Source organism: Streptomyces sp. NPDC018263 (assembly GCF_055562575.1).
The window spans coordinates 283462-396190 of record NZ_JBVHFA010000008.1 but is presented as its reverse complement, the minus strand read 5'-3'; the positions used below and the strand labels follow the sequence as shown (position 1 = coordinate 396190).

The following is a 112729-nucleotide window of genomic DNA, read 5'->3' as shown; positions in this document are numbered from 1 at the left end:
TTCGCGGTGGCCGCGTCGAGGTCGTCACGGTCGAGGTCCTGGGCGTCGACGGCCTGGATGTACGTCTGGCTCGCCTCGTCTATGCGCCGGCCGAGCGCCTCGAAGTCGGCGACGGCACGGCGGGCGGCGGGGGAGTCGTCCACCGCGGAGATGGTCTCGATGGAGATGCGCAGGTCGCGCTGGGCGGTGTCCAGCTCGTAGAACGCGGCCGCCGCGGCGTCCTTCGCCGCCTGTGCCTCGGCCCGCTGGCTCTCGGCCCGGCCGCCGAACCAGCGCCGGGTGCCGCCGCCGGCGAACGCGGAGGCCAGGGTGAGCGCGGCGAGCACGGGGAGGCCCAGCAAGGTGAGCGCGTCGCGCACGGGGGACGGCGGGTGCGGGTGGGTCTGCGCTGCTGACGTGCCCGGTGTCGCCGTCACATCCCTCTCCCGTGCTGCGGTTGGCCCTGGGTGGTGTCATTCTCCCACCCGTTCAAGACGAACACACGGGCCGGTCAGTTCACCCTCGCCGCGACCGGTTCCGGGGTTTGCGGGGCACCGCCCGAGGCAAGGTAGGCTGTCGACTCGTCCCGGCCACGTGTCCGGGCCGCGGGTGCGTAGCTCAGGGGTAGAGCGCCTGCCTTACAAGCAGGATGTCGGCGGTTCGAAACCGTCCGCGCCCACGCAGCGGAAGGCCCCTCGCTTGATCAGCGCGGGGCCTTCCGGCAATCCGTGCCGAGGAGCCTCAGGCGCCCTCCACCACGTCCCTCGCACTTTCGAGGAGGGCTCGGCAGCTCTCGTCTCTGGACAGGTAATTCCGGTCGATCCGGAAGATGTCGTCCAGCAGCGCTTTCGCCTGGCCCGGTGGCCCGTACTCATGAAGCGTTACGGCTGCGGCCGAAACCACTCGCGCCCGCAGACAGAAATGCGGCGCTCCCTTGGGGCGGTATGTGTGCGGCCGCTTGGTCGACCTGAAGTCGAACATCTCGAGCACTTTGGTGAGAGCCTCAAGACCTGGGTCGGGCTGTCCGGAGGCGAGGGCATAGGCGGCAACAGCTTCCGCCGCTTCGCCCAGAGCCAGCAGGGAGGGTACGGGGTCGGCATCGTGCATTCCCATGATGAACGGGAGTGACTCGCTCGCCATGTCCAGCGCTTTCACCGAGATGCTGTAGCCCTGCGAGAGGTCATCGTCGGCATAGAGGACTCTTGCGATACAGGTCAATGCCCGAGCGGACTCCCGCAGAGCCGTCAGTGAGGGCCAATTGAAATTGAACGGCCAATTCTTCGGCCGGTTTTCCTTCGCCTGGTCGGCTCCTGCCAGAATGTGCGGCAGCAATAGCTGTGCTGTCCGCCGGAAGTCTTCCGGATCTTTCTGCGAAATCTCGCTGATCTCCATCCACAGCGACGACACGGCCCAGTATGTCCATTGTTGCAGTTGCCGGGTGGACAATTGGCTCCTCACGGTCTGCTGTACGAGACCGTGGACGTACAGATGTGAGTCGTCCGCCGAGATGAGGGATTGCTGAACAAGTGCCGCGATCAGGGCGTTGTACGACAGTTCACTGCGCACCTTGGTCCTGAATCGACGAGGTGCCCTTGATCCGATGTCCCGGTCTTTCGAGCGCGGATTGTCCAGCAGTCTCGGCAGTTGTCGTGGTATGGCGCTCCCGGAATACAGCGAACAGAGTCTGAGTAGATCCCGTGCACCCTTGCAGGTCCGCTCCGCGCTCTCCACCGCCAGGGAGTACGTGGCTGTCACCGACTCGTCCCGGTTGAACGCGCGCCCGGCTTCGAGCATGTCGGGCGTGCTCTTTCGGAGCATGCTCAGGTACGTCTCGGCGCCGATGCGGGTTTCCCGCATGTAGCTCGCGGCCTGATCGATCGCCAACGGCACATTGTGCAGCCGTTCGGCGATCTCTTGGAGCACCTGCGTCGAGCCCTGGCTCTGATTCCCCAGGAAGGAGACGGAGTCCAGGACGCTCCAGTCCGTCAGCTCCAGAACTTCCCCGGGTGCCCTGAGCGCGTCACGGCTCGTCGTGATGACATGCCCTCGAAAGGTGGTAGCCGGTAGAAAATCCGAAAGCCTGGACGCCTCGTTCACATCGTCAAAGACGAGAAGCCATCCGTCATTGTGTGTCAGCCAGGCGGAAACTCTGACTCGGGCATGCACGGGGTCGCTGCCGAGACCGAGGGCAACGGCCATCGCGTCGTAGTCCGCTGCCAGTACCTCGGGTCGGCCGGAACGAATCCACCACACGAACGTGTGGGACGGGTGGTTCTTCTCCACGTACGCGGAGGCGAGTTGAGTCTTGCCCACCCCGCCGGGGCCCACGATTCCCACCCGATGGGTGCGGTCGAGTTTATCCGAGAGGGACCTCATGTCCTGCTCTCGGAGATGGTACCTAGGGCTCAGCGGCGGTGTGCGCCCGCTGGGTCCGTCCATGGGCAGAGAGGTCCGGGCGCGTCCGGTCATCCTCCTCAGCAGGAATGCAATCGGGGCTCTCGACTGGCTTCGCGGTGGCTCTTCCCGGGGCGCGGTGTCGGAGCCCGGGGAGAGGGTGGGGGGAATCGACTCCGCTGACGTGAGGGGCCTGACCGGAATACGCGCCGCAGCGACCGTTTCCGCTCCGGTCACGCCGTTCGCATCCACATGGCCCAGGACCTTCGCGGTGAGAGGGGTGGCCGCCAGGTAGTCCGGCAGATTCGCGTTCGACTGCTCCACCTGAACGGCGACGATGCTGCCCTGGCACCAGGCCGCGGCACCGGACACTCCGGTCCAGTAACTCGTGTCGCGCACCGGGGGAAAGCGTTCCCGGTCCGGACGCAGGCGGACCTTCTTGTCCTTGGCGGCCGCGTACTCCGAGAGCTTTATCTCGCCGTCCACCTGTACCGGATTGCGAATGAGCCTTCCTGCCTCGCGGGTGTCGCCGGCCCTGGGCCACCCGAACATCACGAAGGACAGTCGGCGTTCGCTTGTCGAGTCGGCCGGGAGAACGGCGATGGACGCGGGTGTGAGCGCGGGGCCCTCCGCCACGGGAGCCTGGATCAGCGCCACATCGTCTTCGCGGTTGCACCACGCGACGGAGGCATCCGTCTCCCGACCGTGGATGTCACGGACGGAGAGCCGGCCCGAGTCGGGCGTCGGAGGCAATATGTGCGCGCAGGTGAGGAACAGCCCCGCACCGATCCCGCAGCCGGAGCCGTAGGACGGGGTTCCGCCCAGCTCGGCCGGGCGGAAGATGACCTCTACCGCCCGTGCCGCGTCGAAAGGCATGGCGCGCCCGTCTCAGTCCGGGATCACTGAATCGCCGGTGAGGAGGGGGGTGCCGTCGGCATTCACCGGAGTGATCGGCACCGAAAGACGATGAGTGTGCGAATCGCTACGGGATTTCTCGCCGCCCGCCTCCAACACCCAGACCTTCAGGCCCCCCTTGCGGCCGCTGACGCGCTGCACCTCCACTTCCAGTTCGAGTGTCACCTCGCCGACCTGGAAACGGATGTCCGCCCCCGCTGCTTCCTCGATGGAGGTGGTCAACTCCTGCCGCACCGCGGCAATCGTCTCGGCCAGCCCAATTCTCTCCATTGCTCCCCCATCCGAGTCGGGCCCCTGACCGCGCACTCTAGCCGCGAAACGGGGGTGCGGTTCGGTCATTGCATACCTTTCCCCACCCTCGGGTCCTGCGGGGTCCAGCCTGCGGGCCGCGAACATTTCCCCGGGCGGTCTCGGTAGCGGCGCTGTGCGGGGCCGGAGCCGTGGGGGCGTACTTCATGCGGCGACGGCCGGCGGAGTCCTGAGCCGGCAGTTCATGCCGGCTCCTCCCGTACCGGCCGCCCCCTCACCTCCAGGCTGCCCAGCAGCTCCGCCGTGGCCTGCGTGACGGCGTCCACCGCGCGGTCGAACGCCTCGCGGTTGTGGGCGGCGGGGGCGCGGAAGCCCGAGACCTTGCGTACGTACTGCAGCGCGGCGGCGCGGATGTCGTCCTCGGTGGCCTCACCGGGCAACACGGGCGGCCGCAACGTCTTGATACTCCGGCACATGTCTCAAGTCTCCTCCAGCCGGGCCGCGCATGAACGATGATCGGCGCGAGGCGGCCACCGGACGTCGGGGCCGACCGCAGGAGAGGACACGTTCATGACGAGCAAGCCCACGGTGGCGATACTGGGCCCCGGTGGCATCGGCGGACTTCTCGCCGCCCTGCTGTCCCGTGCCGGGCACCGGGTGATCTGCCTGGCGCGGGAAGGCACGGCGGAGGTGCTGCGCCGGGACGGAATCCAGGTGCGCAGCGGGCAGTTCGGGGACTTCGGCGCGGCGGTGGAGGCGGACACCGAGCTGCGCGAGCCGGTCGACGCCTGCCTGATCACCGTCAAACACACGACGCTGGACGCCGCCCTGACCCGCGTACCGCCCGCCGTGCTGGGTGACGCGCTGGTCGTACCGCTGCTGAACGGCGTCGAACACCCGGCGGAGCTGCGTACGCGGTACGCGCCCGAGCTGGTCGCCCCCGCGACGATCCGGGTCGAGTCCACCCGCGTACCGGGCGGGGACGGCGAGGGCGTGCTGATCGAACACGGCAGCCCCTTCACCGAGACCGACCTCGCGGGCGCCGCGACGGTACGACCCCGCCTCGACGCCCTGGCCTCGGCCCTCACGGCGGCCGGTGTGACGGCGCGCGTGGTGGACGACGAGACGGTGGCCCTGTGGGCCAAGATGGCGTTCCTCGCCCCGTTCGCCCTGCTCACGACGCGGTACGGGGTGCCGATCGGCGAGGTTCGTACCCGGTACCGCGCGGAGCTGGAGGCCCTGGTGGCCGAGACGGCGGAGGTCAGCCGGGCCTGCGGTGCCCCGGCGGACCCGGCCGGCTCCCTCGCCCGCTACGACCTGTTCCCGGCGGCGGCGAAGTCCTCGATGCTGCGGGACGCGGAGGCGGGCCGGGCTCTTGAACTCGACGCGATCGGCGGGGCGTTGCTGCGCGCGGCGGAGCGGTACGGGGTGGCGGTGCCGGTGACGGCGCGGTTGGTGAAGGAGCTGGGCGGCATCGCCGGCTGAGGGCCACTCGTTCGAATGAACTGCCCGGCGTAGCTCGCTACTGGAAATCGAACAGGCGTACCATTGCGGTGTGTCTGCGTCCCATGAATTCCCCAGTGACCTGCTCGCCGGGCAGGAGGAGCTGCATCAGATCAGGGCCGAGCTGTCGGCCCTGCTCAAGCGGCTGCCCTGGTCGGTCGTGCCGCTGGACGGCTTCACCGACGACACCGGCTGGCGCAAGATCGAACGCCCCGCGTCCCCGGGCTGGACCGCCGACGAACAGGCCGAGGTCGAGAAACTCCGCCGCCGCGAACACGAACTCTCCGTCTTCATCACCGGCCACCGCTACTGGACCGAGATAGCGGCCGCGGACCGAGTCCAGGCCCGCGCCCGACTGAAACACGCCCACGAGCAGGACTGACGTCAGCCGAGGTACGGCTCCGCCCGCCCCTCACGACCCCGCGGGCCGCCGTCGCATCAGGTACGCCGCCGCGGCCCCCGCGCCCGTGAGTGCCGCGATCGAGACGGCGGTGGCCAGCCATGCTGTGCCGAGCCAGCGGGTGCCGTAGTAGCCGAGGGCGGTGCTGTAGGCGGCCCAGGAGAGGCCGGCGAGGGCGGACCAGGGGACGAAGTCGCGGGGGCGGCGGTGGGCGGCGCCCGCACAGAAGGAGACGACCGAGCGGCCGGCGGGGGCGAAGCGGGCGAGGACGACCAGGGCGCCGCCGCCGCGCGACAGCGCCTCGCCGAGACGTTCCTGCGCGTCGGTCAGCCGCCGGGAACGGGCGATGGCACGGTCCAGGCGCTCACCGCCCCGCCACGCCAGCCGGTACGCGACCAGGTCGCCCAGTACGGAGGCCGTCGTCGCCAGCAGGATCAGTACCAGGATGTCCGGCACGTCATGCGGGACCTGGCCCGCCGCCGCACCCGTACCGGCCGCCGCCGCGGTGGCCGCCGCGATGACCAGCACCCCGCTCGGCAGCACCGGCAGGAAGACGTCGAGCAGGACCGAGACGGCCACCACGGCGTAGATCCATGGGCCGGCCGTCAGCGACCCCACGCTCTCCAGCACGATTACTCCCCGTCGTTCCCCCGATTACAGCCATACAGCGTACGCGTGACCGGTGACGGGAGGTTCATGGGGGGATCAAGTGATCATCACAACATGTTCACGGTGGTCGGGCAGAAACGCCCCGTACGCCGCACTTCACCCGTGCGGCGCGCCCATGGGGCGCCCGGAGTCCATGTCCCGTACCAACGTGTGGGGGGCTCACACGATCACGGAAGAGAAGGTGTGCTCCATGCTGGCAACCCTGAGCGCGATGACGGCGGCGATGCTGCTGGGCGGCGCCGCCGGTGGCTACACCGTCGACGCCGAGGGCCGGTTCGCCCCGCCCGCCGCCTTCATCCCGTCGGCGGCGGTGACGTACGACCAGTCCTATGTCCCGGCCGCCGCCTCCATCCGGGTACGCCAGCACACCGGTACGGGCGGGGCCACCACCGTCGACCTGCGCATCACCGGCGTACGCCCCCATCACTCCTTCGGGGCCTCCGTACACCAGCACCCCTGCGGCAGCCTCCCCGTGGACGCCGGCCCCCGGTACCAGGATCAGCCGGGCGCCGGCGACGACAACGAGGTCCGCCTCGACTTCATCACCGACGCCCAGGGCGCCGGCCGCGCGAGCGACCGGCACACCTGGGGACTGCGGCGCGGCGAGGCCGCCTCCGTGGTGATCCAGGACCGGCCGGGAGACGGCGCCACCCGCGTCGCCTGCTTCACGGTGCCCTTCGGCTGGGTGACGGAGTAGGCGGGGACGTCAGGCCGCCACCGGCTCCCGCGTCCGCTCCCCCTCCGGCGAGGCCGCGCGCCGCGACGCCACCACCCGGTCCAGCCCGAACGCCCCCGACCCCGTGAACACCAGCAGGAAGAAGGTCCAGCAGAACAGGACCGACAGCTCGCCGCCGTTCTGGATGGGCCAGAACGCCGCCTGCTGGTGGACGTCGAAGTAGGCGAAGGCCATGGAGCCGGAGGCTATGAGGGCGGCGGGGCGGGTGGCGAGGCCCAGGAGGACCAGGGCGCCGGCGACGAGCTGGATGACCGCCGCGTACCAGCCGGGCCACGCGCCCGCCGGGACCGTACCGCCGTGGGTGCCCGCGGCACCGCCGAGGACGCCGAAGAGCGAGGCGGCGCCGTGCACGGTGAACAGCAGGCCGATGACGATGCGGAAGAGCCCGAGCGCGTACGGCTGGGCGGCGTTGAGGCGTGCGGACATGGGGGAGGTCTCCTCTTTCGGGGCCGGATGTGGGGCGGCGGGTACCGAACGAGGGCCCAGGTTAGGTAAGCCTTACACATACTTGCAAGTTCAACATTCAGCCACGTTCGGAAAACGGCGACGGCCCGCCCCGGCCGGGAGGGCCGAAGCGAGCCGTGGAGGTGGAGGCGGGTTGCCGTCAGCAGCCCGACAGGTAGTTTGTCAGCGCGCTCTTCTCCGCCGAGTCCACCGAGAGGTTGTAGTAGTACTTCACCTGCACCCATGCCCGGACATAGGTGCACCGGTACGAGGACAGGCTCGGCATCCAGGTCGACGGGTCCTGGTCGCCCTTGGACTGGTTCACGTTGTCCGTGACCGCGAGGAGCTGCGGCCGGGTGACGTCGTTGGCGAAGCCCTGCCGCTGCGCGGTCGTCCACTTGCTCGCGCCGGAGTCCCACGCCTCGGCCAGCGGCACCAGGTGGTCTATGTCCACGTCGGAGGCGGCACCCCAGGTCGCGCCGTCGTACGGGGAGTACCAACTGCCGCTGGTCGCCACGCAGGCGGAGTCGGTCGTGACGTTCGTACCGTCCCGCTTGAGGATGTACTCGCGGGTGTTGCAGGTGCCGCTGATCGTGATCCAGGTCGGGAACAGGTCCCGGCTGTAACCGGTGCGGTTCTCGGTGGCCACGGTGAGCTGGGAGAGGTAGCTGCGGGCGGTGGCGCCGCTGACCGGGGTGGGCAGGGCGGCCGAGGCGGCCGGCGAGTTGAGCAGGGCGGCGGAGGCGAGCAGACCGGTGGCCGCGGCGACGACTCCGAGGCGTCGACGCGCGTAGAACCGGGACGAGCGGGACATGCGGAACATATGAACTCCCTTGTGGGGTAGGAGTGTTGGCGTGCGGGCAGGGGAATGCTCGCCAGGTGTCGTTGCGGTGGGGTGAGCGCCCGGTTAGAAGCTAGTGACGCGTGCATGACACGACAAGGTTCAGGACGGAACTTTCACGTCCCGTACGATGGACGGTGCAGAAGGGGAGTAGCTCTTCGCCGGACCGTCGACATACTGCTCAGCGAGCCTGAGCCGGCGCCCGGAGGCGAGTCCCGCGGGACCCGCCAGCGAGACCTTCGGCAAGCAGTGCACGCCCGTGCCGTCAGGCGCGGGTGCCCAGTGTGCTGCCGTGCCGAGGTGTCTGACGCGTGAAAAGCGCACTCTCGGCGGGGCGGCCCCGACCGATTGAGGAACCTTGATCAGCATTACCGTGACGGCGCTCGTCTTCGGCGTCATCTTCCTCGCCGAACTGCCGGACAAGACCGCGCTCGCCGGTCTCGTCCTCGGCGCCCGTTACCGCGCGTCGTACGTCTTCGCCGGTGTCGCCGCGGCCTTCCTGGTGCATGTCGTGCTCGCCGTCGCGGCGGGCTCCGTGCTGACCCTGCTGCCGCAGCAGATCGTGCACGCCCTCACCGGTGTCCTCTTCCTCGGCGGCGCGGCCGTGCTGCTGCTGAAGAAGGACGAGGGCGAGGAGGAGATCAAGAAGCCCGCCGACCAGTCCTTCTGGAGGGTCGCGGGTACGGGCTTCACGCTCATCCTGGTCGCCGAGTTCGGTGACCTCACCCAGATCATGACCGCCAACCTCGCCGCCCGCTACGACGACCCGCTCTCCGTCGGCCTCGGCGCGGTGCTCGGCCTGTGGGCGGTCGCCGGACTCGGCATCGTCGGCGGAAAGGCCCTGATGAAGCGGGTGCCGCTCCGCTTGATCACCCAGATCGCGGCTCTGCTGATGATCGGGCTGGGCGTGTGGAGCCTGTACGAGGCGATCGCGGGCTGACGCCTGGCCGGCGGGGGCGCGGGGGGTTGGTCGAGGGGGTCGGGCCGGGCCCCGGGTTCGAGCCGCGCCGCCGCCCGCCGGCTGTCCGGTGGGCCGGGATGCGGGCGACGGGGCGGACGAGCGGGTGGGGCTTCGGGTCCGGTCGGGCGCCTGCCTGGGGGCTCTGGGGTGCGGCTGAGGCGGGGCCGGGGGAGTGGGTGGGGCTTCGGGTCCCCGTCGGGCGCCTGCCTGGGGGCTCTGGGGTACGGGTGAGGCGGGGCCGGGGGAGTGGGTGGGGCTTCGGGTCCCCGTCGGGCGCCTGCCTGGGGGCTCTGGGGTACGGGTGAGGCGGGGCCGGGGGAGCGGGTGGAGCTCTCCGGGTCCGGTCGGCGCCTGCCTGGGGGTCCTGGGGTGCGGCTGAGGCGGGGCCGGGGGAGTGGGCTGGGCTCCGAGTCCGGTCGGCGCGGGCCTGGCGACTCTGGGGTGCGGGTGAGCGCGGGAGCCCGGACGAGCGGGTGGGGCTCCGGGTCCGGTCGGGGCGCCCGCTGGGGGCTCTGGGGTGCGGGTGAGCGCGGTTTCCGGGCGAGCGGGTGGGTGACCCAGGGGTGCCCGGTGGTCGCCCGGGCGCGCGTCTGCGTTCGGTTCCGCCGATCCGGCCCGGCGTCGGTCACCCCCTGCCGGCCACCTCCCGCGCCCCCGCCGGAGGCCCACGCGGGAGGCGTGGTGGCGGGATGCCGTCCGCGTTTTGTACCGTGGAGGAACAAAGTGGCTCCCGCCCGTTTCCCCTGACCGGCGGGCGGGGCCGCCTTGTCCCCGACAGGGAACCCGCCGGACGCCCTGTCCCCACAGGGCCCCCTCGACCGGGGCCCTCGCTTCTTTGGAGCTGCCGATGGCCACCGAGCCCGCCGTTCTCACCGCCCGCGCCCTCCTGCTCGACATGGACGGCACCCTCGTCAACTCCGACGCCGTGGTCGAGCGCATCTGGCGCCGCTGGGCCGCCGCCCAGGGGCTCGACGGCGACGAGGTGATGAGCGTCGTGCACGGCAGGCAGGGGCACGCCTCCATGGCGCTGCTGCTGCCGGAGCGCCCCGTCGAGGAGAACCTCGCGGACAACGCCCGCATGCTCGCCGAGGAGACCGCCGACATGGACGGCGTGATCGAGGTACCCGGCGCGACCGCCTTCCTCGCCGCCCTCACCGGCACCCCGCACGCCCTGGTCACCTCCGCAGACGTCGCCCTCTCCACCGCCCGCATGGCCGCCGCCGGCCTCCCCCTCCCGGCGGTCCGCGTCACCGCCGAGTCGGTCGGCGCCAGCAAGCCCGACCCCGAGGGCTTCCTCAAGGGCGCCGCGGAACTCGGCGTCGACCCCGCCGACTGCGTGGTCTTCGAGGACTCCGGCGCGGGCATCGCGGCGGGTCGCGCGGCGGGGATGCGCGTGGTGGGGGTGGGTCCGAGGGCCGGGCAGCACGGGCCGGACGCACTGGTCCAGGACCTCACCGAGCTGCGAGTGGAGCCGCAGGAGGACGGCACGATCCGCCTTCTCATCGGCTGACCGCCCGCGCAAGCCGGGCCGACCTCTCCCCGCCCTCGACAGGCCGACGCCCCTCCCACCGCCGAACATGGGAGCAGGCAACCGAGGGCTGGGAGGTCTTCATGGCCTTGGACACGCACGGCGCCGCCGAAGAGGTGCGGCGGGGTGAGCATGTGAGTGGGAATGTGCTCGTCTCCATCGGGGCCCTGTTGCTCGGGCTGTTGCTGGCCGCGTTGGATCAGACGATCGTGTCGACGGCGTTGCCGACGATCGTGAGCGATCTGGGCGGGCTTGAGCATCTGTCGTGGGTCGTCACGGCGTATCTGCTGGCGTCGACCGCGGCGACGCCGTTGTGGGGGAAGCTCGGGGACCAGTACGGGCGGAAGCGGCTCTTCCAGCTCGCGATCGTGATCTTTCTGATCGGGTCCGCGCTGTGCGGGATGGCGCAGAACATGCCCCAGCTCATCGGATTCCGGGCGCTCCAGGGCCTCGGCGGCGGTGGGCTGATGGTGCTGTCGATGGCGATCGTCGGCGACATCGTCCCGCCCCGTGAGCGCGGCCGGTACCAGGGGCTCTTCGGGGCCGTGTTCGGGGCGACCAGCGTGCTCGGGCCGCTGCTCGGCGGCCTGTTCACCGAGCACCTGAGCTGGCGCTGGGTGTTCTACGTCAACCTGCCCATCGGCATCGTCGCGCTCGTCGTCATCGCCACCGCCCTGCACATCCCGCGCCGCACCTCCCGGCACGCCATCGACTACCTCGGCACCTTGCTGATCGCCTCCGTCGCCACCTGTCTGGTGCTGGTCGCCTCGCTCGGCGGAACGACCTGGCCCTGGGCGTCGGGGCAGATCATCGGGCTCGCCGTGCTGGGTGTGCTGCTCGCTTTCGCGTTCGTGGCGGTGGAGCGGCGGGCCGCCGAGCCGGTGCTGCCGCTGAAGCTGTTCGGCATCCGCACCTTCACCCTCGCCGCCGTGATCAGCTTCATCGTCGGCTTCGCCATGTTCGGCGCGATGACCTACCTGCCGACCTTCCTCCAGATCGTGCACGGCATCTCGCCCACCATGTCCGGCGTCCACATGCTGCCGATGGTGGTCGGGCTGCTGCTGACCTCCACCGTCTCCGGGCAGATCGTCAGCCGCACCGGCCGCTGGAAGGTGTTCCCGGTCGCGGGCACCGCCGTCACCGCCCTCGGGCTGCTCCTGCTGCACCAGCTCGACGAGCACAGCTCCACGCTGGAGATGAGCCTGTACTTCTTCGTCTTCGGCCTGGGTCTCGGCCTCGTCCTCCAGGTGCTCATCCTCATCGTGCAGAACGCGGTGTCCTACGAGGACCTCGGCGTCGCCACCTCCGGCGCGACCTTCTTCCGCTCCATCGGCGCCTCCTTCGGCGTCGCCATCTTCGGCACCGTCTTCTCGGGCCGCCTCGGCGACAAGCTCACGGAAGCCTTCCGGGGCGTCCGGCTGCCGGCCGGTGTCTCGCCCGACGCGCTGGAGGCCGACCCGCGCGGCATCGGCGCGCTGCCGCCCCCGCTGCGGCCGGCCGCGCTGCACGCCTTCTCCTCCGCCATCACCGACGTCTTCCTCTACGCCGCCCCGGTCGCGTTCCTCGGCTTCGTGCTGGCCTGGTTCCTCAAGGAGGACCGGCTGCGCGGCTCGGTCACCGCGCCGGACGCCTCCGAGACCATCCCGCCCAACCCGGTCCACCGCTCCTCCTACGAGGAGGTGTGCCGCGCGCTGTCCACGCTCGGCACCCGCGAGGGGCGGCGGGAGATCTACGAGCAGATCACCGCCCGCGCCGGGTACGACCTGCTGCCCGCCGCGAGCTGGATGCTGCTGCGGATGCGCAAGTACGGGTGCGTGGAGCCCTACGTGCTCGCCGAGCGCGCTCCCGTGCCGCTCAGTACGGTGCTGGCCGCCGCCCGGCAGGTCGAGGAACGGCGGCTGGCCGCGCGCGACGGGCTGGAGCTGTCGCTCACCCCGGCCGGGGCCGAGGTCGCCGAGCGGCTGGCGAAGGCCCGCGAGGACTCGCTGTCCGAGCTGCTGGGGGACTGGTGGGAGCCCGGACGGCCCACGGACCTCGTGCAGTTGGTGAAGGAACTCACCGCCGAGCTGTGCGGCTCGGAGCGGGAGCGGCCGCAGGTACGGAAGCCGGGCTGAGGTCCTTGGTGAACCAGTGCTCGGCGTACGGGTCCTGGTTGTGCCGTTCCGTCTCCCGGTAGCCGAGCCGGGCGTACAGGGTGCGGGCCTCCACCAGGTCGGTGCGGGTGTCCAGGATCATCCGGCGGGCGCCGAGGGCGCGGGCGGCCTCCTCGGCGGCGCGGACCAGCGCGGTGGCGCCGCCCCGGCCACGCGTGTGCTCGTACAGGAAGACGCGGGTCAGTTCCGCGGTGTCCGGGGCGAGGAGCCGTACGCCCGCCGAGCCGGCCGGTTCACCGGCGTACCGCGCCACCAGCAACTCGCCCTTCGGCGGCGCGAGTTCGGCGCCGGTTTTGGCCGCGATCTCCCGCTCCAGCTCCGCCGGGTCGGTGCGGTGGCCCTCGTGCAGGAGGTACCAGCGGTCGCTGACCTCGGTGTAGTACGCCCGCCACAGGGCCGCGGCCACGGGTGAGTCGTACGGTTCCGGGGCGATGGTCCACGTCGTCATGCGGGCCATCCCAGCGGGACGCGCGGGGCGCGGGCAAGCGGGTTTCAGGCGCCGGTGCCTTGTCGGCGCCGCCACTCGGCCACGACCTCGTCCACGTCGTACGGCTTCCTGCCCAGCGGCGGGCCGGGCGGGGGACGGAACATCATGTCCCGGATCTTGACGTTGACCGCGGTGATGATCTCCCGGACGGCACGCTCCGAGGGCGCCGCGTACGCCGCCGCGAGGGCGTCCTCGGCCTCCTTGCGCAGGGCGAGCGCGGGGGGCAGTACGGCGAGGCCCTCGCGGGCCATCTTCCGCTTGACCCACCAGAGTTCGTCGTACGCGCTGTCCAGGCCGGCGGGCAGGGGCTCGCCGGTACCGGGCAGGCCGTCGAACTCGCCGCGGCGCTGGGCGGCGTTGATCTGGTGGTCGACCCAGGACTCGAACGGGACACCCGGTGGCTTTCGCTCGGTCATGCCCCCCATTGTGCCGGACGTGGACGAGCCGGGCGTTCTATCATGCGGCGGCGGTGCGGCGATCCGGGGTCCGCGCCAGGAGGCTTCAGGGGGAACCCGCGTGCTCGAACTCACCATGGCCGCCGTCTCCAGCGAGGAAGCGGGTGCCACGGCCGGCATGACGATGGCCGAGGCACCCAGCGAGCCGGGCGCCGTGCTCCGCGTGGGCCGGGACAGTGCGGTGTGCCGGCTGGTCACCCCGGAGGACTGGCTCTTCGTCTCCCGCGTCCACCTGGAGTTCCTCTGCGGCCCCGACGGCGGCTGGCAGCTCTCCTGGCTCCACGGCTCCCAGCCCGACCCCTCCTCCGAGGTCCGCCTCACGGTCGGCGAATACGCCCAGACCGTCTCCTACGGCGGCACGGTCCGACTCCCCCGAGGAGCCTCCGGCGAAATCATCATCCAGGACCGCACGGCCCCACGCAGCGTGAACGTGGGCTTTTACCAGGAGGCGTAGCTGCCGCCGGCTCGGCGGTGAGGGGCGCCCTTCGCTCCACGAGGTGAGGTGCCCCCATCCGGGGCGTTGCGGGGATGCCTGTGCGGAGCGGGCCCTCAGCCGGAGGTCGGCGGGTTCACGTGGGGCAGCGTTCCGTGCCGCTGTCAGCTTTGTGGGCCGGGCTGCCCGCCGGGGCGTGCGGCGGGGTGGTGGCCCCTGGGCCGGGGCCCGCCTGCTCGGACGGGTGCGCCGACCGCCGAGCCCACCAGCGCTGTCGCCCCTACGGGCCAGGCTTCGCTGGGGGCGCCGGGCGCACCGGTGCGCTGTCCGGCCATCAGCGGGGCTGCCCGCCAGGGTCGTGCCGACGGCTTTCCCGCCGTCAGGACCCCGGGGGCTGACAGCGGGCCGGCGCTGTCGGCCCTGGGGGCCAGGCCGGCCGCCGGGCGCATCGGCGCTCCGTCAGCCGACCGGTGCCCCCCGGCTCAGCGGGGCGGCCGGGCCGTTGGCTGGGTGTCTCGGGCGGTGTCGGTCCCGCGCCGAGGTCAGCCGACCATCTGGGCCGGGGCGAAGCCGTCGTGGTTCTGCGGTGCCCTCGGCTCAGCGAGGTGGGCCGCCGTGCGCTGGGTGTCTCGGGTGGTGTCGGTCTCCGCGCCGAGGTCAGCCGACCATCTGGGCCGGGGCGAAGCCGTCGTAGTCCTCCGGTTCTCTCCCCGGCTCAGCGGGGCGGCCGGGCCGTTGGCTGGGTGTCTCGGGTGGTGGCGGTCCCGCGCCGAGGTCAGTCGATCACCTGGGGCGGGGCGAAGCCGTCGTAGTTCTGCGGTGCCCTCGGCTCAGTGAGGTGGGCCGGGCCGTGCGCTGGGTGTCTCGGGTGGTGGCGGTCCCCGCGCCGAGGCCAGCCGACCATCTGGGCCGGGGGGAAGCCGTCGTGGTTCTGCGGTGCCCTCGGCTCAGCGAGGTGGGCCGCCGTGCGCAGGGTGTCTCGGGTGGTGGCGGTCCCCGCGCCGAGGTCAGTCGATCGCCTGGGGCGGGGCGAAGCCGTCGTGGTTCTGCGGTGCCCTCGGCTCAGTGAGGTGGGCCGTTGTCGCATGCGGGTTGCGGTCAGCTCACCACGCGGGCCAGGGCGAAGCCGTCGTAGCCCTTGCCGCCCACTGTCTGGAGGGCGGTGCCCGTCAGGCGGGGGTGGTCGGCGATGAGGTCGATGGCCGTGCGGGTGCCGGTGACGGCGGGGTCGGTGCTGGTGGGGTCGGCCACCTGGCCGTCACGGACGACGTTGTCGAGGATGATCAGGCTGCCGGTGCGGGTGAGGCGCAGGGCCCACTCGACGTAGTGCGGGTTGTTCGCCTTGTCGGCGTCGATGAAGACCAGGTCGAAGGGGGCCGGGTTCTCGTCGGCGAGGTTGGGGAGGGACTCCAGGGCCGGCCCCACCCGTACGTCCACCATCCGGTCCAGGCCCGCGCGAGCGATGTTGCGGACGGCCACGTCGGCGTGTTCCGGGCTGTGCTCCAGCGTGACCAGGCGGCCGTCCTCGGGCAGGCCCCGGGCCAGCCAGATGGTGCTGTACCCGCCGAGCGTGCCGATCTCCAGGACCGTACGCGCGCCCGCGATCTGCGCGAGGAGCTGGAGGAACTTGCCCTGGGTGGGGGTCACCGCGATGGACGGCAGCCCGGCCGCGTCCGAGTCGCGCAGCGCGGCCCGCAGGGCGTCGTCGTCCGGTGCGAGCCGGCTGGTGAAGTAGAGGTCGACGTCGTCCCACCGCTGCGACTCGCTCATGCGTGTGCTGCCTTTCCCGAGTGTCTGCGCAAAGCCTCTGCCAGGGTCCATGGTGCCCTCCGGACAGACGGAAATGGGCGCGGGAACCGTCCGTACGGTTCCCGCGCCCACCTCGCCCGGAGAAGGACTCCTACTGCTTGGCCTCCACCGCGGGCGGCGAACCCGGCAGCGGACGGCCCGCGGACTCGCTCATCCGCCATACCGCGAACCCACCGATGACGGCGGCGCCCATCATGTAGTACGCGGGCATCATCAGGTTCCCGGTCGCCCCGATCAGCGCGGTGACCACCAGCGGGGTGGTACCGCCGAACAGGGACACCGAGACGTTGAAGCCGATCGACAGCGAGCCGTAGCGGACCCGGGTCGGGAACAGCGCCGGGAGCGCGGCCGGCATGGCGGCCGTGAAACAGACCAGCAGCAGACCCAGCGCGCCCATGCCGAGCGCGACCGCGAGCAGGCTGCCCTGGCGGATCAGCAGCAGGGCCGGGATCGACAGGAACAGGAAGCCCGCACAGCCCGCGGCGATCACCGGACGGCGGCCGACACGGTCGGTCAGGGCGCCCGCGAAGGGCTGGACGATCATCATCAGGGCCATCACACCGAGGACGACCAGCAGACCGTACGTCTCGTCGTACTTCAGCTCACTGGTGAGGAAGCTCGGCATGTACGACAGCAGCATGTAGTCGGTGACGTTGAAGACCAGCACCAGGCCCATGCACAGCAGCAGCGACTTCCACTGGCCCGTGACCATCTCGCGCAGCGGCACCTTCGGCCGGTTGGTCTCGGCCTTCTCGACCTCGGCGGCGAACGCCGGGGTCTCCTCCAGGCGCATCCGCAGGTAGAGGCCGATGATGCCCATCGGACCGGCGATCAGGAACGGGATGCGCCAGCCCCAGGAGAGCAGGTCGTCGGAGGAGAGCAGGGCCGTCATCAGCGTGACCAGGCCCGCGCCGCCGATGTAACCGGCCAGCGTGCCGAACTCCAGCCAGCTCCCGAGGAAGCCGCGCTTCTTGTCGGGGGCGTACTCGGCGATGAAGGTCGAGGCACCGGCGTACTCACCGCCGGTGGAGAAGCCCTGCACCAGACGGGCCGCCAGCAGCAGCAGCGGCGCGCCGACGCCGATGGAGGCGTACGAGGGGATCAGGCCGATGGCGAACGTGCCCGCCGCCATCATGATCATCGTGACGGCGAGGATCTTCTGGCGGCCCACCCGGTCGCCCAGCGGGCCGAAGATCATACCGCCGAGGGGACGGACGAGGAAGGCCGCCGCAAAGGCGCCGAACGTCGAGAGGAGCTGTGCAGTCGCGTTCCCGGAAGGGAAGAAGACTTTGCCCAGCGTCACGGCGATGTAGCTGTAGACACCGAAGTCGAACCACTCCATGGCGTTGCCGAGTGCGGCCGCCTTGACGGCGCGCTTGACGAGCGCGGGGTCGGTGACCGTGGGCTCTGCCTGGGCCTTCGAGGTCCGAAGAGACTCCGGACGGGGACTGACAGCGGTGGCGGCCAAAACGGAACTCGCCTGCCTTTCGACGGGGACACGGGCAACGCCGGACGACGACGGCGGTGGCGTGCGTCAGGCAGAAAAGAGACGATAGGAGAGTTTCGGCCCCTTACGTCCCGTGCGCGGATCGTTGCTTTCTGCAAAGAAACCGCGTCTACGCTGGTACGTCTGCCCTGTTTGCCGAGCATGATCCGCACCAGAAATGTGATCCATGTCGCGCCTGGAACCGGAAACCGCACCCCCTTCGGACTATCGTCATCCGGACAAATGGGTGACGGACATCCGGTGACGCGATGGGGCGGGAGGCCACGAGGCGTGGTGGACGTGGAGCACGGCGGACGGTCGGCGGACACCCTGACGACGGCCGGAGCCGGCCCCAGAGCCCGGCTGCGCGCCGCCCGGCTCGCCCTGTGGGCGGTCGCCGCGATCCTCGCGGCCCGGCAGATGGCCCTCGTCCTCACCACCCCGAGCGGGCAGCGCCTCACCGACCTGGAGACGTGGGTCGGCCCCGAGGGCGTCCTGCACGTCAACGGCTCCCTGTACGCCTCCACCCGGTTCACCGGCACCCCCTTCGCCGGCCTGGTCCTCAAACCGCTCACCCGCGCCGCCGAACAGGCCCTCGGCTGGGGCTGGACCTTCGGCACCCTGCTCCTGGTGGTCGCCCTCGGCCTGGTGGCCGCCCGCGCGCTGCCCCGGCCCGTCGGGCGCCGTACCGCCCTGCTGGCCGCACCGGTCGCCATCAGCCTGCTCATGGTGTCGCTGCCGGTCCGCAACACGCTCTGGCTCGGCCAGACCAGCGTCATCCCGGTACTGCTCGTCCTGCTGGGCTGCTTCACCGCCCGCGGCGAACGCGCCTCAGGCGTGCTGGTCGGCCTCGCCGCCGCCCTCCAGCCGACGGTGCTGCTCTTCGCCCCGCTGCTCTGGTTCACCGGCCGCCGCCGGGCCGCGCTCGCCGCCGCCGCCACCTTCGCCGGAGGCACCCTGCTCGCCTGGGCCGCGATGCCGGGCGACTCCCTCACCTACTGGGTGCACCACATGGCGGGCGTCGGCCTCGGCGGCAGCGCCGACGCGCTCGCCAACCAGTCGCTGCACGGCGCCCTGCTCCGGTTCGGACTCAGCGGCCCGCTGGAGGTCGCGCTCTTCCTGCTGCTCGGCGCGGCCGTCACCGTCCTCGCGCTGCGCCGGGCCGTGGGCTACGCCCGTGACGGCCAGCTCCTGCTCGCCGTGGCCGTCACCGGCTGCGCGGCCGTCGCCGTCTCCCCGACGACCTGGCAGCACCAGCTCCTCTGGGTGCTGCTCGCGGTGGTCGGCCGGGTCGGGAAGCGGGCCGCCGACCGTACCGTCTGGCCGGTCGCGGTGGTCCTGGTGACCACCCTCCCGGCGACGATGATGCTGCCGAACACGCCGGTGATGTACCCGCTGCGGGACAACCTCGTCCTCCTCGCCGCCCTGGCCGCCGCCACCGCCGTCCCCTTCCTGTCCCGCACCTCCCCGTACTACGGCACCCCGCTGCCCACCTCGTACGCCCGCCAGGTCCCGGCCCGGTTCGGACGCGTACCGCTGCCGCCGGTCCTGCGGCGCTCGCTCACCCGGCCCAACCTGCTGCTGGAGCTGCTCCTCATCCGCGTCACCTACGCCGCCTACGCGCAGGTGCGGCTCGCGGCGACCGGGGGCAGCAACGAACGCGCGCGGGAGACCGCCGAGCACCACGGGCGGATGGTGTTCGACGCCGAGCGGTTCCTGCGCATCGACATCGAGCACGCCGTCAACCACGCGGTCGTCCAGGTCGGCTGGCTGCGCGGGTTCCTCGACTTCTACTACGAGTCCTTCCACTTCGTCGTCCCGCTGACCGTGCTCGCCGTCCTCTACTGGCGCCGCCCGGCCGACTATCGCTGGGCCCGCGCCTCCCTCGGCCTCGCCACCCTGCTCGCGCTGACCGGCTTCTGGCTGTTCCCGCTGGCCCCGCCGCGCCTGATGCCGGGGCTCGGCTTCGTGGACACCGTGCACGGCGCGCAGGACCTCGCCGATCCGGACTACGGCGCGATGACCGCGATCACCAACCAGTACGCGGCGATGCCCTCGCTGCACTTCGGCTGGTCGCTGTGGTGCGGGGTGGTCGTCGCGGTGCTCGCGCCGCGCTGGTGGATGAAGGCGCTCGGGCTGCTGCACCCGCTGTTCACCGTCACCGCGATCGTGGCCACCGCCAACCACTGGGTGCTGGACGCGGTAGGGGGCGCGCTGGTGGTGGGCGGCGGCTTCGCCCTCACGTACCTGCTGACCGGGTCGCGGAGGATCGCCGTCTCCGGCGAGGCCGGACGGCCGCCGGGGCCGCGCAAGCCGCAGGAGCAGTCGCAGTCGGTCACCTCCGGCTGAGGCGGTGGACGCCCCGACGCGAGACCTGGACCGCCCGGTCGCGCCGTCCCGCGTACCGGAGAGGCGCAGCGCGGCGCCCGTACTCGTGCCCGCCCTGCTCGCCACCGTCCTCGGGCTGTGGGGCCTCACCCGCCACGACAGCATGTGGCGCGACGAGTCCGTCACCCACCAGGTCGCCCACCGCCCGCTCGGTGAACTCCTCGCGCTGCTCGGCCACATCGACGCCGTGCACGGCCTCTACTACCTCCTCATGCACGGCGTCTTCGCCCTCTGGGACGGCGGCCTTGTCGCCCTGCGCCTCCCCTCGGTGCTGGCCACCGCCCTCGCCGCCGCCGGGGTCGGGGCCCTGGGCTCCCGCCTCACCGGACCCCGGACCGGCGTCCTCGCGGGCGCGCTGTTCGCCCTCTTCCCGGCGACCCAGCAGTACGCGCAGGAGGGCCGGTCGTACGCCCTCGTCACCGCCGGGGTCGTCTGGGCGACCCACCTCTTCCTGCGCGGGCTCGGCTCCACCGCGCGCGGCTGGTGGGTGGGGTACGGGGTGCTGCTGGCGGTCGTGTGCTGGGTGCACGAGTTCGCCGCGCTGGTGCTGTGCGCCCACGCGGTGACCCTGCGGCTGCTGGGGTTGCCGTGGCGCAGGTGGGGTGTGGCGGCGGCCGGGGTCCTGCTCGCGGTGGCTCCACTGGCGGTGGTCAGCGCCCGGCAGGCCGACCGGCAACTCGGCTGGCTGGGCCGCCCGAGCCTGACGATGTGGCTGGCGTTCCTCGCGGTGTCCGCGCTGGGCCTGCTGCTGAGCCGCGTCCCGCCCCTGGCCGACCGCACGGTGACCGCCCTCGCCCTGCCCCTGCTCATCGTCCCGCCCGGCCTGCTGATCACCGGCTCACTGCTCAAGCCGTGGTACGTCGACCGGTACGTCCTGTACGCCCTGGCCGGGCTGGCCCTGCTCGGCGGGGTCGCGCTGGCCCGCTCACCGGCGCACCTCGACAAGATCGCCGCCTGCCTGCTGGCGGTCGCCCTGCTCCCCGCCTCCCTGGCGGTCCGGACCCCGGAGAGCCGCAAGGACGACGTGGTGGCGGTCGCCCAGGCCGTACGGGACCTGTCCCGCCCCGGCGACGGCGTCCTCTTCCTCCCGTCCCGCCGCCGCGAGTGGCTGCTGTCGTACCCCACGCTGTACGCCCGCTTGGACGACGTGGCCCTGGCCCGGTCTCCGGCGGCTTCCCACACCCTCCAGGGCACGGAGCTGCCCCCGGCAGCGATCCGGTCCCGCCTCCTGTCCACGCCCCGCGTGATCGCCCTGACCGACCCCGAGGACCAGCCCCTCGACCCGTTCCCACAGGAGTCGGCCAAGCGCCGCACGCTGAGTGAACACTTCCAGGAGTGCGAGCGGGTGCGGGTGTGGGGCGCCCAAGTGGTGATCTACGCCCGCAAGCCGGACCCCGGCCCAGCGGGGCCGGGCGGCTGCGACGGTCCGCGTCCGGCAAGCCGGGCTCCGGTTCAGGGGTGGGTCCGGGGCGGGGGCTGCTGCGCGCCTTGCAGCAGGGGGCGCCCAGTCGGTGGGCCCCATCCGTATGCCGGGCATCGCTCACTCCCGTTCCGGTGCCAGTACCGCCAGCACCGCCGAGGCCAGCGCCGCGAGCAGCAGGGGGATGCCCAAGCCGTGGTGGAGGACCAGCCACGCGCCCAGGCAGGCGCCTCCGAACATCGACAGGACTGCGGCTGTGCGGCGGGGGGAGCGCTGGGCGGTGCCGCTGCCCAGCCGGGATTCGGCGGCGAGGCCGGTCAGGGTCATGGTGAGGACGGTGGTGGTGAGGTCGGGGACGCCCAGGGCGCGGACGGTGGCGTTGCGGAGGCCTATGGCCAGCGCGGTGAGGGCGATCAGGGCGTAGCGGGTGCCGGGGCGCTCTGGCCAGGCCAGGGCGATGGCCGCCGCCGCGCCGACCAGCAGCGCTTCCACGGCGAGGGTCGGCCGGGTCGCGCGCCGGACGCGGGAGGTGAGCCGACCGCCCGCAGCCGCGCCGACGAGGAAGCAGCCGAGCGAGGTGGCCGTGAGGGGTACGGAGAAGCCCGGCGCGCCCACGGCGGCGAAGCCGAGGACGACCACGTTGCCGGTCATGTTGGCGGTGAAGACGCGGCCGAGGCCCAGATAGCCGACCGCGTCGATCAGCCCGCTCACCACGGTCAGTACGAGCAGGACCCACGGGAGCCGCATCGTCCTCGGCATCGCGTCCTCCGGTCGGGCGGGCGGGGGCCGGACCAGTGGACCACGGGGGTGCGGACATGCGCGCGCACCCTCGCCGAGCGGTGGCGAGGGTGCGCGAAGGAAGCGAAAGGAGCGAAAGAAGAGGGGACGGCTCAGTACCAGCCGTTGGCCTGCCAGAAGTTCCACGCCTGGACGGGGCTGCCGTAGCGGGAGTTCATGTAGTCCAGGCCCCACTTGATCTGGGTGGCGGGGTTGGTCTTCCAGTCCGAGCCGGCCGAGGACATCTTGGAGGCCGGAAGGGCCTGCACCAGGCCGTACGCGCCGGAAGAGCTGTTCTTGGCGGAGACGTTCCAGCCGCTCTCGTGCTCGACGATCTTGCTGAACGCGTTGTACTGCGCGGCGTTCGGGATCATCTTGTGCGCGACGGACTGCGCCGAGGACGGCGATGGGGCGGTCGCGGCCTGGGCGGGGGCGGCGCCGAGCGCGACACCGGCGACACCGGCGGCCAGGGCGGCCACGGTGACGGCCTTCTTGGGAGAAGCGATGCGGCGGATGGCGGAGAACGACACGAAAACCTCTTACGTTCGGGGACGACGGGTCGCCGTTCGCGTTCCAGCACGCTCCGCGTGATGGCCGCATGCGTCGGCGCCGCGATCCGTGCGGACCGTGGCGCCAGGCGACGGACTCCAGAGAAGCAAGCTTCGGAAACGCCCGCAATACCCCCTTTTACTAGTTGAAGCCGGATCGCCAGGTATGCCCCCTGATGTGACCTGGCTCTCAAAGCGCAGGTCAGGGGCGCTGCAAGAAGGTGCATAAAGGACGTAAAGGTCTACGATCCGAGGTCGTAGGTGACCTCGGTCATATGGGGTGCCTCACGCGCCGGGCGCGTCGAAGGTGACCGGCGTCTCGAAGGCGGCCCGGCGAGTGGCCCGGCGCAGGGCGCGCAGCACGGCCGGGCCGAGGGTCAGGGTGAGGACGACCGTGCACACGGCCCGGCCCAGGTCCCAGCCCATGGAGGTGGCCAGGCAGTAGGCGAGGAAGCGGGCCAGGTTGGCGGGAACGGCGGCGTGCGGGTCGAAGGCGATGTTCGACGCCATGGTCCCCATGAACGGCCACCCCGCCAGGTTCATGATCGTGCCGTAGGCGAAGGCCGCGAGGAAGCCGTAACCGGCCAGCAGCGCCAGCTCGGCACGACCGCGCAGGCGAGCGGCGCCCGGCAGCAGGCCCGCGCCCATGGTGAACCAGCCCATCGCCAGCATCTGGAACGGCATCCACGGCCCCACCCCGCCGGTCAGCAGCGCGGACGCGAACATCGTCACCGAGCCGAGCACGAAGCCGAAGCCGGGGCCGAGCACCCGCCCGCTGAGCACCAGCAGGAAGAACATCGGCTCGATGCCCGCCGTCCCCGCGCCGATCGGCCGCAGCGCAGCCCCGGTGGCCGCGAGCACCCCCAGCATGGCGACGGCCTTCGGACCGAGCCCCGACTCCGAGATGGTCGCCGCCACCACCGCGACCAGCAGCACCAACAGCCCCGCGAACAGCCAGGGCGCGTCCTCGGCATGGGCGCTGACCTGCGAGTCCGGCGGCGCGAGGAACGGCCACCCGAACGCGGCCACCCCCACCGCGCCGACCAGCACCAGCGCGGCGACGGAACGGGGGCCGAGCCGGACGGCCCGGACAGCGGTACGGGTCATGCCAGCGCCTTCCGTACCTCGGACACCGTCAGCCAGGGCTGCGGGGCCAGGATCTTGGTGACCTGGGGCGCGAAGGAGGGGGAGGACACCACGATGTCGGCCGTGGTGCCGTCCGCTATCACCTCGCCGTCGGCCAGCAGCACCACCCGGTGCGCGATCTCGGCGGCCAGCTCCACGTCGTGCGTGGCCAGCACCAGGGCGTGCCCCTCGGCCGCGAGACCACGCAGTACGGCGACCAGGCGCGCCTTGGCCGCGTAGTCCAGGCCGCGCGTCGGCTCGTCCAGCAGGAGCAGCGGGGGGCGCGCCGTCAGGACGACGGCTAGCGCGAGGGCGAGCCGCTGGCCCTCGGAGAGGTCGCGGGGGTGGGTGTCGTCGGTGATGCCCGGCAGCAGCTCGGACACCAGGGCCCGGCAGGTGCCGGGGGCTGTCTCCGCGTCCTTGTCGGCGGCGACGCACTCGGCGCCCACCGTGTCGGCGTACAGCAGATCGCGCGGCTCCTGCGGCACCAGGCCGACGCGGCGGACCAGTTCGGCGGGCTTGAGCCGGTGCGGGGCGGCCCCGCCGACCTGGACGGAACCGCCGGTGGGCGCGACCAGCCCGACCAGGGAGCCGAGCAGGGTGGACTTCCCGGCGCCGTTGCGGCCCATCAGGGCGACGGTCTCGCCGGGGCCGACGGTCAGGCCGACACCCCGCAGCGCGTCGACCCGGCCCCGCCGCACGGCCAGCCCCCGGACCTCGGCGACCTGAGGTTCGGCTGGGGCGGCGCGGCGGAAACGGCGGCGGGGCGGTGGGACGGCGGCCCGGGGGAGGTCGTGGGCCTCCCTCCCGAGACCGGCCAGGCTCTCCCGCAGCGCCCCCGCCTGCCGTCGCGCGTCCCGGATGGTCAGCGGCAGCGGGCTCCAGCCGGCCAGCCGGCCCAGCTCGACCACCGGCGGGATCACCGGCGAGACGGCCATCATCTCGGCCGGCGCACCGAGCACCGGGGCCGCGCCGGGCGCGGGCAGCAGCACGACCTGGTCGGCGTACTGGACGACCCGCTCCAGCCGGTGTTCCGCCATGAGGACCGTCGTGCCCAGGTCGTGCACCAGGCGCTGGAGGACCGCGAGGACCTCCTCCGCGGCGGCCGGGTCCAGCGCCGAGGTCGGCTCGTCCAGGACCAGCACGCGGGGGTGCGGGGTGAGCACCGAGCCGATGGCGACCCGCTGGCGCTGCCCGCCGGACAGGGTGGCGAGGGGACGGTCCCGCAGACCGGCGAGGCCCAGCAGGTCGAGTGTCTCCTCCACCCGGCGCCGCATCACCTCCGGAGCCAGGCCCAACGACTCCATTCCGTAGGCGAGTTCGTCCTCCACGGTGTCCGTCACGAAGTGCGCGAGCGGGTCCTGCCCCACCGTGCCGACCACATCGGCCAGTTCGCGCGGCTTGTGGGTGCGGGTGTCCCGGCCCGCAACCGTGACCCGGCCGCGCAGGGTGCCCCCGGTGAAGTGCGGGACCAGCCCGCTGACCGCGTTCAGGATCGTCGACTTGCCCACCCCGGACGGCCCGACGAGCAGCACGAGTTCACCCTCGGGCACCTCGAAGTCCACGCCCCTCACGGTGGGTTCGGCCGCCCCGTCGTAGGTGACGGTGACGTCCTCGAAGCGGATCACGACGGCTCCTTGCGGTCCTGGGGTACGGCGAGCACGGGCAGCAGGCCCAGCAGCACGGCTGCGGCCGGCCACAGCGGCAGCGCGGGCGCGGCCAGCGGGACGACACCGGGATGCAGCGCGCCCGGATCGCGTACGGCGGCCAGCGCGAGCAGCGCGGCGACGGCCGCACCCGAACCCGCCACCAGCCACGCCCGCACCCCCCACGGCGCCGGGCGGTACCGGGTGCGCGGCGAACGCCGGCCGCCCAGGCGCAGCCCGGCGAGCGCCGCCAGCGCCCCGGCGAGCAGCACCGGCATGCCGTACACCCCGCCCTCGGCGGTGAGCAGCCCGTACGTGCCCGCGCACACCCCGAGCAGTCCGCCCAGGGTGAGCGCGGTCGTCGTACGGCGCACCGGTGCGGGCACCTCGGCGGTACGGCCGTAGCCGCGGGCGTCCATCGCGGCGGCCAGCGCGACCGAGCGCTCCAACGCGCCCTCCAGCACCGGCAGTCCGACCTGGAACAGCCCCCGCAGCCCCCGGTCCGGGCGGCCCCTGAGGCGGCGGGCGGCGCGCAGCCGCTGCACGTCGGCGATGAGATGCGGGGCGAAGGTCAGCGCGACCACCACCGCGACCCCCGCCTCGTACAGCGCGCCCGGCAGCGACTTGAGCAGCTTGGCCGGGCTCGCCAGGGCGTTCGCGGCGCCGACGCAGACCAGGAGGGCGGCCAGTTTCAGGCCGTTGTAGGCGGAGAACAGCAGCGCCTCCGCCGACACCGGCCCGCCCAGCCGGATGCCCTGCGCCCAGGCGGGCAGCGGGATCTCGGGCAGCGTGAACAGCACATGCGTCCCCGGCACCGGCGAGCCGAGTACGGCCGTGAACGCCAGCCGGATCAGCAGCACGGCGACGGCCAGCTTGGCGAACGCCGTGTAGGAGCGGGCCCACGGCGCGCTGGAGCGGTGGACGGCCACCACATAGCCCGCCACCGCCATCAGCAGGGCGAGCAGCAGCGGGTTGGTGGTGCGGGTGGCGGCCGTGCCGAGCCCCAGCGACCACAACCACCAGGCGCCGGGGTGCAGTTCGAAGCGTGCCCGCCCGCGGACGGGCACGGTGGTACGGGCGGCGCGGACGCCGGTGTCAGGCATTCCGGCGCCGCCGCGCCTGCCAGAACGCCGCCCCGCCGAGCACGGCGACGACGCCGATCCCGAGGGGGAGGCCGAGGGAGGGGCCGTCGTCCTGGGGCGCGGCCCGCTTGTCCGACGGCTTCTCGTCCGCCGCCACCTGCTCCCCGCAACCCCGTGCCGGGTACCCGGCGATGGCACACAGCAGGGCGTTGGTGTCGTAGCGCAGGGGTTTGGCCGCCTGGGCCAGGGCGTCGGCGGTGCTCGCGTCGGGGGAGACGCGGGCGCACACCGTGCGCGCGGGCGGCGGGGTCTCGCCGGAGGGGGCGTCGGCCTTGGCGCCGAAGTCCAGGACCAGCGCGACCCGCTTGGTACCCGCCTTCGCGGGCGTCTTCGCACAGATCGAGCCGAAGTCCGCCGTGCCGCGCGGCCGGTCGGCGTCCGAGGAGTCCGCGCTGACCGCGAACCGGAAGCCCCGCACCGAGCCGTCGTCGGGCCGCTCGGCGGCCGGGCCCTGGGTGGCGTACGTCCACCCGTCGCCGGAGCGGTCCCAGAAGGACCAGTACCGGTATCCGGCGGCCTGCGCCTGTGCTCCGGCGGCCAGCACGAGGAAGGACGCGACCAGCAGGGCCGCGGCACGGCGGACCGAGGTCACGGGCGGTTCTTCTTCCGGCCGCTGAACAGGAAGCCGACGCCGATGCCGGCGACCAGGCCGACGCCGATGATCCACCAGACGCTGTTGCCGGACTTCTCGCCGGCCTTCTTCTCCGCCGAGGCCGCCTGCTTCGCCGGGGCCGGGCCCAGCTTGTCCAGGCTCCGGACCAGGTCGGTGCCGCCGAAGTGGCGGGGGTCGGCGCCGATGGCGTGCGCGCTCAGGATGAGCTGGGCGTAGGCGGCCGGGCCGCTCTGCTCCGCCCACTTCGCGGCGTTCTTCTCCAGCCAGGCATACGGCTTCTTCGCCTGCTCGGTCCAGCCGTCGGCGGCCAGCGCCACCACGGTGTCGGCGGTGTTGCCGTAGTCGGGCTGGTTCTCGGCGCCGGGCATCACGGACATCAGGTGGCCGGACTTGCCGACGGCGCCGATCAGATACGCGGAGGCGTTGTCGGCCAGGCGGGCCGGGGTCGCCTTGCCGTCGGAGGCGCAGGCGGGCGCCTTGTCGCGGGCCTTGCCGGGCTCCACCACGAAGCCCTTGCCGAGCGCGCCGAGCACACCGGCGGCCGTGGCGTCCGCGTTGGCCTCCAACTCGCCCTTCTTGTCCGGCTGGAAGGCGAGCGCACCGCCGCCCTTCGCCGCGCAGGGCACGGCCAGCGAGGCCAGCGCCTCGTCCGGGGTCTTCCCCTTGCCGCGCAGCGCGGTCGGCTTCTCACCGGCGGCGGCCAGCGCGCCGACCACGACGGAGGTGGAGTTGGTGTCGCTCGGGCCGCCGGGGGAGTAGCCCCAGCCGCCGTCCTTGTTCTGCTGGTCCTTCAGCCACTTCACGGCCTTGCCGGTCACGTCGTCGTGCCCGCCGAGCGCGGCGAGCGCCTGGACGGCGGCGGCCGTGCTGTTGGTGTCGGCCTGCGCGCCCTTGCCGCCGCACGCCGTGCCGGTGTCGGCGCGGAAGGAGGCGAAGCCGCCGTCGGCGCACTGCTGGCCGGTCAGCCACGTAACCGCCTGGTCCGCGGGCTTCTCACCGGCGGTGTGCTGCGCGAGCAGGGCGAGGGACTGGCGCCAGACGCCGTCGTAGGTGGGGTCGCCCTTGCCGAACAGCCCGGCCGGGACCGTCGCCTTCGGGGACGGGGCGGCTTCGGCGGCCGTGGCGGGCGCGGCTGCGGCCAGCACGCCTATGGCGGCGAGAGCCGCGGCACTGCGGCGGACGTTCATGGTCGGCGACTGCCTCTCCTGCGAGGGGCCGACGCGCGCGGGAACCACCCCGGCGGCCCGGCCCCGTATGCCTCGACGGTGCCGTGCGGGGCACAGCGCCCCGCACGTTGGCCGGTCAACCTCCCGCTGGGGCGTTCCGGCTCACCGGGCCCAGGGGGCGCCGGATCACGGTTGCGGGTCAGCGCCGGAATCGCACCGGCTTTCCCCCGTACGGGTGTATGACGACCCGGCCACTTTACCGGGGGCCGCAAAGCCGCCGGTCGTGGCGTGAATCACCTGATCCACTGCTCACAGCGCCGCTACCTGCCGGTAGATTCAGAGCCTCTTGGATGATCAAGTCTGAAACTTGTTCCGGATTGTCGTCCCGTCGTAGTCTCGCGGGACCGTGCAGGCAGAAGGGGGCCCAGAGTGACCGCTGAGGCCAGTCAGGCGGCTCCCCCGGGCATCGCCGTCGACGGCGGGCGACCGCTCCGTATCGCGCTCCTCACCTACAAGGGCAACCCGTTCTGCGGCGGCCAGGGCGTCTACGTCCGCCACCTCTCCCGTGAACTCGCCCGCCTGGGCCACCGGGTGGAGGTCATCGGCTCCCAGCCCTATCCCGTGCTGGACGAGCACGACGAACACGGCGCCTACGCGGGCCGGTTGAGCCTCACCGAGCTGCCCAGCCTCGACCTCTACCGCCAGCCCGACCCCTTCCGCACGCCCAAGAGGGGCGAGTACCGGGACTGGGTCGACGCGCTGGAAGTGGCGACCATGTGGACCGGCGGCTTCCCCGAGCCGCTCACCTTCTCCCTGCGTGCCGGACGCCAACTGCGCGCCCGCAGGGGGGAGTTCGACGTCGTCCACGACAACCAGACGCTCGGCTACGGCCTGCTCGGTGACCTCGGCGCCCCCCTGGTCACCACCATCCACCACCCCATCACCGTCGACCGGCAGCTCGAACTCGACGCCGCCGAAGACCTCAAGCGCCGCCTCTCCGTGCGCCGTTGGTACGCCTTCACCCGCATGCAGAAGCGCGTCGCCCGCCGCCTGCCCTCCGTCCTCACCGTCTCCGGCAGCTCCCGCGCGGAGATCGTGGACCACCTCGGCGTACGGCAGGACCGGGTGCACGTCGTCCACATCGGCGCCGACACCACCCTGTTCGCGCCGAATCCGGCCGTGCCCGAGGTGCCGGGCCGGATCGTCACCACCTCCAGCGCCGACGTGCCCCTCAAGGGCCTGGTGTTCCTGGTGGAGGCCCTCGCCAAGGTGCGCGCCGAACAGCCGCACGCCCACCTCGTCGTCGTCGGCAAGCGCCCCGGGCAGGGCCCGGTCGCCCAGGCGATCGAGCGGTACGGGCTGGAGGACGCCGTCGAGTTCGTCAAGGGCATCTCCGACGCCGAGCTGGTCGACCTGATCCGCTCCGCCGAAGTCGCCTGCGTGCCCTCGCTGTACGAGGGGTTCTCGCTGCCCGCCGCCGAGGCCATGGCCACCGCCACCCCGCTGGTCGCCACCACCGGCGGCGCGATCCCCGAGGTCGCCGGCACCGACGGCGAGACCTGCCTGGCCGTACCCCCCGGTGACGCGGGCGCGCTCGCCGCCGCCCTGACCCGGCTGCTCGGCGACCGCGAGCTGCGCGCCCGGCTCGGCGCGGCCGGCCGCGAGCGGGTGCTCGCCCGCTTCACCTGGGCCCGCGCGGCCGAGGGCACGGTGGCCCGCTACCGCGAGGAGATCGACCGCGCCCGTACGGGTCCCCGCGCGGACAGACCCCTTCCCGCAGCCGTCCCCGGCCGTCCCGTCGCCGCCGCGGCGAGCGTCGCGGCACCTTCCGAAAGCTCCTCCGAAAGCAGGGCCACGTGCTGACCGTCGACTTCTCCCGGTTCCCGCTCGCCCCCGGCGACCGTGTCCTGGACCTCGGCTGCGGGGCCGGCCGGCACGCCTTCGAGTGCTACCGGCGCGGCGCCCGGGTGGTGGCCCTGGACCAGAACGCGGAGGAGATCCGCGAGGTCGCCAAGTGGTTCGCGGCGATGAAGGAGGCCGGCGAGGCCCCCGAGGGCGCCACCGCCACCGCGATGGAGGGCGACGCGCTCGCGCTGCCCTTCCCCGACGAGTCCTTCGACGTCGTCATCATCTCCGAGGTGATGGAGCACATCCCCGACGACAAGGGCGTCCTCGCCGAGATGGTCCGCGTCCTCAAGCCCGGCGGCCGGATAGCCGTCACCGTGCCCCGGTACGGTCCCGAGAAGGTCTGCTGGGCGCTCTCCGACGCCTACCACGAGGTCGAGGGCGGCCACATCCGCATCTACCGTGCCGAGGAACTCCTCGCCAAGATGCGCGGCGCCGGCCTCAAGCCGTACGGCACCCACCACGCGCACGCGCTGCACTCGCCGTACTGGTGGCTCAAGTGCGCCTTCGGCGTCGACAACGACAAGGCGCTGCCGGTGCGGGCGTACCACAAGCTGCTGGTCTGGGACATCATGAAGAAGCCGCTGGCCACGCGCATGGCCGAGCAGGCGCTCAACCCGCTGATCGGCAAGAGCTTCGTCGCCTACGCGACCAAGCCGCACCTGCCCCGCCTCGACGAGGCCGGGACGGACGCCCCGTGACCACGCCCCGGACCGACCACCTCGTACTGAACGGCGTCCTCACCGCCGAGCAGGCCGCCGACACCGTACGCGGCATCCTCGCGGTGCAGCGCGCCGACGGCGCGATCCCCTGGTTCCGCGGCCACCACCTCGACCCCTGGGACCACACCGAGGCCGCCATGGCCCTCGACGCGGCCGGGGAGCACGCGGCCGCCGAGCGTGCCTACCGCTGGCTCGCCGACCACCAGAACGAGGACGGCTCCTGGTACGCCGCCTACGCCGACGGCGCCCACGACGACATCACCGACCGCGCCCGCGAGTCCAACTTCGTCGCCTACATAGCCGTCGGCGTCTGGCACCACTACCTGTCCACCGGGGACGACACGTTCCTGGACCGGATGTGGCCCACCGTGTACGCGGCCGTCGAATGGGTGCTCCGGCTCCAGCAGCCGGGCGGGCAGATCGGCTGGCGCGTCGACGCGGACGGCCGGCCCGAGACCGACGCCCTGCTCACCGGCAGCTCGTCCGTCCATCACGCCCTGCGCTGCGCCCTCGCCATCGCCGAGCAGCGCGAAGAGCCCCAGCCGGACTGGGAGTTGGCCGCCGGCGCGCTGCGGCACGCCATCCGCAGGCACCCCGAGCGGTTCCTCGACAAGAACCAGTACTCGATGGACTGGTACTACCCGGTCCTCGGCGGCGCCGTCACCGGCGCCGAGGCCAAGGAGCGCATCGAGGCCGACTGGGACCGCTTCGTCGTGCCCGGCCTGGGCGTGCGCTGCGTCGTCCCCAACCCCTGGGTCACCGGCGGCGAGTCCTGCGAACTGGCCCTGGCCCTCTGGGCGATGGGCGAGTCCGACCGCGCGCTGGAGATCCTCCAGTCCATCCAGCACCTGCGCGACGACGAGTCCGGGCTGTACTGGACCGGCTACGTCTTCGACGACGACGCCATCTGGCCCCAGGAACTGACCAGTTGGACCGCGGGCTCCCTCCTCCTCGCAGTCGCCGCCCTCGGCGGCCACGACGCGACCGGCGCCGTCTTCGGCGCCGAGCACCTACCCCACGGCCTGGACCCCGACTGCTGCGACTAGGGGCAGGCGGGGCCGCTCAGGACCGGCGCCCGGCGTCAGCGGTGCAGGCGGCCGGCGATGGCGTGGCCGATGAAGAGGTAGACCACGGCGGCCAGTCCGTAGCCGGCGACGACCCGGGCCCACGCCTCGTCGAACGTGAACAGGTCGTGGGACCAGCCGGCCAGCCAGGAGGCCGTGTCATGGACGAACTCGACCAGGGTGTTGCCCCGGTTCGCGTCCAACAGGTACATCAAGATCCACAGACCGAGGATGAGGGCCATCACGTCCGCTACGACGGCGATGACACGGCCGGCCTGGTTGGTGCCTGAGTGGTGTCGAGACATGGTGTTCGAATTGCCGCCGGACGCCCGCTGAAACCGGCTACAGGCCCGTGATACCGGGCCCGGCGACCCGTACGGGCCTCCCGGCTGGCGGCGGCCGGGAGGCCGGGCAAGGCTTCGGAGCAGAGACACCCGCTCGGGGAATCACGTCCGGAGGACCGCGTGCCCGTTCCACTGCGCCGCACCTGGGTGGCGCTCATCCTGTGCTGCGCCCTGCTGGCCGGTACCGCCGCCTGCGGCAGTGACGACAAGACCAGCACCAAGACCCCGGCCGCGGCCTCCCCGAGCCCCAGTACCTCCGCCGAACGCCAGAAGTTCGCCAAGACCCGGTTCGTCGCCAACGCGGGCCTCGCGGCCGGGGCGACCTACCAGTGGATCGTGAAGCCCTGGCGGGCCGGCACCTTCAGGAAGGGTGCCGACGGCCGCAAGGTGGCCCTCGTCAAGGCCGGTCTCGCCGGTGCCTTCGCCTACAACCGGCTCAAGGCCGCCCAGAAGAACGCCCAGGGCGACCCCACCCTGACCAAGGCGCTCGCCCCGCTCACCGCGGGCATCGAGAACCTGAAGAACCTGCCGTCCAAACTGCGCAACGGCGATACGGACGCGATGAGTTCCTTCGAGGACACCATCAACAAGGTGAAGAGCGCGGGTGCGAGCGCCGGCGCACCGGTCAAGGACCAGGTGCCCTCCTCCTCGGACCTGTCCAAGGGCTAGCTCCAAGGGCTAGCTCCAAGGGCTGACACGGCCGCGGCCCCCCGCCCGCAAGGGGCGAGGGGCCGCATACGACGGTTGCTGAGCTCAGCCGCGCTGGATGCCCGAGGTGTCCTGGAGGACACCGCGACGGCCGTCCTGGGTCTGCGCGAGCAGCGCGGCACCGCGCTGCTCGACCGCCAGGTACCAGGTGCCGGGGGCCAGTTCGGCGACCGGGCTGGGCGAGCCGTCCTCCGCGAACAGCGGACGGGTCACCGGCACGGCGAACCAGAACGGCGAGAAGTCGGCGGCCGGCGCCTGCTGCTGCGGCGCCGGAGCACCCTGGCCGAACGCCTGGGCCTGCTGCGGCTGACCGCCGCCGAAGGACGCGGCCGGGGCGCCGGGGTAGCCGTACCCCTGGGGCGGCTGGGCGCCGTAGGGCTGCGGGGCGGCCGGCTTGGGCGCCGGGATCAGCGGAGCCTGGAGCGCCGGGACCAGCGGGGTGGCGACGGCGGCGCCCGCCAGGATCAGCGTGGCGACCAGCGCCAGGATCAGACCGGTACCCGCGCTCGGCGACTTGGAGCCGGCGGCGATGTTGTCCAGGCCGCCGACCGGGTCGATCACATTGCCCAGCGCGCTCCACGCGGCGAACACCGCGAACGCCACACCGAAGACGCCGAGTTCGAGACCGGCGACCTTGCGGGGCTGCGGCAGCGCGCGGGCGGTGACGACGAGCGCGGCGGCGATCAGACCTGCCAGGACGACGCTGAGCAGGACCGGGCCGCTCTCCCAGAGATTCGGCATGTCGACGTCGCCGGCAAGGTCGTCGTACGAAAAGTTGTCGAAGAACGACGCGATGAGCAGCAGCAGCGCCGCTCCGATCACCACGCCGTCGCCTCTGGTGAGGGATCGGATATTCACTTCATCAGGTCCTTCGTAGGTCGTCTCGTCGTCGGTAGACAGTACCGTCCGCGTGATCCGGTGTGCGGACGGTTTCGCCCGGCGGTCACGACTCGTGCAGGAAACTCACGATTCCCTCAGAGATCCCCTGCGCGGCCTTCTGCCGCCAGGGACCGCTGGTCAGCAGGGCGACATCGGACGTGTCCCGCATGTTCCCGCACTCGATGAACACCTTCGGAACCGTTGACAGATTGAGACCGCCGAGGTCCGTGCGCGTGACCATCCCGGTGCCGTCGCCCAGGTAGTTGGAGAAGGGTTCGCCGGTGGCCTCGCGGTAGCCGGCCGCGACCCGCGCGCCCAGCTTCTTGGAGGGGGCGACGATGGGCCGGGTGTCCGCGCCGCCCGCGTGCACCGCGCCCGGCAGGATGACGTGGAAGCCCCGGTTGCCCTCGGCCGAGCCGTCCGCGTGCAGTGAGATCGCCGCGTCCGCGTGGGCGGTGTTGCCGATCCGGGCCCGCTCGTCCACACACGGGCCCCACTCGCGGTCGCCGTCGTGGGTCAGCTTCACCGTGGCCCCCTGCTTCTCCAGCAGCGCCCGCAGCCGGTGGGCGAGGTCGAGCGTGAACCTGGCCTCCGGGTAACCGGCGTCGGTGGCGGTGCCGGTGGTGTCGCACTCCTTCTTGCCGTTGCCGACGTCGACCTGCTTGTTGATCTCGGCCGTGTGCCGGAAGTTGCCCGTGTTGTGGCCGGGGTCGATGACGACGACCTTCCCGGCGAGCGAGCCCGTACCGGGCGAGGGGCTGCTGGTGCCGCCCGGCGCCGCGGACGCCGACGGGCTCGCGGCGGCAGCCGGGCGGTCCGGTTCGTCGCCGAGCGCCGAGTAGGCCAGCCAGCCCAGCAGGGCGACCGGCACCAGCGCGGCGAACGTGATGGTCAGCGCGCGCCGGGAGCGCGGCTGGGGAGCTTCGTCTTCCGGGCCTTCGTACGACACGCAGCCACCCTAACGGCACCCCCCGCCCGGCCCCCGCATTGCTGACGGGGCGTCAGATGCCGTCGCCGGTGCGCTTCAGCACCCGCAGCGAGCCCGTCGCGGAGACCTCGGTGAACGCGCCCGAGGCCAGCGCCCGCAGGTACACCCGGTAGGGCGCCTGGCCGGTGAACTCGTCCTCCGGCTCCGGGAACACGTCGTGGATGACCAGCAGGCCGCCGGGCGCGAGGTGCGGGGCCCAGCCCTCGTAGTCGGCGTTCGCGTGCTCGTCGGTGTGGCCGCCGTCGACGAACACCAGCGCCACGGGGGAGTTCCACACGGCGGCGACCTGCGGGGAGCGGCCGACCAGCGCGATCACATGGTCCTCCAGGCCCGCCCGGTGCAGGGTGCGGCGGAAGGTGGGGAGCGTGTCCATCAGGCCGACCTCGGGGTCGACGGTCTCCGGGTCGTGGTAGTCCCAGCCCGGCTGCTGCTCCTCGCTGCCCCGGTGGTGGTCGACGGTGAGCGCGGTGACCCCCGCCTCGCGGGCCGCGTCCGCGAGCAGCACGGTGGAGCGCCCGCAGTAGGTGCCGACCTCCAGCAGCGGCAGCCCGAGCCGCCCGGCCTCCACCGCCGCCGCGTACAGTGCCAGGCCCTCGTCCACGGGCATGAACCCCTTCGCGGCCTCGAACGCGGCCAGGATCTCGGGCTTGGGGGCCGTCGGCATGAGGGGTCCTCTCGGTCGTACGTCTCTCTCGGCGCCTCATGCTGCCGCACCCCCCGCCGGGGAACGACGGGGGGTGCGGTGGCGGGGGGAGTTGTACGGGTTACGCCGTGACGGTCTCGCCCGGCAGCGGCAGGTCCAGCTCGACCGGACGCTCGTCCCCGGTGTGCGTCGCCGAGGAGGCCAGCGGGCCGTGCCCGGCGGCGCGGGCGGCCAGGACGTACGGGCCCTCGGACGGCACCGCGAGGGCGTAGCTGCCGTCCGGCTCGGAGAGCGTGGTGCCCGCCTGGCGGCCCCGGCGGTCGATCAGGGTGACCTTGGCGCGGGCCACCGGGGCACCGGAGGCGTCCAGCACCCGGCCCCGGAAGCCGCGCAGCACCTCCTCGGCGCGCTCCAGCACCGCGTCCTCCTCGCTGCTGGCCCGCAACTGGGTGTGCGGGGCGGCCGGACGCGGGGTGCGCGGCAGGAACACCGCGAGCGCCAGGCCCACCAGCACGGCGGCCGTGGCGATCAGGAACGACACCCGGAAGCCGTGCATCGTCGGCACCGCGACCCCGCCGCCCAGGTCGTGCGCGGTGTTGGCCAGCACCATGCCGATGACGGCGCTGGAGACCGAGGTGCCGATGGAGCGCATCAGGGTGTTGAGCCCGTTGGCGGCACCCGTCTCGGAGGCCGGGACCGCGCCCACGATCAGCGCGGGCAGCGAGGAGTACGCCAGGCCGATGCCGGCGCCGAGGACCACCGAGGTGATGATCGTCTGCCAGGCGGCGTGCATGAGGCCGAGGCCGCCCGCGTAGCCGAGGGCGATGACCAGCAGGCCGATGATCAGCGTCGTCCGGGGGCCGTAGCGGGCCGAGAGGCGGGCGTAGACCGGGGCGGTGAACATCATCGTCAGGCCCAGCGGGGCCACGCACAGACCGGCGACCACCATCGACTGGCCCAGGCCGTAGCCGGTGGCGGTGGGGAGCTGGAGCAACTGGGGGAGGACCAGCGAGACGACGTAGAAGCTGACGCCGACCATGATCGAGGCGAGGTTGGTGAGCAGCACCTCGCGGCGGGCGGTGGTGCGCAGGTCGACCAGCGGGGCCTGGACGCGCAGCTCGTACACGCCCCACAGCAGCAGTACGGCGAGCGCGGCGCCGAAGAGGCCGAGGGTGGTGCCGGAGGACCAGCCCCAGTCGCTGCCCTTGGTGACGGGCAGCAGGAGCAGCACCAGACCGGCGGAGAGGCCGGCGGCGCCCGGGTAGTCGAAGGAGCCCTTCGCGCGGGCGGGGGACTCGGGGACGACGAGCAGGGTCAGGCCGATGGCGAACACGCCCAGGCCGGCGGCGCCGTAGAACAGGGCGTGCCAGTCGGTGTGCTGGGCGACCAGGGCCGCGGCGGGCAGCGCGAGGCCGCCGCCGACGCCGATCGAGGAGCTCATCAGCGCCATCGCGGAGGCGAGCCGCTCACGCGGGAGCATGTCGCGCATCAGGCCGATGCCCAGCGGGATCGCGCCCATGGCGAAGCCCTGGAGGGTGCGGCCCACGATCATCAGGAGCAACTGGCTGGTGACCGCGCTGACCAGCGCGCCGGCCACCATCACGGACAGGCTGAGGATCAGCATCCGGCGCTTGCCGTACAGGTCGCCGAGGCGGCCCATGATCGGGGTGGCGACGGCACCGGAGAGCAGGGTGGAGGTGAGGACCCAGGTCGCGTTGCTCGGCTCGGTGCCGAGCAGTTGCGGCAGGTCCTTGATGACCGGCACGAGCAGGGTCTGCATCACCGCGACCACGATGCCCGCGAAGGCGAGCACCGGGACGACGGCCCCGCCCGCTCTCCGGGGGGCGTGGTCGGGCGTGGTGTGGGTCATGGAAATGGGTCCTCCCGCGTGAATACGTGCCGGGTGAACCTCGTATGCACAGGAAACTATTCCGTTGCTTCGGGACGCTAATGAATCCTTGACCGAGACATGGGTTTCTGACCGGGTGTCATGCTTTACAGCCAGCCCTGCTGACGGGCTTCCCGTACGGCCTCCGCCCGGTTGCGGGTGCCGGTCTTGCCGATCGCCGCGGAGAGGTAGTTGCGGACGGTGGACTCCGAGAGGTGCAGCCGGGCGGCGATGTCGGCGACCGTCGCGCCGTCCACGGAGGCGGTCAGTACGTCGCGCTCCCGGCCGGTCAGCGGGTTCGGTCCGGCGCTGAGCGCGGCCGCCGCCAGTACGGGGTCGACCACCGTCTCCCCGGCCAGCACCCTGCGTACCGCCTGGGCCAGCTCCTCCACCGGGCCGTCCTTGACCAGGAATCCGGCCGCCCCCGCCTCCATCGCCCGGCGCAGATAGCCCGGCCGCCCGAACGTGGTCAGGATCAGCACCCGGCACCCCGGCACCCGCTCCCGCAGCAGCGCGGCCGCGTCCAGCCCGCTCAGCCCCGGCAACTCGATGTCCAGCAGCGCCACATCCGGCCGGCACTCCACGGCGGCCGCCACGATCGCGTCCCCCGCCGACACCTGCGCGACCACCTCGATGTCGTCCTCCATCCCCAGCAGCAGCGCCAGCGCACCCCGCATCATCCCCTGGTCCTCGGCCAGCAGAAGCCGGATCTCCTTCACGGCGCCAGGGTAGCGGGGGCCGTCCGGCGGTCAGGGGGGTGCGGTTTACGGGGGCCGGGGTTTTGGCGGGTCGGCGGGGCCGGAAGCCTGGCCGCTTTGGCGCGCGGGTGCGTGGGTGCGCGCGGGTTCGCCGTGACGCCGTGGGGAGGCGGCGGGGGCCGGGGCTGTTTGGTCGGCTGTGGGCGTTGCGGGGGTGGCTGGAGCGGCGCTGCTTCTGGCGCGTGGGGCCGCCGGGATGCGGCGGGGAGCGGGGCTGCTTGCTCGGGGCGGGTGAGGTCTCGTTGCTTTTGGTGCGGGGTGCCGCCGGTATGTCGTGGGGAGTGGGCGGGTGCCGGGAGCCTCGCTGTCTCTGGGGGCTGGTGCGTCGGGTCGCCGTTCGGGGGGCGGGGTTGCTGTCTCGGCTTGGGGGGGGGGCTGTGGGTCCGTCAGGACTTCTGGGCCAGTGGGATCGGGTTCTCGGTTGCCGGGAGTTCTGCTGTCACTGTGAAGCCGCCCCCTGGGGCCGGGCCCGCTGTGAGGGAGCCGGAGGCTGCGGCGAGGCGTTCGGTGAGGCCCGTCAGGCCGGTGCCGGCGGTGCTCGGGGTGGGTGTGCCGGTGCCGTTGTCGGTGATGGTGAGGCGGGCGCGTTCCCCGGCGCTCTCCACGGTGATCTCGCAGCGGGTGGCGCGGCTGTGCCGGACCACGTTGGTCACCGCCTCGCGTACGACCCAGCCGAGCAGCGCCTCGGTCTGCGGGGCCAGCGGTGCCCCCGACTGCCGGACCACGGGCTCCACGCTCGCCGCCGCCAGTGCCGAGCGCGCGCGGGTCAGCTCGGTGGACAGACTGCCCTCGCGGTAGCCGGTCACCGCCTCCCGGATCTCCGTCAGCGCCTGGCGCCCCACCGACTCGATGTCCCCGATCTGCGCCAGCGCCGCGTCCAGGTCCCGCCCGGCCAGCCGCCGCGCGGCCTCCGACTTCACCACGATCACCGACAGGGTGTGTCCCAGCAGGTCGTGCAGATCGCGGGAGAAGCGCAGCCGTTCCTTCTCCACCGCCCGCCGCGCCAGCTCCTCACGCGCGGCCCGCAGTTCCCGCACCGCCTCCGACAGGCTCAGGATCGCCGCAGTGACCATGCAGGACAGGAAGGTCGCGTACCCGATGTTCGGCGCCTCCCGCCAGCCCTCGCGCAGGCCCGCGAGGACCGCGCCGTACGCCGCGAGCAGCAGGCCGGTCCGGCCGAGGTTCCGGCCGCGCAGGGTGGCGCCGGTGGCGAGGCCCAGCAGGGGGAAGAACAGCAGCCAGTTGCCGCCGTAGCCGACCGCGAGACCCGTCGTCACCAGGCCCATCGTCAGCAGCGCCAGCCGGGTGGAGAGGGACTGCCGCTTCTCGCGGTCGAAGGCGCGGAACGTGACGTACACGTAGAGGGAGTTGAAGACGAACAGGCCCAGGCCGCCGATCCACGGGTTCTCGGCCTTGCCCTGGAGCAGGTTGGAGAAGGAGCCGAGGCCCATCAGCAGCCAGGGCAGCAGAGCGAAGCCGGTCGGCGGGGGCCCCGCGTGGTGGTGCCCCGGTACGGGGTTCCCGCACCTCGTACCCGCGGGCTTCCGCGCGGCCCTGGCCCGTGCCCACCATGACATGTCCGTTTTCCCCGCGTTCTCCACCGCTGCCTCGCCCGCACGTTCGACGGGGCGACGGTACAGCGTAGGAAATGAGCGCCTCTGTCCGCGTCCAGCCGATTCGATGCCCCGCGTCTGTGTCATGCCTGCGACGGTAGGAGCGGCGCGCGGCCGCGGGCAGAGGCGTACGTACGGACTCCGGCAGTACAAATGTCACGGCCGGACATGACGAAGGGGCGGGGTGCGAGCCGTGTGGCCCGTACCCCGCCCCTCGCCGTATCGATCAGGCAGCCGACTCGGCGGTCCCGCCGCCCGGGCGGCGATGGCGCCCGCTGGGGGCGCTCCCCCCGTCCCGGTCCGCGACCGGTCCCCGGTGCTTGCCGTGCCCGTCCGCCTCGGCGGAGACGGACACCGGCTGATGGACCCCGGAATCCGCGGGCGCGGACAGCGGCTGCGTCGTGCTGGTCTCGGTCATCGGAAGCATTCACCCCGTCAACATGATCGTCTTGCAGCCGGAGGAGTCTAACCAACACCCGGGGGGCCCGGTCCAGGCGGCGGCACCGATGCCGGTTACGCCGTGACCGCCTTGGCGAGCGGGGCCTCGCGCAGGGGGACCGGACGGGGGGCCGGGGGCTCGGGTTCGGCTGCCTCCGGCGGCTCCGCGGGGGCCGGGTCCGGGGCCGGAGGCATCAGTTCCGCCACTCCGCACGGGGTCTGGGCCGTGGCGTAGGGGAGACGGAGGACGCCCTCCGGGGTCCACAGGCCCGTACCCACCAGCCAGCCTTCCGGAGCGGGGAGGTGGCGCACCCGGCGTTCGGCCGGGCGCCAGGTGCCCACCCAGATGCCGAGGGGGCCGTCGACCCTCAGGGCCACCGCGCAGTTCTCCGGCGTCAGGACCTGCCCCGGCTGGACGGCGAAGGGGGTCACCGTGCAGTCCGGCAGCCGGAGCGCGCCGGGGAAGCGGACCGGCAGGGTGCCGCCCAGCACGCCCCAGCCCAATCGTTCCTGCCCCGGCGTGGCCGCGTCCGAGGAGATCACCAGCAGCCCGCTGTCGGGGTCGGCCAGCAGCAGCCGGTCGTCGCTGTCGGGCGCGATCTCCAGCAGCGGCGAGACCTCGCCGTCCCGGGCCAGGTCCACCACGACCGTCTTGGTCCGCCCGTCCAGCTCCCGGTCGAGCGCCAGCATCCGCCCCGCCGACTCCAGCCAGACCCCGCCCGAGCACCGCCCCGGCAGCTCCGCCACCCGCTCCGGCCCGGCCGCGCCCCCCGCCACCAGCCACACCGCCGTGGACGTCTCGCACACCGCCAGCGCGTACGCCCGCTCGCCCCCCGGCGCGGGCGGCAGCAGCGTCACGTAGGTGTCGGACCCGCACTCCACCGCCCCGACCGGCAGCTCACCGGTGCCGGGCCCGGTCGGGTACAGCAGCGAGAACGCGTGCCGCCGCTCCACCAGCCGGTGGATCAGCACCCGCCCGTCGCCCATCGGATGCACCTCGGTCCCCGGCTCCTCCGGCTGCCCGCCGGGCAGCGGCACCGCGTACGGCTCCGGGCCGTCCAGCGTCCAGCGCTCCGGGAACCAGCTCTCCCCGGCCGGCGCCAGCCGGGCCGCGTACGCGCCGTCCGCCGTGATGGCGTACCGCGTCGTGGGCGCCTCGTGTTCCGCGCCGGTCGACGGGGATTCGATCGCACAGGCCGTCATGGTTCGGTCACCTCCGGCGACGAAGCTAGTTTTCGTACGCACGGCCGGGGGCCCGGGTCCGGACCACTTCACACATACGGGTGGCGCAGAAGCGATTCCTCTGAGGAAAGGGCGGGTGTGGGCGTACCGCCCCCGGGGCCGCCGTACGCGGTACGGCCCCCCTGGACGGACAGGTAGCCTTTCCTCGTGCCCCGTCTGTCTGAAGTCATCGCCGCGCTGGAGACCCTGTGGCCCACCGAGCGGGCCGAGTCCTGGGACGCGGTCGGCACGGTCACGGGCGACCCCGGCCAGGAGGTCACCCGCGTCCTGTTCGCCGTGGACCCGGTGCAGGAGGTCGCCGACGAGGCCGTACGGCTCGGCGCCGACCTGCTCGTCACCCACCACCCGCTCTATCTGCGCGGGACGACCACGGTGGCGGCCGGCACCCCCAAGGGCCGGGTCGTGCACACGCTGATCAAGAACGACGTCGCCCTGCACGTCGCGCACACCAACGCCGACAAGGCCGATCCCGGAGTCTCCGACGCCCTCGCCGGCGCGCTGGACCTGAGGGTCACCGGCCCCCTCGTACCCGACCCCGACGACCCGGCCGGACGCCGGGGCCTGGGCCGGATCTGCGAGCTGGACCACCCGCTGACCGTGCGCGAGCTGGCCGAGCGCGCCGCCGAGCGGCTGCCCGCCACCGCGCAGGGCATCCGGGTGGCCGGCGACCCCGACGCCGTCGTCCGCCGGGTCGCCGTCAGCGGCGGCTCCGGCGACAGCCTCTTCGACCGGGTCCGCGCGGCCGGTGTGGACGCCTTCCTCACCGCCGACCTGCGCCACCACCCGGCGTCGGAGTTCGCCGCGGTCACCGCGTCCGTCACCGAGCGCCCGCTCGCGCTCCTCGACGCGGCCCACTGGGCCACCGAGTGGCCCTGGTGCGAGCTGGCCGCGGCCGAACTCGACCAGATCTCCGACCGTCACGGCTGGGGCCTCCGGGTCCACGTGTCCAAGACGGTCACCGACCCCTGGACCGCCCACGCGGCGTCCCCCGTCACCTCTAGCCCCATGGGAGCCCCCAACTGAACGCCGAGCCCGCCGACCAGATCCGACTTCTCGACGTCCAGGCCCTCGACGTCCGCCTCCAGCAGCTCGCGTACCAGCGCAGCGCGCTCCCCGAGCACGCCGAGATCGAGACGCTGGGCAAGGACCTCGTCCAGCTCCGCGACCTGCTGGTGGCCGCGCAGACCGAGGAGAGCGACTGCGCCCGCGAGCAGATCAAGGCCGAGCAGGACGTGGACCAGGTGCGCCGCCGCGCCACCCGTGACCAGCAGCGCCTGGACTCCGGCGCGGTCACCTCGCCCAAGGACCTCACCGGCCTCCAGCACGAGATCGCCTCCCTCGCCAAGCGCCAGGGCGACCTGGAGGACGTCGTCCTCGAGGTCATGGAGCGCCGCGAGGCCGCCCAGGCGCGGGTCGCCGAGCTGACCGAGCGGGTCGCCTCCGTGCAGGCCAAGGCCGACGACGCCACCGCGCGCCGCGACGCCGCGTTCCGTGAGCTGGACGACGAGGCCGCCGCGGTCACCAAGGAGCGCGAGGTCGTCTCCGCCTCCGTCCCGGCCGACCTGCTCAAGCTGTACGACCGCCTGCGCGCCCAGGGCGGCGGTGTCGGCGCGGCCAAGCTGTATGCCCGCACCTGCCAGGGCTGCCGCCAGGAGCTGGCGATCACCGAGCTGAGCGAGATCCGCGCGGCCGCGCGCGACGCCGTGGTGCGCTGCGAGAACTGCCACCGCATCCTGGTGCGCACGTCGGAGTCGGGCCTGTAGTCGGGCTGTGAGCGGGCGGTAAGGAGCGCTGGGCGTGCGGGAGTTCGTCGTCGAGGCCGACGGGGGATCGCGGGGCAACCCCGGACCGGCGGGGTACGGGGCCGCCGTGAGCGACGCGGCCACGGGGGAGACCCTGGCCGAGGCCGCCGAGTTCATCGGCGTCGCCACCAACAACGTCGCCGAGTACCGGGGCCTCCTCGCCGGCCTGCGCGCCGCCCACGCCCTCGACCCCGAGGCGCGGGTCGCCGTCCGCATGGACTCCAAGCTGGTCGTCGAGCAGATGTCGGGCCGCTGGAAGATCAAGCACCCCGACATGAAGCCCCTGGCCATGGAGGCCCGCGCCGTCTTCCCGCCCGGCCGGGTCACCTACGAGTGGATACCGCGCGAGCGCAACAAGCACGCCGACCGGCTGGCCAACGAGGCGATGGACGCGGGCGCGAGGGGCGAGGCGTGGACGCCACGGGCCCCGGCGGTTCCCGAGCCCGAGGGCCCGCCCGGCGACGCGCGCGCGGGAGCGGCGGCCGTGCGGGCGGCGCTGTCCAAGGGGCAGGCCGCACCCGGCTCCGACCCGGTGGAGCCGGCCGACACCGCCCAGGCCGACACCCGCGCCGCCCGTACCGTCGCCTCCGCCACGACCTCCTCGCCCGGCTGGAGCGCGGCTCCCGACCTCGGGGCGCCCGCCACCTTCGTGCTGCTGCGGCACGGGGAGACGCCGCTCACTCCGCAGAAGCGGTTCTCCGGGAGCGGGGGGAGCGATCCCGCGCTGTCGGAGGTGGGACGGGAGCAGGCGCGGCTGGTGGCGGAGGCCCTGGCGCGGCGGGGGACCGTACAGGCGGTCGTCGCCTCGCCGCTGGCCCGTACGCGGGAGACCGCCGGGATCGTCGCCGCCCGGCTCGGGCTGGACGTGCGCGTGGACGACGGGCTGCGCGAGACGGACTTCGGCGCGTGGGAGGGGCTGACCTTCGCCGAGGCCCGCGAGCGCTACCCCGACGACCTGACCGCGTGGCTCGGTGACCCGGAGGCGCGTCCCACCGGCGGTGGCGAGAGCTTCGCGGAGACCGCCGAGCGGATCGAGGAGGCCCGCGCCCGGCTGGTCGCCGAGTACCAGGGCCGTACGGTCCTGCTGGTCACCCACGTCACGCCGATCAAGACCCTGCTGCGCCTCGCCCTGGGCGCCCCGCCCGAGTCCCTGTTCCGGATGGAGCTGTCGGCCGCCTCGCTGTCGGCGGTGGCGTACTACGCCGACGGCAACGCGAGCGTACGGCTGTTCAACGACACGTCCCACCTGCGTCCCTGAGCCCGGCCGCGCCGCGCGCCAGCTCCTCGATCCGGGCCCAGTCCCCGGCGGCCACCGCGTCCGCCGGGACCATCCAACTGCCGCCCACGCAGCCCACGTTGGGCAGCGCCAGATACTCCGGGGCGCTCGCCTCCGCGATGCCGCCCGTGGGACAGAAGCGGGCGTCGGGCAACGGCCCGGCGAGCGACCTGAGATACGCCGTACCGCCCGCCGCCTGGGCCGGGAAGAACTTCATCTCGCGCACCCCGCGCTCCAGCAGCGCCACCACCTCCGAGGTGGTCGACACCCCCGGCAGGAACGGCACCCCGGACTCCCGCATCGCGGCGAGCAGCGACTCGGTCCAGCCGGGGGAGACCAGGAACCGCGCCCCCGCCGCGACGCACTGGCTCACCTGGTCCGGCGTGATCACCGTCCCGGCGCCCACCACCGCCTCGGGCACCTCCTCGGCGATGGCCCGGATGCCGTCCAGCGCGGCCGGCGTGCGCAGCGTGACCTCGATCGCGGGCAGCCCCCCGGCGACCAGCGCCCGCGCCAGCGGCACGGCGTCGGCGGCGTCGGCGAGCACGACGACGGGGAGGACGGGCGCGAAGTCCAGTACGGAGGCGGGGGAGGGCGCGGGTGAGGTCATGGACGCCATCGTGCCCAGCGGTAGCAGCATGCGCAACGAACGTTGCACATGCTGCAACGCGGGTACGGCGGACGCTCAGTGAACCTCGTCCACCAGCACGTCCAGCGCCCACGGCTTCCCGGCCTTCTCCGGCGCCGCCGCCTCCACCTCGTACCCGAGATCCCGCAACGCGACGACCAGCTCGGCCGGGCCCTTCGGCGCGGCACCCTCGGTGAGCAGCGCGCGGACGATACGGCCCTTGGTGGCCTTGTTGAAGTGGCTGACCACCTTGCGGGTGGGCGCGTGCAGCACGCGCACGGTCGCCGTACGGCCGGCGACCTCGCCCTTGGGCTTCCATGCGGCGGCGTACGCGGCGGAGCGCAGGTCCAGTACGAGCCCGTCCCCGGCCGCCTCGGGCAGCACCTTGGCCATCGGCGCGCGCCAGTGCCCGGCCAGCGCGCCGAGGCCGGGGAGCTTGACGCCCATGGAGCAGCGGTAGGAGGGGATGCGGTCGGTGACGCCGATCGCGCCCCAGAGGCCGGAGAACACCAGCAGCGAGCGGGCCGCGCGGCGCTTGGCGGCGGGGTCGAGGGTGGCCAGGCCGAGGGCGTCGTAGAGGACACCGGTGTAGATCTCGCCCGCCGGGCGGGCGCCGGCCGTGAGCAGCCCGGCGTTCTTGGCGACCTCGCCGCGCAGTCCCTCGCTCAGCCCCAGCACCTCGCGGGCCTTCTCCTCGTCCCCGGCGCACAGCTCGACCAGCTCGGCGAGCACGGCCTGCCGGGCGGCGGCGAGACCGGGCAGGGACAGCGACCCGGGCTTCAGTGGGGCACCCCGGCCCGAGGACGCCTTTCCCTCCGACGGGGGCAGCAGGACCAGCACGGACAACTCCTTCTCTCGGCCTCCGCGCCAGCGTACGGGCCCCGGCCGCCGGTCCGTGCCGCCCGCCCGGCCCGGTACCATGGTCGGCACGGCAGACGAGCCGGGCGGACGGCCGCGTGGAGTCCCTTACGGGGCTTCCCGAGGAACGTCCGGGCTCCACAGGGCAGGGTGGTGGCTAACGGCCACCCGAGGCGACTCGCGGGACAGTGCCACAGAGAACAGACCGCCTCGCGCCTCGGCGCGGGGTAAGGGTGAAACGGTGGTGTAAGAGACCACCAGTGCCCAGGGTGACCTGGGCAGCTAGGTAAACCCCACCCGGAGCAAGGTCAAAAGGAAACACCCCGGTGTTTCTGCGCGGACGATCGAGGGCTGCCCGCCCGAGTCCGCGGGTAGACCGCACGAGGCCGGTGGCAACACCGGCCCTAGATGGATGGCCGTCACCGGGACGCCCGCGAGGGCCCCCGGAACAGAACCCGGCGTACAGCCCGACTCGTCTGTCGTATCCCCCCGGGACAGGCCCCTGAGGGCATCCGGGGGCTCTACTCCTCGAACAGCACGTCCTGCTCGGTGATCACCGTCTGCCGCAGTCGCCGGCTGCGGGCGCCGATGACCAGGGCCGTGGCCGCCGCTGTGACGCCGAGGGCTGCGGGGACCATCCAGTTCCGGTCGAAGACATGGCCGAGGAGGTGGTCGAGGGAGAGGCGGCCGGGGCCCGTCACCGCGAGGCCGGCGGCGGCCAGGCCGAGGCTGGCGGCGTACTCGTAGCCGCCCTCCTGGGCGAAGAAGCCGTTGGGGACGTGGAGGGCCGCCGCGCCCGCCATCGCGCCGGCCGCCGACGCGCCCGCCACGGGGGTCGCGAGGCCGAGGGCCAGCAGGACGCCGCCGCCCGCCTCCGCCACCCCCGCCGCCGTCGCGCTCGCCCTGCCCGGTGCGAAGCCCACGGACTCCATGAACTGGCCGGTGCCCACCAGCCCGTGGCCGCCGAACCAGCCGAACAGTTTCTGCGCGCCGTGCGCGGCCAGTACCCCGCCGGTGCTCAGCCGGAGCAGCAGCAGACCCACGTCGCGTCGGTCGTAACAGGTCATGGTGACTCCCTTCCCTTGCGTCCACCGTCGCACCGGGCACCCCTTCCGGCCTCCCGGACCGGGCGTCCGGGTGGTCCGGGCGGCGGTACGTCCGGTGGCTGGGCGCGGGGGGCGGTGTGAGCCTGACGCCATGACGATTCAGCCCGCCAAGTTGCGCGACCCGGCCGTCAGGGCCTTCGTGCACGCCGTCAACTCCCATGACCGCGAAGGCTTCATGTCCCTCCTCGCGCCCGGCGCGACCATGGCCGACGACGGCGCCGACCGCGACCTCGCCGTCTGGATCGACCAGGAGATCTTCTCCACCCACGGTCATCTGGAGGTCGACAACGAGTCCCGTGGCGGACGCGCGCTCGTCGCCCGGTACCGCAACGACACGTGGGGCGAGATGCGGACCCGGTGGACGTTCACCGTGGCCGACGACGGGCGGATCTCACGGTTCGAGACAGGTCAGGCGTAGGGCGGGTCATAGGAGAGCAAAGTCCTGGCCGGGGAACCACCTCCCCCGGTAAGGGCCCTCCGGAGCCGGTGTACGGTCCCCGGGTGCGTGAAAGTTCCCCGCTCAGCCGACGTGCCCTTCTCGGTCTCGCGGCGGCCGCCGTGCCCCTGACCGCCACCGCCCCCGCCTCCGCCGCCGGGGCGAGATCCGCGGGGGCGAGATCCGCCGGGACCGGCGTCGTCGGCGGGGAGCGGCTCGGCCTCGGCGGGGTCCAGGTGCGGGCGGCCGGGCTGCCGAAGAAGCTCACCGCGCAGGCGTGGCTCGTCGCCGACCGGGACACCGGGGAAGTGCTCGCCTCGTACAACGCGCACCGGCGGCTCGCGCCCGCGTCCACGCTGAAGATGCTGTTCGCGGACACCGTGCTGCCCAAGTTCGCCCCGGAGCAGCGGTACCGGGTCACCGAGGCCGACCTCGCCGACATACCGTCCGGCTCCAGCCTCGTCGGCGTCCAGGCCGGGACCACGTACACCGTCGAGCAGCTCTGGCAGGGCGTGTTCCTGCGCTCGGGCAACGACGCGGTGCACGTGCTGGCCCACATGAACGGCGGGGTCGCCCGTACGGTCGCCGAGATGCAGGCCAGGGCCGAGTACCTGCACGCCCTCGACACCCGTGTGGTCAGCCCGGACGGCTTCGACCACAAGGGCCAGATCTCCTCCGCGTACGACCTCACGCTGTTCGCCCGCGCCGGGCTTGACAACGCCGACTTCCGGCGGCACTGCGGCACGCGTACCGCCGACTTCCCGGCGGGCGGCAAGAAGACCTTCCAGATCCAGAACACCGACCGCCTGCTCACCGGGGCGTGGGGGCTGCGGCCGTACGCGGGGCTGCTCGGCGTCAAGAACGGCTACACCAGCCACGCGGGCAACACCTTCACCGGCGCCGCCACCCGCGGCGGCCGCACCCTGCTGGTCACCGTGATGCACCCCGCCGAGGGCAGCAACGCGGTGTACGAGCAGACCGCCGCCCTCCTCGACTGGGGCTTCGGCGCGGGCCGCGCGGCCCAGCCGGTCGGCATGCTGGCCGCTCCCGGCGGTACGAGCCGGCCGACCGTCAGTCCGCTCCCGTCGGAACACCCGGCCCACGCCTCCACCACCCCGCCCCGCCCCTCCACCCTCCGCCTGGCCGAAGGCGCGGCGGGCACGGCGGCCCTGCTGGGCGCGGGCGCCTGGGCACTCCTGCGCCGCCGCCGGTCCGGCGCGCAGGGCACCCCCGCCGAAGCGGCATCGGGCGGCCGCCGGCGGCCCCGCGCGGCGGACACCGCCACCGAGGCGGTACCCCCACAGGGCCGCCGCCGTGCCCCCTCCCCGGAACCCCCCACCGAAGCGCCCCCTCAACAGGGCGGCCGCCACCGCCGCTGACGCCTCCGGCGCGGGGCAGGGACACGCTCCCCGGCACCGCCTTAGGCGGGCCCATTCTGGCGGGTCCGGGGGCAGGCGTGAACATGGCACGCGCTCCTCGGGGCCGGTCTTCCGTCGAGCCGTCGGAGACGTTCGTACACACGTCCCCCGCACTGTGCCCGAGCTGAGACCATGGGGGGGCGTCGTCCGGGGTTGGCTGGGAGGGGTTGTATGGGTGAGCGGGATGTCGTGACGGCTCCGGTGGTGGGGGTCGCTCCAGGGGCGGCCGGAGTCGCGGAGCGGCCGCGCGGGGTGCTCGTCACCTTCATGCTCGGGGCGCTCACCGCCACCACACCGCTGGCGATGGACATGTACCTGCCGTCGCTGCCGGAGGTCACCCGGACCCTGCACGCGCCCGCCGCCACCGTGCAGCTCACCCTCACCGCCTGTCTGGCCGGGATGGCGCTCGGGCAACTGGTCGTCGGCCCGATGAGCGACCGGTGGGGTCGGCGGCGCCCGCTGCTGACCGGCCTCGCCGTGTACCTCGTCGCCACCGCCCTGTGCGCGTTCGCGCCCACCGTCGAGACCCTGGTCGCCTTCCGGCTGGCGCAGGGACTCGCGGGCGCGGCCGGGATCGTCATCGCGCGGGCCGTCGTACGCGACCTGTACGACGGCGTCGCCATGGCCCGCTTCTTCTCCACCCTGATGCTGATATCCGGGGTCGCCCCGATCGTCGCCCCGCTGATCGGCGGGCAGATCCTCAGGGTGACCGACTGGCGGGGCGTGTTCGTCGTCCTCACCGGCATCGGGGCCGTACTCACCGCGCTGGTCTGGCTGCGGCTGCCCGAGACGCTGCCGCCCGCCGAACGGCACCGGGGCGGGGTGAAGGAGTCCCTGCGCACCATGCGCGGCCTCCTCGCCGACCTCCCCTTCACCGGCTACCTCCTCACGGGCGGCTTCGCCTTCGCCGCGCTGTTCGCGTACGTCTCGGCGTCCCCGTTCGTCGTCCAGGAGGTCTACGGCGCCTCCCCGCAGACCTTCAGCCTGCTGTTCGGGCTCAACTCGGTCGGTCTGGTCGTCGCCGGGCAGATCAACGGCAAGCTGCTGGTGGGCCGGGTCCGGCTGGACCGGGTGCTGGGCTGCGGACTCGCGGTGATCGTGCTGGCCGCGACCGCGCTGCTCCTCCTCGCCACCGGGGTCTTCGGCGAGGTCGGGCTCGCGCCCGTCGCCGCCGCGCTGTTCGTGCTGATGTCGGCGATGGGCTTCACCATGCCCAACACACAGGCGCTCGCCCTGCTGCGCACCCGGCACGCCGCGGGCTCCGCCTCCGCGCTGCTCGGTACGACCTCCTTCCTGATCGGCGCGGTCGCCTCCCCCCTCGTCGGGATCGCCGGGGAGCGCACCGCCGTACCGATGGCCGTCGTCCAGTTGGCGGCCGCGCTGGTCGCGGGAGTCTGCTTCATGGGACTGTGCCGACCCTGGAAGGCGGGCGCGGGCCCAGAGGGACCGGAAGGACCAGAAGGAGGGGACCACTGAGCGCACCGAAGCTCCGCCCCGGCACCCCCGAGCGGGCCGGGCTCGACCCCGCGGAGATGGCCCGCCTCACCGACGACCTGCACGCCCTCACCGCCGGGGCGCACCCCTGGGCCGCCGGGGCCGTCGCGGTGGCCGGGCGCGGACCGGTGATCGCGGTGGCCGAGGCGTCGGGATGGGCCGTGCGGTACGCCGCGTGGGACCCCAAGTCCGCCACCGGCGTCGAACTGCCGCCCGGCCAGCGGGTGCCGGTCACCTTGGACACCCCCTTCGACCTCGCCTCGCTCACCAAGCTGTTCACGTCCGTCGCGGCGCTGCAGCAGATAGAGCGGGGCACCCTCGGGATCGACGCCCGCGTGGGCGCGTACCTGCCCGAGTTCACGGGGGCGGCCGAACACGGCGTCACCGTACGGCAGTTGCTCACCCACACCGCCGGGCTCGCGCCAGAACTCCCGCTGTACGAGTACCCCGACCTGACCGCCCGCCTGGCCCGGCTCCGCGCGGAGCCGCCGACGTCGAAGCCGGGGGAGTACCTGTACTCCGACCTCGGCATGCTGATCCTTCAGCACGTCCTGGAGCGGATCACCGGGCGGACCCTGGACGTACTGATCGCCGACGGCATCACCCGCCCGCTGGGCATGACGGCGACCTCGTACGGGCCCCGCCCCGACGCCGCCGCCACCGAGGACCAGCGGCGGCCCTGGGCCAAGGCGGACCGGGGGATGCTGCGGGGAGTCGTCCACGACGAGAACGCCTGGGCGCTCGGCGGGGTCGCGGGCCACGCGGGCCTCTTCTCCACCGGCCCCGACCTCGCCGTCTTCTGCCGCGCCCTCCTCGCGGGCGGCGCGTACGGGCCCGCCCGCATCCTCGGCCCCGACTTCGTGGAACTCCTCCTCACCCCGCCGGGCCTCGGCTTCGCCCTGGACGAACCATGGTTCATGGGCACCCTCTCGGGCCACGGAGCGGCGGGCCACACGGGGTTCACCGGCACGTCCCTGGTCCTCGACCCGTCGACGGACACCTTCCTCGTCCTCCTGGCCAACACCGTCCACCCGGTCCGCCGCCCACCCGACAGCCACCCCCGGGCGGCCCTGGCCTCCCGCCTGGCCAAGGCGGTACGGGACGCCTAAGGGGGCCCGCGTACGTCTTCCCGCACCTGAGAGAATCGACGGGTGAACGCCCCCGCCTCCGCCGCCGAAACGCTCCGCTCCACCCTTGCCGGGGTGCTGGACGGGTTGCCGCCACGGCAGGCGGCCTCCGCCGTCGAGCGGCTCATCAGCAACTACCGGGGGGACACCCCGACGAACGCGCCGATCCTGCGGGACCGGGCCGATGTGGCGGCCTACGCGGCGTACCGGATGCCGGCGACGTTCGAGGCGGTGCGGGCGGCGCTGGAGGCGTTCGCGGACGCGGTGCCCCAGTGGGTGCCGGGCAGCCATGTGGACATCGGGGGCGGCACCGGTGCCGCGACCTGGGCGGTGGCCGCCACCTGGGACGGGGAGCGGCCCGTGACCGTGCTGGACTGGGCCGAGCCCGCGCTCGCCCTCGGGCGGGAGATCGCCGGTGCGCACCCCGCGCTGCGCGGCGCCGAGTGGCGGCGGGCCCGGATCGGGGCGGCGCTGGAACTGCCGGAGACCGACCTGGTCACCGTGTCGTACGTCCTCAACGAGCTGGCGGAGTCCGACCGGACCGCCCTGGTCGACGCGGCCGCCGCTGCCGCGCGGTCCGTCGTCATCGTCGAGGCGGGCACCCCGGCGGGGTACGAGCGGATCATCGAGGCCCGCGACCGGCTGATCGCGGCCGGGTTCCGGGTCGCCGCGCCCTGCCCGCACAGCGCGGCCTGCCCGATCGTGCCGGGCACCGACTGGTGCCACTTCGCGGCGCGGGTCAGCCGTTCCTCGCTGCACCGGCAGGTCAAGGGCGGGTCGCTGGCGTACGAGGACGAGAAGTTCAGCTACGTCGCGGCGACCCGGCTGCCCGCCGACCCCGCCCCCGCCCGGATCGTGCGACGGCCGCAGATCCGCAAGGGACAGGTACTGCTCGACCTGTGCGAGGCGGACGAGCGGTTGCGCCGGACGACCGTCACCAAGCGGCACGGTGACCTGTACAAGGCCGCCCGTGACGCCGAGTGGGGCGATGCGTGGCCGCCGCCGGGGGACGACCAGGCCGTTTCTCCCGGATCACCGGGCTGACCGGGGAAGACGGCCGCGACTGCCGGCGGCCTCTGCCGGCCGGCGCCGCGAACGCGCCCGCATCCGCAGCGAGAAGGGCATCCGCTGGGGTGAGCACGTGGATCAGGATGTGCCGCACGTCAGGCAGCCGCCAGGGCGGCCAGATCTCCACGGGTCAAGCGGCAGGCTCCTGTTCAGGCGTGGCCCCGGCTGGCACGACCTCCGCCCGCGCGATGGCCGCACGGTAGTCGGCGAAGACCTCCTCGACGCTCATCCCAGCGGACGGGCACCGCAAGGGAGGGTCCGCCCGACAGGCAGCCGGCATCAGAGCCGTGGTGGCCGGTCCAGGCTGTGCGCAGCGCATCGCGTGAGTGACGCCGTAGGCGTCCTTGTGCCCCCGGGGTCCTACCGCAGACACCAGCCGCAAAGGGCTGGGAGAGCCTCTACGATCCGGTTGATCACCGAACCGGGGAGGGAACATGGCCGAGGGCCGGGAAACGGACGTGGTCGCCGAGAGACCGGTGGAGCTGGCCTACCGGCCGACCGTCGGCGAATTGGCGTCCGCGCTGCGGGCACGCGCGAGGAGCACCGGCTCGGGACGCTTTCAGCGCGGGGCGGTGGTCTGGACGGTCGCGGTCACGACCGTCGGCGCCCTGCTGTCGTCCGCTGGCTCCGGCCACCGGGACACACCGTGGCCGCTGTACGCGGGGGTGGTGGTGTTCGGCGTCTTCATGACTGCGGTGCCGTGGTTGCAGGCGCGCCGCCTGTACCGGCTCACCGAACGGCAGGGGGACATCTCCGGGACGGTCGACGACACCGGGGTCCGGCTCACCACCGCGCACAGTTCGGCCAGCCACGACTGGCACCTCTACTCAAGCTATGCCGAGACGCCGGAGCTGTTCGTGCTCCTCAGCGCCGACAAGTCCGCCGTCGGCTTCGTCGCCCTGCCCAAGCGGGCCGTGGCGGACCCGGAGGACGTGGACCGGCTCCGGGCGCTCCTCGACCGGCGGCTCGTGCGCGCGGACGACGCCGAGGCGCCCGGAAAGCCACGGAGCCGAGGCCGGGCCGTCGGCCGCGGGGCCGGCTCCGTGGGACTGTTGCTGCTGGGGCTGCTGCTGTTCTTCTTCGCCTTCGCCGCCGTCCAACAGGCCACGCACCCGGACCGCTTTCCCGGAACCCAGAACAACACCGCCCCGGTATCGGCCGTCATGCTGGGGCTGGGGGCGCTTGCGGTCGCGGGGGCTTGGTGGCTCGTACGGCGAATGACGGCCATGCGGATCGTGACCGCCGTGCTCGCCGTCCTTGTCCTGCTGGCCGGTGGCGCCGCCCTGTACCGCGTCGGGCCGATGCTCCACTGCTGGGGCTCGGAGCGGATCGCCCGCGGGCCCGAGGGCTCTTACGCCTGCTACGACTTCTGAGCGGGGCCACGGTCTCCAAGCCGGCCTGGACGCTACACCTGGGGTACGGCAACACCTGGCGAACCTTCCCGGTCAAAGCACTAGAAGAGGCCGAAGCGCATGCGTTGCGTGAGGTTGTCGAGGACGTCGCGCAGCAGCGGGCTGCGGACGGCCGGCAGCAGGGTCAGGGTGTGCCGGAAGACTTCCGGGTCGATCCGGAACAGCCCATGGGGGCGCGGCGCGGGCGGGTCGTCGCGGAGAACGCCGTCGGGCATGCTGCCCGACGCGGGGAGGCGCAGATGCGGCTCGGGAAAGGCCAGCCACATCCACACCCCGAAGGGCAGCGGCACCGGACATGCCGGTGCGGGCCGGCCGGCCGGGCTCCAGGTCTCCCCTGTCTGCGGATGGATCGGCACGAGCAGTACGTCGGCGTCCGTGTCAGGACCGGACAGGCCCGGCCCGGCCAGCACGGCGCGCCGCGCCGGCGGGCCCGCAGGCAGCAGGGCGTCGAGGGCGCGTTGGAACACTTCCGCGGTCAGGCCGGGCGGGACGGTCACCGGCCGGCCCTCGGAGGCCGCCAGCAGATGGGCGAGCGCCTGACCGGCGGCCGCCTCCCACTGCGGGCTCCATGACCACCGGTGGTCCGCCCCGACCAGCGAGCCCCATCTGGTGACCGGCTCGTACGGAGGCGTGCGCCCGCCCTCCACCAACAGGTCCGCCCAGGAGAGCGTGGTGGGGGAGGTGCCGTCGACCGGGAGGCGGCGCACGGCGTCAGGCGCGAGCCAGACGGCTTGCCAGAGTGAGCAGTCGTCGATCCTGGTCGCCACGGGCAGGCCGCATGCCTCACAGGCCATGTTGGGGCCCTCACCCCAGTCGAGGCCGCAGCAGTAGCCGCCGGCCTTCTCCGGGATGAGCACGGTGCCGAGGGCGTCTCCGGGAGCGATGACGACCGCGCCGCCGGTGCCGTCGGACGGTTCCGGGCGTTTGGAGTCCACGGCAAACGTGCCCGACTCCATGAGCACCGGGAGCTGAACCCCGTTCCCGTACTTCTGATGGGCGTGGACCGGCAGCGCGACCTGGGACAGCGGGACCGTCAGCCTGGCGCCGCACCCAGCACACACGAAAATGTACAAATATCCTCCGCCGAAGAAACGGAGAGCATCTTCGCAGCTCCGCCGCGGACCGGCCACCGTGTTTCCGAGTGACCCGGAACGCGGCCGTCGGCCGACTCTCGGGCGCACTCCCCTGGCAAAGAAAGGGAAAATCGTGCATACCCCTTCATTGTGAGGTATGTCTCGCCAGGTTCCTTCATATCCGTGCTCGGTCTCCCTGTGGCGCGGGATGATGGGACGATGAGGCATGCTGTTCGCACCACAGCGAGGCGAGGGGACAGATGAGCGCGACGTTCGGTGGCCGGTCCGGCCGGCAGGGCAGGATCTCCCAGTGGCTGCGTGGACGGCGTCCCAAGGACGAGGCCGCCGACGACGGTGGCCGTGAGTCGATGCTGCTCGCCACCGCCGGGGCCGGGCTGCCGCTGGCGCCCGCCGCGTATCCCGCGCCGGGGTACGGCTGTTCGTGCGACCGCGTCGGCTGTCCCACCCCCGCCCGGCATCCGGTGTCCTTCGCGTGGCAGACGCAGTCGACCACCGACCGCGCCCAGGTCGAGCGGTGGGCCCGTGACGAGCCCGAGGCGAACTTCATCACCGCGACCGGTATGACTCACGACGTCCTCGACGTCCCGCTGGACGCCGGGCGCGCCGCTCTGGAGCGGCTGCTCGGGGAGGGGGTGGAGGTCGGGCCGGTCGCCGAGAGCGATGACGGGCGCATGCTCTTCTTCACCCAGACGCGGGGTACTCCCGAGGACGAGGACGAGTGGTGGCCCTGTGAGCTGGACTGCCACCCCGAGACGATGGACGAACACCCCGGCCTGCGCTGGCACTGCCGGGGCTCGTACGTCCTGGTCCCCCCGGCCCGCCTCCCCGGCGCCCCGACGCGCGGCGTCCGCTGGGTCCGGGGCCCGGAGCACGCCCTCCCCGAGCCGCTGACCCTCCTGGAGTCCCTGACGGACGCCTGCGCCCGCCACGCCGGCACGGAACCCGACCATCACGCAGCCGCAGCCTGGCCCTCTCGCCACTGAACCCCGCGGCCTCCGGCCGGCAACCGCCGCTACTCGCCCTGCGCGGCAGTCAGCCCCTGTACGCGTCCCACCACGGACACCGGCCCGCCGCCCGGAGGGGCGACCGCGGTCTGGTTGGAGACGAACTCCAGGGTCAGGGATTGTTTGACCTCGCCCTTGGTGAGGGCCTGGACGTCGCGGTTGGGGACGGCGACGGATGTGCCGGCGGCGGCCGTGCGCTTCTCGTAGTGGTGGGAGGCGAAGAAGACGAGGGTGCCGCCGTCCACCGTGCGGAGGGCCAGGGGGGCGAAGTCGTCGCGGGTGAGGGGCTCGTCGATGTACTGGCGTACCAGGCCCGGCTTACGGGCCTGCTGGGCACGGACCGTCCGCCAGCCGCTCGTGCTCGGCCCGTCGGCGAACGTCCTGCCCCCGTCCCGCAGATACGCCGCGTACCGCGAACTCAGGTCGTCGGACGGGGCGGTCTCGGCCCAGCCGTCCGCGTCCACCCGGAACCTGGGCACCTGCCCGGCAGGGACCAGCGTCAGATACGCCACCTGCCACGGCTCCCCGAGCCCGTCCCGCACGAACACCAGCAACCACCGCGCGGAACCGCCCTTGTTGCCCTTGGCGTCCGCCACGAACCACCGGGGCCAGCCGGCCTTCGCGGGGATGGTGAACTTCGCTTCGGTCAGGGTCAGCGGAGTGTGCCCGGAGTTCCCGCCCGGATTGTTGGCGTGCCCCGCCTGCAGCCGGGCGGCGTCGATCGCCTTGAACGCCCCGGTGACGTACTGGGCGTCGAGGGAGGAGTCGTAGGCCCGGTCGGCCGCGTTGTACGCGTCCGTGAAGCGGGCCAGCGCGCGGGCGGCCTCCGCCCGGCTCGCCGCCGGCAGCACCTCACGCTCGCCGTGCACCACGACACACCCGCTGGTCATCAGCGCGCAGACGGCCAGCGAAGCCGCTGTGCGTACCCTCCGGTTCCGGCCGCGAGCCCCACGACCGCTGCGATCCCTGCTCATCAGGCGACGTCACCTTCCCCTTCCCGGAGGCGAACCCTACCGGGAGGGGAGGAGCGCCCGGCCCCCCGAGGGTCCGCCTACTTCGCGACGCCCGCGGCCGGCTCGCCCGTACGCGCCGGTACGCGGGAAGGCAGCAGGAACAGCGTCAGCACCGGCACCAGGTACAGCAGCCACACCGTGAGCTGGACGACCGTGGGGTCGGGCTGGAAGTTGAGGACACCCTTGAGCAGCGTCCCGTACCAACTGTCCGGCGGAATCGTGTCGCTGATGTCGAAGGCGAGGTTGGTCAGCCCCGGCACCCAGCCCGCCTCCTGGAGGTCGTGGACGCCGTACGCGAGGACGCCCGCCGCGACCACGACCAGCATCCCGCCGGTCCAGGTGAAGAACTTCGCCAGGTTGATGCGCAGCGCGCCCCGGTAGAAGAGCCAGCCCAGCAGCACCGCCGTGGCGATGCCGAGGGCGACGCCGATCAGCGGGCGCGGAGTGCCGTCGCTCGCCGCGTGCACCGACGCCCAGACGAACAGTGCGGTCTCCAGCCCCTCCCGGCCCACGGCGAGGAACGCGGTGGCGACCAGCGCGCCCGTACCCATGGCGAGGGCGGCGTCCAGCCGGCCGTGCAGCTCGGACTTCAGGTGCCGGGCGGTGCGCCGCATCCAGAACACCATCCACGTCACCAGGCCGACCGCGACGATGGACAGCGAGCCGCCCAGCGCCTCCTGCGCCTGGAACGTCAGCTCCTGCGAGCCGAATTCGAGCGCGCAGCCGAAGCCCATGGCGAGCGCGACCGCGATGGCGATGCCGGTCCAGATCGGCTTCAACGCCTCCCGGCGGCCGGTCTTGACCAGATAGGCGATGAGGATGCAGACGACGAGCGACGCCTCCAGGCCCTCGCGCAGGCCGATCAGGTAGTTGGAGAACACGGACTACGCCTCCTCGGAGAACAGCGCCCGGCCCCACCAGTCGTGGGAGTCACGGACACCGGGCGGGACCGCGAAGACCGCCGAACCCACGTGCTGGATGTACTCGTTGAGCGCGTCGTGCGCGGCGAGCCGCCGCTGGAGCGGGATGAACCCCTCGCGCACGTCGCGCTGGTAGGCCAGGAAGAACAGGCCCGCGTCCAGGCGGCCGAGCCCGTCCGTGCCGTCGGTGAAGGAGTAGCCCCGGCGCAGGATGGTGATCCCGTTGTTGGAGTCGGGGTGGGCCAGCCGCACATGGGCGTCCGGCTTCATCGCCTTCAGGAACGGCGCGTCGTGCTCCTTCGCCTTCCCGACCGGCGCCCCCTCGCCCTTGTCGCGGCCGAACACGTCCTCCTGCTCCTGGAGCGACGTCCGGTCCCAGGTCTCGATGTTCATCCGGATACGCCGGGCGACCAGGTACGAACCCCCGGTCATCCAGGCCGACTCGGCGTTCCCGTCGGAGGCGCCCACCCACACGTGCTTGTCCAGCCGGGCGGTCTCGGTGCCGGCGATGTTGCGGGTGCCGTCCTTGAAGCCCATCAGGTTGCGCGGGGTCTGGGCGTCCGGCGTGGTGGAGGAGGTCTTGCCGAACCCCAACTGGGACCAGCGCACCGCGACCTTGCCGAAGCCGACGCGGGCCAGGTTGCGGATGGCGTGCACCGCCACCTGCGGGTCGTCCGCGCACGCCTGTACACAGAGGTCGCCCCCGGTACGGGAGGCGTCCAGGTTGTCGCCGGGGAACTTCGGCAGGTCCGCGAGCGCGTCCGGGCGCCGGTCGGCCAGGCCGAACCGCTCGAAGAGGGAGGGCCCGAAGCCCAGGGTGAGGGTCAGCCGGGAGGGGCTGAGACCCAGCGCCTCACCGGTGTCGTCCGGCGGGGCCTCGGCGAGTCCGCCGTACGCGCCCTCGCCGACCGGCTTCCCGGCGGTCATCAGCCGGGCCGCCGCCGTCCAGTCCTTGAGCAACTGGACGAACTCCGCGCGGTCGTCCGTCTTCACGTCGAAGGCGGCGAAGTGCAGCCGGTCCTGCACCGGGGTGGCGATACCCGCCTGGTGGGTGCCGTGGAACTCCACCGCACCGCCCGTGGCCGCCGACGCCAGGCCCAGGCCGCCGTCGGACAGCGCCACACCGCCGCCCGCCGCGGCGGCGCCGAGCGCGAGCCCGGCACCGCCCCAGCCGATCAGCGCCCGCCGCGAGGGTCCGCCACGCTCGTTCTCGGTCATCGTCCGTGCTCCCGCGCCTACTTGACGACCGCGGCAGCGAGCTTGGAGAGCGGCTCGGCCAGGGCGTTCACCGCGTCGGACAGCTCCTTGCGCTGCTCCTTGCCGACCTTGTCGTAGGAGACGAAGTCGTAGGAGTCCTTGGCCGGGCGGTACTTGTCCAGCAGCTTGTCCAGCGCCGCGAACTGCTTGTCCAGTTCACCGGCGAGCGCCGCGTCGTTCTTGGCGGCGACCGGCTTCAGCAGCTCGTACGCCTTCTGCGCGCCCTCGACGTTGCCCTTGAAGTCGACCAGGTCGGTGTGCGAGTAACGGTCCTCCTCGCCGGTGACCTTGCCGGTGGCGACCTCGTCCAGCAGCTCCTTGGCGCCGTTGGCCATCGAGGTGGGGGTGATCTCGGCCTTGCCGACCCGGCGCTGCCAGTCCTTGAGGTCGGTGACCAGTTCGGCGGCGAGCTTCTTGTCCTCGGCGCCGATCTTCTTGTCCTGCCAGAGGGACTTCTCCAGCCGGTGCCAGCCGGTCCACTTCTGGCCGTCCTCCAGGCCGTCGGCGCGGGTGTCGACCTTGGGGTCGATGTCGCCGAAGGACTCGGCCACCGGCTCGGTGCGCTCCCACCCGAGCCGCGAGGGCGCGTACGCCTTCTTCGCGGCGTCGAGGTCACCGGCCTGGACCGCCTTGGCGAAGGTCTCGGCGAGCGGGACCGTCTCGTCGGCCTGGTCCTGGGCGTACTGGCGGTACCCGGCGACCGCGCCGTCCAGCGCGGGGTTCCGCTTCGCGGACGTGCCGGAGCCGGTCACCTCGAGCTTCTGCCGGACGCCGTGGCCCTTCATGCCGGGACGGCAGGCGATCTCGTACGAGCCCGCCTTCACCTCGGCGGTCAGCGTGTACTTGGTGCCCGGCCCGATGTTCTCCTTCTCGGAGACGATCCGGTCGTCGGGGAAGACGATCTCGACCTCGGTGGCGCGCGAGCCCTTGTTCTCGATGTTCAGGGTGACCTGGCCGGCCGGCACGGACTTGGCGGAGGTGTCGCACTTGGTGTCGGCGGCGGTGACCTGGATCGCGTCGCCGGCCTTGGCGTCGCTCTTGGCGGTGCACGCCGACAGGGCGGTCAGCGCGGCAGCCGCGGTGGCGGCGATCGCGATCGGACGGACGGCTCGCATACGGGCTCCAGGCGGTCGGGGCAGCGCGAATCCGCCCACGCGATTCGGTGAGGCTTGCCTAACTTACCCGAGCCTTAGTCGGGCGTACCACGGCCGGTGCGGGATTGCGACCGCACGAAAAGATCACAGACACGGCTTGATCTCGACAGCGCAAAGGGGGCGTCAAGGGGGCGCAAAGGGCACCCCAAGTGCCCGGCGATGCTTCAATGCACCGGTGACTGACTACGACGTACTCCGGGTCTTCTGCGGCCCCTCGGGCGGCTACGGGAACGAGCTGGGCGTCGTCCGCGAGGGCTCGCTGATGCCCGACCGGGACGACCGGCAGGCGCTCGCCGCCAAACTCGGCTTCAGCGAGACCGTGTTCGTGGACGACCCCGAGCGCGGAGTGATCGACATCTACACCCCCACTTCCCGGCTGCCTTTCGCGGGCTACCCCTGCGTCGGCGCCGCCTGGCTGCTCGACGTACCCGAACTGGTCACGCCCGCCGGGGAGGTCGGCACCCGGCTGGACGGCGAGTTCACCTGGATCGAGGCCCGCGCCGAGTGGGCCCCGCCGCGCACCCTGCGCCAGTACGCGAGCGCCGCCGAGGTCGACGCGCTGGAGGTGCCCCCGCCCGGTGAGTGGATCTACGCCTGGGCCTGGGAGGACGAGGCGGCAGGACGGGTGCGCGCCCGCGCCTTCCCCGGCCGGGGCGACAGCATCGACGAGGACGAGGCGACCGGCGCCGCCGCGCTGCTGCTCACCGACCGCCTCGGCCGGGCCCTCAACATCACCCAGGGCCGCGGCTCCCAGCTCCTCACCGCCCCCCAGCCGCACGGCTGGGTGGAGGTCGGTGGCCGGGTCGTGCTGGAGCGCTAGCTAGGGCAGCGTGAGGATGTCCGCGCCGGTGTCCGTCACCACGAGGGTGTGCTCGAACTGGGCCGTGCGTTTGCGGTCCTTGGTGACCACGGTCCAGCCGTCGTCCCACATGTCGTACTCGTGGGTGCCGAGGGTCAGCATCGGCTCGATGGTGAAGGTCATGCCGGGCTGGATGACCGTGGTGGCGTGCGGGGAGTCGTAGTGCGGCACGATCAGCCCGGAGTGGAACGACGAGTTGATGCCGTGGCCGGTGAAGTCCCGCACGACGCCGTAGCCGAAGCGCTTGGCGTAGGACTCGATGACCCGGCCGATGATGTTGATCTGCCGGCCCGGCTTGACCGCCTTGATCGCCCGGTTCAGTGCCTCGCGGGTGCGCTCGACCAGCAGCCGCGACTCCTCGTCCACCTCGCCGACGAGGTAGGTGGCGTTGTTGTCGCCGTGCACCCCGCCGATGTACGCGGTGACGTCCAGGTTGACGATGTCGCCGTCCCTGAGCACCGTCGAGTCCGGGATGCCGTGACAGATGACCTCGTTGACCGAGGTGCACAGGGACTTGGGGAAGCCCCGGTAACCCAGTGTCGACGGGTAGGCCCCGTAGTCGCACATGTAGTCGTGCGCGACCTTGTCGAGCTGGTCGGTGGTGACACCGGGGGCGATGATCTTCGCCGCCTCGGCCATCGCCCGCGCGGCGATCCGGCCGGCGGTCCGCATCGCCTCGATCGTCTCGGGCGTCTGCACCTCCGGACCGGTGTACGGTGCGGGCGCGGGCTTTCCGACGTACTCGGGGCGGCGGATGTTTCCGGGCACCGGGCGGGTGGGGGAGAGCTCCCCTGGTACGAGCAGCGACTGGCCAGACATGCCAGCGAGTCTAACCAGCGGCGCATGAGGGAACATGAGGGTGGCGAGAGGAGCCGTTGATGTCCGTGTTCAAGAAGCGCACCCAGGGCAAGCCGGGTGAGTGGTACTACTGCCTGGAGCACAAGAAGGTCGAGGAGGGCCCCGACTGTCCCGGCAAGGACCGTTTCGGTCCCTACGCCTCCCCGGACGAGGCGCGCCACGCGATGGAGACAGCCCGCGAGCGCAACGCCGACTGGGAGACCGACCCGCGCTGGCACGACACCCCGGCCGACGAGTCCGAGAAGGACTGACGCAGCACTCTCAGACGCGACATCGGGCCGCCTCCACCGCTGGTGGGGGCGGCTTCGCGTTCTTACGGACCTTTTCACCAGCTCTTTCTCACCAGGGCGCCGCAGGGGGCGCCGTCAGCGTCTCGGCCAGCCGGGACAGCCGGTCTCTCAGGCCCCGGCGCGCCCTGGGCGGCCCCGCGTTCTCCCCGGCCGCCGCGCTGACCAGGTGCTGCACGCTGTCCAGGTCCAGCTCGGCGCCCTCCGGCACCGCCAGCGTCTCGTGGGCCATCACCGCCAGCTCGCCTCCGCCCGCCCCGAGCGCCAGCACCGTCACCCCGGCCCGCCGGGCGCTGTGCACCCGCTCCAGCAGCTCGGCCGGCTCCTGAGGTGCCACCACCAGCAGGGTCTCGCCGCGCCGGGCCTCCGCGATCCGGCCGGGGCCCACCGCCAGATGCGCCGGGTCACCGGGACGGGCGTGGTGCCGGACCAGGGTGGGGGCCAGCTCGGGCGTGCCGGACCAGGCGGCCTCGTCCACCAGGTGCGCGGCCAGGTGCCAGGGCTCGTACTCCTCGGTGCCCGCCAGCAGCAGGCCGCCGCCGTGGGCCGTCACCGAGGCGCGCAGCACCCCCGCGAACCGCCGGGTGGCGCCCAACCACTCGGTCCCGGCGAGCACTTCGCGCAGCAGCGCGACCCGTACGGCGTCCATGCGGCCGCATCCTGCCGCAACCGGTCACTCCCGCACCGCAGTTCACACGCGGTTCACCCCTGCGGGTGCCCCCGGACACGGCCCACCCTCGCCGGGTACGGGCGCCGGGGCGGACGTAGAGTCGGCCCATGACCTCCAGCGACAGCGCACAGCAGAGCGGTACCGGTTCCGCGAAGGCCCCCGCGAAGGCCCCCGCCAAGGACCCCTGGGACCTGCCCGACGTCTCCGGCCTGACCGTCGGCGTGATCGGCGGCACCGGGCCGCAGGGCAAGGGGCTGGCCTACCGGCTCGCCAAGGCCGGGCAGAAGGTGATCGTCGGCTCGCGGTCCGCCGACCGCGCGCACGCGGCCGCCGAGGAGCTGGGCCACGGCGTCGAGGGCGCCGACAACGCCGAGACCGCCCGCCGCAGCGACGTCGTGATCGTCGCCGTGCCGTGGGACGGCCACGCCGACACCCTGAAGTCGCTCCGCGAGGACCTCGCGGGCAAGCTCGTCGTGGACTGCGTCAACCCGCTCGGCTTCGACAAGCAGGGCGCCTACGCGCTCACCGTCGAGGAGGGCAGCGCCGCCCAGCAGGCCGAGGCGCTGCTCCCGGACTCCCGTGTCACCGCCGCCTTCCACCACCTCTCCGCCGTCCTCCTGGAGGACCCGGAGATCGACGAGATCGACACCGATGTGATGGTCCTCGGTGACAAGCGGGCCGACACCGACATCGTGCAGGCCCTGGCCGGCCGCATCCCCGGCATGCGGGGCGTCTTCGCCGGGCGGCTGCGCAACGCCCATCAGGTGGAGGGGCTCGTCGCCAACCTGATCTCCACCAACCGCCGCTACAAGGCGCACGCCGGGCTCCGCGTCACCGACGTGTGACGCACCCGGGCAGGACGCACGGGCCCGATGGGGGACACTGGTCGGCGTAGCAGTGTCCCCCGACAGGAGCCGACCCCATGCCCCGCATCGCCCTCGTCACCCTCGCCGTCTGCGTGCTCGCCGTGGCCGCGGCCGTCGTGTCCTTCGTCCAGGGGAGCTGGCTGGGGATCATCTGGGTGCTGCTCGCGGGCCTGACGTCCAACATGACGTTCCTCGCCGTCCGGCGCGGCCGGGCCGCCAAGCCGGGCGCCGGCACCGGGTCCGTCACGGGCTGACCGAGCACCCCTGCGGGGTCTCGGTCCAGAAGCGGTACAGGTAGTAGCCGCAGTCCGAGGAGGCGCCGTCCACGCCCAGCGCGCTCAGCAGGGTGTAGATCACGTCGAAGAACACCCGGTTGACCGAGGGCACCCACAGCAGCGCGAACACGATCAGCAGACCGAACGGCGCGATCGGCTCCACCTGCCGCTTGATCCCGTTCGACAGCCAGGGCTCGATCACCCCGTAGCCGTCCAGGCCCGGCACCGGCAGGAAGTTCAGGAGCGCCGCCGTGACCTGGAGCAGCGCGAGGAACGCCAGCGCGTACCGGAAGTCGCGCGGGACGCCGTCCAGCGCGTGCAGCCAGAACGGCGCCGTGCACGCCGCCGCGAACAGCACGTTGGTCAGCGGACCGGCCGCCGAGATCAGGCTGTGCCGCCAGCGGCCCCTGATCCGGCCTCGCTCGATGAACACCGCGCCGCCCGGCAGACCGATCCCGCCCATGATCACGAACAGCACCGGCAGCACGACGCTGAGCAGGGCGTGCGTGTACTTCAGCGGGTTCAGCGTCAGATAGCCCTTGGCGCCGATCGAGATGTCCCCGCTGTGCAGGGCGGTACGGGCGTGCGCGTACTCGTGCAGGCACAGCGAGACGATCCACGCGGCCGTCACGAACAGGAACACCGCGAGCCCCGGCTGCGCCGCGAACCCCGTCCAGGTCGCCCAGCCCGTCACCGCCGCGACGGCCACGATTCCGGCGAACACGGGACTGATCCGGCGGTCGCCGGCGCGCGAGAGGGCGGTGGTCATGGGGCTCCTGCCTACGGTTGGGTGCTGGGGGTCGACCGTACCGGTGATGTGGCGGGAACGTCCCGGCCCCGCCGCCGGGTTCCGGGGCGCCCGCGGCGTCCGTGCCCGCGCCGGCTCGCGCGTCGGTTCGCGCCTCGGTTCGCGCGTCGGTTCGCGCCTCGGTGAAACCCGGAGGCGCCGGGGGTGCGTCCCCAGGGACAATGGACCCCGTGCGCTATCGGCTTCTCGGCACCACTCAGGCTCTCCGCCCGGACGGCACCACCGTCCCCGTCGGCGGGGCGCGGCTGCGTGCCCTGCTGACGGTGCTCGCGCTGCGCGCGGGGCGGACCGTACCGGCCGGGGTGCTGGTCGACGAGGTGTGGGGGGCCGACCCGCCCGCCGACGCGCCGGGCGCTCTCCAGGCGCTCGTCGGGCGGCTGCGCCGGGCCCTCGGGGCGGACGCGATCGCCTCCGTCGACGGCGGGTACCGGCTCACCGCCGCCCCGGACGACGTGGACCTCGCACGCTTCGACCGGCTCGTCGGCGACGGCCGCCGTGCCCTCGACGACGCCGACCCCGCCAAGGCCGCCGTCCTCCTCGACGACGCCCTCGCCCTGTGGCGCGGGCCCGTCCTCGCCGACCTGCCCGACCGCACCGCCGACGCCGCCCGCTGGGAGACCCGCCGGCTGGACGCGCTGTACGCCCGGCACACCGCCGCGCTCGCCCTCGGCCACGCCGAGTCCTCCCTGCCCGAGCTGGCCGCCCTGTGCGACGAACACCCCCTGGACGAGCCCCTCCAGGCCCTGCGGCTGCGCGCCCTGCGCGACACCGGCCGCACCGCGCAGGCGCTCGCCGCCTACGAGGACGTACGGCAGCTCCTGGCCGGCCGGCTGGGCTCCGACCCCGGCGCCGAGCTGCGCGCGCTGCACGCCGAGCTGCTGGCCGGCACCGGGCCCGAACCGGCACCGCCCGCCCCGGCCGAGCCCCGGCCCGCGCAGGGCAACCTGCCCGCCCGGCTGACCTCGTTCGTCGGCCGGGAGTCCGACATCGATGCCATCGGCGCCGACCTCTCCGGCTCCCGGCTGGTCACGCTGCTCGGGCCCGGCGGCGCGGGCAAGACCCGGCTCTCCATCGAGGCCGCCGAGGCGGTCCGGGACACCGCGCCCGACGGGGCCTGGCTCGCCGAACTCGCGCCCGTGGACGACCCCGACGCCGTACCGCAGGCCGTGCTCACCGCCATCGGCGCCCGCGAGACCGTGCTGCACGGCGCGGGCGTCGACAGTGTGCGCGCCGCCTCCGACCGCTGGGGCGACCCCGTCGAGCGGCTGGTGGAGCACTGCGGGCGGCGCCGGATGCTGATCATCCTGGACAACTGCGAGCACGTCGTGGACGCCGCGGCCCGGCTCACCGAGCGCCTGCTGGCCGACTGCCCGTACCTCACCGTCCTCGCCACCAGCCGCGAACCCCTCGGCGTACCGGGGGAGTTGCTCAGACCCGTCGAGCCGTTGCCCGAGCCGGTCGCGCTGCGGCTGCTCGGCCACCGCGGCGCGTCCGCCCGGCCCGGCTTCACGGTGGCCGACGACCCCGAGGCGTGCGCCGAGATCTGCCACCGCCTGGACGGCCTGCCGCTGGCCATCGAGCTGGCGGCCGCCCGGCTGCGCATGCTGACACCCCGTCAGATCGCGGACCGGCTCGACAACCGGTTCCGGCTGCTCACCTCCGGCAGCCGCACCGTCCTGCCCCGCCAGCAGACCCTGCGCGCGGTGGTCGACTGGTCCTGGGACCTGCTCGACGCCGACGAACGCGACGTCCTGGGCAAGCTGTCGGTGTTCGCGGGCGGCTGCGACCTCGCCGCCGCCGAGGCCGTCTGCGGGCCCGTCGCACTGGACGCGCTCGGCTCGCTGGTCGACAAGTCCCTGGTGGTGGCCGCCCCTTCGGCCGGTTCCGGCATGCGCTACCGGCTGCTGGAGACCGTCGCCGAGTACGCCGCCGAACGGCTGGACGAGAGCGGCGAGCGCGCCGCCGCCGAACGCGCCCACCTCACCTACTACCGCGAACTCGCCCGCACCACCGACCCGTTGCTGCGCGGCCCCCGCCAGCGCGAGGCGATCGACCGCATCCAGGTGGAGTACGAGAACCTGCGCACCGCCCTGCGGCACGCCGTCGCCCTGCGCGACGAGCAGGAGGGGCTGTGCATGGTGCTGTCCCTGCTCTGGTACTGGCAGATGCGCGACCAGCGCCTGGAGGTACGGGCCTGGTGCGAGGAGGTCATGGCGCTCGGCCCCGACCCGTTCGCGGACCCGGCCACGCCCGCCCAGCCGGTGTGGCGGCGCAGCACCGAGACCCCGCCCCCGCTCACCGGCGAGGACCTCGCCGAGGCCCGGCGGGGGCTGCACCTCGCCCATCTCGCCTGCATGGACACCGACATGGAGGCGTGGCAGAGCCCGGCGGCGCGGGACAAGCTGACCGTCGTCACCGAGGTCTACCGCCCCGGCCTGCCGCAGACCTGCCGCTCGCCCGGCATGCTCTGGTGGTTCGCGGAGATGCTCGTCAACGGCGTGGGACGGCTGCCCGCGATCACCGACGCCACCGTGGACACCTGCCGGGAGACCCCCGGCTACGAGTGGGAGCTGGCCGGCGCGCTCCAGACCCGCGCCAACCTCTTGGCCAACCGGGCTACTTGGGCGGGCGATGCCACCCGCGACGCGGACGAGGCGCTGGAGATCTACCGGCGCCTGGGCGACGACTGGGGGCTGGCCGAGGCGCTGTCCGCGCGCGGTGAGGCCCATGAGCGCAAGGGCATGTACCGCGAGGCCGCCGCCGACTACGAGGGCGCCATGGCGCACGCCGAACACCTCGGCGCCCGCGCCCAGATGGCCGTCCTGGGCGCCCGCCTCGGCAACGTGCTGATGGAGGCGGGGGACGAGGAGCGCGGCGAACGGCTGTTGCAGGAGGTCGTGCACGAACTGGACGGCCGGCACAGCGAGGCCATGCCGGTGGCCAGGCTGCACCTCGCCTCCTGGCTCCTGGTCACCGGGCGTACCGCCGAGGCGCGTGTCCAACTCACCTTGTTGCGCGAGGAGTTCGCACTCTCCCGGTTCATCGTCTTCGACACCATGATCCTGGCCCAGGAAGCCTGGCTGGACGCCGAGGAGGGGAACTTCGAGCGCGCGCTGGACGGCATCCGCCGGGCGCTGGGCCTGGCCGGCGACTCGCTGTGCGAGGTGGTCGTCCCGCAGATGCCGACCGTCTGCCTCACCGTCGCCGCGCTCGCCCTGGCCCTCGTCCCCGACGGCTCCCGCGCCCTGGACGCCGCCCGCTGCCTGGGCGCCTCGGCGGCCCTGATGCCGGAGGGACATCTGCGGCCGCAGGTGGAGCAGCGGGGGTACGACCGCGCGGAGGCCCGTATCCGTGAAGTGCTGGACGAGACGGCCTTCAGCGCCGCGTACGCCGAAGGCGGTGGCCTCTCCCTCGTGGAGGCCACCGCCCTGGTGTGAAACCGGTTCACAGGGAACCGGCGAACCGCACGTCGGTGAACGTCAGGTCTTGGTACGGAACTTGTGGATGGCGACCGGTGCCATCACCGCCGTGATCCCCACCGACCAGGCGACCGTGACCCACAGGTCGTGGGCGACCGGGCCGCCGACCATCAGACCGCGCGCCGCGTCCGCGAGCGTGGACAGCGGGTTGTAGTCGGTGAACGCCTGGAGCCAGCCGGGCATCGACTTGGTCGGCGCGAAGATGGACGAGCCGAACTGGAGCGGGAACAGCACCAGGAAGCCCATCGCCTGCACGGACTGCGCGCTCTTCATCACCACGCCCAGGGTGAGGAAGACCCACATGATCGAGGACGCGAACAGCGTGGCCAGGCCGACGGTGGCGAACAGCCCCGGCCAGCTCGTGATGTCGAAGCCGACCAGCACGGCGACGACCATCAGCACGGCCGTGGCGAACAGCATCCGGCCCAGCTCCACCGCGAGCTTGGCGAACAGCACCGAGCCCCGGCCGATCGGCAGCGAGCGGAACCGGTCCATGACCCCGCTGTTGAAGTCCTGGCTGAAGCCGGTGCCGACGCCCTGCGACATCGTCATGCTCATCATCGCCAGCATGCCGGGGATGACGTACTGCACGTACTGGTCCTGGCCGCCGCCGAGGGCCTGGCCGATGGAGCCGCCGAAGACGAACACGAACAGCAGGGTGAAGACGACGGGCATCAGCAGCGCGTCGAACATCGACTCCGGGTCCTGCTTGATCCACAGCAGGTTGCGGCGGACGAGGGCGCCGGTGTGCCGCAGGTGGCCGCGCAGGGTGATGCGGGAGTCCGCGAGCGGGACGGGCGGGACGGTCGTGGTGGCGCTCATACGGCGACCTCTTCGCGGGAATCGGCGGGCGTGGCGTCCTGCGGGGCACTGGCGCGGTGGCCGGTGAGCGAGAGGAACACCTCGTCCAGGCTGGGGAGTTCGGTGACGATGGAGGAAATGGTGATGCCGCGCGCGGTGACCGCGCCGACGACCGCGGTGAGCTGCTCGTCGCTGAGGATCGGCACCAGCAGGGTGCCGGTCTGGTGGTCCACGGTGGTGGTGGCCAGGCCGGTGATGCCCAGCTCGTCCAGCGTGGTGGCGAGCGGCTCCAACTGGAGCGGGTCGATGGGGCGTACGCGCAGGGTGCGGCCGCCGACCTTCGCCTTCAGCTCCTCGATCCGGCCGCCCGCGATGACCTTGCCCCGGTCCACCACGGTCAGCTCGGAGGCGAGCTGCTCGGCCTCCTCCATGTACTGGGTGGTGAGCAGCACGGTCACGCCCTCGCCGACCATCGCCTTCACCTCGTCCCAGACCTCGTTGCGGGTCCGGGGGTCGAGGCCGGTGGTCGGCTCGTCCAGGAACAGCACCTGCGGGCGGCCGATCATGGAGGCGGCCAGGTCCAGGCGCCGCCGCATGCCGCCGGAATAGGTGGAGGCGGGGCGCTTGGCCGCCTCGGTCAGGGAGAAGCGCTCCAGCAGCTCGTCCGCGCGGCGGCGGGCGTCCTTGCGGGACAGGTCCAGCAGCCGGCCGATCATGTACAGGTTCTCCCAGCCGGGCAGCTTCTCGTCCACCGAGGCGTACTGCCCGGTCAGCCCGATCACCCGGCGCAACTGCCGGGGCTGCCGCACCACGTCGTACCCGGCCACGACCGCCTCGCCGGCGTCCGGGGTGATCAGGGTCGACAGAATCCGCACCAGGGTGGTCTTGCCGGCGCCGTTCGGCCCCAGCACCCCCATCACGGTCCCCTCCCGGACCTCCAGGTCCACCCCGTCCAGCGCCTTGGTCTCGCCGTAGTGCTTGACCATCCCCCGCACGGACACGGCGGAACGGCCGCCGCCGGGGTTCTCATCGATTCGCGTCATGGAGAGGACTGTGCCAGGCGGCACCGACAATCCGCCGACAGACGGCCGACGGGGCCGCCGACATCCTGCCCCGCGGGGCGGGGAGGGTGTCAGGGGCCCCGTCGTGAGCCAGGATGACGGGATGGTCACGCTCACGACTCCCCGCTTGATCCTGCGTCGCTGGCGCGAGGAAGACATCGCTCCCATGGCCGCCGTGCATGCCGACCCCGTGGTCATGCGGTGGATCCGTGACGGCGGCACCCGTGACGAGGAGCAGACCCGCCGCGGGATCCGGGCCTGGGAGAGCGAGTGGGAGTCGGAGGGCTTCGGTCTGTTCGCCGTGGAGATCCGGTCCACCGGCGAGCTGGCCGGGTTCACCGGCCTTTCGGTGCCCCGCTTCCTGCCGGAGGTCCTGCCGGCGGTCGAGGTCGGCTGGCGGCTGGGACGTGCCCACTGGGGGCAGGGCCTCGCCACCGAGGCCGCTACGGCCGCAGTGCGGTTCGGGTTCGAGGAGCGAGGGCTGGAACGGCTCGTCAGCATCGCTCAAGTGGGCAACGACGCCTCTGAGCGGATCATGGCCAAACTGGGGATGCGGCCGGTCCGGGAGACCGTCCATCCCACCTGCGGTCGGCGGGTGCGGGTGTTCGAGTTGCTGTCGGACCAGTACGTCGCGACCACGCGATGACGGCCGTTCTCCGTCAGGATCACGAGATGTCGAGCGGCAGATCCCGGTGGAAGACGGCCATGGCCAGGCCGGGGCCGTTGTAGTCGTCGACGACCTTCGCAGCGAAGCCGAGGCTGCGATGGAAGGCGATCGAACCGATGTTCTCGATCGATGTGATCGCCTTCAACCGCTGTGCACCATGGCGTTCTGCCGCTTCGGCGAACGCCGTGTAGAGACGACGCCCGAGACCGGTGCCACGGACGTCGGCCCGGGTGGCGACCAGATGCACGTACCCGGTGCCGTCCGGCGTGACGAACCCGAAGACGTACCCACGGATTCCGTCCTCGGCACGGGCGACCAGGCAGGTGGAACCGAACTCCTGCACCAGCGCCAGGAGATGCAGCGACCGGAGATCGCGTTCGCCCCAGTAACGGGCGTGATCCGTCAGGACCTGGTGGAAGTCGGCCACCCCGGCTGGTGCGATGTGTATGTCCATGACAGCGATGATGGCAGGCACCTCCAGCGGTGAGGGGCCGCCAGGGGCAGGCGGAGCGCGCCCCTGCACACCGGTCCCTCCGCGGCTCGCGGCGGCGCCCTCGACCGACCTGCCGGGCGCCGGCCGCGCCCGAACACGTCACGACGCTCGGACGGGTGTGGTTCGCTGCTGGGGTGACTCAGGACCTGGAGATCGTCGCCTTCGAATCCGTCGAGGCGTTCGAGGCATGGCTCGGCGAGAACCACGCCGTCTCGCCCGGCATCTGGCTCAGGCTGCGCAAGAAGGGCGCCGGAATCGTCGCGCTGGACTACCCCCAGGCGCTCGACGCGGCCCTCTGCTACGGCTGGATCGACGGGCAGAAGGCCAAGTTGGACGACCAGTGGTGGCTCCAGCGGTTCACCCCGCGCACGCCGCGCAGCAGGTGGTCCAAGGTCAACAGGGAGAAGGTGGCCGCCCTGATCGCGCAGGGCCGGATGCGGCCGCCGGGACAGGCCGAGATCGACCGCGCCAAGGCGGACGGCCGCTGGGAGGCGGCCTACGACGGCGCGAGGACCGCGACGGTGCCGGACGACCTGGCAGCGGCCCTGACCGCCGACCCGGCCGCGGCGGAGTCCTTCGAGAACCTGGACCGCCAGAACCGCTACGCCATCCTGTACCGCGTCCAGGACGCCAAGAAGCCCGAGACCCGGGCCCGCCGGATCGAGAAGTTCGTGGCGATGCTGGCGAGGGGCGAGAAGCCGCACCCGTAGCCGAGCGCCACTGCTCGCTTGCCCGAACCATGGGGTACGTCAGACCGAGCACCTTCCCCCAGGGTGCCCACGTGATGGAGACCGTGGCGTTCGATGTCGGCGAGACGCTCGTCCGCGACGACCGGTACTGGGCGTCCTGGGCCGACTGGCTCGGCGTGCCGCGCGCTCGTCGGAGCAGTGGTCGCCCAGGGGCGGGACAACGCGGATGCCCCGCGCCTCCTCCGTCCCGGCATCGACCTGGCGGCCGAGTACGCCGCGCGCGAGGCGACCGGCCTCGGCGAGCACCTCGATGAGACGGCAGACCGCCCGCGCCGGCGAACTGCGCTCGGGCACCTCCACGCGAGTACCGTTCGGTTCGGATCGACCGGACTGGAGTAAAAGTGGACGCACTTGCCCGTGCCGGTGTAGGTGAACGGATCGCCTGTACGCAAGAGGCCCCGTTCAGCCCCTGCGGGAAGGGATGAACGGGGCCTCAGGCCGTCAGTGGGCGGAAGTCAGCGGTGTACCTGCTCCGCGGGCTCCGGTACGTGAGCGGCGACGAGCCGGCCCGTAGGCGCGGACGCCCGGCGTCGGTCCACCCCGTACGTGACGCCCGCGACCCCCAGGCCGAGGACGGCCAGTACCGCCCCCGCCAGCGCGGGCGACGTCGCGCCGAAGCCCGCCGCCAGGGCGAGGCCGCCGATCCACGCGCCGCCGGCGTTCGCCAGGTTGAAGGCGGCCTGGTTGGCGGAGGAGGCGAGGGAGGGGGCCGCGGCGGCCTTCTCCATGACCATGAGCTGGAGCGGCGAGCCGGTGACGAACGCGGCCATGCCGAGCAGGGCCACCCCCAGCGCCGCGCTCCACTCGGCCCGCATCAGCACCGGGAAGAGCGCGAGGACGACGCCGAGCGCCGCGAGCCCGCCGAACAGCGTGCCCCGCATCGCATGGTCGGCCAGGCGTCCGCCCAGCAGGTTGCCCGCGGTCGCGCCGACGCCGAACAGCGCCAGCAGCAGCGTCACGCTGGCCGGGGCGAACCCGGCGGAGTCGGTCAGCATCGGGGTGACGTAGCTGTACGCGGCGAACAGCGCGCCGAAGCCCGCGACCGTCGTACCGAGCGCCAGCCAGACCGGCAGGGACTTCAGCGCGGCCAGCTCGTGACGCAGCCCGCCCGCGGTGGCGTGGGTGTGGTCGCGCGGGATGAGCAGGGCGAGCGCGGCTATCGCGGCCAGGCCGATGGCGCTGACCCCGAGGAAGGTGGCCCGCCAGCCCATGTGCTGGCCCATGAGGGTCGCCACGGGCACACCCGCGACGTTGGCGACGGTCAGCCCCAGGAACATCAGGGAGACCGAGCGTGCCTTGCGCTCCGGCGCGACCATGCCGGTGGCGACGACGGCGCCGACGCCGAAGAAGGCGCCGTGCGGCAGGCCGCTCAGGAAGCGGGCGGCGAGCAGGGACTCGTAACCGGGGGCGAACGCGGAGAGCGCGTTGCCCGCGACGAACACGGCCATCAGGCCGATCAGCACCGTGCGGCGGGACATCCGGGCGGTGACCGCGGCCAGCAGCGGAGCGCCGATGACCACGCCCAGCGCGTACGCCGAGACCAGGTGTCCGGCGGTCGGGATGGATATGTGCAGGTCGTCCGCGACGTCGGGCAGCAGGCCCATCATCACGAACTCGGTGGTACCGATGCCGAAGGCGCCCACGGCAAGGGCGAGCAGGGCCAGGGGCATGAGGGGACCTCTCAGAGCGGAAGTGCCGTACAGGGATGGGATCGCCTATGTTCCCGTACGGAACAAAGTCTCTCAGGTCCAGTATTCCCCTGGGTTACGAGGGCATGTCGAGCTTGACACGAGCCGCCACCGGGAGATGGTCGCTGTTGGTGCGCGGCAGGGTCCAGGAACTCTCCGGCTCGACGCCCTTGACCATGATCTGGTCGATCCGCGCCATCGGGAACGCGGCCGGCCAACTGAACCCGAAGCCGCTGCCCGCCGCGCCCTGCGTGGAGCGGAGCTGGGAGGTCACGGCGTTGAGCGAGCGGTCGTTCATCGTGCCGTTCAGATCGCCGAGCAGCACGACCCGGGTGAGGGTCTCGTCCGCGATGGCCTCGCCCAGCGCGTCGGCGCTCTTGTCGCGCTGGCGGGCGGTGAACCCGGCCTCCAGCTTGACCCGTACCGACGGCAGGTGGGCGACGTACACCGCGACCAGCCCGTCCGGCGTGGAGACCGTGGCGCGCATCGCCCGCTTCCAGCCGAGCTTGATGTCGACCGGCTCGACCTGGCTCATCGGGTACTTGCTCCACAGCCCGACCGTGCCCACCACCGAGTGGTAGGGGTACGTGGCCTTGAGCGCGGCCGAGTACACCGGCACGGCGGAGGCGGGCAGCTCCTCCAGGGCGACCATGTCGGCACCGGAGGCGGAGACGTCGCGGGCCGTGGCGGCCGGGTCCGGGTTGTCGGCGTTCACGTTGTGGGTGGCCACGACCAGGTCGCCGCCGGTGCCCGACTTGTCGGAGAGCAGCAGCCCGCCGAACAGGTTCAGCCAGACGATCGCCGGGAGCAGCACCGCGATCAGCGCGGTGGCGGAGCGGCGGACGACACCGAGCACCAGCAGTACCAGGATGGCCAGCCCCAGCCAGGGCAGGAAGGTCTCGATCAGGCTGCCCAGGTTGCCGAGCCGGTTCGGGATGCGCGAGTGGACCAGCATCACCAGCGCCAGCAGCAGCGCGAACGCGGCGGTGACCAGCCCCCGGCGCCAGACGCCCCGGTCGCCGCGCCAGCCGCCGAACAGACGGTGCGCCAGGCGCCGAAGCCGGGACACTGGTCGCTCGGGCCCCGAGCCGCCGTTGTCCGTCTCCGTCATGTACGCCTGCTGCGCCATACCGTGCCTCACTGCCTGCCGTGCACTCCGTCATCCCCCCGTGTGTGTGTACGACCCTAGGGGATACCGGGCTCCGTTCCGCCGTCCCATGACGGCCGTTCGGAAGTCGAGGACGTGCGAGGCGGCGCCGGCAGTTCCGAGAAGGCCCTCCACACGGGGTTTCTGTGACGAAACCCGCACATCCGGGCTACGGCGCCGGGGGCCTGACGGGCCGTAGGCCGGCGAGCAACGTGTCGACGATCTCCTCCGCGAGCCCCTCGGGGAGGTCGGCGTCGGGGCGCAGCACGGTGCGTACGAGCATGGCGCCGACGAACATGTCGTTGGCCAGCTCCACGTCGACGTCGGTGCGCAGTTCCCCGTCGCGCTGGCCCCGGCGCAGCACGTCCAGGGCGGCGGCGCGCCGGGGCGCTATGACGCCCGCCTCGTACGCGGCCCAGATGCGGGGGCTGCACTTCGCCTGGACGTAGACGTTGTGCATGATCGCCGAGGACCGGCTGACCAGCCCCCGGCGGCGCAGGGTCTCCAGCAGGACGACGAGGTCGTCGCGCATGGAGGTGCCGGGCAGTTCCGGGTCGGGGGGCTCGGCGGCACGCATGACATCGACGAACAGTTCCTCCTTGCCGCTCCACCGGCGGTAGATCGTGGCCTTGCCGACCCCCGCCGTGCGGGCGACCCGCTCGATCGAGAGGTCGGCCAGCGGTACGCCGTCCTCCAGGAGCTTCATCACGCCCTCGATGATGGCGCGCTCCACGGCCTCGCTGCGGGGCCTGCCCCGGGCGGGGGCGGGCTGCGCGGGCCGGTCTGCGGCAAGGCTCACGTCTGTGTCGTCCTCTCGGTGTGCTGCGGAGGATTCTCCCGCAGCGGCAGCCTCCGGGTGACTCAGTCGCCGGTACCGATCAGCTCCGGCTCGCGCTCGCCGGCCTGGGCGGCCGGATTCCTGCCCGGCAGGAACACGGCCACGACGACCGCGCCGATCAGCGCCACGCCCGTACCCCACAGGGCGGTGACGTGCATGGCGTGCAGGAAGGCGTCGTAGGCGGGCGTGACCAGCGCCTGGCCGCGCGGGCCGAGCTTCTCCGCGATGCCGAGGGTGGCCTCGATGGACTCGCCCGCGGTGTCGCGCAGGCCGGGCGGGAGCGCGCCCAGCTTGCCCTCGATGCCGCCCCGGTAGGAGGTGGCGAGCACCGAGCCGAGTACGGCGATGCCGAGGGCGCCGCCGACCTGGCGGAAGGTGTTGCTGAGCGCGGAGGCGGAGCCGGCCTTCTCGCGGGGCAGGGCCTGCATGATGACGACCGAGGTCGGGGTCATGATGTGCGCCATGCCGGTGCCCATGAGGAAGAAGACGACCTCCAGCAGCCAGATGGGCGTGTCGGCCTCGAAGCCGGCGAACGCGGCCAGGGTGGCGGCGATCAGCAGCATGCCCGCCGTGGTGGTGGCCCGGTTGCCGAACCGGTCGACCAGCAGCCGGGCGCGCGGCGCGAAGATCATCTGGGCGGCGGCCAGCGGCAGCATCAGCAGGCCGGACTCCAGCGGCGAGTAGCCGCGCACGCTCTGGGTGTAGAAGACGCCGAAGAACGTGACGCCCATCAGCGCGAAGAAAACGAGCGCGATGGCGGCCATGGCGGCCGAGAAGACCTTGTCGCGGAAGTAGGTCACGTCCAGCGAGGGGTGGTCGCTGCGCTTCTCGTGGACCACGAAGCCGATCAGGACGACCACACCGGCGATGATCGTGGCCAGCACCTTGGCGTCGGTGAAGTCGGCCAGCTCGCCGCCCTTGATGATGCCGTAGACCAGCAGGACCAGGCCGAGGACGGAGAGCACCACGCCGACGGGGTCCAGGCGGCCGGGCCTGGGGTCGCGGGAGTCCGGGACGAGCCAGACCATCAGGGCGAGGGCGATCAGCACGATGGGCACGTTGATCAGGAAGACCGAGCCCCACCAGAAGTGGTCCAGCAGCGCGCCGCCGGTGATCGGGCCGATGGCGATGGCGAGGCCGACCCCGCCCGCCCAGATGCCGATGGCCTTGGGTTGCTCGGAGCGCTCGAAGACGTTCATCAGTACGGCCAGGGTGGCGGGCATGACGAACGCGGCACCGAGGGCCATCACCGCGCGGTAGGTGATCAACTGGCCCGGCGAGCCGGACTCGGCGGCGAGCGCCGAGCCGATGCCGAACACCACCAGCCCGCCCAGCAGCACCTTCTTGCGGCCGAGCCGGTCACCGATGAGCCCGGCGGTGAAGAGCAGGCCCGCGAAGACGAGGGTGTACGAGTTGATCGCCCACTCGATCTCGCTCTGCGTGGCGCCCAGACCGGTGGGCGCCGGGGTGGCGATGGTCTTGATGGCGACGTTCAGGATCGAGTTGTCGAGCACCACGATGAGCAGGCTCAGCATCAGCACGCCGAGGATCGCCCAGCGGCGCCGGTGCACGGCTTCCGGTATCCGGGGGGCAGGGGAGGTTGTCATGTGCCCGATCGTATTCTCATTTCAATACGGCACCGTCTCGTATCTGAATTCCTTTGCCGAGGTATTGCGCGGCGGGGCACCCGGTGTGGGGGTCCCCTGGCCACGTCCGGCACGAAGTGCCACCATGGAGACGATCCGGGGACGCCGAAAGGGCGCCTCGAGATGAACTGAAGGAGCCGTTGCCATGACGCAGCTCTCGGCTGCCCAGACGAAGCCCTCCGACGGCAGGACGCTGTACGGAGGAAAGGGCACCCGCCGCATCACGGTCCGCGACATCGCCCTCGCCAAGGAGCGGGGCGAGAAGTGGCCCATGCTCACCGCCTACGACTCGATGACCGCCTCCGTCTTCGACGAGTCCGGCATCCCGGTCCTCCTCGTGGGCGACTCGGCGGGCAACTGCCACCTCGGCTACGAGACGACCGTGCCGGTCACGCTCGACGAGATGGCCATGCTCTCCGCCGCCGTCGTACGGGGCACCAGCCGTGCCCTGATCGTCGGCGACCTCCCCTTCGGCTCCTACCAGGAGGGCCCGGTGCAGGCGCTGCGCTCGGCGACCCGGCTGGTCAAGGAGGCCGGGGTGGGCGCGGTCAAGCTGGAGGGCGGCGAGCGGTCGCACGAACAGATCCGGCTGCTGGTCGAGTCCGGCATCCCGGTGATGGCCCACATCGGCCTCACCCCGCAGTCCGTCAACGCCATGGGCTACCGGGTCCAGGGGCGCGGCGAGGAGGCGGCCCAGCAGCTCCTCCGCGACGCGAAGGCGGTGCAGGACGCGGGCGCGTTCGCCGTCGTACTGGAGCTGGTCCCGGCGGAACTCGCCGCCGAGGTCACCCGCGTCCTCCACATCCCGACGGTCGGCATCGGCGCGGGCCCGGACACCGACGCCCAGGTCCTCGTCTGGACCGACATGCTCGGCCTGACCTCGGGCCGCGTCCCGAAGTTCGTCAAGAAGTACGCGGCGCTCCGCGAGGTCATGGGCGACGCGGCCAAGTCCTTCGCGGAGGACGTCGTCGGCGGAACGTTCCCCCTCGACGAACACTCCGTCCACTAGCCACTGCCGCACCACCACGAGCAGCCCGCCGATCTTCCCCCTGTCGGCGGGCTGCTCGCCTTTCGCGTCCGAAGGTCCGGGCCCAGCCGGAGAGGCCATGGCCCAGCACCTCGGGCGCCCTCGCGCGGGCGCCGAACTCCCGGAACGGGTCCGCAAGGAGCTGTCTCCGACCCGCCGCGGCCGGCCGGCCGGACGTCGGCCGTCCGGCCGTCGTGTGGTGGGACACAGGCCCACGAGCGGTCTGTGAGCCCGTAGGACCAGACCGGCCTTGCCCGTCCCGCTTCCCGCCCGACAACTGCCGGTCCAGGCGGTCTCAGCGGGCCCGCAGTACGTCCGCCCGGCGCCCCACGGTCGCGGACAGCGTCGACGCCAGCAGGAACGCCACCGCGGCGATCACCGCGGACGCGTGCAGCCCGCCGATCATGCCCCCCGTCGAGCCGAGGAGCGTGCCGAAGAGGGCGACACCGAGGGCGCAGCCCACCTGGCGGGAGACGTTGAAGACTGCCGACGCCACGCCGGCCTTGTCCACGGGGCTCGCCTCCATGATCGCGACGGTGGCGGCGACGACGGTGACGGGCGTGGCCAGGCCGGTGGCCATGAGCGCGAAGAGCAGTACGGGGTAAGGCGTGTCGGGGCCGGCCGCCAGCCAGCCCAGGAAACCGGCGCTCCCGAGCAGCAGCGCGCCGGCCATGGGCAGGTAGGGGCCGCTGCGGGCGGTCAGCCGGCTCGACAGCGGCGCGGCCAGGAAGCCCATGCAGACCGACGGCAGCAGGGCGAGTCCCGTTGCCAGCGGGCTGAGGTGACGTTCCTGCTGGAAGTACAGCGTGGCGACGAAGAGCAGCCCGTAGTAGCCGAAGCTGAGCAGCAGGCCGATGATGTTCGTCGCGGTGAGCCGGATCTCACGGAAGAGCGACAGCGGCAGCAGCGGGCGTACGCCCTCCGGTCGCAGGGCGGCGCCCTTCTCCAGGCGCAGTTCGAGGGCGACGAAGCCGGCCAGGGCCACCAAACCTCCCGCGAACAGCGTCAGCACCTCCGGCGACGACCACCCCGCGCTGCCCGCCTCGTTGAGGCCGCCGGCCACCCCGAGCAGCCCGACCACGCCGAGCAGCAGCCCGGCCGGGTCCATCCGGCCGGGCTTGGCCCGAGGGGCGGGAGCCGGTACATGACGCAGGGTCAGCAGCACCGCCACCCCGGCCACGGGCAGGTTGACCCAGAACACCGAACGCCAGTCGAAGCCCGAGACCAGCAGACCACCGACCGCGGGTCCGCCGCCGAAGGCGACCGCCGAGACGAGCCCCCAGTAGCCGACCGCCCGGGCACGCTGGGCCCTGTCCGGATAGGCGGCCTGCAGCAGGGCGAACGAGGCGGGAACCAGGAGCGCGGCTCCGGCACCCTGAGCCAGCCGGGCCGCGATGAGCACCTGCGCCGAGGGCGCCACCCCGCAGCCGACCGAGGCGGCCGCGAAGACTCCCAGGCCCGCGAGGAAGAGTGTGCGGTGTCCGAAGCGGTCACCGAGTCCGCCGCCGAGCAGCAGCAGCCCGGCGAAGAACGCGCTGTAGCCGTCGACGATCCACTGCATGTCCGACGGACCGGCGTGCAGCGAGTCCTGGATGGAGGGCACGGCCACGTTCACGACCGTGACGTCGAGCATCACCAGGAAGTAACCGAGGCTCAGTGCGATGAGCGGCGGCAACGAGAGACGCGGCGGGGCGGCGGCCGCCGGCGCGGGCGAGACGGAGGGATCGGTGAAGGTCATGCGAACGAGTCTCGGGCCGCAAAACTTCGTCACCCGTCGAAGTGTCCTCCAACTAGGCTCGCCGTATGGCCAGGACGACGACCGGTCGTGACCGGGACCGAGTGCACCACCAGCCCGACATCGCACGGGCCGCCACGCTGATCGCCGACCCGTCCCGCGCCCGGATGCTGAAGGCGCTCAGCGACGGCCGCGCACTGCCCGCCGGCTTGCTCGCCGCCGAGGCGGGCGTGAGCGCCGCGACGGCAAGTGCCCATCTGGGCAAGCTCGTCGAGGCGCGCATGGTCAGCGTGGAGAGCGCGGGCCGGTGCCGCTACTACCGTCTGGCCGACCCCGAGATCAGCCTCGCCCTGGAGGCGCTGGCCGTCATCGCGCCGCCCCTCCCGCTCACCTCACTGCGGGAGAGCAGCACCGCCGGAGCCCTGCGCCGTTCCCGCACGTGCTACGACCATCTCGCCGGCCGGCTGGGCGTGGCCCTGCTGGAGTCCCTGCTCGAGGGAGGTCTGCTCGCCGGGCACGACGGCACCCACCGCCCCGACAAGGCGGTGCGCGACGGCGCGAGCGGCTACGGACGCGATGTCGACTACCGGCTCACCGGGACCGGCCGGCGGGCGCTGGCCCGGTTCGGCGTCGACCTGACCCGGCTGCCGCCGCGCCGCCCCCTGATCCGCTACTGCGTGGACTGGAGCGAGCAGCGCCACCACCTCGCCGGGGCGGTGGGCGCGGCGCTGACCGCCCGGCTGTTCGAACTGCGCTGGCTGCGCCACGGCTCCAGCCCCCGGGTCGTCCATCTGACCGAGGCCGGCGCCGACGGCCTGGCCGGCACCTTCGGGCTGCGGCCGGTGGACTGACCGCCCGCTGTGCTCGCACGGAGGGCCGGCTTCCCCTCTCAGAGCACGACGCGGTAATGCGTGGTCAGACGCCGGTCGTCGTCCAGGACGTGGAAGGCGATGCCGGGCGGCTGGTCCCGGTCCGCGAGGTCGTCGCCCTCCCAGGGCATCCTCAGGGTCCAGGTGACCGCGGGGCCGACGATCAGCGGACGGCCCGCGAACGTCGAGGCGGCTGCCGTGTGGGCGTGCCCGGTCAGGACGGCGACGACCTGGGGGTGCGCCTCCAGCAGGCCGGCCAGGTGTCCGGGCTGTTCCAGCCTGATGGAGTCGAGCAGCGGGTGGTGGAGTGCGGCCGGCGGGTGATGGAAGGCGACCAGCGCGGGGGTGTCCCGTGGCAGGCCGGCGAGAGTGGTGTCCAGCCAGCCCAGCGTCGCCACGTCGAGGCGTCCCTCGTCACGACCCGGAATGCTGGAGTCGCACATCAGCACGGCGGTCCCGGCGATGTGGTGCAGCCGGTTGACGGGGGCGTGTCCGGGCGCCTCGCCGAGCAGAGCCTTGCGGTAGGCCGAGCGCACGTCATGGTTTCCGGGAAGGGTGAGCACCGGGAAGGGGGCCGCCAGAATCCGGGCCGCCTCCTCGTACTCGGCCTCCTCGCCGTGATCGGCGATGTCCCCGGTGACCAGGACCGCGTCGACCGGCTGGGGCAGGGTCCGCAGGTGGTCCATGACGCGTTCGGCGCGCCGGGTGGCCCTCTCACTGCCGTCCAGGTGCAGATCACTGATCTGGGCGAGTAGCACCGTCATCTTCGTCCTCTCGTCGTGTGGGTGGCCGGGCGCGTCAAGGAGCGTGCGGCCGGCCGGTGTCCGCCTTCGACAAATGCGGAGCGGGGGCCTTATCGGATCTCCCCGTCGACGACGGGGAGGCGGACCGCCACCCGGGGCAGGAAGAAGCCCACCAGGGGCCCCATGCACAGGGCGACGAGCGCAGTCCCGGCCCCGAGGGTTCCGCCCATGAGCCAGCCGGCCCCGGCGACGGCGATGTCGATGCCGGTGCGTACCACGGCGATGGGCAGGCGGGTGAGTCGGACGAGTCCGGTCATGATTCCGTCGCGGGGGCCGGAGCCGAACTGCGCACCGAGGTAGAGCGCATCGAAGAAGGCCAGAGCGACGAGGCCGAGCACGAGGTACGCGATCTCGGTGAGTGCCCCCTGCGGGCGCGGGAGGACGGCCGCGGTGGCGTCCGCGGCGAAGCCGACGACGGCGACGTTGAGAACGGTGCCGAGGCCGGGCAGTTCTCGCAGCGGAATCCATGCCAGAAGTACCGACAGGGAGATGAGGTTCGTCGCCCAGCCGAACGAGACACCGAGAGTCGTGGCGGTGCCCTCGGTGAGCACGTTCCAGCTCGCTGCACCCAGCCCGGAGCGGACGAGCGTCATCACGGCGGCCCCGTATCCCACCAGGCCGACCAGAAGCTGGAGTACGCGACGTGTCGTGCGGCCCGCTCTGAATTGAGCGACCGCGTTCAACCGGGTCAGCACAGGCGGGTCATGATGCGCCTGGACAGGGACGTGTGCGGGGGAAGCAGGAGGTGCCATGCGGCAAGCCTGCGAGCGCCTGGACCTCGAATCCATAGCCAGATTGCCTATGCTGGCGGGGTGAAAGTAAGTGCGCACGCGGTGGCACGCATGCTCGGGACATGGCAAGAGGGGCCTGGGCCGGCGCATCAACGCCTCTCCGACCGGCTGCGGCTCCTCGTCCTGGACGGACGTCTCCCTCTCGGGTCGGTCCTGCCGGGCGAGCGTGACCTGGCCACCACGCTCTCCACCAGCAGAACCACTGTCAGCGCCGCCTACCGCACTCTGGTCGATCAGAGATACGTCGCCACACGGGCACGAGCCAGGGCGACGGTGCGGCTGCCCGATGACCGCTCTCCCGAGCGCGGCGGCACCGCGGGCTCGGCGGCCATCGACTTGTCCTTCGCCGCTCCGCCCGCGCCCGTCGAGATCCTCCACACCGCGTTCGCGACCGCGCTCGAACGATTGCCACGGCACTTCGAGCGGCACGGCTACGACCGGTACGGCATCGCGGAGCTGCGTGAAGCGGTGGCCGGCTGGTATCAGCGGCGCTCCCTGCCCACGGCCCCCGATCACATCCTGATCACCAATGGCGCGCAGCACGCGCTCGCCCTTCTCGCGCGTACCCTGCTGTCCCCGCGCGACAGGGTTCTGATCGACCATCCGACCTATCCGCATGCGATCAGCACGTTCACCGAGGCTCGTGCCCGGCTCCTGGCGGTCGCGGTGTCGCCTTCGGGCTGGGACACGGCACAGCTCCAGGAAGCGGCCCGCAGCGCGCATCTGGCCTATCTGATACCGGACTTCCACAATCCGACAGGGCTGTGCATGCCCACGAGCGTCCGCGCCGGGCTCAGGCTCGCCTGTCCCACGGTCATCGACGAGACCATGACCGACCTGGCCCTGGAGGGAGCGAGCCCGGAACCCTTCGCGCTGCACATGCCGACCGCGATCAGCATCGGCTCCGTCTCCAAGAGCATCTGGGGCGGCCTGCGCATCGGCTGGATCCGGGCGGCCCCGTCTCTCCTCGAACGCGTCCAGCAGACCCGGCGGGCAACGGACCTCGGCACCCCTGTCGTCGAACAGCTCGCCACGGCTGTCCTCCTGAACGAGCACCAGACCCGGCGCCCAGGCACACTCCGACAACTGCGTTCGCAACGCGACGCGCTGTGCGAAGCACTCACCGAGAACCTGCCAGAGGTCCAGGCCCTTCGCCCCGTCGGCGGTGTCACGCTGTGGGCGACATTCCCCGAGCCCATCAGCTCGCGGCTGGCAGCAATCGCGCCGGACCACGGAGTGACCATCGCGGCCGGACCACGCTTCGGAATCGGCGGCGCGTTCGAACGCAACCTCCGGCTGCCCTACACCCTCCCGCCCGGCCAACTGACCGAGGCGATCGACAGACTGGCACTGGCCCGGCGAGCACTTGCCCGAGGCGCCATCGGCACGCACACCCCCGCACCTGTCGCGTGAGCGCCGACAACACGGCACGTCCACACACCCGAGTACGCTGCTCGCGGGAGCCTGCTCGGGAGGGGTCATGGCGAAGGTCACCGTCAGTCTGGATGCCGATCTGGCCATCGAGGTCATGCTGTTGGCCGGGGTGAAGAGTCCGCAGGACGCGGTGGAGTTGATCGTCCGGGACTACCTGGAGCGGGGGCGTCGCACCGAGGCCCGTACCGGGAACGCCGCCGATCAGGAGCGGCTCGCGGACCGGCGGTCGGCGCCGGAAGAGGGGCGATGAGTGCCGAGGTCGTGCTGAGCAAGGACGATCTTCGTGCCGTCGCCGGTTTCGCCGCCGCTTCCGCCGAGACCGTGCTCGGGATCTTCGAGGCCGATCAGCCGGATGATTCGCGGCCCAGGGATGCCATCGCGGCCGCGTGGGCGTTCGCGCGGGGAGGGGAGCGGGGGAAGGCGCTGCGTGACACGGCGTGGGCGGCCCTGAAGGCGGCTCAGAACGCGCACACCGCGGCTGGGCGGGAGGCGGCGCGGGCCGCGACGGCCGCTGCCGGGGCCGCCTATCTGCATCCGCTGGCCAAGGCCACCCAGGTCAAGCACATCCTCGGGGCCGGAGCCCATGCGGCCAGGGCGGCCGAACTGGCCGCCGGGGACGACCGAAGCGTCGCGGCGGGCCACCTTGGGCGGACGGTACGGCGGGCAACGCCGGCAGTGCTCGACGTGCTCAGGCGCTACCCGGCCGCCCCCGACGGCGGCGGCCGGGTGGGCGAGCTGATCCGCGTGCTGGACGCGGACCTGCGCCCGCCCCGGACGACTACGCCCGCTCCCGCCACCCGTTCGTGATCGGCAGCCGCCGGTCCTTCCCGAACCCCTTCGGCGAGATCTTCGTACCCGGCGGATACTGCCGCCGCTTGTACTCGGCCGTGTCGACCATGCGGAGAATCCGGACGACGAGGTCCCGGTCGAAGCCCGCCGCCACGATCGCGTCGGCACCCTGGTCGTGGTCGACGTAGAGGTCGAGGATCGCGTCGAGGACGGGGTAGTCCGGGAGGGAGTCGGTGTCCACCTGGCCGGGGCGCAGCTCGGCGCTGGGGGGCTTGCTGATGGAGTTCTCCGGGATCGGCGGGGTCTCGCCGCGCTCCTCGGCCGCGCGGTTGCGGTAGCGGGCCAGCCGGAACACCGAGGACTTGTAGACGTCCTTGATCGGCCCGTACGCGCCCACCGAGTCGCCGTACAGGGTCGAATACCCCACCGCCAGCTCGGACTTGTTGCCCGGTGCCAGCACGAGCCGGCCCTCCTGGTTGGACACCGCCATCAGCAGCGTGCCGCGCAGCCGGGACTGGAGGTTCTCCTCCGCGAGACCGTCCAGGGACAGCGCCCCCATGTACGCGTCGAACATCGGCTCGATCGACACCGTACGGAAGTTCAGCCCCGTGCGCCGGGCCAGTTCGGCCGCGTCGCTCCGGGAGTGCTCGGAGGAGTACTTGGACGGCATCGAGATCCCGTACACGTTCTCCGCGCCCACCGCGTCGCACGCGATCGCGGCCACCAGCGCCGAGTCGATCCCGCCGGACAGACCGATCAGCACCGAACGGAAGCCGTTCTTGACGACGTAGGCACGCAGCCCCGTCACCAGCGCCCCGTACATCTCCGCGTCGTCGTCCAGCCGCTCGGCACAGCCACCGAGATGCTCCGGCTCGTACGGCGGCACGGGCTCGGAGGAGAGGACCACGCGGTCGATGCGCAGACCGTCGTCCACGACGCCCGTGGGCGCGTCCGGGTCGGCGGCGGGCAGGTCCAGGTCCAGCAGCAGGCAGGTCTCCTCGAACTGCGGTGCCCGGGCGATCACCTCGCCGTCCGCGCCGACCACGATGGAGTCGCCGTCGAAGACCAGCTCGTCCTGGCCGCCGGTCATGGCGAGATAGGCGGTGGTGCAGCCCGCCTCCTGGGCCCGCTTGCGGACCAGTTCGAGGCGGGTGTCGTCCTTGTCCCGCTCGTACGGCGAGGCGTTCACCGAGAGCAGCAGGCCGGCGTGGGCCGAACGGGCGGCGGGGACCCGGCCGCCGTCCTGCCAGAGGTCCTCGCAGATGGCGAGCGCCACGTCCACCCCGCGCACCCGGATCACCGGCATGGTGTCGCCGGGCACGAAGTAGCGGAACTCGTCGAAGACGCCGTAGTTCGGCAGGTGGTGCTTGGCGAAGGTGAGGGCCACCTCGCCCCGGTACAGCACGGCCGCCGCGTTCTGCGGCGCACCGGCCGGCTGGCCGTACCTCGGCTGCGCGGTCGCCGAGCGGTCGAGGTGGCCCACGACCACCGGCACCTCGCCGAGTCCCTCCTCCGCCAGCCGGGCGGCCAGCGCGCGCACGGCGGCGCGGGAGGCTTCGACGAAGGACGAGCGCAGCGCGAGGTCCTCCACGGGATACCCGGTCAGCACCATCTCGGGGAACGCGACCAGATGCGCTCCCGCCTCGGCCGACCGGCGGACACGGCGGACGACCGACTCGGTGTTGCCGGCGATGTCGCCGACCCGGGCATCGATCTGATTCAGGGCGAGACGAAGTTGAGGCACCCCGCCAGTGTAATCGTCACTCCGACGCGATGGGGGGCGTGAGGTGATCCGACACCCCACGCCCCCGTCACCGGCTACCGCGGATCAGTGACCCTTGTACGACTGCACGTAGCCGTTCGCGGGCGAGCCCACGCCGGTCACGTCGTCGTAGCCCTTGACCGCGTGCAGCGAGCTGTCCTTGCCGAGGCTGCGGACCGAGACGGCCAGGCCGTCCGAGGCGTCCAGGCCGTTCACGAAGTCGGTACGGGCCACCGCCAGGCCGGAGCCCGTCGGGTTGTCCGTGACGTCGTGGAAGACGCCCTTCTTGCCGTACCGCTGGTAGATCGACGGGTTGGCGAAGCCGATCGCCTTGCCGCCGCGCGCCTCCTGCGCCAGCGCCTGCACGGCCGCGATCACCGGCGCCGCGAGCGAGGTGCCGCCGATGCGGTACTCGCTGTAGGTCTGGGACCCGTCCGGGAAGGTCTGGGTCTGGCCGACCAGGAAGCCGGTGTTCGGGTCGGCGATGGCCGCGATGTCCGGGACGACGCGGTTGCCGGCCTTGCTGTTGGCCGTGGCCAGCCCCTCGGGGACGACGCCCTGCTGGTAGTACGGCTGCAGCACGGTCTTGCTGGTGCCGCCGCCCGCGCCCGAGGTGAAGGCGCCGGGGAAGTCCGTCCAGCTCTTGCCGTCGGCCGCCAGGGTCGCCTTCTCGGTCCCCCAGCCGGTCTCCCACTGGTACGTGTCGCCCTTGCCGACCGCCAGCGAGGTACCGCCGACCGCCGTCACCCAGGCCGAGTTGGCGGGGGTGTCGACCTGCTTCACGCCCGAGGCGGCGACCTGGTCGCCGTCGTCGCCGGAGGAGAAGTAGAAGCCGATGCCCTGCACCGCGCCGAACTGGAACACCTGGTCGTAGGCCGCGGCCAGGTCGGGCGTCTGGTTGCCCTCCACGTCGCCCCAGGAGTTGGAGACGATGTCGGCCAGGTGGTTGTCGACGATCTTGCTCAGCGAGTCGAGCAGGTCGTCGTCGTAGCAGGAGGCGGCGCCCACGTAGGTGACGTCCGCGTTCGGCGCGACCGCGTGCACGGCCTCCACGTCGAGGGTCTCCTCGCCGTACCAGCCGGCCGCCCCGCACTCCTCGGTCTTCGTGTAGTTCTTCGGCAGCACCTGGTGGAGCTGACCGGTGCGCCACGCCGCGTCGCCGTGCTTGTGGGCGTAGGAGGCCGCGTCGTAGGCGATGGTCGGCGAGGCGTACGCGTCCGTGATGGCGATGCGCACGTGCTCGCCGGTGTACTGGCCCGCGCCGTAGGCCGAGCGGAGCTGCTTGCCGGTGTAACCCTGGATCGCGTACGGGATCTTGTGGCCGTACGCGTCCGGCAGGCTGCTCGCGATGTTCGAGCCGAAGTAGCTGGAGAACGGACCGGAGTTCTTGAACACCGCGTCCGGCGGCGGGAGTTGCTCGTCGTGGTCCGACTTGTGCGGCGCGTTGTCCAGGCCGGACACGGTGAGCACGGCGCCCTTGAGCGAGGCGGGCGCGGAGGCGGTCTTCGCGGGGGCACGGTAAGTGTGCCTGCCCTTGGCGTAGTTGTGGAGCTGGGTGCCGAACGCCTTCTCGGCGGCGGCCACGTCACCGGAGACGGCGACGTAGTGCGCGGTGACCCCGGTGACCGTCAGGCCGGCCGACTTCAGCCAGGACTTGACGGCGGCCACCTGGGCCTTGGTGGCCCCGAAGCGGGCCTGCGCCTGCTTGGCGCTGAGGTGCTTGCCGTACAGCGGCGAGGCCGGGTCGGAGACGGCCTTGGCGTAGGCCGCCAGTCCGGCCGCGTCCCGCCCGGCCAGGTAGACCCGGGCGTTGACGCGGGCGCTGTCGGCGGCGGCGCCCTTGTCCGCGTTCGCCGTGGCCCACAGTGGACGGGTGCCCGTCAGCGCGTTGCGCGCCGGGCCGTCCGCGTGGGCCGCGGGTATGCCGAGCGCCAGCGCTCCGGCGATCATCGGCAGCGTCGCCGCCATGCTCACACCGGCGCGCGTCTTGGCGCGGTTGGATCTCATAGAACCCCCTGCGATGCGTTTCGCATGCATGTCGTGGTCGGTACGTCGCGGATGCGCGCCGGTGAAGCGGCGGTGTCGACCGGCGTGGAGATCGCACGATGGGGGCCACTCTGGCCGATGAACCGTTCATGTCAGGGGAAGCAAAAGGTCAAGAGAAGCTCAAGTAACCATGAAAAGGGCCGACTTGATCAGAAACCGTCACGAACGGGCCTGTGCGCCACGCGCCTTGAGCATGTCCGCCATCAGCCGGATCTCGGACCGCTGGGCGTCGACCATGCCCCGCGCGAGCCGCTGCTCCGGCCCCGGCGCACACCGGGCCACACACCCCTCGGCCATGTGCACCCCGCCCTTGTGGTGCTCCGTCATGAGCCGGAGGTAGAACACCTCCGCCGCCCGCCCCCTGAGCGAACCCAGCTCGCGCAGCTCGGAGTCAGTCGCCATGCCCGGCATCAGCGCGCCGTCCTGCCCGGCGGGCATGTCACCCATGCCCATCCACGCCATCGGCGGCCCGGCCGACACCTTCGGCAGGCCCCACAGATCCAGCCAGCCCAGCAGCATCCCGCGCTGGTTGGCCTGGGTCTGCGCGATGTCGTACGCGAGCCGCCGCACCTCCTCGTCACCGGTGCGGTCGCGCACCAGGTACGACATCTCCACGGCCTGCTGATGGTGCACGGCCATGTCCCGCGCGAACCCGGCGTCCGCCGACTCCGCGCCCGGCACCCGTACCGCGGTGGAGTCGCGCTCCCCGCCGGCCGCGTACCCCCCGGCCCCCGCCGCGACGACCGCCAGCAGGGCGGCGCCGGCCGCCAACCCGGCGTACCCGCGCCTCACTTCATGACCCCGCCGGTGCAGGAGGCGCCCGGCTCCGGGGTCTGCTTGCCCTGCACGTAGGCGGCGAAGAACTTGTCCACCTCGGGGTCGGCCGCGCTCTTCACGCTCACCTGGTGCCCCCACGCCGAAAGGACCAGCGGCGCGTCCTGGTCCGCGTACGGGCTCATCAGCGAGTACGGCGTCCGCTTCACCTTGGCCGCGAGCGCGTCCACGTCCGCCTTGTTCGCCTTGTCGGTGTACGTCACCCAGACCGCGCCGTGCTCCAGCGCGTGCACCGCGTTCTCGTCCCGCACCGGCTCCTTGTAGACGTCGCCGTCGCAGTTGAGCCAGACCGGGCTGTGATCACCGCCGACCGGCGGGTGCATCGGGTACGTCACCTTGGCCGTGACATGGTCACGCGACAGCTTGCCTGACCAGGTGCGCACGCCGTCCGGGCCGGTGGTGAAGTGCCCGGAGCCGCCCTTGGCGTCCCCGCTCGCCGCCGTGTCCTTGTCCTTGCCCGAGGCGTCCTCGCCCGAGTCCGACTGGGCGCGCACCAGCGCCACTGCGCCCACGACCAGCCCGGCGACTACCACCACGCTCGCGGTGACGGCCAGCACCCGGTTGCGGCGGGCACGGGCCCGCTCGGCGCGCCGCATCTCCTCTATGCGCGCGGCGCGTGCGGAGGCGGGGGTGTGCTGGTCGGTACCCATGGGGCGTGTCCTTCCGCGGGGCGGTCTCGGGGTCCGCTGATCGTAGTGGGACGGGCGGAGCACGGGGGAGCGATGTGCGACAACCGGATAATTTGCACCTGCGGGGCCGCCGGCGCTCGCGACCATGACGGACAGCCCGATGAACATGCAAGATGGTCGGCAGGACGGTGTGCCCCCGCAGGCGGAACGTTCAGCCCGGAGACGTCCGGCCGATCAAGGTCCGCAACGCGCGCGAAACGCCGATGTGGTGGGATGCTCAGGTGCCGACCGCCTCCCGTCGCACCACGGACAGGCGGCCTGACCAGCAAGGATGGGGAAGCGGAAGATGGACAAGCAGCAGGAGTTCGTGCTCCGGACCTTGGAGGAGCGCGACATCCGGTTCGTACGCCTGTGGTTCACGGACGTGCTGGGCTTCCTCAAGTCCGTCGCCGTGGCCCCCGCCGAGCTTGAGCAGGCGTTCGACGAGGGCATCGGCTTCGACGGCTCGGCCATCGAGGGCTTCGCCCGCGTCTACGAGTCCGACATGATCGCCAAGCCGGACCCGTCCACGTTCCAGGTCCTGCCCTGGCGGGCGGAGGCCCCCGGTACGGCGCGCATGTTCTGCGACATCCTGATGCCGGACGGCTCCCCGTCCTTCGCGGACCCGCGCTACGTCCTCAAGCGGGCGCTGGCCCGTACCTCCGACCTGGGCTTCACCTTCTACACCCACCCGGAGATCGAGTTCTTCCTGCTGAAGAACAAGCCGACGGACGGCAGCCGGCCGACCCCGGCGGACAACTCCGGCTACTTCGACCACACCCCGCAGAACGTCGGCATGGACTTCCGCCGCCAGGCGATCACCATGCTGGAGTCGATGGGCATCTCGGTGGAGTTCTCCCACCACGAGGGCGGCCCCGGCCAGCAGGAGATCGACCTGCGGTACGCCGACGCGCTGTCCACGGCGGACAACATCATGACGTTCCGCCTGGTCATGAAGCAGGTCGCGCTGGAGCAGGGGGTGCAGGCGACCTTCATGCCGAAGCCGTTCTCGGAGTTCCCCGGCTCGGGCATGCACACCCACCTCTCCCTCTTCGAGGGCGACCGCAACGCGTTCTACGAGTCCGGCTCGGAGTACCAGCTCTCCAAGGTCGGCCGCTCCTTCATCGCGGGCCTGCTGCGGCACGCGGCGGAGATCTCGGCGGTGACCAACCAGTGGGTCAACTCCTACAAGCGCATCTGGGGCGGCTCGGAGCGCACGGCGGGCGCGGGCGGCGAGGCCCCCTCCTACATCTGCTGGGGCCACAACAACCGCTCGGCCCTGGTCCGCGTCCCGATGTACAAGCCCGGCAAGACGGGTTCGGCCCGCGTGGAGGTCCGTTCCCTCGACTCCGGCGCCAACCCCTACCTCGCCTACGCCGTCCTCCTCGCCGCCGGCCTCAAGGGCATCGAGGAGGGCTACGAACTCCCCCCGGGCGCCGAGGACGACGTCTGGGCCCTCTCCGACGCGGAACGCCGGGCCATGGGCATCGAACCCCTCCCGCAAAACCTGGGCGAGGCCCTCACCCTGATGGAACGCAGCGACCTGGTGGCCGAAACCCTGGGCGAGCACGTCTTCGACTTCTTCCTCCGCAACAAGCGGCAGGAGTGGGAGGAGTACCGGTCGGAGGTCACGGCCTTCGAACTGCGAAAGAACCTCCCGGTCCTGTAGCGAGGGGCATCACCGAACGGGCTGCCCGATCCCGATCAGATTCCCCTCACTGTCCCGGAACCAGGCAGCCCGTTCCCCCCGAGCCCCTTTGCTCGGATAATTCCCCTGCACCTCGGCAATGCCACCCTTGGTCCGAAACCCAGGAGTCTCGACGTCCTCGAAGACAACCCCACGCCCCCGAAGCTCGGCGAGGGTGGCTTCGAGGTCGTCGACCTCCCACCCCATCTGGGTAAAAGTCCCAGGCGAAACCCCAGTGGACTGAAACAGCGCGAAAAACGATTCCCCGCACCGATAAAGCAACCCCCCGGGCCGCTCATCAAAGGGCTCCAGCCCCAGCTTCTCGGAGTAGAACCGCCGAGCCCGCCCCAGATCCTGAGCAGGCAGCCGAGTGGCAACGGACCCACGACTCAGGGCCCCGCTCACGACGCCTTCTCCCCGGCAAGCCGAGCCAGCACCCGATGAAGCGGCTCGGTCCCCCGGACCCGGTACTCCTGAATGGCCCACCCATTCCCATCGGGATCGGTGAAGTACATAAAAGTCCCCCCGTCGCGCTCCGAATACCGCACGGGCTCACTGACTTGAAGCCCCCGCCCCCGAAGCTCGGCGTAGGCGGCATCAGCATCGGCAACACACAACTGAAGCCCGTGATAAGACCCGGGCACAGGGACCCCCGTAACCATGTCCATCCCCTCCACCAGAGCGATGGAACACCCGGACCCAGGCGGAGTGAGCTGAACAATCCGCACCCCGTCCATCACCTCCCCGTCAAAATCCAGATGAAAGCCAACAAGATCCCGATAGAACTCCTTGGCCCGATCCACATCGGAAACGGGAAGCACGACAACTTCCAGAGCCATATCCATAACGAGCCGTAAACCCTCTCCATCTGGAACAGGTGGTACAGGAGCTGTACCATGCCGCATCCACCGCATCGCACTGGCGCACCGAGTCTGGGACGAGCCGTTCGTGAAGGACGAGGAGACCTTCGACCTGGGCGAGCCGATGGACCGGGACGAGATCGGCAGAACAGTGACCGAGGGCTACGTGGCCCGCGAGCACCGGAACAGGAACCACGCTGCGTGATCGCCATCGCGGACACCTCGGGCATCCTCGCCCTGTACAACCGCTCGGACCCGGCACACACAGCGGCCAAGAAGGCAGCCGACCAGTGCGGCTTCCTGGTGGCAACCCCGCTGGCCCTCACCGAGGTGCACCAGGTGGCCACCAGCAGAGCGGGCCGCAGAGCGGCGGACTCGATCCTGCGCAGCCTCACCAGCAGAGTGAGCGAGATGCGCCTGATCCTGGCGAACCCCACCCCGGAAACCCTGGACGCCGCACTCACCGTAAGAGCCCGCTACCAGACCCTGGACCTGGTGGACGCGATGAACGTGGCCCTGGCGGCCGAGTACGCGACGGACGCCATCCTCACCAGAGACCTGCGCGACTTCAGGACCGTACGCCCCCTGAACGGCAAGCACCCCCACTTCCGAATCCTCCCGGACGACCTCTGAGCTCACCCCACGACCCCGCACCCGCGAATGGCGGCAAGGGGACGTGTCGGGGGGTGTCCGCCCGCAGCGGCCGGCGAGAAGGCAAGTTGAACGCGTCGTAGAAACGTAAGTCGCCGGACCGAGGACGGACACCCCCCGGCGCGGCCCCGACCCACGACGACGCGGGGGCGCGGCACCGACCGGTGGACGGCGGCACGGTTAGGCTCTGGCCAGGACCGTCTTGATCCCGAGGGGAGGCCGCGGATGACGCCGGGGCGCAGGAGCAGTACGTTCACCAGACTGCTTCGGCACGGCTTCACGGACCCCTCGGGAGCGGAACGCCTGCTGGACAGCCCGGAGCTGGCCCCGGTGAAGGCGGACCCCGTCCTCCTGGAGGCGTTGGGCGCGACAGCGGACCCGGACCTGGCCCTGCGCGGCCTGGTGAGACTGCTGGAGGCCCAGCCGGCCCCCACGGACCACCGAGAACTCCTGGACACCCTGATCGCGGCGAAGCCCCTACGGGACCGCCTCCTGGGCGTGCTGGGCGCATCAGCCGCACTGGCGGACCACCTGGCCCGCCACCCCCACGACTGGCAGGAACTGGTCACCTACGAACCCAGGGACCTGCACCCAGGAGTCACGGAGTTCGAGCGCGGCCTGGCAGCGGCGACGGACCCGGTGGAACTGAGAGTGGCGTACCGCCGCTGCCTGCTCTCCATCGCCGCGAGGGACGTCTGCGGCACCACGGACGTAACCCAGACCGCGGCGGAACTGGCGGACCTGGCAACGGCGACCCTCCGCGCGGCCCTGGCCATGGCGGAGGCGGAAGCCCCCCAGGACGCCCAAGCCTGCCGCCTGGCGGTGATCGCCATGGGCAAGTGCGGCGGCCAGGAACTGAACTACGTCTCCGACGTGGACGTGATCTTCGTGGCGGAGCCGGCCCAGGGCGCAGACGAAACAAAAGCCCTCAAGGCAGCAACCAAACTCGCCTCCCGCATGATGCGCATCTGCTCGGAGACCACGATCGAGGGCTCGATCTGGCCGGTGGACGCGAACCTCCGCCCGGAGGGCCGCAACGGCCCCCTCGTAAGGACCCTGAGCAGCCACCTCGCCTACTACCAGCGCTGGGCGAAGACCTGGGAGTTCCAGGCCCTTCTGAAGGCCCGCCCGGTAGCGGGAGACAAGGAACTCGGCGAGGCATACACAGACGCCCTCGCCCCCATGGTCTGGCAAGCGGCGGACCGCGAGAACTTCGTCCCGGACGTACAGAAGATGCGCCGCAGGGTCGTGGAGAACATCCCCCCGGCGGAGATCGAAAGAGAGCTGAAGCTGGGCCCGGGCGGCCTGAGGGACGTCGAGTTCGCGGTCCAGTTGCTCCAGTTGGTCCACGGCCGCACCGACCAGGCTCTCCGTAGCGGCACCACCCTGAAGGCCCTGCAAGCCCTGGCGGCAGGCGGCTACGTGGGGAGGGAGGACGCCGCCCGCCTCGACGAGGCGTACCGCTTCCTGCGCGAACTGGAACACCGCATCCAGTTGTTCCAGCTCCGCCGCACCCACCTGGTCCCCGAGGCGGAGGAGGACCTGCGCCGCCTCGGCCGCTCGCTCGGCCTCCGCACGGACCCGGTGGCGGGCCTGCGCCGAGAGTGGAAACGCCACACGGGAGTGGTCCGCCGCCTCCACGAGAAGATCTTCTACCGCCCCCTCCTGGACGCGGTGGCCCAACTGGCCCCCGGCGAGACAAGGCTGAGCGCGGAAGCGGCAAGAGAGCGCCTGGTCGCCCTCGGCTACGCGGACCCCGCAGCGGCCCTCCGCCACCTCGAAGCCCTCGCCTCCGGCGTCACCCGCAAGGCGGCCATCCAGCGCACCCTCCTCCCCGTACTCCTCGGCTGGTTCGCGGACTCGGCGGACCCCGACGCCGGCCTCCTGAACTTCCGCAAGGTCTCGGACGCCCTGGGCAAGACCCCCTGGTACCTCCGCCTCCTCCGGGACGAGGGCGCGGCGGCGGAGAACCTGGCGAGGGTCCTCTCGGCAGGCCGCCTGGCCCCCGACCTCCTCCTCCGCGCCCCCGAAGCGGTGGCCCTCCTGGGCGACGGAGACGCGGGCGGCCTGGAACCCCGCGGCAGGGCCCAACTGGAACAGGAGATCACCGCGGCGGTGAACCGCGCGGAGAACGCGGAACAGGGCGTGACAGCCGCCCGGGGCGTCAGACGCCGAGAACTCTTCCGCACCGCCGCGGCGGACATCGTCGGCTCGTACGGCACGGAGACGACCCCCGCCGAGCCCGACGAGGGCATCCTCCTCGACCGCACCGGCAGCGCGATCTCCGACCTCACCGCGGCCACCCTCGCCGGCACCCTCCGCGCGGTGGTCCGCGAGGGCTGGGGCGACACCCTCCCGACCAGGTTCGCGATCATCGGCATGGGCAGGTTCGGCGGCCACGAACTCGGCTACGGCTCGGACGCCGACGTCCTGTTCGTGCACGAGCCGCGCGAGGGCGTGGACGAGCACGAGGCCGCGAAGGCCGCCAACAAGGTGGTGGCCGAGATGCGCCGCCTGCTCCAGCTCCCCAGCGCCGACCCGCCCCTGCTGATCGACGCCGACCTGCGCCCGGAGGGCAAGTCCGGCCCGCTGGTCCGCACCCTGAAGTCGTACGAGGCGTACTACCGCAGGTGGTCCCTGGGCTGGGAGTCGCAGGCGCTGCTGCGGGCGGAGCCGGTGGCGGGCGACGAGGATCTGGGCCGACGGTTCAGGGAACTGATCGACCCGCTGCGCTACCCGGCCCGCGGCCTGGACGAGGACGCGGTGCGCGAGATCCGCCGGCTGAAGGCCCGGATGGAGTCGGAGCGGCTGCCGCGCGGCGCCGACCCCAAGCTGCACACCAAGCTGGGACCGGGTGGCCTGTCGGACGTGGAGTGGACGGTGCAGTTGCTCCAGCTCCGGCACGCCTGGGAGGTGCCGGGCCTGCGCACCCCGAGGACGCGCGAGGCGCTGGCGGCGGCCCGCGAGGCCGGGCTGATCGGCGCGGAGGACGCGGCCGTGCTGGACGAGGCGTGGGTGCTGGCCAGCCGGGTCCGCAACGCGGTGATGCTGGTCCGGGGCAGGGCGGGCGACACCTTCCCCACCGAGCCCCGCGAGCTGGCGGCGGTGGGCCGGTACCTGGGTTACGGCGAGGGCCGGGCCGGCGACATGCTGGACGCGTACCGCCGTACCGCCCGCCGGGCACGGACGGTGGTGGACGAACTCTTCTACGCCGGCTGAGCCCCTGCACCGAGCATGGCTCCGGGCACCTGTGGCCACCGCCCGTACCAGAGCCGGGCCACCCCCACCCCGAAGGCGAGGCACAGCACCCCGCCGACCGCGTCCAGCCAGAAGTGGTTGGCGGTGGACACGATGACGAGCAGCGTCAGCGCCGGGTACGCCAGCCCCAGCACCCGTACCCACGGCACCGAGGCCAGCGCGAAGATCGTCAGCCCGCACCACAGCGACCACCCGATGTGCATGGACGGCATCGCGGCGTACTGGTTGGACATGTGCTTGAGGTCGCCGGAGGCCATGGAGCCCCAGGTCTGGTGCACCATCACGGTGTCGATGAAGTGGCCGCCGCGCATGAGCCGGGGCGGGGCGAGCGGGAAGAGGTAGTACCCGGCGAGCGCCACGCCCGTGGTGGCGAACAGCACCAGCCTGATGGGGGCGTAGCGGTCGGGATGCCATCGGTAGAGCCACACCAGCACGCCGATGGTGATCACGAAATGCAGCGTGGCGTAGTAGTAGTTCATGCCGATGATCAGCCAACCCACCGAGTCGGCGGCGTGGTTGACGGACGCCTCGACGGCGATGCCGAGACGGTGCTCCAGCCACCACACCGCGTCCGCGTTGCGCAGCGCCTCGCGCTTCTGCTCCGGGACGGCGTTGCGGATGAGCGAGTACGTCCAGTAACTCGCGCCGATCAGCAGGATCTCGAACCACAGCCGGGGTCGCCGGGGACGGCGGACCCGGTCGCGCAGGGCGCGCGCTCCGTCGGCGCCCCGGACCGTGACGGTCCGCGGTACGGCCACCTCGTCGCGGTGGCCGCCCGGTCCTGTCACGGTCGAGTCACTCATAGCTACCAAGTCTGCCAGACAGGGGATGCTCGACAGATCATCCCAAGGCCGCTGCCCCCACGCATGTTCTGCGCGAAAACACCTGGCGGGGCGGGGGCTCAGCCCCGCGAACGCTCGCCCGGCGCCGAGGCGGTGGACCCGCGCACGACCAGCTCCGGCATGAAGACGAACTCACTGTGCGGAGCGGGCGTCCCGCCGATCTCCTCCAGCAGCGTGCGCACCGCCGCCTGACCCATGGCCGGGACGGGCTTGCGGACGGTGGTCAGCGGCGGGTCGGTGAACGCGATCAGCGGCGAGTCGTCGAAGCCGACCACCGACACGTCGCGCGGCACGTCGAGGCCGAGCTGCCGGGCGGCCCGTATCGCGCCGAGCGCCATCATGTCGCTGGCGCACACGACGGCCGTGCACTTCCGCTCGATGAGCGCGGTGGCCGCCGCCTGCCCGCCCTCCAGGGTGTACAGCGAGTGCTGCACCAGCTCCTCGGCGACCATGTCCGCGCCCAGCCCGAGCTGGTCCTGCATCGCGCGGACGAAGCCCTCGATCTTGCGCTGCACCGGCACGAACCGCTTCGGCCCGAGCGCCAGACCGATCCGGGTGTGGCCCAGCGACACAAGATGCGTGACCGCCAGTGTGGTCGCGGCCCGGTCGTCGGGGGAGATGAAAGGTGCCTGCACCTTCGGCGAGAACCCGTCCACCAGCACGAACGGCACGCCTTGGGCGCGCAGTCGCTCGTAGCGCTGCATGTCGGCGGTGGTGTCGGCGTGCAGCCCGGAGACGTAGATGATCCCGGCCACCCCCCGGTCGACCAGCATCTCGGTCAGCTCGTCCTCGGTGGAGCCGCCCGGGGTCTGGGTGGCCAGCACCGGGGTGTAGCCCTGCCCGGTCAGCGCCTGGCCGATGACCTGCGCCAGCGCCGGGAAGATCGGGTTCTCCAGCTCGGGGATGATCAGGCCCACCAGGCCCTCGCTGCGCTGGCGGAGCCGCACCGGACGCTCGTAGCCGAGCACGTCCAGCGCGGCCAGGACGGACTGGCGGGTGGTGGCGGCGACGCCCGGCTTCCCGTTGAGGACCCGGCTGACGGTCGCTTCGCTCACCCCCGCCTGCGCAGCGATGTCCGCAAGCCGTGTGGTCACGCCTGTGGACTGTACCGGCCGCACCGCGCCCGGCGCACCGGCGGGACGCCGTGCGCGGGCGGCCGAACGGCCCGCCGTGGATTGCCGCGTCATCGCGCTCCTTGCCCCTCGTGGCCCGTCATGGCCATGTCGTCGCTCGTGCCCGCCGGACGGTCCGCCCGGCGCACGGCCGCAAGGGGATGATCCCGGCGGCGGCCCCCCGCGGCAAGAGCTTGCAGAGTCTTGCACAAGTGTCCGTCAACCCGTCTACCGGCGGTAGACCAGTATTTCGACAAGGTCTGGAGCAGGTCACGACACGGTAACCCGGCCGTCTTCTTGCACTTTTTTTCTGCAAGGTCTTTCGCGACGCTTACAACGCTGTTACGTTCCGAGTCGCCCGGCCGCGGCAATGGCGCAGTCGGCACGACGCGGGTGGCGGCAGACGGGGCCGCCCCTGCAATCTCGGGCTTTTCACCCTCAAGGAGAACTCATGCGGCGTGGCATAGCGGCCTCCGCGCTCGTGGCGTCCCTCGCCCTCACGGCGACGGCGTGCGGCGGGAGCGACGACGGCGACAGCAAGGCGGACGGCCCGGTGACCCTCACCTGGTGGGACACCTCCAACGCCACCAATGAGGCGCCGACGTACAAGGCCCTGGTCGAGCAGTTCCAGGCCGCCAACAAGAACATCAAGGTCAAGTACGTCAACGTGCCCTTCGACCAGGCGCAGAACAAGTTCGACACCGCCGCCGGCTCCAAGGGCGCGCCGGACATCCTGCGGTCCGAGGTCGGCTGGACCCCGGCCTTCGCCAAGAAGGGCTTCTTCCTGCCGCTGGACGGCACCGACGCCCTGGCCGAGCAGGACAAGTTCGAGCCCAACCTGATCAAGCAGGCCCAGTACGAGGGCAAGACCTACGGCGTGCCGCTGGTCACCGACACCCTCGCGTTCGTCTACAACAAGGCCCTGTTCAAGAAGGCCGGCATCACCGAGGCCCCCAAGACCTGGGACGAGCTGAAGGCCGACGCCGCCAAGGTCAAGGACAAGGCGAAGGTCGACGGCTACTGGGGCTCCACCCAGGCGTACTACGCCCAGTGCTTCCTCTACGGCGAGGGCACCGACACCGTCGACGCCTCGGCCAAGAAGATCACCGTCGCCTCCGCCCCGGCGAAGAAGGCGTACGGCACCTGGCAGAGCACGTTCTCCGGCAAGGGCCTGCACAAGGCCGACACCACCGCGGACGCCTACGCCCACATCCAGGACGCGTTCGTCAACGGCAAGGTCGCCTCGATCATCCAGGGTCCCTGGGAGATCACGAACTTCTACAAGGGCTCGGCCTTCAAGGACAAGTCCAACCTCGGCATCGCCACCGTCCCGGCCGGCTCGGCCGGCAAGGCGGGCGCCCCGACCGGCGGCCACAACCTCTCGGTCTACGCCGGCTCGGACAAGGCCCACCAGGACGCGGCCCTGAAGTTCGTGAAGTTCATGACCTCGGCCAAGTCCCAGGAGACCATCGCGCTGAAGAACTCCACGCTGCCGACCCGCGGCGACGCCTACACCTCCCAGGTCAAGGCCGACCCCGGCATCGCCGGCTACCAGGGCGTGCTGCCCGCCGCCCAGCCCCGCCCGGCGCTGCCGGAGTACAGCTCCCTGTGGGGTCCGCTGGACACCGAGCTGCCCAAGGTGGCCGGGGGCAAGGAGCCGCTGGACAAGGGCCTGAGCAACGCCGAGCTGGCCATCGCCAAGCTGGTGCCCGACTTCAGCAAGTGAGCCCGTGTGGCCGCCGGGTTCCCCCCGCCGTGGGGGATGGGGGGAACCCGGCGGCCACCGGCCTGTGACCAGCCCGCCCCCGAACTTGTAGAAGGTGTCGCACCATGACAGTCGCCATCGACCGCGCGACCGGCCGGCGCAGCGGTGAGCGGCCGCCCCGCCCCGGTCTCGGGCAGCGCCTGCGGAACGGCTACCAGAGGTACTGGTACGCGTACGCGATGATCGCGCCCGTGGTCGTCGTGCTCGGTGTCCTCGTGGGCTACCCGCTGGTGCGGGGCGTCTACCTGACCCTCACCGACGCCAACAGCCTCAACTCGGCGCGCACCATCGGCGTCAACCACATCGACGCCACCTACAAGTTCATCGGGCTCGACAACTACCAGGACATCCTCTTCGGCCCCACGGCCTACGACCGCTTCTGGTCGCACTTCCTGTGGACCGTGTTCTGGACCGTCGCGTGCGTCACCCTGCACTACGTCATCGGGCTCGGCCTGGCGATGATGCTCGACCAGAAGCTGCGCGGCCGCACCGTCTACCGGCTGCTGCTGGTGCTGCCCTGGGCGGTGCCCACCTTCGTCACCGTCTTCTCCTGGCGGATCATGCTGGCCGACTCCGGCGTGCTCAACCAGGTCCTCGGCGCCCTCCACCTGCCCCAGCCGCAGTGGCTGGAGGACACCTTCTGGCAGCGGTTCGCCGCCATCATGGTCAACACCTGGTGCGGCGTGCCGTTCATGATGCTCTCGCTGCTCGGCGGGCTGCAGTCCATCGACTCCTCGCTGTACGAGGCCGCCGAGATGGACGGCGCGAGCGCCTGGCAGCGCTTCAGGCACGTCACCCTGCCCGGACTGCGCTCGGTCAGCTCCACCGTCGTCCTGCTCGGTGTGATCTGGACCTTCAACCAGTTCGCCATCATCTTCCTGCTGTTCGGCCCGACCGGCGCCCCGGACGCCCAGATCCTCGTCACCTGGGCCTACTTCCTCGGCTTCGGACAGCAGCCGCGCGACTTCGCCCAGTCCGCCGCGTACGGCGTACTGCTGCTGTCGATCCTGACCGTGTTCACCTCCTTCTACTTCCGCTGGCTGAAGCGCAATGACCAGCTCGCCGTCTGACGCCGCAGGAGCCGCCGCCATGAGCACCACGACACCCCCCGAGACCGCACCGGGACGCGGCCTCACCGCCGCCGCACCGGCCCCGGTCCAGCCCCGCGCGACCCGCCGGCGCGGCGAGCGCGGCCCGCTGGGCACCGTCCTGCTGCACGGCGGGCTGGTCCTGGCGAGCCTGATCGCGCTGGTCCCGGTGGCCTGGCTGTTCTTCCTGTCCCTCGGCCCGGAGAAGGACGACTACCTGCACCCGGGCCGCATCTTCGGCCGGGCGGGCTTCTCCAACTACGCCTTCGTGCTCCAGCACACCGGCTTCTTCGACTGGTTCAAGTCGACGATGATCGTGGCGCTCGGCACCACCTTCATCGGCGTCTTCGTCGCCGCCACCACCGGCTACGCCGTCTCCCGGATGCGCTTCCCCGGCTACAAGCCGCTGATGTGGGTCCTGCTGCTCACCCAGGCGTTCCCGATCGCCATCCTGATCGTGCCGATGTACGAGATCTTCGGCGAGCTGGGCCTGATCGACACCTACTGGGCGCTGATCCTCATCAACTGCTCCACCGCCGTGCCGTACAGCGCGTGGCTGCTCAAGGGGTACTTCGACACCATCCCCTTCGAGATCGACGAGGCGGGCCGGGTGGACGGGCTCACCCCGTTCGGCACCTTCTTCCGGCTGATCCTGCCGCTGGCCCGCCCCGGCCTGGCCGTCGCCGCGTTCTACAACTTCATCACGGCGGTCGGCGAGGTCGCGTTCGCCACGACCTTCATGCTGGACGACTCCAAGTACACCTTCGCCGTCGGCCTCCAGACCTTCGTCAGCGAGCACGACGCGCAGTGGAACTACATGGCCGCGACCGCGGTGCTGATAGCGATACCGGTGTCGGTGTTCTTCTACCTCGTGCAGAAGAACCTCGTCACCGGACTCACCGCGGGCGGCACCAAGGGCTGACGCCCCGCCGCACCCACGCCTCACCACGAACCGCCCCTCGTCACGCACCAAGGACGCCATGAGCCAGCAGCATCTCGCAGCCCCGGCCGACGACACCGCCGTCGCCCCCGCCGCCCAGCACCGCGACTGGTGGCGCGGCGCGGTGATCTACCAGGTCTATCCGCGCAGCTTCGCCGACTCCAACGGCGACGGCATGGGCGACCTGGCCGGCGTGCGGGCCAGACTGCCCTACCTGCGCGACCTCGGCGTGGACGCCGTCTGGCTCAGCCCGTTCTACGCCTCCCCGCAGGCGGACGCCGGGTACGACGTGGCCGACTACCGGGCCGTCGACCCGATGTTCGGCAACCTGCTGGACGCCGACGCGCTGATCCGCGACGCCCACGAGCTGGACTTGCGCATCATCGTGGACCTGGTGCCCAACCACTCCTCCGACCAGCACGAGTGGTTCAAGCGGGCCCTCGCCGAGGGCCCCGGCTCGCCGCTGCGCGAGCGGTACCACTTCCGCCCCGGCAAGGGGAAGGACGGCGAACTCCCGCCGAACGACTGGGAGTCCATCTTCGGCGGGCCGGCCTGGACGCGGGTCACCGAGCCCGACGGCACGCCGGGGGAGTGGTATCTGCACCTCTTCGCGCCCGAGCAGCCCGACTTCAACTGGAACCACCCCGCGGTGGGCGACGAGTTCCGCTCCATCCTGCGGTTCTGGCTGGACATGGGTGTGGACGGCTTCCGCATCGACGTGGCCCACGGCCTGGTCAAGGCCGACGGCCTGCCCGACCTCGGCGCCCACGACCAGCTCAAGCTGCTGGGCAACGACGTGATGCCGTTCTTCGACCAGGAGGGCGTCCACGAGGTCTACCGCCAGTGGCGGACCGTGCTGGACGAGTACGCCGGGGACCGCATCTTCGTCGCCGAGGCGTGGACGCCGACCATCGAGCGGACCGCCAACTACGTCCGCCCCGACGAGCTGCACCAGGCGTTCAACTTCCAGTACCTCGGCACCGACTGGGACGCGGAGCAGTTGCGCGAGGTCATCGACCGCACGCTCGCCGCGATGCGCCCGGTGGACGCCCCGGCCACCTGGGTGCTCTCCAACCACGACGTCACCCGGCACGCCACCCGCTTCGCCAACCCGCCCGGCCTCGGCACCCAGATCCGCACCGCCGGGGACCGCGCCCTCGGTCTGCGCCGGGCCCGAGCCGCCACCCTGCTGATGCTGGCGCTGCCCGGCTCCGCCTACCTCTACCAGGGTGAGGAACTCGGTCTGCCCGACGTGGTGGACCTGCCCGACGAGGTGCGCCAGGACCCCGCCTACTTCCGGGGCGCCGGCCAGGACGGCTTCCGCGACGGCTGCCGGGTGCCGATCCCGTGGACCCGCGAGGGCTCCTCGTACGGCTTCGGCGGCGGGGGCAGTTGGCTGCCGCAGCCGGCGGGCTGGGGTGAGCTGAGCGTGGAGGCGCAGACCGGCGTGGCGGGTTCGACGCTGGAGCTGTACCGGGCCGCGCTGGCCGCCCGGCGGGCGGTGCCCACGCTCGGCGCGGGTACGGGCGTCGAGTGGCTGCCCGCACCCGAGGGCGTACTGGCCTTCCGGCGCGGGGAGTTCACCTGTGTCGCCAACACCACGGGCGCGGCGGTGACCGTCCCGGCGTACGGGCGGGTGCTGCTCGCGAGCGGGGAGATCACCCAGAGCGCCGCCGGGGCCGAGGTCCCGGCCGACACCACGGTGTGGTGGACCACGGCCTGACGGCGGCTCCCTGAAAGTTCTTGCATCAACTTCCCACGGCCCGCTGCCTTTTCAGGCAGCGGGCCTTTAACATCTGCGTCACCGCAAGTTTGCTGAAACATTTCAGCAAGGGCATCCAGTCCTGCGGCAACAGCCTTCAACGACGAAGGAACCCCCACATGGCACGCAGAACCCTCACCGTGGCGCTCGCCCTCGCCGCAGCCGCCACGGTTGGCATGTACCCGACTACGGCACAGGCGTCCCCGCCCGGCACCAAGGACGTCACCGCCGTCCTCTTCGAGTGGAACTTCGCCTCCGTCGCCCGCGAGTGCACCACCACCCTCGGCCCGGCCGGATACGGGTATGTGCAGGTCTCCCCGCCCGCCGAGCACATACAGGGCTCCCAGTGGTGGACCTCGTACCAGCCCGTCTCCTACAAGATCGCCGGCCGGCTCGGTGACCGGACCGCCTTCAAGAACATGGTCGACACGTGTCACTCGGCCGGCGTGAAGGTCGTCACCGACACGGTGATCAACCACATGTCCGCGGGCAGCGGTACCGGTACCGGCGGCTCCTCGTACAGCAAGTACAACTATCCGGGCCTGTACTCCTCGCCCGACTTCGACGACTGCACCGCGCAGGTCGGCAACTACCAGGACCGCTGGAACGTCCAGCACTGCGAACTGGTGGGCCTGGCCGACCTGGACACCGGCGAGGACTACGTCCGCAAGGCCATCGCCGGGTACATGAACGACCTGCTCTCGCTCGGGGTCGACGGCTTCCGCGTCGACGCGGCCAAGCACATCGACACGGCGGACCTGGCCAACATCAAGTCCCGGCTGACCAACCCGTCGGTGTACTGGAAGCAGGAGGTCATCTACGGCGCGGGCGAGGCCGTCCAGCCCACCGAGTACACGGGCAACGGCGACGTCCAGGAGTTCCGGTACGCCTACGACCTCAAGCGGGTGTTCAACAACGAGAACCTCGCCTACCTGAAGAACTACGGCGAGGGCTGGGGGTACATGAGCAGCTCGGTCGCCGGGGTCTTCGTGGACAACCACGACACCGAGCGCAACGGCAGCACCCTCAACTACAAGGACGGCGCCAACTACACGCTGGCCAACGTCTTCATGCTGGCCTATCCCTACGGTGCCCCGGACATCAACTCCGGATACGAGTGGTCGGACGTGGACGCCGGACCGCCCAACGGGGGCAGGGTCAACGCCTGCTGGCAGGACGGCTGGAAGTGCCAGCACGCCTGGCCGGAGATCAAGTCCATGGTCGCCTTCCGCAACGCCACGCGCGGCCAGGCCGTCTCCAACTGGTGGGACAACGGCAACGACGCCATCGCCTTCGGGCGCGGGAGCAAGGGGTTCGTGGCCATCAACCACGAGTCCTCGTCGCTGTCCCGGACCTACCAGACCTCGCTGGCGGCGGGCACGTACTGCAACGTGCAGAACAACACCACGGTGTCGGTGAACTCGAGCGGCCAGTTCACCGCGACCCTCGGCGCCAACACCGCGCTCGCGCTGTACGCGGGCAAGTCGAGCTGCTGACGCCCTCTTCGAGGAGCCTCCCGGCGAACCGTCCGTCGTATACGGGCGGTTCGTCCCTCGTTCACCGCTGAAATTTCTTTCTTCATGTTTCACAAGTCTTGCTGCAAGCCTTTCGGCGGCGGTACGGTCACGCCGCGTCCGGCAGCGAAGCCGTGCCTCTGGCCGGACTCGAACGAGCCGTGAGCGCAAGGAGTTTGTGCCCGATGAGACCCTCCTGGCAGGCGCGCCGGACGCGCCGCACCCCCTACCGGCGCAGGGCGGCGGCCGTCGTCGTGGCGGCCCTCGCCGCTTCCCTGGTGACGCCCCTGTCCGCGCAGGCGGCGAGCCCGCCCGCGCCGCCTTCCGACGCCCGCCTCGCCGCCGAGCCCGCCCGGCACGACGACACGCGCGAGCAGTTCTACTTCGTCATGCCGGATCGTTTCGCCAACGGCGACCGCTCCAACGACCGCGGCGGACTGACCGGTTCGCGGACGAGCACCGGGTACGACCCCACCGACAAGGGCTTCTACCAGGGCGGCGACCTCAAGGGCCTGACCCAGCGCCTCGACTACATCAAGGGCCTCGGTACGACGGCCATCTGGCTCGCCCCGATCTTCAAGAACCGCCCCGTGCAGGGCACCGGCGCCGACTCCTCGGCCGGCTACCACGGTTACTGGATCACCGACTTCACCCAGGTCGACCCGCACTTCGGCACCAACGCCGACCTGAAGGGCCTGATCGCCAAGGCGCACGCCAAGGGCATGAAGGTCTTCTTCGACGTCATCACCAACCACACCGCCGACCTCGTCGACTACAAGGAGAAGTCCTACGACTACCTCTCCAAGGGCGCCTTCCCGTACCTGACCGAGGACGGCCGCCCCTTCGACGACGCCGACTACGCGGACGGCCGGAGGAAGTTCCCGGCCGTGGGCGCCTCGTCCTTCCCGCGCACCCCGACCGTGCGCAGCCGCGACAAGGTCCCGGCCTGGCTCAACGACCCGGCGATGTACCACAACCGGGGCGACTCCACCTTCGCCGGCGAGTCCGCCGAGTACGGCGACTTCTCCGGCCTGGACGACCTGTGGACCGAGCGTCCCGAGGTGGTCAGCGGCATGGAGAAGATCTACCAGCGCTGGGTGCGGGACTTCGCCGTCGACGGTTTCCGCATCGACACCGTCAAGCACGTCAACATGGACTTCTGGACCCAGTGGGCCACCGCGCTGGACAAGTACGCGGCCGAGCGCGGGCGGAAGAACTTCTTCATGTTCGGCGAGGTCTACTCCGCCGACACCTCGGTGACCTCCCCGTACGTCACCCAGGGCCGCCTGGACGCCACCCTCGACTTCCCCTTCCAGGACGCCGCCCGCGCCTACGCCTCGCAGGGCGGCAGCGCCAGGAAGCTCGCCGGGGTCTTCGGGGACGACTACAAGTACACGACCGACAAGGCCAACGCCTACGAGCAGGTCACCTTCCTCGGCAACCACGACATGGGCCGCATCGGCTCCTTCCTGAAGCAGGACGACCCGAAGGCGACCGACGCCGAGATCCTGCGCAAGGACCGCCTCGCCAACCAGCTCATGTTCCTCAGCCGGGGCAACCCGGTCGTCTACTACGGCGACGAGCAGGGCTTCACCGGCTCCGGCGGCGACAAGGACGCCCGTCAGACCATGTTCGCCTCCAAGGTCGCCGACTACCTGGACGACGACGAGATCGGCACCGCCCGCACCCACGCGTCCGACGCCTACGACACCAAGGCCCCGCTGTACCAGGACATCGCGGCCCTCGCGAGGCTCCGCAAGGCCAACCCGGCGCTGACGGACGGCGTGCAGACCGAGCGGTACGCGGCCGACGGCGCCGGTGTCTACGCCTTCACCCGGACCGACGCGCGCACCGGCGCCGAGTACGTCGTCGCCCTCAACAACGCCGCCTCCGCCGAGACCGTGTCCTTCCCGACCGGCTCCGCCCGCATGACGTACCAGGGCATCTACGGGGCCGCGCGTCCGGTGAAGTCGGACGCCGGGCGCAAGCTCAAGCTCACCGTCCCCGCCGGGACCGCCGTGGTCTACCGGGCCACCAGGCGCCCCGCCGCTCCGGCCACCAAGCCGGTGCTCACCCTGACCGCCCCGCCCGCCGGAGCCACCGGCACGGTGGAGGTCGGCGCCGAGGTGGGCGGAGGCGGCCTGAACCGGGTCGTCTTCGCCGCACAGGTCGGCGACGGGCCCTGGAAGACGCTGGGTTCGGCGGACCACGCCCCGTACAAGGTCACCCAGGCCCTCGGCAAGGACGTACCCGCCGGGACCGCGCTGCGGTACAAGGCCGTGGTGATCGACTCGGCGGGCCGCACCGCGAGCGCCCTGGCCGCCTCGACGACCGGCACCGCGCCCGCCCCCGAGCCGCCCGCCGCCGCCTCCCGCTACTACGCGGTGGTGCACTACAAGCGGGCCGACGGCGACTACGCGAACTGGGGCCTGTACGCCTGGGGCGACCTCGCGGACGGCGAGGCCACCGAGTGGCCGGCCAGCCACCCCTTCACCGGCCGCGACGCCTACGGCGCCTTCGCCTACGTCAAGCTCAAGCCGGGCGCCTCGAACGTCGGGTTCCTGGTCATCGACAAGGACGGGAACAAGGACGTCTCCGCCGACCGGAGCATCGACGTCACGAAGACGGGTGAGGTCTGGCTGGAGCAGGGCAAGCCCGAGGTGCTGACCGAGCGCCCCGACTACCCGGCCCAGGACCAGGGCAAGGCCGTACTCCACTACCACCGCGCCGACGGCAACTACGAGGGCTGGGGCCTGCACACCTGGACCGGTGCCGCGAACCCCACCGACTGGTCGAAGCCCCTGACGCCGGTGAAGACTGACGCCTATGGCGCGGTCTACGAGGTGCCGCTCACCGAGGGTGCCACCAGTCTCAGCTACATCCTGCACAAGGGCGACGAGAAGGACCTGCCCACCGACCAGTCCCTCGACCTCAAGGCCGACGGCCACGAGGTGTGGCTGTTGAGCGGCCAGGAGAAGTACCTGCTCCCGCAGCCGAAGGGCAGCGCGGCCGCGCTCGACCTGACCACCGCCAAGGCGGTCTGGATCGACCGGGACACCCTCGCCTGGAACGGTGCCGAGGGCGCCGCCTCCACCCAGCTCCTGTACTCCCGTGACGGCACGATCACCGTCAAGGACGGGGCCCTGACCAGCGACGACGAGCGCTGGCTGCGGCTGGAGAAGGGCACGCTCACCGACGCCCAGAAGGCCAGGTTCCCGCACCTGAAGGACTACACCGCCTGGAGCGTCGACGCCCGCGACCGCGACCGGGTGCGCGAGGCCCTCACCGGCCAGCTCGTCGCCTCCCAGCGCGCGGCCAACGGCGCGGTCCTCGCCGCGACCGGCGTGCAGACCGCCGGAGTGCTGGACGACGTGTACGCGAGCGCCGTGAAGAGCGGCCTCGGCCCGGTCTTCGCGGCGGGCAAGCCCACCCTCTCCGTCTGGGCGCCCACGGCCCAGAGCGTCGCGCTGGAGCTGGACGGTGCGCTGACGCCCATGCGCCGCGACGACACCACCGGCGTCTGGTCCGTCACCGGCCCCGCGTCCTGGAAGGGCAAGCCCTACCGGTACGTGGTCAAGGTGTGGGCGCCCAGCGTCGGCAAGCTCGTCACCAACTCGGTCACCGACCCCTACTCGGTCGCCCTGACCGCCGACTCCGAGCGCAGCCTCGTCGTCGACCTCGCCGACCGCTCCCTGGCCCCCGAGGGCTGGGCCGGGCTCACCAAGCCCAAGGCGGTGCCGCTCAGGGACGCGCAGATCCAGGAGCTGCACATCCGGGACTTCTCGGTGGCCGACAAGACCGTCCCGGCGGGGGAGCAGGGCACCTACCTGGCCTTCACCGACAAGAACAGCGACGGCTCGAAGCACCTGCGCGAGCTGGCGAAGGCCGGCACCTCCTACGTGCACCTGCTGCCCGCGTTCGACATCGCCACCATCCCCGAGAAGAAGGCCGACCAGGCCACCCCGGACTGCGACCTGGCCTCCTTCCCGGCCGACTCCGACAAGCAGCAGGAGTGCCTGGCGAAGACCGCCGCGAAGGACGCCTACAACTGGGGCTACGACCCGTTCCACTACACCGTCCCCGAGGGCTCGTACGCCACCGATCCCGACGGCACCGCGCGCACCGTGCAGTTCCGGAAGATGGTGCAGGCGCTCAACCAGGACGGGCTGCGGGTCGTCATGGACGTGGTCTACAACCACACGGCGGCGAGCGGGCAGGCGGACACCTCGGTGCTCGACCGGATCGTGCCCGGCTACTACCAGCGGCTCCTCGCGGACGGCAGCGTGGCCAACTCCACCTGCTGCGCCAACACCGCGACCGAGAACGCCATGATGGGCAAGCTCGTCGTGGACTCGATCGTCACCTGGGCCAAGGAGTACAAGGTCGACGGCTTCCGCTTCGACCTCATGGGCCACCACCCCAAGGCCAACATCCTGGCCGTCCGCAAGGCGCTGGACGCGCTGACCGTCGCCAAGGACGGCGTCGACGGCAAGAAGATCATCCTGTACGGCGAGGGCTGGAACTTCGGCGAGGTCGCCGACGACGCCCGCTTCGTCCAGGCCACCCAGAAGAACATGGCCGGCACCGGCATCGCCACCTTCTCCGACCGGGCCCGTGACGCCGTGCGCGGCGGCGGACCCTTCGATACGGACCCCGGCGTCCAGGGCTTCGCCTCCGGCCTGTTCACCGACCCCAACTCCTCGGCGGCCAACGGCACCGAGGCCGAGCAGAAGGCCCGGCTGCTGCACTACCAGGACCTGATCAAGGTCGGCCTGACCGGCAACCTCGCCGGATACCGGTTCACCGACAACGCGGGCCGGGAAGTCACCGGTGCCGGGGTCGACTACAACGGCTCGCCCGCCGGATACGCGGCCGCCCCCGGCGACGCCCTCGCCTACGCGGACGCCCACGACAACGAGTCACTGTTCGACGCCCTCGCCTTCAAGCTGCCGGCCGGGACGAGCGCGTCCGACCGGGCCAGGATGCAGGTGCTCGCGATGGCCACGGCCGCGCTCTCCCAGGGCCCGGCGCTGTCCCAGGCGGGCACCGACCTGCTGCGCTCCAAGTCGCTGGACCGCAACTCCTTCGACAGCGGCGACTGGTTCAACGCCATCCACTGGAACTGCGCCGACGGCAACGGCTTCGGACGCGGGCTGCCCCCGGCGTCCGACAACCAGTCCAAGTGGCCGTACGCCAAGCCGCTGTTGAGCACGGTCAAGGTCGGCTGCCCGCAGATCACCGGCACCTCGGCCGCCTACCGCGACCTGCTGCGCATCCGCACCACCGAGGACGCCTTCTCCCTCGCCACCACCGCCCAGGTGCAGGAGCGGCTCTCCTTCCCGCTCTCGGGCAAGGAGGAGACCCCCGGCGTGATCACCATGCGCCTGGGCGACCTGATCGTGGTCTTCAACGCCACGCCTGAGCGCCAGGACCAGCGGGTGGCCGCCCTCGCGGGCACCGACTACCGCCTGCACCCCGTCCAGGCGTCCGGCACCGACGAGGTGGTCAAGTCGGCGTCGTACGCGGCCGGTTCGGGCACCTTCACGGTCCCGGCGCGGACGGTGGCGGTGTTCACCCGGTAACGGGTCAGGACGCCAGAGAGATCAGCCGGGCGGCGAGTTCCGCGAAGGGACCGTCGCCCGGCTCGTTCTGTACGAACGTCCGGACCACGGCGGCCATTTCGGGGTCGTAGGCGGCACTGACCGCGGCCAGGGCGGCGAAGTCGTGCACGAGCTGGCGTTCCAGCTCCTCGCGCGGCACCCGGCGGCCCTCCAGCCAGATCAGCGCCGTCGACTCCACCAGCGAGATCCACGAGCGCACCACCAGCTCCAGCCGGGCGGGCGCCTCGGTGATCCCCAGGTGGGAGAGGATCTGCTCGTAGGACGCCTGGCGCACCGAGTCGATCAGGGCGTTGGTGGCCGAGGAACCGACCGCCGGGCCGCCCCGCATCAGGGCGGAGAAGCCCGGCCCGTGCTCGTCCACGAAGTCGAAGAAGCGGCCCATCACCCGGAGCAGCCGGGCGCCGAGCGGGCCCTCGTGCGGCTCCTCGAAGCGGCCCGCCAGATCCTCCGCCGCCCGCGTCAGCGCGGCTTCGTACAGGCTCATCTTGCCGGGGAAGTAGTGGTAGACCAGCGGGCGGGAGATGCCCGCGGCCGACGCTATCTCGTCGATCGAGACCTCGTCGGGCGAGCGCCGGCTGAACAGGTCGAGCGCGACCTTGATCAACTGCTGCCGCCGCTCCTCGACGCCCATCCTGCGGCGAACCCCGGTACCCATGGGTTCAACCTTACCGACCGGCAACGACACTTGGACGTTCCGGTTCCGCCCCGGCCTTGACTCCCCGCCCTCACATGTCCAGCACCAGCCGCTCACCCCGGGCGCGGGAGACGCAGATCAGCATCGAGTCGTCGCGCTCCCCGTCCGTCAGCAGCTCGTCCCGGTGATCCACCTCGCCCTCCAGCACCCGCTGTTGGCAGGTCCCGCAGAAACCCTGCTCGCAGGAGTAGAGGGTGTCGGGCAGTTCCCGGCGTACCGCCGCCAGCACGGTCGAGTCGGCCGGGACGGTCAACGTCCGCCCGCTGCGCCGCAGTTCCACCTCGAAGGCGGTGTCGGCGCCACCCGCCGCACGCGGGGCGAACCGCTCCAGGTGCAACGCCGTCCCCTCGGGCAGCGCCGCCTCCACCGCCGCCATCAGCCCCTCCGGGCCGCAGCAGTACACCACCGCGCCCTCGGGCAGCCCGGTCAGCAGCGCGGTGAGGTCGGGGCGCCCGTCCT

Annotated in this window: 101 protein-coding genes, 1 tRNA gene, 1 other RNA gene and 2 pseudogenes (2 of these 105 running past the window's edge); 47 read left to right on the top strand and 58 right to left on the bottom strand. The window is 72.1% G+C overall.

Annotated elements, in window-relative coordinates; translation table 11 throughout:
- Positions 1–416 carry the beginning of a hypothetical protein gene (locus ACZ3HQ_RS24685; protein ID WP_467514083.1) on the bottom strand. 961 nt of this gene lie to the left of the window's left edge, so the window shows 416 of its 1377 coding nt (coding positions 1–416); its start codon is at positions 414–416; its stop codon lies beyond the left edge, outside the window.
- 170 nt (positions 417–586) lie between these two features.
- Here ACZ3HQ_RS24685 and ACZ3HQ_RS24680 point away from each other — a divergent pair.
- Positions 587–658: transfer RNA gene (locus tag ACZ3HQ_RS24680), tRNA-Val, on the top strand.
- 62 nt (positions 659–720) lie between these two features.
- On the opposite strand, the gene ACZ3HQ_RS24675 is transcribed toward ACZ3HQ_RS24680, so the two are convergent.
- The 3 genes from ACZ3HQ_RS24675 to ACZ3HQ_RS24665 form a co-directional block, all read right to left on the bottom strand.
- The gene (locus tag ACZ3HQ_RS24675; RefSeq protein ID WP_467514082.1) at positions 721–3249 is read right to left on the bottom strand and encodes a trypsin-like peptidase domain-containing protein; all 2529 of its coding nucleotides are present in this window, start codon (positions 3247–3249) and stop codon (positions 721–723) included.
- A 12-nt stretch (positions 3250–3261) separates the two neighbouring features.
- Positions 3262–3558 (bottom strand): trypco2 family protein, encoded by a 297-nt coding sequence (locus ACZ3HQ_RS24670; RefSeq protein WP_467514081.1) that lies wholly within the window; start codon positions 3556–3558, stop codon positions 3262–3264.
- 221 nt (positions 3559–3779) lie between these two features.
- Positions 3780–4013 carry a DUF2277 domain-containing protein gene (locus ACZ3HQ_RS24665; RefSeq protein WP_467514079.1) on the bottom strand — a complete coding sequence of 78 codons (234 nt, stop codon included), beginning with the start codon at positions 4011–4013 and terminating at the stop codon, positions 3780–3782.
- A gap of 94 nt (positions 4014–4107) precedes the next feature.
- Between ACZ3HQ_RS24665 and ACZ3HQ_RS24660 the strand changes: the two genes are divergently transcribed.
- Together ACZ3HQ_RS24660 and ACZ3HQ_RS24655 are read left to right on the top strand one after the other, a co-directional pair.
- Positions 4108–5022, top strand: a complete 915-nt coding sequence (locus tag ACZ3HQ_RS24660) for a ketopantoate reductase family protein (RefSeq protein WP_467514078.1) — start codon at positions 4108–4110, stop codon at positions 5020–5022.
- 70 nt (positions 5023–5092) lie between these two features.
- A complete protein-coding gene (locus tag ACZ3HQ_RS24655) occupies positions 5093–5422 on the top strand; it encodes a hypothetical protein (RefSeq protein ID WP_467514076.1) in 330 nt (109 codons plus the stop codon).
- A 30-nt stretch (positions 5423–5452) separates the two neighbouring features.
- Here ACZ3HQ_RS24655 and ACZ3HQ_RS24650 read toward each other — a convergent pair whose 3' ends face one another.
- Complete coding sequence (locus ACZ3HQ_RS24650; protein ID WP_467514075.1) at positions 5453–6070, bottom strand: DedA family protein; 618 nt, start codon at positions 6068–6070, stop codon at positions 5453–5455.
- A gap of 229 nt (positions 6071–6299) precedes the next feature.
- On the opposite strand from ACZ3HQ_RS24650, the gene ACZ3HQ_RS24645 reads away from it, so the two are divergent.
- Entirely contained in the window at positions 6300–6806 is a 507-nt protein-coding gene (locus ACZ3HQ_RS24645) for a superoxide dismutase family protein (RefSeq protein ID WP_467514074.1), read from the top strand.
- A 9-nt stretch (positions 6807–6815) separates the two neighbouring features.
- Here ACZ3HQ_RS24645 and ACZ3HQ_RS24640 read toward each other — a convergent pair whose 3' ends face one another.
- Positions 6816–7271: a DoxX family protein gene (locus tag ACZ3HQ_RS24640; protein ID WP_467514072.1), complete on the bottom strand. Its 456-nt coding sequence runs from the start codon at positions 7269–7271 to the stop codon at positions 6816–6818.
- A gap of 178 nt (positions 7272–7449) precedes the next feature.
- Positions 7450–8103, bottom strand: coding sequence for an HNH endonuclease family protein (locus ACZ3HQ_RS24635; RefSeq protein ID WP_467514192.1), 654 nt, complete (start codon positions 8101–8103; stop codon positions 7450–7452).
- Positions 8104–8488: 385 nt separating this feature from the next.
- Between ACZ3HQ_RS24635 and ACZ3HQ_RS24630 the strand changes: the two genes are divergently transcribed.
- From ACZ3HQ_RS24630 to ACZ3HQ_RS24620, 3 genes are all read left to right on the top strand, one after another.
- Positions 8489–9070, top strand: a complete 582-nt coding sequence (locus tag ACZ3HQ_RS24630; RefSeq protein ID WP_400902632.1) for a TMEM165/GDT1 family protein — start codon at positions 8489–8491, stop codon at positions 9068–9070.
- A gap of 868 nt (positions 9071–9938) precedes the next feature.
- Positions 9939–10601, top strand: coding sequence for an HAD-IA family hydrolase (locus ACZ3HQ_RS24625; protein ID WP_467514071.1), 663 nt, complete (start codon positions 9939–9941; stop codon positions 10599–10601).
- Positions 10602–10702: 101 nt separating this feature from the next.
- On the top strand, positions 10703–12733 hold the full coding sequence (locus tag ACZ3HQ_RS24620) for a DHA2 family efflux MFS transporter permease subunit (protein ID WP_467514069.1): 2031 nt from the start codon (positions 10703–10705) through the stop codon (positions 12731–12733).
- On the opposite strand, the gene ACZ3HQ_RS24615 is transcribed toward ACZ3HQ_RS24620, so the two are convergent.
- Together ACZ3HQ_RS24615 and ACZ3HQ_RS24610 are read right to left on the bottom strand one after the other, a co-directional pair.
- Positions 12675–13229: a GNAT family N-acetyltransferase gene (locus tag ACZ3HQ_RS24615; RefSeq protein ID WP_467514068.1), complete on the bottom strand. Its 555-nt coding sequence runs from the start codon at positions 13227–13229 to the stop codon at positions 12675–12677. The two genes, ACZ3HQ_RS24620 and ACZ3HQ_RS24615, sit on opposite strands and share 59 nt — an antisense overlap.
- Positions 13230–13264: 35 nt before the next feature.
- Positions 13265–13675: a DnaJ family domain-containing protein gene (locus ACZ3HQ_RS24610; RefSeq protein WP_467514066.1), complete on the bottom strand. Its 411-nt coding sequence runs from the start codon at positions 13673–13675 to the stop codon at positions 13265–13267.
- A 100-nt stretch (positions 13676–13775) separates the two neighbouring features.
- Here ACZ3HQ_RS24610 and ACZ3HQ_RS24605 point away from each other — a divergent pair, with 100 nt between their 5' ends.
- Complete coding sequence (locus tag ACZ3HQ_RS24605) at positions 13776–14168, top strand: FHA domain-containing protein (RefSeq protein WP_467514065.1); 393 nt, start codon at positions 13776–13778, stop codon at positions 14166–14168.
- Between the two features lie 1077 nt (positions 14169–15245).
- Here ACZ3HQ_RS24605 and ACZ3HQ_RS24600 read toward each other — a convergent pair.
- Positions 15246–15917 carry an O-methyltransferase gene (locus ACZ3HQ_RS24600; protein WP_467514063.1) on the bottom strand — a complete coding sequence of 224 codons (672 nt, stop codon included), beginning with the start codon at positions 15915–15917 and terminating at the stop codon, positions 15246–15248.
- 130 nt (positions 15918–16047) lie between these two features.
- Complete coding sequence (gene proP, locus ACZ3HQ_RS24595) at positions 16048–17424, bottom strand: glycine betaine/L-proline transporter ProP (RefSeq protein ID WP_467514062.1); 1377 nt, start codon at positions 17422–17424, stop codon at positions 16048–16050.
- Between the two features lie 309 nt (positions 17425–17733).
- On the opposite strand from proP, the gene ACZ3HQ_RS24590 reads away from it, so the two are divergent.
- Complete coding sequence (locus tag ACZ3HQ_RS24590) at positions 17734–19791, top strand: bifunctional glycosyltransferase 87/phosphatase PAP2 family protein (protein WP_467514060.1); 2058 nt, start codon at positions 17734–17736, stop codon at positions 19789–19791.
- Positions 19792–19933: 142 nt separating this feature from the next.
- Positions 19934–20473 (top strand): annotated as a pseudogene (locus ACZ3HQ_RS24585) (glycosyltransferase family 39 protein); the annotation flags it as partial.
- An 897-nt stretch (positions 20474–21370) separates the two neighbouring features.
- Here ACZ3HQ_RS24585 and ACZ3HQ_RS24580 read toward each other — a convergent pair.
- The 7 genes from ACZ3HQ_RS24580 to ACZ3HQ_RS24550 form a co-directional block, all read right to left on the bottom strand.
- Positions 21371–21997, bottom strand: coding sequence for a YoaK family protein (locus ACZ3HQ_RS24580; RefSeq protein WP_467514190.1), 627 nt, complete (start codon positions 21995–21997; stop codon positions 21371–21373).
- Between the two features lie 143 nt (positions 21998–22140).
- The gene (locus ACZ3HQ_RS24575; RefSeq protein ID WP_467514059.1) at positions 22141–22557 is read right to left on the bottom strand and encodes an aggregation-promoting factor C-terminal-like domain-containing protein; all 417 of its coding nucleotides are present in this window, start codon (positions 22555–22557) and stop codon (positions 22141–22143) included.
- 303 nt (positions 22558–22860) lie between these two features.
- Positions 22861–23682, bottom strand: coding sequence for an ECF transporter S component (locus ACZ3HQ_RS24570; protein WP_467514058.1), 822 nt, complete (start codon positions 23680–23682; stop codon positions 22861–22863).
- Positions 23679–25328, bottom strand: a complete 1650-nt coding sequence (locus tag ACZ3HQ_RS24565) for an ABC transporter ATP-binding protein (protein ID WP_467514056.1) — start codon at positions 25326–25328, stop codon at positions 23679–23681. Before ACZ3HQ_RS24565 ends, ACZ3HQ_RS24570 begins: the two co-directional genes overlap by 4 nt.
- On the bottom strand, positions 25325–26449 hold the full coding sequence (locus ACZ3HQ_RS24560) for an energy-coupling factor transporter transmembrane component T (protein WP_467514055.1): 1125 nt from the start codon (positions 26447–26449) through the stop codon (positions 25325–25327). Before ACZ3HQ_RS24560 ends, ACZ3HQ_RS24565 begins: the two co-directional genes overlap by 4 nt.
- Complete coding sequence (locus ACZ3HQ_RS24555) at positions 26442–27080, bottom strand: SCO2322 family protein (RefSeq protein WP_467514054.1); 639 nt, start codon at positions 27078–27080, stop codon at positions 26442–26444. The genes ACZ3HQ_RS24560 and ACZ3HQ_RS24555 overlap by 8 nt, the downstream gene beginning before the upstream one ends.
- The gene (locus ACZ3HQ_RS24550) at positions 27077–28288 is read right to left on the bottom strand and encodes a prenyltransferase/squalene oxidase repeat-containing protein (RefSeq protein ID WP_467514052.1); all 1212 of its coding nucleotides are present in this window, start codon (positions 28286–28288) and stop codon (positions 27077–27079) included. Before ACZ3HQ_RS24550 ends, ACZ3HQ_RS24555 begins: the two co-directional genes overlap by 4 nt.
- Positions 28289–28696: 408 nt before the next feature.
- Between ACZ3HQ_RS24550 and ACZ3HQ_RS24545 the strand changes: the two genes are divergently transcribed.
- The 3 genes from ACZ3HQ_RS24545 to ACZ3HQ_RS24535 are packed head-to-tail and all read left to right on the top strand — an operon-like array spanning position 28697 to position 31940.
- A complete protein-coding gene (locus ACZ3HQ_RS24545; protein ID WP_467514051.1) occupies positions 28697–30130 on the top strand; it encodes a glycosyltransferase family 4 protein in 1434 nt (477 codons plus the stop codon).
- A complete protein-coding gene (locus tag ACZ3HQ_RS24540) occupies positions 30124–30873 on the top strand; it encodes a class I SAM-dependent methyltransferase (protein WP_467514050.1) in 750 nt (249 codons plus the stop codon). The genes ACZ3HQ_RS24545 and ACZ3HQ_RS24540 overlap by 7 nt, the downstream gene beginning before the upstream one ends.
- Entirely contained in the window at positions 30870–31940 is a 1071-nt protein-coding gene (locus tag ACZ3HQ_RS24535; RefSeq protein ID WP_467514048.1) for a prenyltransferase/squalene oxidase repeat-containing protein, read from the top strand. The genes ACZ3HQ_RS24540 and ACZ3HQ_RS24535 overlap by 4 nt, the downstream gene beginning before the upstream one ends.
- Before the next feature lie 35 nt (positions 31941–31975).
- On the opposite strand, the gene ACZ3HQ_RS24530 is transcribed toward ACZ3HQ_RS24535, so the two are convergent.
- Complete coding sequence (locus tag ACZ3HQ_RS24530) at positions 31976–32263, bottom strand: hypothetical protein (protein ID WP_467514047.1); 288 nt, start codon at positions 32261–32263, stop codon at positions 31976–31978.
- Positions 32264–32422: 159 nt separating this feature from the next.
- Between ACZ3HQ_RS24530 and ACZ3HQ_RS24525 the strand changes: the two genes are divergently transcribed.
- Entirely contained in the window at positions 32423–32971 is a 549-nt protein-coding gene (locus ACZ3HQ_RS24525; protein ID WP_467514046.1) for a hypothetical protein, read from the top strand.
- 84 nt (positions 32972–33055) lie between these two features.
- Here ACZ3HQ_RS24525 and ACZ3HQ_RS24520 read toward each other — a convergent pair whose 3' ends face one another.
- The 8 genes from ACZ3HQ_RS24520 to ACZ3HQ_RS24485 form a co-directional block, all read right to left on the bottom strand.
- Complete coding sequence (locus ACZ3HQ_RS24520) at positions 33056–33868, bottom strand: hypothetical protein (protein ID WP_467514044.1); 813 nt, start codon at positions 33866–33868, stop codon at positions 33056–33058.
- A gap of 85 nt (positions 33869–33953) precedes the next feature.
- Positions 33954–34838 (bottom strand): N-acetylmuramoyl-L-alanine amidase, encoded by an 885-nt coding sequence (locus ACZ3HQ_RS24515; RefSeq protein ID WP_467514043.1) that lies wholly within the window; start codon positions 34836–34838, stop codon positions 33954–33956.
- A gap of 52 nt (positions 34839–34890) precedes the next feature.
- The gene (locus ACZ3HQ_RS24510; RefSeq protein WP_467514041.1) at positions 34891–35541 is read right to left on the bottom strand and encodes a class I SAM-dependent methyltransferase; all 651 of its coding nucleotides are present in this window, start codon (positions 35539–35541) and stop codon (positions 34891–34893) included.
- A gap of 100 nt (positions 35542–35641) precedes the next feature.
- Positions 35642–37390: an MFS transporter gene (locus tag ACZ3HQ_RS24505; RefSeq protein ID WP_467514040.1), complete on the bottom strand. Its 1749-nt coding sequence runs from the start codon at positions 37388–37390 to the stop codon at positions 35642–35644.
- A 125-nt stretch (positions 37391–37515) separates the two neighbouring features.
- Positions 37516–38127, bottom strand: a complete 612-nt coding sequence (locus ACZ3HQ_RS24500; RefSeq protein ID WP_467514039.1) for a response regulator — start codon at positions 38125–38127, stop codon at positions 37516–37518.
- Between the two features lie 425 nt (positions 38128–38552).
- Entirely contained in the window at positions 38553–39743 is a 1191-nt protein-coding gene (locus tag ACZ3HQ_RS24495) for a sensor histidine kinase (RefSeq protein ID WP_467514038.1), read from the bottom strand.
- A gap of 262 nt (positions 39744–40005) precedes the next feature.
- The gene (locus ACZ3HQ_RS24490) at positions 40006–40197 is read right to left on the bottom strand and encodes a hypothetical protein (RefSeq protein ID WP_467514036.1); all 192 of its coding nucleotides are present in this window, start codon (positions 40195–40197) and stop codon (positions 40006–40008) included.
- 95 nt (positions 40198–40292) lie between these two features.
- Entirely contained in the window at positions 40293–41420 is a 1128-nt protein-coding gene (locus ACZ3HQ_RS24485; protein WP_467514035.1) for a hypothetical protein, read from the bottom strand.
- Positions 41421–41606: 186 nt separating this feature from the next.
- On the opposite strand from ACZ3HQ_RS24485, the gene ACZ3HQ_RS24480 reads away from it, so the two are divergent.
- From ACZ3HQ_RS24480 to ACZ3HQ_RS24470, 3 genes are read left to right on the top strand one after another with little or no spacing between them, the layout of a single operon-like run.
- A complete protein-coding gene (locus tag ACZ3HQ_RS24480; protein WP_467514033.1) occupies positions 41607–42482 on the top strand; it encodes a Nif3-like dinuclear metal center hexameric protein in 876 nt (291 codons plus the stop codon).
- Positions 42479–43222, top strand: coding sequence for a zinc ribbon domain-containing protein (locus ACZ3HQ_RS24475; RefSeq protein ID WP_467514188.1), 744 nt, complete (start codon positions 42479–42481; stop codon positions 43220–43222). The genes ACZ3HQ_RS24480 and ACZ3HQ_RS24475 overlap by 4 nt, the downstream gene beginning before the upstream one ends.
- A gap of 34 nt (positions 43223–43256) precedes the next feature.
- Complete coding sequence (locus tag ACZ3HQ_RS24470; RefSeq protein WP_467514032.1) at positions 43257–44519, top strand: bifunctional RNase H/acid phosphatase; 1263 nt, start codon at positions 43257–43259, stop codon at positions 44517–44519.
- Here ACZ3HQ_RS24470 and ACZ3HQ_RS24465 read toward each other — a convergent pair.
- Together ACZ3HQ_RS24465 and yaaA are read right to left on the bottom strand one after the other, a co-directional pair.
- Positions 44491–45147 carry a bifunctional 4-hydroxy-2-oxoglutarate aldolase/2-dehydro-3-deoxy-phosphogluconate aldolase gene (locus ACZ3HQ_RS24465; RefSeq protein WP_467514030.1) on the bottom strand — a complete coding sequence of 219 codons (657 nt, stop codon included), beginning with the start codon at positions 45145–45147 and terminating at the stop codon, positions 44491–44493. The two genes, ACZ3HQ_RS24470 and ACZ3HQ_RS24465, sit on opposite strands and share 29 nt — an antisense overlap.
- 75 nt (positions 45148–45222) lie before the next feature.
- Positions 45223–46005: a peroxide stress protein YaaA gene (yaaA, locus tag ACZ3HQ_RS24460; RefSeq protein WP_467514029.1), complete on the bottom strand. Its 783-nt coding sequence runs from the start codon at positions 46003–46005 to the stop codon at positions 45223–45225.
- A gap of 96 nt (positions 46006–46101) precedes the next feature.
- Here yaaA and rnpB point away from each other — a divergent pair.
- Positions 46102–46502: RNase P RNA component class A (gene rnpB, locus ACZ3HQ_RS24455), an RNA gene on the top strand.
- A gap of 42 nt (positions 46503–46544) precedes the next feature.
- On the opposite strand, the gene ACZ3HQ_RS24450 is transcribed toward rnpB, so the two are convergent.
- Positions 46545–47090, bottom strand: a complete 546-nt coding sequence (locus ACZ3HQ_RS24450) for a DoxX family protein (protein ID WP_467514027.1) — start codon at positions 47088–47090, stop codon at positions 46545–46547.
- 130 nt (positions 47091–47220) lie between these two features.
- Between ACZ3HQ_RS24450 and ACZ3HQ_RS24445 the strand changes: the two genes are divergently transcribed.
- The 6 genes from ACZ3HQ_RS24445 to ACZ3HQ_RS24420 all read left to right on the top strand — a co-directional run bounded on the left by ACZ3HQ_RS24445 (position 47221) and on the right by ACZ3HQ_RS24420 (position 54045).
- The gene (locus tag ACZ3HQ_RS24445; RefSeq protein ID WP_467514026.1) at positions 47221–47547 is read left to right on the top strand and encodes a nuclear transport factor 2 family protein; all 327 of its coding nucleotides are present in this window, start codon (positions 47221–47223) and stop codon (positions 47545–47547) included.
- A gap of 83 nt (positions 47548–47630) precedes the next feature.
- Entirely contained in the window at positions 47631–48944 is a 1314-nt protein-coding gene (locus ACZ3HQ_RS24440) for a D-alanyl-D-alanine carboxypeptidase family protein (RefSeq protein ID WP_467514025.1), read from the top strand.
- 210 nt (positions 48945–49154) lie between these two features.
- Positions 49155–50459 (top strand): multidrug effflux MFS transporter, encoded by a 1305-nt coding sequence (locus ACZ3HQ_RS24435; RefSeq protein WP_467514024.1) that lies wholly within the window; start codon positions 49155–49157, stop codon positions 50457–50459.
- A 56-nt stretch (positions 50460–50515) separates the two neighbouring features.
- Complete coding sequence (locus ACZ3HQ_RS24430) at positions 50516–51586, top strand: serine hydrolase domain-containing protein (protein WP_467514020.1); 1071 nt, start codon at positions 50516–50518, stop codon at positions 51584–51586.
- A gap of 42 nt (positions 51587–51628) precedes the next feature.
- Complete coding sequence (locus tag ACZ3HQ_RS24425; protein WP_467514019.1) at positions 51629–52648, top strand: small ribosomal subunit Rsm22 family protein; 1020 nt, start codon at positions 51629–51631, stop codon at positions 52646–52648.
- Between the two features lie 458 nt (positions 52649–53106).
- On the top strand, positions 53107–54045 hold the full coding sequence (locus ACZ3HQ_RS24420) for a YcxB family protein (protein ID WP_467514017.1): 939 nt from the start codon (positions 53107–53109) through the stop codon (positions 54043–54045).
- Positions 54046–54125: 80 nt separating this feature from the next.
- Here ACZ3HQ_RS24420 and ACZ3HQ_RS24415 read toward each other — a convergent pair whose 3' ends face one another.
- Positions 54126–55157, bottom strand: coding sequence for a hypothetical protein (locus tag ACZ3HQ_RS24415; protein WP_467514015.1), 1032 nt, complete (start codon positions 55155–55157; stop codon positions 54126–54128).
- Positions 55158–55417: 260 nt separating this feature from the next.
- Here ACZ3HQ_RS24415 and ACZ3HQ_RS24410 point away from each other — a divergent pair, with 260 nt between their 5' ends.
- Positions 55418–56161, top strand: coding sequence for a bifunctional DNA primase/polymerase (locus ACZ3HQ_RS24410; RefSeq protein ID WP_467514014.1), 744 nt, complete (start codon positions 55418–55420; stop codon positions 56159–56161).
- A gap of 29 nt (positions 56162–56190) precedes the next feature.
- Here ACZ3HQ_RS24410 and ACZ3HQ_RS24405 read toward each other — a convergent pair whose 3' ends face one another.
- The 4 genes from ACZ3HQ_RS24405 to efeO all read right to left on the bottom strand — a co-directional run bounded on the left by ACZ3HQ_RS24405 (position 56191) and on the right by efeO (position 60487).
- Complete coding sequence (locus tag ACZ3HQ_RS24405; protein ID WP_467514012.1) at positions 56191–57156, bottom strand: SCO2278 family lipoprotein; 966 nt, start codon at positions 57154–57156, stop codon at positions 56191–56193.
- Positions 57157–57233: 77 nt separating this feature from the next.
- Positions 57234–58076, bottom strand: coding sequence for an iron uptake transporter permease EfeU (efeU, locus tag ACZ3HQ_RS24400; RefSeq protein ID WP_467514010.1), 843 nt, complete (start codon positions 58074–58076; stop codon positions 57234–57236).
- Between the two features lie 3 nt (positions 58077–58079).
- Positions 58080–59333 (bottom strand): iron uptake transporter deferrochelatase/peroxidase subunit, encoded by a 1254-nt coding sequence (gene efeB, locus ACZ3HQ_RS24395; RefSeq protein WP_467514009.1) that lies wholly within the window; start codon positions 59331–59333, stop codon positions 58080–58082.
- A gap of 17 nt (positions 59334–59350) precedes the next feature.
- Positions 59351–60487 (bottom strand): iron uptake system protein EfeO, encoded by a 1137-nt coding sequence (gene efeO / locus ACZ3HQ_RS24390; protein WP_467514007.1) that lies wholly within the window; start codon positions 60485–60487, stop codon positions 59351–59353.
- 214 nt (positions 60488–60701) lie between these two features.
- On the opposite strand from efeO, the gene ACZ3HQ_RS24385 reads away from it, so the two are divergent.
- Positions 60702–61346, top strand: coding sequence for a PhzF family phenazine biosynthesis protein (locus tag ACZ3HQ_RS24385; RefSeq protein ID WP_467514006.1), 645 nt, complete (start codon positions 60702–60704; stop codon positions 61344–61346).
- On the opposite strand, the gene map is transcribed toward ACZ3HQ_RS24385, so the two are convergent.
- The gene (gene map / locus ACZ3HQ_RS24380; protein ID WP_467514005.1) at positions 61347–62204 is read right to left on the bottom strand and encodes a type I methionyl aminopeptidase; all 858 of its coding nucleotides are present in this window, start codon (positions 62202–62204) and stop codon (positions 61347–61349) included. It lies immediately after the preceding gene.
- Between the two features lie 59 nt (positions 62205–62263).
- Between map and ACZ3HQ_RS24375 the strand changes: the two genes are divergently transcribed.
- Positions 62264–62494 (top strand): hypothetical protein, encoded by a 231-nt coding sequence (locus ACZ3HQ_RS24375; RefSeq protein ID WP_467514003.1) that lies wholly within the window; start codon positions 62264–62266, stop codon positions 62492–62494.
- Positions 62495–62582: 88 nt separating this feature from the next.
- Here ACZ3HQ_RS24375 and ACZ3HQ_RS24370 read toward each other — a convergent pair whose 3' ends face one another.
- A complete protein-coding gene (locus ACZ3HQ_RS24370) occupies positions 62583–63179 on the bottom strand; it encodes a hypothetical protein (protein WP_467514001.1) in 597 nt (198 codons plus the stop codon).
- A 128-nt stretch (positions 63180–63307) separates the two neighbouring features.
- Here ACZ3HQ_RS24370 and npdG point away from each other — a divergent pair, with 128 nt between their 5' ends.
- Positions 63308–64045 carry an NADPH-dependent F420 reductase gene (gene npdG, locus ACZ3HQ_RS24365; protein ID WP_467514000.1) on the top strand — a complete coding sequence of 246 codons (738 nt, stop codon included), beginning with the start codon at positions 63308–63310 and terminating at the stop codon, positions 64043–64045.
- A gap of 77 nt (positions 64046–64122) precedes the next feature.
- Positions 64123–64320 (top strand): hypothetical protein, encoded by a 198-nt coding sequence (locus ACZ3HQ_RS24360; RefSeq protein WP_467513998.1) that lies wholly within the window; start codon positions 64123–64125, stop codon positions 64318–64320.
- Here the strand turns inward: ACZ3HQ_RS24360 and ACZ3HQ_RS24355 are convergent.
- Positions 64310–65110 (bottom strand): site-2 protease family protein, encoded by an 801-nt coding sequence (locus tag ACZ3HQ_RS24355; protein WP_467513997.1) that lies wholly within the window; start codon positions 65108–65110, stop codon positions 64310–64312. The two genes, ACZ3HQ_RS24360 and ACZ3HQ_RS24355, sit on opposite strands and share 11 nt — an antisense overlap.
- A 200-nt stretch (positions 65111–65310) precedes the next feature.
- Between ACZ3HQ_RS24355 and ACZ3HQ_RS24350 the strand changes: the two genes are divergently transcribed.
- Entirely contained in the window at positions 65311–68586 is a 3276-nt protein-coding gene (locus ACZ3HQ_RS24350; RefSeq protein WP_467513995.1) for an AfsR/SARP family transcriptional regulator, read from the top strand.
- A gap of 42 nt (positions 68587–68628) precedes the next feature.
- On the opposite strand, the gene ACZ3HQ_RS24345 is transcribed toward ACZ3HQ_RS24350, so the two are convergent.
- Together ACZ3HQ_RS24345 and ACZ3HQ_RS24340 are read right to left on the bottom strand one after the other, a co-directional pair.
- A complete protein-coding gene (locus ACZ3HQ_RS24345) occupies positions 68629–69450 on the bottom strand; it encodes an ABC transporter permease (RefSeq protein ID WP_467513994.1) in 822 nt (273 codons plus the stop codon).
- A complete protein-coding gene (locus tag ACZ3HQ_RS24340; RefSeq protein ID WP_161191957.1) occupies positions 69447–70472 on the bottom strand; it encodes an ATP-binding cassette domain-containing protein in 1026 nt (341 codons plus the stop codon). Before ACZ3HQ_RS24340 ends, ACZ3HQ_RS24345 begins: the two co-directional genes overlap by 4 nt.
- Before the next feature lie 121 nt (positions 70473–70593).
- Between ACZ3HQ_RS24340 and ACZ3HQ_RS24335 the strand changes: the two genes are divergently transcribed.
- Entirely contained in the window at positions 70594–71136 is a 543-nt protein-coding gene (locus tag ACZ3HQ_RS24335; protein WP_467514186.1) for a GNAT family N-acetyltransferase, read from the top strand.
- A 19-nt stretch (positions 71137–71155) separates the two neighbouring features.
- On the opposite strand, the gene ACZ3HQ_RS24330 is transcribed toward ACZ3HQ_RS24335, so the two are convergent.
- Positions 71156–71611, bottom strand: a complete 456-nt coding sequence (locus tag ACZ3HQ_RS24330) for a GNAT family N-acetyltransferase (protein WP_467513992.1) — start codon at positions 71609–71611, stop codon at positions 71156–71158.
- Positions 71612–71784: 173 nt separating this feature from the next.
- On the opposite strand from ACZ3HQ_RS24330, the gene ACZ3HQ_RS24325 reads away from it, so the two are divergent.
- Together ACZ3HQ_RS24325 and ACZ3HQ_RS24320 are read left to right on the top strand one after the other, a co-directional pair.
- A complete protein-coding gene (locus ACZ3HQ_RS24325) occupies positions 71785–72360 on the top strand; it encodes a YdeI/OmpD-associated family protein (RefSeq protein ID WP_467513990.1) in 576 nt (191 codons plus the stop codon).
- Between the two features lie 74 nt (positions 72361–72434).
- A pseudogene (locus tag ACZ3HQ_RS24320) lies at positions 72435–72714 on the top strand (HAD family hydrolase); the annotation flags it as partial.
- A gap of 140 nt (positions 72715–72854) precedes the next feature.
- Here ACZ3HQ_RS24320 and ACZ3HQ_RS24315 read toward each other — a convergent pair.
- The 4 genes from ACZ3HQ_RS24315 to ACZ3HQ_RS24300 form a co-directional block, all read right to left on the bottom strand.
- Positions 72855–74069 carry an MFS transporter gene (locus ACZ3HQ_RS24315; RefSeq protein ID WP_467513987.1) on the bottom strand — a complete coding sequence of 405 codons (1215 nt, stop codon included), beginning with the start codon at positions 74067–74069 and terminating at the stop codon, positions 72855–72857.
- Positions 74070–74163: 94 nt separating this feature from the next.
- Positions 74164–75216, bottom strand: a complete 1053-nt coding sequence (locus ACZ3HQ_RS24310; protein WP_467513986.1) for an endonuclease/exonuclease/phosphatase family protein — start codon at positions 75214–75216, stop codon at positions 74164–74166.
- Positions 75217–75403: 187 nt separating this feature from the next.
- Positions 75404–76033, bottom strand: coding sequence for a TetR/AcrR family transcriptional regulator (locus ACZ3HQ_RS24305; protein ID WP_467513983.1), 630 nt, complete (start codon positions 76031–76033; stop codon positions 75404–75406).
- Positions 76034–76095: 62 nt separating this feature from the next.
- The gene (locus ACZ3HQ_RS24300) at positions 76096–77679 is read right to left on the bottom strand and encodes an MFS transporter (RefSeq protein ID WP_467513982.1); all 1584 of its coding nucleotides are present in this window, start codon (positions 77677–77679) and stop codon (positions 76096–76098) included.
- Between the two features lie 184 nt (positions 77680–77863).
- On the opposite strand from ACZ3HQ_RS24300, the gene panB reads away from it, so the two are divergent.
- Positions 77864–78727 (top strand): 3-methyl-2-oxobutanoate hydroxymethyltransferase, encoded by an 864-nt coding sequence (panB, locus tag ACZ3HQ_RS24295; RefSeq protein ID WP_467513980.1) that lies wholly within the window; start codon positions 77864–77866, stop codon positions 78725–78727.
- A gap of 313 nt (positions 78728–79040) precedes the next feature.
- Here the strand turns inward: panB and ACZ3HQ_RS24290 are convergent, their stop codons facing one another.
- Positions 79041–80483, bottom strand: a complete 1443-nt coding sequence (locus tag ACZ3HQ_RS24290; protein ID WP_467513979.1) for an MFS transporter — start codon at positions 80481–80483, stop codon at positions 79041–79043.
- Between the two features lie 65 nt (positions 80484–80548).
- Between ACZ3HQ_RS24290 and ACZ3HQ_RS24285 the strand changes: the two genes are divergently transcribed.
- The gene (locus tag ACZ3HQ_RS24285) at positions 80549–81331 is read left to right on the top strand and encodes an ArsR/SmtB family transcription factor (RefSeq protein WP_467513977.1); all 783 of its coding nucleotides are present in this window, start codon (positions 80549–80551) and stop codon (positions 81329–81331) included.
- A gap of 38 nt (positions 81332–81369) precedes the next feature.
- On the opposite strand, the gene ACZ3HQ_RS24280 is transcribed toward ACZ3HQ_RS24285, so the two are convergent.
- Both ACZ3HQ_RS24280 and yczE read right to left on the bottom strand, forming a co-directional pair.
- Complete coding sequence (locus tag ACZ3HQ_RS24280) at positions 81370–82113, bottom strand: metallophosphoesterase (RefSeq protein ID WP_467513976.1); 744 nt, start codon at positions 82111–82113, stop codon at positions 81370–81372.
- An 89-nt stretch (positions 82114–82202) separates the two neighbouring features.
- The gene (gene yczE, locus ACZ3HQ_RS24275) at positions 82203–82847 is read right to left on the bottom strand and encodes a membrane protein YczE (RefSeq protein ID WP_467513974.1); all 645 of its coding nucleotides are present in this window, start codon (positions 82845–82847) and stop codon (positions 82203–82205) included.
- A 117-nt stretch (positions 82848–82964) separates the two neighbouring features.
- Between yczE and yczR the strand changes: the two genes are divergently transcribed.
- The 3 genes from yczR to ACZ3HQ_RS24260 all read left to right on the top strand — a co-directional run bounded on the left by yczR (position 82965) and on the right by ACZ3HQ_RS24260 (position 85184).
- Entirely contained in the window at positions 82965–84356 is a 1392-nt protein-coding gene (gene yczR, locus ACZ3HQ_RS24270; protein WP_467513973.1) for a MocR-like transcription factor YczR, read from the top strand.
- Positions 84357–84423: 67 nt separating this feature from the next.
- Positions 84424–84627 (top strand): hypothetical protein, encoded by a 204-nt coding sequence (locus tag ACZ3HQ_RS24265; protein ID WP_467513971.1) that lies wholly within the window; start codon positions 84424–84426, stop codon positions 84625–84627.
- The gene (locus ACZ3HQ_RS24260; RefSeq protein WP_467513969.1) at positions 84624–85184 is read left to right on the top strand and encodes a putative immunity protein; all 561 of its coding nucleotides are present in this window, start codon (positions 84624–84626) and stop codon (positions 85182–85184) included. The genes ACZ3HQ_RS24265 and ACZ3HQ_RS24260 overlap by 4 nt, the downstream gene beginning before the upstream one ends.
- Here ACZ3HQ_RS24260 and ACZ3HQ_RS24255 read toward each other — a convergent pair.
- From ACZ3HQ_RS24255 to ACZ3HQ_RS24240, 4 genes are all read right to left on the bottom strand, one after another.
- A complete protein-coding gene (locus ACZ3HQ_RS24255) occupies positions 85156–86910 on the bottom strand; it encodes an NAD+ synthase (protein ID WP_467513968.1) in 1755 nt (584 codons plus the stop codon). The genes ACZ3HQ_RS24260 and ACZ3HQ_RS24255 overlap by 29 nt on opposite strands.
- An 84-nt stretch (positions 86911–86994) precedes the next feature.
- Positions 86995–88935 carry a S53 family peptidase gene (locus ACZ3HQ_RS24250; RefSeq protein WP_467513967.1) on the bottom strand — a complete coding sequence of 647 codons (1941 nt, stop codon included), beginning with the start codon at positions 88933–88935 and terminating at the stop codon, positions 86995–86997.
- A gap of 198 nt (positions 88936–89133) precedes the next feature.
- Positions 89134–89766 carry a DUF305 domain-containing protein gene (locus ACZ3HQ_RS24245; protein ID WP_467513965.1) on the bottom strand — a complete coding sequence of 211 codons (633 nt, stop codon included), beginning with the start codon at positions 89764–89766 and terminating at the stop codon, positions 89134–89136.
- Positions 89763–90458, bottom strand: coding sequence for a DUF3105 domain-containing protein (locus ACZ3HQ_RS24240; protein ID WP_467513964.1), 696 nt, complete (start codon positions 90456–90458; stop codon positions 89763–89765). The genes ACZ3HQ_RS24245 and ACZ3HQ_RS24240 overlap by 4 nt, the downstream gene beginning before the upstream one ends.
- Positions 90459–90783: 325 nt before the next feature.
- Here ACZ3HQ_RS24240 and ACZ3HQ_RS24235 point away from each other — a divergent pair, with 325 nt between their 5' ends.
- Positions 90784–92145: a glutamine synthetase family protein gene (locus tag ACZ3HQ_RS24235; RefSeq protein WP_030807800.1), complete on the top strand. Its 1362-nt coding sequence runs from the start codon at positions 90784–90786 to the stop codon at positions 92143–92145.
- A gap of 9 nt (positions 92146–92154) precedes the next feature.
- Here the strand turns inward: ACZ3HQ_RS24235 and ACZ3HQ_RS24230 are convergent, their stop codons facing one another.
- Positions 92155–92568 carry a VOC family protein gene (locus ACZ3HQ_RS24230; RefSeq protein WP_467513962.1) on the bottom strand — a complete coding sequence of 138 codons (414 nt, stop codon included), beginning with the start codon at positions 92566–92568 and terminating at the stop codon, positions 92155–92157.
- Positions 92565–93008, bottom strand: coding sequence for a VOC family protein (locus ACZ3HQ_RS24225; protein WP_467513960.1), 444 nt, complete (start codon positions 93006–93008; stop codon positions 92565–92567). Before ACZ3HQ_RS24225 ends, ACZ3HQ_RS24230 begins: the two co-directional genes overlap by 4 nt.
- Before the next feature lie 216 nt (positions 93009–93224).
- On the opposite strand from ACZ3HQ_RS24225, the gene ACZ3HQ_RS24220 reads away from it, so the two are divergent.
- Positions 93225–93656 (top strand): type II toxin-antitoxin system VapC family toxin, encoded by a 432-nt coding sequence (locus tag ACZ3HQ_RS24220; protein WP_467513959.1) that lies wholly within the window; start codon positions 93225–93227, stop codon positions 93654–93656.
- Positions 93657–93899: 243 nt separating this feature from the next.
- Positions 93900–96893: a bifunctional [glutamine synthetase] adenylyltransferase/[glutamine synthetase]-adenylyl-L-tyrosine phosphorylase gene (locus ACZ3HQ_RS24215; protein ID WP_467513958.1), complete on the top strand. Its 2994-nt coding sequence runs from the start codon at positions 93900–93902 to the stop codon at positions 96891–96893.
- On the opposite strand, the gene ACZ3HQ_RS24210 is transcribed toward ACZ3HQ_RS24215, so the two are convergent.
- Both ACZ3HQ_RS24210 and ACZ3HQ_RS24205 read right to left on the bottom strand, forming a co-directional pair.
- Positions 96881–97735, bottom strand: coding sequence for a phosphatase PAP2 family protein (locus ACZ3HQ_RS24210; RefSeq protein WP_467513956.1), 855 nt, complete (start codon positions 97733–97735; stop codon positions 96881–96883). The two genes, ACZ3HQ_RS24215 and ACZ3HQ_RS24210, sit on opposite strands and share 13 nt — an antisense overlap.
- Before the next feature lie 98 nt (positions 97736–97833).
- Entirely contained in the window at positions 97834–98868 is a 1035-nt protein-coding gene (locus tag ACZ3HQ_RS24205; RefSeq protein WP_355192111.1) for a LacI family DNA-binding transcriptional regulator, read from the bottom strand.
- Between the two features lie 469 nt (positions 98869–99337).
- Between ACZ3HQ_RS24205 and ACZ3HQ_RS24200 the strand changes: the two genes are divergently transcribed.
- The 6 genes from ACZ3HQ_RS24200 (at position 99338) to pulA (ending at position 111537) form a co-directional block, all read left to right on the top strand.
- Entirely contained in the window at positions 99338–100612 is a 1275-nt protein-coding gene (locus ACZ3HQ_RS24200) for an extracellular solute-binding protein (RefSeq protein WP_467513955.1), read from the top strand.
- Positions 100613–100716: 104 nt separating this feature from the next.
- On the top strand, positions 100717–101721 hold the full coding sequence (locus tag ACZ3HQ_RS24195) for a carbohydrate ABC transporter permease (protein WP_030807780.1): 1005 nt from the start codon (positions 100717–100719) through the stop codon (positions 101719–101721).
- A gap of 19 nt (positions 101722–101740) precedes the next feature.
- Entirely contained in the window at positions 101741–102661 is a 921-nt protein-coding gene (locus tag ACZ3HQ_RS24190; protein WP_467513953.1) for a sugar ABC transporter permease, read from the top strand.
- A 58-nt stretch (positions 102662–102719) separates the two neighbouring features.
- On the top strand, positions 102720–104402 hold the full coding sequence (locus ACZ3HQ_RS24185) for a glycoside hydrolase family 13 protein (protein ID WP_467513952.1): 1683 nt from the start codon (positions 102720–102722) through the stop codon (positions 104400–104402).
- Between the two features lie 158 nt (positions 104403–104560).
- Positions 104561–105937 (top strand): alpha-amylase, encoded by a 1377-nt coding sequence (locus tag ACZ3HQ_RS24180; protein ID WP_467513951.1) that lies wholly within the window; start codon positions 104561–104563, stop codon positions 105935–105937.
- Positions 105938–106140: 203 nt separating this feature from the next.
- Positions 106141–111537, top strand: a complete 5397-nt coding sequence (gene pulA / locus ACZ3HQ_RS24175; protein ID WP_467513950.1) for a pullulanase-type alpha-1,6-glucosidase — start codon at positions 106141–106143, stop codon at positions 111535–111537.
- Positions 111538–111541: 4 nt separating this feature from the next.
- Here pulA and ACZ3HQ_RS24170 read toward each other — a convergent pair whose 3' ends face one another.
- Positions 111542–112231: a TetR/AcrR family transcriptional regulator gene (locus tag ACZ3HQ_RS24170; RefSeq protein ID WP_467513949.1), complete on the bottom strand. Its 690-nt coding sequence runs from the start codon at positions 112229–112231 to the stop codon at positions 111542–111544.
- A 70-nt stretch (positions 112232–112301) separates the two neighbouring features.
- Positions 112302–112729 carry the 3' end of a PDR/VanB family oxidoreductase gene (locus tag ACZ3HQ_RS24165; RefSeq protein WP_467513948.1) on the bottom strand. It continues 637 nt past the right edge of the window, so 428 of the gene's 1065 nt are visible here — the last part of the coding sequence; its start codon lies off the right edge, out of view; it ends in the stop codon at positions 112302–112304.

Coding starts and splice junctions, on each gene's coding strand:
- ACZ3HQ_RS24675 (WP_467514082.1), bottom strand. CDS start 3,249: ATGCCTTTCGACGCGGCACGGGCGGTAGAGGTCATCTTCCGCCCGGCC.
- ACZ3HQ_RS24670 (WP_467514081.1), bottom strand. CDS start 3,558: ATGGAGAGAATTGGGCTGGCCGAGACGATTGCCGCGGTGCGGCAGGAG.
- ACZ3HQ_RS24665 (WP_467514079.1), bottom strand. CDS start 4,013: ATGTGCCGGAGTATCAAGACGTTGCGGCCGCCCGTGTTGCCCGGTGAG.
- ACZ3HQ_RS24660 (WP_467514078.1), top strand. CDS start 4,108: ATGACGAGCAAGCCCACGGTGGCGATACTGGGCCCCGGTGGCATCGGC.
- ACZ3HQ_RS24645 (WP_467514074.1), top strand. CDS start 6,300: ATGCTGGCAACCCTGAGCGCGATGACGGCGGCGATGCTGCTGGGCGGC.
- ACZ3HQ_RS24640 (WP_467514072.1), bottom strand. CDS start 7,271: ATGTCCGCACGCCTCAACGCCGCCCAGCCGTACGCGCTCGGGCTCTTC.
- ACZ3HQ_RS24635 (WP_467514192.1), bottom strand. CDS start 8,103: ATGTCCCGCTCGTCCCGGTTCTACGCGCGTCGACGCCTCGGAGTCGTC.
- ACZ3HQ_RS24625 (WP_467514071.1), top strand. CDS start 9,939: ATGGCCACCGAGCCCGCCGTTCTCACCGCCCGCGCCCTCCTGCTCGAC.
- ACZ3HQ_RS24620 (WP_467514069.1), top strand. CDS start 10,703: ATGGCCTTGGACACGCACGGCGCCGCCGAAGAGGTGCGGCGGGGTGAG.
- ACZ3HQ_RS24615 (WP_467514068.1), bottom strand. CDS start 13,229: ATGGCCCGCATGACGACGTGGACCATCGCCCCGGAACCGTACGACTCA.
- ACZ3HQ_RS24610 (WP_467514066.1), bottom strand. CDS start 13,675: ATGACCGAGCGAAAGCCACCGGGTGTCCCGTTCGAGTCCTGGGTCGAC.
- ACZ3HQ_RS24600 (WP_467514063.1), bottom strand. CDS start 15,917: ATGAGCGAGTCGCAGCGGTGGGACGACGTCGACCTCTACTTCACCAGC.
- ACZ3HQ_RS24580 (WP_467514190.1), bottom strand. CDS start 21,997: ATGCGGCTCCCGTGGGTCCTGCTCGTACTGACCGTGGTGAGCGGGCTG.
- ACZ3HQ_RS24570 (WP_467514058.1), bottom strand. CDS start 23,682: ATGACCCGTACCGCTGTCCGGGCCGTCCGGCTCGGCCCCCGTTCCGTC.
- ACZ3HQ_RS24560 (WP_467514055.1), bottom strand. CDS start 26,449: ATGCCTGACACCGGCGTCCGCGCCGCCCGTACCACCGTGCCCGTCCGC.
- ACZ3HQ_RS24550 (WP_467514052.1), bottom strand. CDS start 28,288: ATGAACGTCCGCCGCAGTGCCGCGGCTCTCGCCGCCATAGGCGTGCTG.
- ACZ3HQ_RS24530 (WP_467514047.1), bottom strand. CDS start 32,263: ATGTCTCGACACCACTCAGGCACCAACCAGGCCGGCCGTGTCATCGCC.
- ACZ3HQ_RS24510 (WP_467514041.1), bottom strand. CDS start 35,541: ATGCCGACGGCCCCCAAGCCCGAGATCCTGGCCGCGTTCGAGGCCGCG.
- ACZ3HQ_RS24505 (WP_467514040.1), bottom strand. CDS start 37,390: ATGACCCACACCACGCCCGACCACGCCCCCCGGAGAGCGGGCGGGGCC.
- ACZ3HQ_RS24495 (WP_467514038.1), bottom strand. CDS start 39,743: ATGTCATGGTGGGCACGGGCCAGGGCCGCGCGGAAGCCCGCGGGTACG.
- ACZ3HQ_RS24490 (WP_467514036.1), bottom strand. CDS start 40,197: ATGACCGAGACCAGCACGACGCAGCCGCTGTCCGCGCCCGCGGATTCC.
- ACZ3HQ_RS24485 (WP_467514035.1), bottom strand. CDS start 41,420: ATGACGGCCTGTGCGATCGAATCCCCGTCGACCGGCGCGGAACACGAG.
- ACZ3HQ_RS24465 (WP_467514030.1), bottom strand. CDS start 45,147: ATGACCTCACCCGCGCCCTCCCCCGCCTCCGTACTGGACTTCGCGCCC.
- ACZ3HQ_RS24450 (WP_467514027.1), bottom strand. CDS start 47,090: ATGACCTGTTACGACCGACGCGACGTGGGTCTGCTGCTGCTCCGGCTG.
- ACZ3HQ_RS24445 (WP_467514026.1), top strand. CDS start 47,221: ATGACGATTCAGCCCGCCAAGTTGCGCGACCCGGCCGTCAGGGCCTTC.
- ACZ3HQ_RS24435 (WP_467514024.1), top strand. CDS start 49,155: ATGGGTGAGCGGGATGTCGTGACGGCTCCGGTGGTGGGGGTCGCTCCA.
- ACZ3HQ_RS24430 (WP_467514020.1), top strand. CDS start 50,516: ATGGCCCGCCTCACCGACGACCTGCACGCCCTCACCGCCGGGGCGCAC.
- ACZ3HQ_RS24420 (WP_467514017.1), top strand. CDS start 53,107: ATGGCCGAGGGCCGGGAAACGGACGTGGTCGCCGAGAGACCGGTGGAG.
- ACZ3HQ_RS24410 (WP_467514014.1), top strand. CDS start 55,418: ATGAGCGCGACGTTCGGTGGCCGGTCCGGCCGGCAGGGCAGGATCTCC.
- ACZ3HQ_RS24405 (WP_467514012.1), bottom strand. CDS start 57,156: ATGAGCAGGGATCGCAGCGGTCGTGGGGCTCGCGGCCGGAACCGGAGG.
- efeB (WP_467514009.1), bottom strand. CDS start 59,333: ATGACCGAGAACGAGCGTGGCGGACCCTCGCGGCGGGCGCTGATCGGC.
- efeO (WP_467514007.1), bottom strand. CDS start 60,487: ATGCGAGCCGTCCGTCCGATCGCGATCGCCGCCACCGCGGCTGCCGCG.
- map (WP_467514005.1), bottom strand. CDS start 62,204: ATGTCTGGCCAGTCGCTGCTCGTACCAGGGGAGCTCTCCCCCACCCGC.
- ACZ3HQ_RS24375 (WP_467514003.1), top strand. CDS start 62,264: ATGTCCGTGTTCAAGAAGCGCACCCAGGGCAAGCCGGGTGAGTGGTAC.
- ACZ3HQ_RS24370 (WP_467514001.1), bottom strand. CDS start 63,179: ATGGACGCCGTACGGGTCGCGCTGCTGCGCGAAGTGCTCGCCGGGACC.
- npdG (WP_467514000.1), top strand. CDS start 63,308: ATGACCTCCAGCGACAGCGCACAGCAGAGCGGTACCGGTTCCGCGAAG.
- ACZ3HQ_RS24360 (WP_467513998.1), top strand. CDS start 64,123: ATGCCCCGCATCGCCCTCGTCACCCTCGCCGTCTGCGTGCTCGCCGTG.
- ACZ3HQ_RS24355 (WP_467513997.1), bottom strand. CDS start 65,110: ATGACCACCGCCCTCTCGCGCGCCGGCGACCGCCGGATCAGTCCCGTG.
- ACZ3HQ_RS24350 (WP_467513995.1), top strand. CDS start 65,311: ATGGACCCCGTGCGCTATCGGCTTCTCGGCACCACTCAGGCTCTCCGC.
- ACZ3HQ_RS24345 (WP_467513994.1), bottom strand. CDS start 69,450: ATGAGCGCCACCACGACCGTCCCGCCCGTCCCGCTCGCGGACTCCCGC.
- ACZ3HQ_RS24340 (WP_161191957.1), bottom strand. CDS start 70,472: ATGACGCGAATCGATGAGAACCCCGGCGGCGGCCGTTCCGCCGTGTCC.
- ACZ3HQ_RS24335 (WP_467514186.1), top strand. CDS start 70,594: ATGGTCACGCTCACGACTCCCCGCTTGATCCTGCGTCGCTGGCGCGAG.
- ACZ3HQ_RS24330 (WP_467513992.1), bottom strand. CDS start 71,611: ATGGACATACACATCGCACCAGCCGGGGTGGCCGACTTCCACCAGGTC.
- ACZ3HQ_RS24315 (WP_467513987.1), bottom strand. CDS start 74,069: ATGCCCCTGGCCCTGCTCGCCCTTGCCGTGGGCGCCTTCGGCATCGGT.
- ACZ3HQ_RS24310 (WP_467513986.1), bottom strand. CDS start 75,216: ATGGCGCAGCAGGCGTACATGACGGAGACGGACAACGGCGGCTCGGGG.
- ACZ3HQ_RS24300 (WP_467513982.1), bottom strand. CDS start 77,679: ATGACAACCTCCCCTGCCCCCCGGATACCGGAAGCCGTGCACCGGCGC.
- panB (WP_467513980.1), top strand. CDS start 77,864: ATGACGCAGCTCTCGGCTGCCCAGACGAAGCCCTCCGACGGCAGGACG.
- ACZ3HQ_RS24290 (WP_467513979.1), bottom strand. CDS start 80,483: ATGACCTTCACCGATCCCTCCGTCTCGCCCGCGCCGGCGGCCGCCGCC.
- ACZ3HQ_RS24285 (WP_467513977.1), top strand. CDS start 80,549: ATGGCCAGGACGACGACCGGTCGTGACCGGGACCGAGTGCACCACCAG.
- ACZ3HQ_RS24280 (WP_467513976.1), bottom strand. CDS start 82,113: ATGACGGTGCTACTCGCCCAGATCAGTGATCTGCACCTGGACGGCAGT.
- ACZ3HQ_RS24265 (WP_467513971.1), top strand. CDS start 84,424: ATGGCGAAGGTCACCGTCAGTCTGGATGCCGATCTGGCCATCGAGGTC.
- ACZ3HQ_RS24260 (WP_467513969.1), top strand. CDS start 84,624: ATGAGTGCCGAGGTCGTGCTGAGCAAGGACGATCTTCGTGCCGTCGCC.
- ACZ3HQ_RS24250 (WP_467513967.1), bottom strand. CDS start 88,935: ATGAGATCCAACCGCGCCAAGACGCGCGCCGGTGTGAGCATGGCGGCG.
- ACZ3HQ_RS24240 (WP_467513964.1), bottom strand. CDS start 90,458: ATGGGTACCGACCAGCACACCCCCGCCTCCGCACGCGCCGCGCGCATA.
- ACZ3HQ_RS24235 (WP_030807800.1), top strand. CDS start 90,784: ATGGACAAGCAGCAGGAGTTCGTGCTCCGGACCTTGGAGGAGCGCGAC.
- ACZ3HQ_RS24225 (WP_467513960.1), bottom strand. CDS start 93,008: ATGGATATGGCTCTGGAAGTTGTCGTGCTTCCCGTTTCCGATGTGGAT.
- ACZ3HQ_RS24215 (WP_467513958.1), top strand. CDS start 93,900: ATGACGCCGGGGCGCAGGAGCAGTACGTTCACCAGACTGCTTCGGCAC.
- ACZ3HQ_RS24210 (WP_467513956.1), bottom strand. CDS start 97,735: ATGAGTGACTCGACCGTGACAGGACCGGGCGGCCACCGCGACGAGGTG.
- ACZ3HQ_RS24200 (WP_467513955.1), top strand. CDS start 99,338: ATGCGGCGTGGCATAGCGGCCTCCGCGCTCGTGGCGTCCCTCGCCCTC.
- ACZ3HQ_RS24195 (WP_030807780.1), top strand. CDS start 100,717: ATGACAGTCGCCATCGACCGCGCGACCGGCCGGCGCAGCGGTGAGCGG.
- ACZ3HQ_RS24190 (WP_467513953.1), top strand. CDS start 101,741: ATGAGCACCACGACACCCCCCGAGACCGCACCGGGACGCGGCCTCACC.
- ACZ3HQ_RS24185 (WP_467513952.1), top strand. CDS start 102,720: ATGAGCCAGCAGCATCTCGCAGCCCCGGCCGACGACACCGCCGTCGCC.
- ACZ3HQ_RS24180 (WP_467513951.1), top strand. CDS start 104,561: ATGGCACGCAGAACCCTCACCGTGGCGCTCGCCCTCGCCGCAGCCGCC.
- pulA (WP_467513950.1), top strand. CDS start 106,141: ATGAGACCCTCCTGGCAGGCGCGCCGGACGCGCCGCACCCCCTACCGG.
- ACZ3HQ_RS24170 (WP_467513949.1), bottom strand. CDS start 112,231: ATGGGTACCGGGGTTCGCCGCAGGATGGGCGTCGAGGAGCGGCGGCAG.